The sequence below is a fragment of the Lapillicoccus sp. genome (genome assembly GCF_025353065.1).
Lineage (GTDB): Bacteria > Actinomycetota > Actinomycetes > Actinomycetales > Dermatophilaceae > Lapillicoccus.
Map to the genome: position 1 here is coordinate 1 of NZ_JANXRJ010000031.1, position 84,925 is coordinate 84,925.

Sequence of the window (84,925 nt, forward strand, 5' to 3'; positions counted from 1 at the left end):
GGCCAGGGAGTGCACCGACTCCGCGAGCATCGAGCTCGAGCTCGTCAGCAGGAAGGCGATGAACTTCGTGACCGCGATCCCGAGGTTCGCCGCCAGGGCGGCGAGGATCGCCCGGTTCCCGCCCTCAGTCGACATGCGGTCAGGCTACTGGCCGAACGGAGCGCGGGTGGACAGGTGCGCTGGAAGCGCTAGCCGTTCGATGGAGCCCCATGTGTCCGAACAGGTCATGGCGCGGCCCGCCCCTCGTGCCAGGCTCGGGTTGCCGATCGCCGCCTACGGTCAGGGTCCCTCGCGTGAATCGCCCCACCCGCCTTCGATCGACGGATACCTTGATGTTCCCGTGCTGCCTGATCATCGTCGGCTCCACCGCCTTTCTTTTTTTCCCTGGTCTGGCGCCTATCTGGTTGGTCCTCGTCATCGCGGCAGCGTTCCTCTTCGGCAACGTCCTCATGACCAAGCAGCAGGTCGGACCACCTCGTCTCGTGGAACGAGGCCTCATTGACCTCCTCCTCGTACTCGGACCATTGGGCGCGCTCGTTCTCGCGCGGACCCCCGCCGCACTGGCCGTGCCCATCTGGATCGTCTCGTCCTTCCTGTTCGTCTGGGCAGGAAGAGCCCGAAAGGCCGGAGCCGAGTGGCTGGCACCAGTCGTGGCGATCGTGTGGTTCGCCTTTGTCTCTGTCGTCATCCTCCGGGTGACGGGCGTCCCACACATCGACGTCTATCAGTATCTGAACGATGGGGTTAGGGCCCAGCTGCACGGAGAGAACCCCTTCGCCATCACCATGACCAACGTCTACAGCGCGGCGGAGAACGCTGAGAACTACGGTCCGGGCTTTCTTGTGGACGGCAGGGTCCCCTTCGGATTCCCCTACCCCCCCGTGCTCCTGATCCTCGCCGTCCCGGGCTACCTCCTGGGAGACGCGCGCTACACCAGCGTGCTCCTGGCATCGCTCACCGCCTTGGCGGTCCTCGGTCGCGGGCGGGATCCGAGGCGTCGGCTCGCGTCGGTGATGCTTCTCGCGGCCCCGGGCACGTGGTGGGTGATCAGTCAGGCCTGGACGGAGGTCGGGGTCGTGGCCCTCTTCGGCGCGGCGGCCTTCGCGGTCGCACGAGGCAAGCTCGTGCTGGCGGCCGCCCTGGTGGGAGCGCTCCTGGTGTCCAAGCAGTACTTCATCGTCGCGCTCCCGGCTCTCTGGACTCTGCGGCCCTACGCGACGCGAGCGCGGGTTGTGGTCATGACGGCTACGGCGACGATTCTCACCGTCCCGTGGTTCCTCGCGAGCCCCCAAGCGTTCATCCACTCGGTGGTCGAGTTTCAGACGTTGACCCCCATGCGGTTCGACTCCCTCGGCCTGCTCGTCGAAGTAGTCAAGTCTGTGGGTGGGGCCGACAGCGGTGCGTTCAGGGCCCTTCCGATCGTCGTCGGGCTCGGCGTTGCGACAGCCGCCGCCGTCCGGGCTCCCCAGAGAGCTGGGGGTTTCGCCGCTGCCACGTGCCTCTCCGTCCTCGTCGCCATGCTGATGGCCAAGCAGGTCTTCTTCAACTACTACTACTTCATCGCGTGCGGCCTCCTCATCACTGCCGCGGTCTGGGACCGGCCACCCGGAGCGGCAGAGATCGGGACGAACGAGAACGGACACTCTGCGCCAACGACTACGAAGGTCTCCCCTAGCCTCCTTCCATGAGCTCTGCTCCCGGGACCCTCGACTGGCTGACCCTCGCCGACCACCTCGACCTCGTCGCCGCGCCGGTCGCGGACGCTGCCGCGCTCGTGCCTGGCGCGCGGGTGGCGAGCATCGACGTGACCCTCGCCGACACGGCGGCCTTCTGCACGGCATACGACGTGGCGCCGGAGTCGTCGGCCAACTGCGTCATCGTCGCCGGGAGACGTGGTGACGTGACAACGTATGCCGCGGTGCTGGTCCTCGCGACCAAGCGCGCCGACGTCAACGGGGTCGTCCGCAGGGCGCTCGACGCCCGCAAGTGCTCCTTCGCGCCGCACGACGACGCGGTGGCCCTCACCGGGATGGAGTTCGGGGGGATCACGCCGGTCGGCCTTCCGGCGGGCTGGCCGGTGCTCGTCGACGAGTCGGTCCTGACCGCGGGGGACGTCGTGATCGGCAGCGGCCTGCGCTCGAGCAAGCTGCTGCTGCCGGCCGACCAGCTGCTGCACCTGCCTGGCGCCCAGGCACTGGCGCTCGCCGTCTGAAGGGACCGCACGAGCCACGACGTCCGCGCGAACGGCATACCGGTGTCGCGTCGGTGCGGACGCAACGATCCCCCGGCTCAGCCGCCCGTGCGCTCGCGCAGGTCGGCGACGTGCGGCGAGAGCCCGGGGTCCATCCCGAGGCCCAGGGCGAGGTAGGTCGCGGCGAAGTCGGTCAGCGCGACGTGACCGGCCAGCCGTTCGAGGGGGTGACCCGCTTCGGTGTCGTGCTCGCTCACCCGCACGCCGGCGTCCTGGGCGGTCCGGACGAGGGCGTCCGCCAGCATGCGCTGCGACCCGTCGGGCACATCACCCGAGGTGTCGCGCAGCATGAGCAGTCGCAGCCGCGGCGCCGGGGGGCCGTCGAGGTAGGGGTCGGCGAAGATGTCGCCCACCCGGGAGGCGCCTTCGCGCCCGGCGCCGGCCTCGGTGTAGGGCCCGTCGAAGCAGGCGACCACCTGGGAGGCGGCGTCGGGGAGCTCGCCCCAGGTGGCCGGGATCCGGGCCGTGCGAGCGAGCATCGACGCGGCCCGCCCCGCCGCGACCCCGGCGAGCGGACCGTCGCCGAGCACCACGGGTATGCCGTCGGCGAGGTCGACGGCCAGCGACTTGGCCGGGTTGACGAAGGTCTCGCTGCCGGGGCGGAACAGCTCGGCCTGCAGGTCGAGACGGTCGGCCACCGCAGTCAGGATCGCCGGCCTGGCGTCGACGAGACCGAGGGCGCCGGCCCCGAGCAGGACGGGCGTCAGCATCGCCCAGAGCGACGTACGCGACGACGTGAGGCCCGCCGGGATGTCGACGTGGATCCCCCGGGCCCGGGCGCAGATGTCGGCGAGCGGGGACCCCGGTGCTCCGACGGTGAGCAGGGACGCACCCCGCCGGGCGGCCTCGGCGGCCAGGGCGAGCGGGCCCTCCGCGCGACCCGACTGCGAGACCGCGACGACGAGGTCGAGGGATCCCACCCACCCCGGCAGCGGCAGGTTGCGCCGCACGCTGACGGGCACGGGAGACCCCGGCTCAGCCAGCAGCTCGAGGACGTCGGCGACGACGGCCGAGCCGCCCAGCGACGCGACGACGACAGCACGCGGTCGATCACCACCGCCGACCCGGCTGATGCCGGCCTCCTGGGAGAGGGTGATCGCCTGTCGCACCTGGGCGCCCGCCGTCGCCAGCGATCGCAGGGCGCGGCGCGAGTCGCGCCGCAGGACAGCCTCTTCGTCGTCGATCAACGACTCGTCGAGCTGGGGCATGGCGTCGTCCTCCGTCGCTGGTGGTCGATGTTCGCCGGTCGTGGTTTGCCGGGCTGGGTCCTTCGGGCTGGGTCCCCTGGTCTCGGTCCTGCGGTCTCAGTCCTGCGTCAGGCGCGCCTCGTCGACGAGCAGGACGGGCACCCCGCCGTCGAACCGGTAGGCCCGGCCGCAGGCCTCGCCGGTGCAGCGCAGCTCCGGTGCGCCGGCCGGGTCCGTGGCGTCCTCGAGGACGGAGAGGCAGGCCGGGCAGCGGATGATCTCGCGGAGCCAGGGGTCGATCGTCGGGGCACCCATGGGAGTCCTCCAGTCGGTGGGTTGAGACGAGGCCGGGTCGGGCCATGCCGTTCGGTGGAGGTGCTGGGCTCAGTCGCCGCTGCGGATGATCGCGAGCACGTCGTCCCGGACGCGCCCCATCGTGTCACGGTCGGCCGCCTCCACGTTGAGCCGCAGCAGCGGTTCGGTGTTGGAGGCCCTCACGTTGAACCACCACATCGGCTCGGAGTCGGTGCCGAGGTGGGTCGCGGTCAGCCCGTCGAGCTCGTCGAAGGTGACCCCGTCGTGCGATGCCGCCCACGCCCGCACGCTCGCGGTCGAGGCGACACCGTCGGACACGGTGCTGTTGATCTCCCCGGACGCGGGATAGCGGGCGTATGCCGCGGTGAGGGCCGACAGCGTCCCGTCCTGCTCCCCCAGCGCCGCGAGGACGTGCAGCGCGGCGAGCATGCCCGTGTCGGCGTACCAGAAGTCGCGGAAGTAGTAGTGCGCGGAGTGCTCGCCCCCGAAGATCGCCTGCTCGCGAGCCATCTCGCCCTTGATGAAGGAGTGGCCCACCCGGGTGCGGACAGGGCGGGCGCCGTGCTCGCGGATGATCTCGGGGACGGCCATCGAGGAGATGACGTTGTGGACGACGGCGATGTCCTCCGGGGACGTGCCTTGGGCGACCGCCCGGGCGATCTCGCGCACCGCCACGAGTGCGGTGATGGCGCTGGGGCTGACCGGCTCGCCGCGCTCATCGACGACGAAGCAGCGGTCCGCGTCGCCGTCGAAGGCCAGGCCGATGTCGGCGCCGTGCTCGACCACTGCGGCCTGCAGGTCGACGAGGTTCTTCGGCTCCAGCGGGTTGGCCTCGTGGTTGGGGAAGGTGCCGTCGAGCTCGAAGTAGAGCGGGACCACCTCGAGCGGCAGGGCGCCCAGCCCCGCTGCCGTGCCGAGCACCGCCGGTGCGGTGTGACCGCCCATCCCGTTGCCGGCATCGACGACGACCTTGAGCGGGCGGATGCCGCGCAGGTCCACGAGCGAGCGGAGGAAGGTGGAGTAGTCGGCGAGCAGGTCGCGCTCGACGATCGTGCCGACGGCGGGCTGCGCCGTCCCGGACGTCGGGCCGGGGACCTCGTCGAGCCGGTCAGCCCCGTCGAGGATTCCTTGGGCGAGGTCGCGGACCTCGGAGAGCCCGCTGTCCTGGCCGACCGGTCGGGCCCCCGCGCGGCAGAGCTTGATGCCGTTGTACTGCGCGGGGTTGTGGCTCGCGGTGAACATCGCGCCCGGCAGGTCGAGCGCGCCGCTCGCGTAGTAAAGCCCGTCGGTGGAGCACAGGCCGATCAGGGTGACGTCGAGGCCGTTTGACGCGACCCCCTCGGCGAAGGCGCGGCTGAGGGACGGCGAGCTCGGCCGCATGTCGTAACCGATGACGACGCCGGCGGCGCTCTCCGGAAGGGCGATGACCTGGGCGAAGGCCGACCCGATCGCGCGGGCGACGTCGTCGTCGAGCTGGTCGGGCACGACGCCCCGCACGTCGTAGGCCTTGATGAAGTCCTGCAGGCGATGCGGCGAGGTCATGGCACCACGCTATCGGGCGACGACGGGCACGGACCCGAGGCACGCGAAGGTCGAACCGAACGGCCGAGGCCGAACGCCCCCCTGGGGGGCCGGGTACTCGCGCGGCCGGTCGGCGGTCGGTCAGCAGCCCGTCGCGCGACAGGTCTAGCGGTCGCGCAGCATCCGCAGGTGGCCCCGACGCCCGACCTCGACCGTGCCGGCATCCGCCTCGTCCGAGGGTGTGGTCGGGGTGCCGGCGACGCCGGGTGCGGCCGGTCGGGAGGTGCCCGCGCGCGGTGGGCGACCCGCCTCCCGCACGGCGTCGGCGAGAGCCAGGAGGTCGTCGCTCGAGGGTGGCGGCGGGGTGTAGTCGCCGCTCAGCCGGACGACCTCCCACCCGCGAGGAGCCGTCATCCGCTCGGCGTGGACACCGCAGAGGTCATAGGTGTGCGGTTCCGCGTAGGTCGCCAGCGGCCCCAGCACCACGGTGGAGTCGCGATAGACATAGGTGAGCGTCGCGACCGACGCACCATGGCATCCGGTCTTCGAACACTGCCGCGACATACCCACAAGCCGAGACTGTAGTTCCTGCTGCGCCGGGGGTCATCGGGCCACGCCGTAGGGTGACGACGTGAGCCCGCACGCCCCGCGTCGTCGAGACAGGCACGGTCGTGGTCACCGGGGGCCGCTGGCGTGGCCCGAGGTCCCGGCGATGGCGCCGAGGTCGGAGCGCTTCGACGACCTCGTCATCGACGCCGCCTCGCGGCTCGAGGAGCGATGGGGTCGCCCCTTCCCGCCCGTGGAGTTCGGCGTCGAGGACGTGCCGCCGTCCGACCCGGCTCCGTGGGAGCACTCGGAGGTCTCGCTGGGCCGCCTCTTCGGGCCCGAAGGGAAGATGCCTGCGCGGATCGTCGTCTACCGGAGGCCGGTCGAGACCCGGGTGCAGGGTGGGCGCGAGCTCGCGTCGCTGGTCTCGGAGGTGGTGACCGAGCAGGTCGCGGCGCTGCTCGGGGTGGCGGCGGAGGACCTCGACCCGGAGCTCGGTCCCGAGGACTGACAACGCGAAGACCCTCGGGGCGCAACGAGCCCGGGCCGCGGCACACGGTGCGGGCCTGCAGCTCGCGGCCTGGCGTAAGCGGCGGTCGGGCCCGGTGCGGCTCACCGGCGGGGCTCACCCCACCTGGCGGACCGGGACCTGGGTCACGCTGACCGGCAGCGGTCCGAGCGGGTATGCCGTGAGGAGCGGCCCCGTGGCCTTGCCCGCCGGGACGGCGATGGTCAGGCCCGCCCGCAGGGTGCCGCCCTGCCGGGTGACCCAGACCTGCCCGACCGGGACGGGGGTCGAGACCACGCTGTCGACCGGGATCGTGACGGCGGTGGTCGTCGTCCGGCCGCCGGCGTCGATCGTGGTCACCGTCGCCGTGGCCGGGGTCCCGGTGGCCGAGAGGGTCAGGGTGGCCGAACCATTCGCGACGCCCGTGCCCACCGCTGGCACGGGGGTCCCCGTGACGACGGAGATCGGCGCCGAGGAGGCGATCCACGCGAAGTCGGACTGGCCGGCACCCGGGCTGCGCCGCTCGACCATCGCACCGGCCACGACGGGCTGGTCGGAGCGGACCTGGACGGCATACGCGCCGACGGGGAGGGTGCCGAGGTCGATGTCCTGCACGGAGCCGCCCTTGATGCGCACGACCCCGCCCACCGGCAGCGGCTTGGGCCCCGACGCCGTGAGGACCCGGGTCTGGACGACGGCCTCCTGGTCACCGGGGACGGCGACCCGGAGCCGGGCGGGGCCGTTGACCAGCGCCGCGGGCACGACCTGCTCGGTCGACGGAGGGGCCGACGGGGCGGCGTCGTCGGCGCCACGGCCGATCGCGGCATCGATCCAGCTGTCCTCGAGGACGGCAGAGACCAGGCCGCCGGTGGCGGTGACGTGGACGACCGGCGCGACCTCGGGACCGGCGATGGCGTCGAGGAGGAGGGTGGTGCGGCCGTGCGGCGGGACGGCGAGGGTGGCCGACCCCGCGAGCGCCACCGGGCCGGCGACACCGAGCACGGACAGGCTGGCCGTGACGGGGTTGGCCCCGGGGTTGGCCAGGACGATGCGTTCGCGGCGGGTGCTCTGACCTCCGCCGCCGACCAACCAGAGGTCCGACTGCGGGGCGAGGCAGGGTGTCGCGACGAGCGCACGGTCGTCGCCGTCGGCGCGCAGGAAGGTCTGGACCGCCGCGAGGCCGGGGGCGAGCGAGCCCGCGGCCGACACCTCCGCGTCCGTCGCTCCCGTCAGCGGCGCCGACACGACCTGACCCCGCACCGCGGTCGTCCCGAGGCGGGCCGCGGAGGGTTGGCCGGTGACGGTCAAGGTGCCGGCGGCGGCGACCGGGCCGAGCGCCCCCAGCGCCGTCCCCAGCACCGCGGCCGGAGCCGAGGCGGCGAGGACCGTCGAGGTGCCCGCGACAGCCGGCACGGAGGCCAGGCCCTCGGTCTCGGGCCCGGGGCAGGTCAGGACGGCCGAGGTCACCGGCAGCAGCTGCGGCGCGGTGGTCACCTCGATCGGTGCGGGAGGGACGAGTGCCGCCGTCCCGGGCAGCTGGCCGGCCGCCACGACGAGCCCCGCGCCGGCGATGACGGCCAGGGTCGCGCGGACCGGTCCGACCCATGCGCGCGTCATGACGTCCTCCGGGATCGTCTGGTCCCGAGGGGGATCGCGAGGAAGACGACGACCGCGAGCAGCGCCATCTGGAGCAGGAACCAGTCGGTGTGCGCAGGTGGCAGGTCGATGACGAGGTGCCCGGCGGCGCCGGGCAGGACGTAGGTCGGGAACCCCGAGGTCGACACGGCGGCGAGGGGGACGTCGTCGTAGGTCACGCGGGCCACCCCGGTCCACCCCGGAGCCTCGGCGACGACGAGCCGACGGCCCGCGGCACCGGCCGGCAGGATGGTGTCGACGGCCCCGTGGGGGCCGACCACCGGGACGCCGAGCAGGGGGGCGCCGGCCGAGTCGGTGACCCGGACCCGCGACGGTGGCACGGTGGCGTCCGCTGCGCCGGCGGCCGGGGTGCGGGCCAGCACCCGCCACAGCGTCTGACCGTTGGTGGTGCCGAGACGGGTGAGACCGGACTCTGCGTCCAGGGTGCGCGCGAGCGGGCTGGAGGCGTCGGACCGGAGCGAGACGAAGCCGATGCCCTGGTCCGCGAGCCGCGCCCCGGCCCCGGGGCCCGCTCCGTCAACTCCGGCTCCGGCACCGGTTCCTTCGGCTCCGGGGACGGCGACCCCGGAGGCCAGGCTCCCCACGAGGACGGCGAGGCCGGGGTCAGTGGCGACGGGCCCGAGGACGTCGCGTTGGAGGGGGCCGGGTTCGGCGCCCACGAGCTGGTAGTCGAGCTCACCGCTGCCGGGGATGAGGACGAGGAGCCGGTTGGCCTCCATCCCGCGCGCCTGGTCCACGGCGACGGCAGGGAGGGCGTCCCGACCGACGGCGACACCTCCCCCGAGGCCGTTGCGGGCAGTCAGCGCAGTGGCCCCCAGCACCGCGACGACCACCACGGACAACGCGGTGGCAGCGGCGAGCCGCCTGATCCCCCAGCGGGATTCACCAAGCACACGGGACAGGCCCTGCCAGCCGGTGAGGAAGGCGCCGAGCACAGCCGCGAGGTAGACCTCGAGACCGATACCGGACCACGACGTTGCGATGACGGGGGCCCCCGAACCGTCCAGGACCTGACCGACCGTGACCCTGTCGGCGACGAGCGCGCCGGCCAGGCCGACGAGGGCAAGGACCGCGAGAGATGTGAGGGCCGGCGACCGCCGGTCGTGACGGCTGCGTCGCGCGAGCGCGAGCACGGCCCCGAGGGCGAGTGGGGCGAAGAGCAGGCTGTGGACCAGGCCGGCACCGTCGGGCTGGGCCATCGCGAGCTGCCACGGGGCACTGGCACCCCCACCCGCATCCAGCAGTCCCGGACCGGTCAGCAGCAGCCGCGGGCTGTCGACGAACTGCACCACCCACGGCCCGAGCAGCAGCAGCGGGACGAGCGTGAGGACCACGGCCTTGAGCCTGCTCCTCCGCGCCAGCACCACCATGGCGAGAGCGACCACGGCCACGAGGACCGCGAGGGCCGGGACGAAGCAGCCGACCACCGCAGCGGCCAGGGCGGTCGCGAAGGTCGCCGTCCAGGTCGCCCGACGGGCCGCGACAGCGGCGAACCCCGCCACGACGAAGGGCAGCACGATGTGCACGACGACGACGGACAGACGTCCGCCGACCAGGGCAGCGGCCAGTCCGGCGCTGGTCCCCCACGCGACGGCGACGAGGGCGCGGGGCCAGCGGGCCAGGGTGGCGACGCGCCCGGCGAGGTATGCCGCGAGGGCGGACAGCGGCATGGCGGCGAGCATCAACCACGCGATGGTCACACCGGCCGGGGACCGCCCGCCCGAGACGGAGGGGAGCCGTTCGACGAGCCAGGTCAGCGCAGCGAGCACCCCGACCTGGGGGCCCACCTGGGCGGCGTTGCCGAAACCGGCCCCGTGCCAGGAGTCGCGGAAGAGGTGCCACAGGCCGGCGGCGTCCGTGGACAGGGGGTTGAGCTCGCCTCCGGCCAAACCAGCGCCCTGGGGGTCGAGCAGGCCCGTGCGCAGCGTCGTCCGGAAGGTGACGGCGGCCACGACGAGGCAGAGGACCACGGCGAGGGTGCCCGGGTGGCTGGCGATCCGCTGGGGCAGGGAGGCCGGCAGCACCCTGAGGTCCTCGGCCTCCTCGGCCACCGGACCGGTCTCGGTCGCGCCGGCGGTCGCCCGGGGATCGGAGAGGCGGCGGCTGCGCTCGGGGGTCAGTGCCTCCTGAACCTTGTCCCAGGTATGCGCGGCGGCCTCGCCCGAGGACACGAACACCCCGGCCAGGTGGTCGCGGCGCACCCGCTTGTGCCCGCGGAAGCGCCACCGGGAGCGGATGCCGGTGATCGGGTGCCCGAGGGACCTGAGGTCGCCCAGGGCGACCCAGGCGTGGGCAGGTCGCTTGAGAACGAGGAGCGCGGCGGCCGACACCACGCTGGAGACCGCGATCCAGACGGCGAGGAAGGGCACGGTCCCGGGCGCGCAGCGGGTCAGGGCCACCCGGCGGGCGGCGCGGCGGCGCGGGCCGGCCGTCCTCGGCGACCGGCCGACGGTCGTCGTGGCGTCCGAGACCCGGGCACCGGGGACGACCACCACGCGGTGGCCGGACATCTGGGCGCGCCAGCCGAAGTCGAGGTCGGCCGCCTCGCCCAACGACTCGTCGAGGCCGCCGAGCCGCTCGAAGACGTCGCGCCGCACGAACATGCCGTTCATGCTGACGGCGATGACGTCCGTGCGACCGTCGTACTGGCCCTGGTCCGGCTCGCCCGGCACGGGCGCCTCGAGGAGGCGCCCGGCGCGCGTGATGCTATAGCCGATCGAGACGAGCCGGCGCGGGTCGTCCCACTCCACGATCTTGGGTCCGGCGACCCCGACGCTCGTGGACCGCCCGACCGCGTCGACGAGGCGGGCCAGCGCCACCGGGGCCGGCGCGCTGTCGGGTCCGAGGAACCACAGCCACTGGGGTCGGTCGGCCTCCGGCTCGGCACCATCCGGCTCGTCGGTCGTGGTCGCGCCTGAAAACGCGAGCGCCTGACCCAGCGCAGCAACCCAGGAGAGCGAGGCCGGCGCAGCGACGACCGACACCTCCGGGACGACCTGCCGGATCCGACTGTGCTCCCTCGCGATGTCGGCCGAGACGTCGCTCGAACCGAGGTCGATGACGACGAGCCGGTCGGGTGGTAGGGACGAGGCGGCAACGGCATCAAGCGTTTTCGCGAGCCAGCGAGCACCGTCACGGACGACGAGCACCGCGCAGACCTCCACCCGGGCTCGGGGGAGGACGGACACGGGCGACGGAGAGGTCACGCGACGGGGAGACGGGGCGGTGGTGGTCACGAGGTGTCGGGGTCAGCCGCGGACGCGGCTAGACCGCACGCTTCTTGAGCTTGCGCCGCTCGCGCTCCGACAGGCCGCCCCAGATGCCGAAGCGCTCGTCGTTGGCGAGGGCGTAGTCGAGGCACTCGGGCCGCACCTCGCACCCGATGCACACCTTCTTCGCCTCCCGGGTCGACCCCCCCTTCTCCGGGAAGAACGCCTCGGGATCCGTCTGAGCACAGAGCGACCGCTCCTGCCACGACTCGTCCTCCGGCTCGCCCATGATCATGTCCTGTGTGATGAGCTGCAACTCGTGCACGGCATCCTCCTCGACCCTGTTGGCCCGCACTGTCTGCCCTATTTGCCCGAGATATTCGGATCCTCGGAAGGACATGGGTGAAATTACACGCGTGTCATTGGTCATAAGTCAAGGCGGACTCTGATATTTGCCAAGGCTTGACGATCCTGATAACGCCGGATCCAGAGCAGATCCACCACCGGCGTGTCCCGCCGTGACCCGCGGCGTCGCCCCGGGGCACCTGCTGACAGACTCCCCCCATGCACATCACCGCCCTCGCCGGCGGGGTCGGTGGGGCGCGGTTCCTGCGCGGTCTGCTCGCCCACGTCGACCGCACCCCCGAGCTGGCCGGCACCCACGTCACCGTCATCGGCAACACCGGCGACGACATCACCCTCTTCGGGCTGCGCGTCTCTCCCGACCTCGACACTGTCCTCTACACCCTGGGGGGCGGCATCCACGAGGGTCAGGGCTGGGGGCGCGCCGACGAGACGCACTCCGTGCAGGGCGAGCTCGCGGCATACGGCGTCGAGCCGCAGTGGTTCGGCCTGGGCGACAAGGACTTCGGCACGCACGTCGCGCGCTCGCTCTGGCTCGGCCAGGGCCAGTCGCTCTCCGAGGTGACCGCCCGGCTCGCGAGCCGGTGGGGGCTGCCCGAGCTCGGCGTCACGCTGCTCCCGATGAGCGACACACCGGTCGAGACCCACGTCGTCATCGAGGACGAGCAGGGCCAGCGGGCCGTCCACTTCCAGGAGTGGTGGGTGCGGATGCAGGCCGAGGTGCCCGCGCAGCGCTTCGTCGTCGCCGGCATGGACCGCGCGACACCGGCGCCAGGGGTCCTCGACGCCATCCGCACCGCCGACCTCGTCCTGCTGCCGCCGAGCAACCCCGTCGTCTCGATCGGGATCATCCTCGGCGTGCCCGGGGTCCGTGACGCGCTCCGCGGGTCGAGGGCGCCCGTCGTCGGGGTCTCGCCCCTGATCTCCGGCGCCCCGGTGCGCGGACACGCCGACGCCTGCCTCGAGGCGATCGGCGTCGAGTCGTCGGCCGGGGGCGTCGCCGGCCTCTACGCCGACTTCCTCGACGGTTGGCTCGTGGCCAAGGAGGACGCCGACCTGCAGTCCTCCGGCCGGCTCACGGTCGAGGCCCGCCCGCTGCTCATGTCGAGCATCGAGGCGACCGCCGACATCGCCGGCGCCGCGATCGACCTCGGACGGCGGCTGGCCCGGACCACAGGGTGACGCGGTCATGACCCTCACCATCACTCCGGTGCGCGGCATACCCGAGGTGGAGGCCGGTCACGATCTCGCGGCACTCATCTCGGAAGCGTTGCGCGACAACGGGATCGACCTCGTGGACGGCGACGTCCTCGTCGTCTCGAGCAAGATCGCGTCCAAGGCCCTGGGCCTGGTCGCCGACTCCGCCGACCGTGACCTCGTCGTCGGGACGCAGACCGAGTGGGTCGTCGCCGAGCGGCGCACCCCGCAACCCGGCGATCCTCACCGGATGGCGCGCGTCGTCAAGTCGGCCGCCGGTCCGGTGATGGCTGCGGCCGGTGTCGATGCCTCCAACACCGGGAGGCGCGACCACCTCCTGCTCCTCCCCCACGACCCCGACGCCGTATGCCGCTCGCTGCACGACCGGCTCGTCCGGGCTCACGCCCTGCGTCACCTCGGCATCCTCCTCAGCGACACGGCCGGGCGCGCCTGGCGCGTCGGTCAGACCGACTTCGCGCTGGGTGCTCACGGGTTCCTCGTGGCGGACGACCTGCGCGGCGGGGTCGACGCGGACGGCCGCCCGCTCGAGGTCACGACACGGGCCATCGCCGACGAGCTCGCCGCTGCCGCGGACCTCGTCAAGGGCAAGACCGCCGCCGTCCCCGTCGCCCACGTGCGCGGCCTGGCGGCGTTCGTTGTCGCCGACCCCGACGACCCCGACGTGGCCGGCGCCGCCTCGCTCGTCCGCACCGGGAGGAGTGACTGGTTCGGCCTGGGCCGCGCCGAAGCGATCCGCTCGGCCCTCGGTGTCTTCCCCGGCAGCGCCCTCGCCACGCGGATCGGGATCCCCAGCGTCCTCGACGAATCGGTGGCGGTGCGGTCCGCGCGCGCGGTCGGGGTCGCGATCCACGACCTCGACGGTGTCGGGGTGGACCTGGGCCCCGGCGTGGCTGGGCAACGCCTCGTCGTCAGCGCCACGGACCTCTTCGACCTCGGGCTCGCGACGGCGCGGTTCGTCGCGGCCGCCTGGGGCGAGTGGCTCGAGGCCACCGTCGTCGAACGGTCCGCGCACTCGGTGACCATCGACGTCTCGGACCGCGGCGTGGTGCACACGGTCCCCTAGGCGGCGGATCAACTGCTGACGACACGGGAGTCGACAGGGGACCGATGCGCCGTGACCAGGTCGGTCCCTAGTGTCCGGGAGATAACAGCCTCTCCGCCCGTCCTGACTTCGCCGCACGACGCCCGCCCCAGGTTCGGGGTCTCGATCGCCGCTCTGGCCGCGTTAGCGCTGCTCGCTGTACCGCGGGTCGTTCTGCACGACCTCCGCCTGATCACCGAGGGCGATCTCGCGACCTGGCTGCTGGTGTTCGTGCCCTTCGGCATCTGGGTGTGGCTCGCCGGCACGCGTGCTCGCCGCCCGTTCTGGATGTTGGTCGTGATCGGTGCCTTCCACGGAGTCCTGCTCGCGCTGACCCACCAGATCACCTGGCTGCTGGCCGGTTCAGAGCTGTCCGGGACCGACCGGCTCGTGAACTTCCCGGTGAGCCTCGCCGTGGGTGTGGCGTGGGGAGTGGTCCTCGGTGGCGTGGCGGTCGTCGTGGCCCGTCTGGTGAACCGCGCAGCACCTGACCAACGCAGCACCTGACCGTCGCAGCACCTGACCAGAGAGGTCACTGCGGCGGATCGACGGCCACCAGCCGGGTCTCGTAGGCGAGCACGACGAGCTGGGCACGGTCGCGCGATCCGGTCTTGGTGAGGATCCGGCTCACATAGGTCCGGACGGTGGCCGACGACAGGTGCAGGGTCGCCGCGATCTCGTCGTTGGCCAGTCCGCGACCGACTTCCAAGAGCACCTCGACCTCGCGCTCGGTGAGCGCCTCGAGCCGGGAGACGTCGGCGGGCTCCCCTGTGGGAGAACGCACCTGGTGCAGGACCGCGCTGGTGACGGCCGGCGAGAGCAGTGCGTCGCCGCGGGCCACGACGCGGACGGCGTTGCGCAGCTCTTCGGGCTCCGCGTCCTTGAGCAGGAACCCGGAGGCGCCGGCCCTGATGGCGGCGATCACGAGCTCGTCGTCGTCGAAGGTGGTCAGGACGAGGACCCTCACCGGCACCGCCGGGTCACCGGTGATCGCGGCAGTGGCGGCGACCCCGTCCAGGCGCGGCATACGCAGGTCCATCATCACGACATCGGGGCGCAACCGCCGCACGACGTCGATCGCCTGGCGACCGTCGGAGGCCTCACCCACGACCTCGATGTCCGTGGAGCGGTTGAGGATCTGGGTGATGCCGCCGCGCACGAGGGGCTGGTCGTCGACCACCACCACCCGGTGCTTCATCGGCGGTCCCTGTCGAAGCCTGCGGACACCCGGGTGCCGCGGCCGGCTCCTGCGTCGATGCGGCACCAGCCGCCCAGCAACTCGATGCGGCAACGCATTCCGTCGATGCCGGCCCCGGTCGGAGCCCCGGTCGCGGCGCTATCGTTCAACCCGGCGCCGTCCAACCCGGCGCTATCGTCCAAACCGGCGCCGCCCAACCCGGCGCTGTCCGACCCGGCGCCGCCCAACCCGGCGCTGTCGTCGAATCCGCAGCCGTCGTCGTCGATCTCGACGCGCACGGCCCCCTCCTCCGAGAACACCGTCATCGTCATCGTCACCGTCGCCGCCCCGGCATGGCGCAGCGCGTTGGTGACCGCCTCCTGCGCCACCCGGAAGAGCGCGTGCTGGACGAATAGCGGTTCGTCGTGGGCCCGAGGTGCGACCACCGCCCGCACGCGGACCCCGCCCACAGACGAAGACGCGGCCAGCCGCTCGAGCGTGGTCAGGTCACCGCGGACGTCACGGGGATCCCCCGCCGGGCGGAGTGCCGACACCGCCGCGCGCAGGTCGCCGAGCAGCCGCCTGCTCGCCAGCCGGATCTGCGTCAGGTGCCCGCGGAGCGCGGCGTCCTCCCCGTCGAGCGCGTCCGCAGCCCTCAGCGACACGATGGTGAGGCCGTGCCCGAGCGAGTCGTGCAGGTCCTGAGGGATGCGCAGGCGCTCCTCGTCGGCGCGGCGGCGGACCGCCCGCTCCCGCTCGTTCGCGGCCAGCCGAGCGTTCTTCTCGTGTTCGTGGGCGAGGTCGAGCCGCTGCCGGGCGGCGTCACCGAGCGCGATCGCCGCCGCCAGCAGTGCGACGGTCGTCACCAGCTCGGATCCGAGGACGGCAGCAGCGGCGTCACCTTCGGCGAACAGCCGGAATCCGATCGATACCGCGACCAGCACCGCCGCGATGCAGATCGCCAGCCGTAGCCGGCCGAGGGTGGCGATCGTGTAGAACGACGCGGCCACCGGCAGGGCGACTCCGACCGGGGGCAGACCGGCTGCGTAGTAGAGCAGCAGCGCGACCACGCTGGCCACGAGCATCGTGACCGGGAACCGCCGCCGTCCCAGCACCAGGACACCGAAGACGGCCAGGAAGGCCAGCGCGGCCCACGTGCGCCAGCCGTCGTCAAGGCCGTCGGCCGCCACGACCACCGCCACGAGACGACGACCACCACGGCGAGAACGGCGTCCGGGCGCGCCGGGCGGGCGGGCGGCATACGAGCCACCTGGATCGGCACGCCGGCACCTCCCTCCCCTGGCCGAAAGACCTCGTAGCGCACGACGTCGTGGACCACGACGCCCGAGCAGCGAATGCGTCACACCGGAGGCGCGGTCGTGTCGTCACCGATCGACAGTATGTCGCCAAACCATCGACATCGGGGGGGCTCCAACGACGCACGAGGGCTGATGCCTGACGCGGCTGATGCAGGGCGCACCGTGCGTCGCGCTGTCTCGCCGCCGTCGGTGGTCTGGGACAGACTGGGGCCGTGACCGCATCCCCGGGACCCCCCGCCCGGAGCCGGCGCTGGGTCTCTCCCCGGGCGACGGCCCTCGGGCAGATCGTCGGGATCTTCCGCCGCGGCGGCGGTGACCCGACCTCGATCAGCGGCGCCGGCACTCCGGGGTTCGTCCGGGCTTTCCACACCCCGACCGGGCCGGCCACGCTGGAGCTGGTCCTGCGGCCGAGCGACGGGGCCGTCGAGGCGCGGGCGTGGGGTGACGGCGCCGAGTGGGCGCTCGACGGGCTGCCTGACCTGCTCGGGGACCGAGACGACACAACGGAGTTCGTCGCGCACCATGACCTGGTCGCCGAGTCCGCCCGCCGACACTCCGGCTGGCGCGTGCCCCGTAGCCGACTCGTCATCGACGCCCTGGTCCCAGCGATCATCGAGCAGAAGGTCACCGGCCAAGAGGCGTTCTCCGGCTATCGGCAGCTCGTCACGCGGTTCGGCGCACCCGCCCCGGGCCCGTATGCCGCGCGCGGCCTGCGGGTGCCCCCCAGCGCCGCCGGGTGGGCGGCGATCCCGTCCTGGGAGTTCCTCCGGGCCTCGGTCGACCCGGCCCGGTCGCGGACCATCGTCGCGGCCGTCCGGGTCGCCGGCCGCCTCGAGCAGATCGTCGACCTGGCCCCCGCCGAGGCCCGCGCCCGGCTCCGGGTGGTCCCCGGGGTGGGGGTCTGGACAGCCGCCGAGGTCGCGCAGCGCGCGCTCGGCGACGCCGACGCCGTGAGCTTCGGGGACTACCACGTGGCGAAGAACATCGGCTGGGCCCTCGTCGGGCACGAGATCGACGACGACGCCCTGGCTGAGCTCCTCGAGCCCTATGCCGGCCACCGCTACCGCGTCCAACGGCTGCTGGAGCTGGCCGGCGCGTTCCGACCCCGTCACGGCCCCCGGATGGCCCCGCGCCGCCACCTGCCGCGCTGACGGCGTCGCGACGGTGCACCGTCAGCGGCACCTGTCAGCGGCATACCGTCGCAGAGAACGGCGAGCGAGGGCGCGGCCTGCCCGTCGTCGCTCAGGACGGTTCGTCGGCCGATCGGACGGCCCGCTCGGTGAGGGCGTGCACGTCGGTGCGGGCGTCGTAGGACCAGAAGTCGTGCAGCCACAACGCCGTCAACGCAACGCCGCCGACGCAGGCGAAGCCCCCGCTGGAGACGGCGCCCCGCACTGTCCACAGGTCGGCGGTGACGCCGGCGCGCACCTGGCCGCCGAGCGGCCCCAGCGAGTAGGAGAGCATCTCGATCCCCGCGAGCCGGCCCCGCATCCCCTCCGGGATCGTCTGGCTCCAGACGGTGCCCCGGAACACCCCGGAGACCATGTCCGCAGCCCCCGAGAGGGCCAGGAACACGACGACCAGCCAGATGTTCGGCATCAGTCCGGCCAGCCCGACGCAGAGCCCGAAGGACGCGGCAGCGACCACGATCGCCCGGCCGTGGTGGTGCACCCGTGCGGTCCAGCCGCTCAGCGCCGTGGCGACCAGGGCGCCGATCGTCTCGGCGGAGTAGATCAGGCCGAGCAGCTCCGGTCGGCGGAAGACGCTCTCGGCCAGGGCGGGGAAGAGCACGACCGGCAGCGCGAGCAGCATCGCGGCGATTCGACGAGGTAGGTGCCGAGGAGGTCGCGACGACTCAGGGCGTAGCGCATCCCCTCCGCGATGCCGGCGAGGCTGGGCGGGGTGGTCTCGGAGCGGTGCGGATAGGCGCGCATCAGGGCATACATCAGGCTCGCGACGCTGAGGCCGGTCACGTCGACGACGTAGCACCAGCCGGTGCCGACGGTGGCGATCAGGACGCCGCCGATACCGGGGCCGACGAGCAGCCCGATCTGCATCCCGAGGCTGGTCAGGGCATTGGCGGCGGTCAGCTCGTCGTGCCGCACCGTTCGCGGCATCAGCGCCTCGCGCGAAGGCCGTTGCAGCGCAGACGTGCTCGCCAGCAGCGCCGAGACCACGAAGATGACCCACACCTGCGGGCGGCCGGCGAACGCGTTGACGGCGAGCACCGCGGTGCAGACGGCCTGGGCCACACCGGCCCCGACCAGGAGCCGACGCCGGTCGACGTGGTCGGCCAGTGCGCCGCCGTAGAGCCCGAAGATGACGAGCGGCACCAGCTCGACGAGACCGATGGCGCCCACGGCGAAGTTGGAGCCGGTCAGGCGGTAGACCTGGAAGGGGATCGCGACGTAGCTGACCATCGCGCCGAGGTAGAACACCGTCCCTGCGCCGAACAGCAGCCGGAAGTCGCGAGAGGTGCGCAACGGGGTGACGTCGACGCGCAGCGCGCGCAGACGGTCACCCCAGGTCACAGTCCACAATCGTGCCAGACGGTATGCCGCCCGACGGGAACGGTCGCCCCTGGCCGTTCGTTGCGGCGGGCAGCCGCCCGGCGCTTGCGAGCCTGGCGCCGAAGGCTTCCACCGATACCCTGACGACGATTTCGATCCCTCGAGGACCCCGTGGCCAAGAACACCCCCGACCGCCCGACCGAGCCCCCCTCCGGCCGTCCCCGTGCCGGCCGAGCCGGTACGTCGGACCGGCGGACCAAGCTCGCCGACCTCCAGAAGGCGCAGAAGGCGCGCGAGCGGCGCACGGTCGTCCTCATCGTCTCGGCCTGTGCCGCACTGGTCCTCGTCCTCGGGGGGGTCATCACCTACGGCGTGATCGACGGGCGGAGCAAGACGCCGGCCAACTCGATCCTCAGCCTCGGCGTCACGTCGGCTGCGGCGTCGTGCGACGCCGTCACCACCGACAAGGCCACCGGGAACAGCGACCACGTCGGACCTGGTACGAGCACCCCGCAGACGACGAAGGTCACCTACGCGACCGTCCCGCCGAGCAGCGGATCGCACTTCGTCCAGCCCGACATCTCGGGCCGCGGCTACTACACGGCCACTGACACCCCCGCCGTCGAGACACTCGTCCACAACCTCGAGCACGGCTACACCGTGCTCTGGTATGCCCCCGCCATGGCCAGCAACGCCGCCCAGCTCCAGCAGATGGCCGAGCTCGGAGCCAAGCTCGACCCCTCGTCCGGCAAGTTCATCGTCGCACCGTGGGACGAGTCACGGGGCGCCTTCCCCGCCGGCAAGAGCTATGCCCTCGTCCACTGGTCCGCGACGGTCGCCGCATCCGGCGCGGTCGGCACCCAGGCCGGCCACCGCCAGCTGTGCGGCGGACTGTCCGGCGAGGTCGTCTCCTCGTTCGTCACGAGCTACCCGAAGACCGACGCGCCTGAGCCCTACGGCGCCTGAGCCCTACGGCGCGTGAGCCGCCCCGGGGCCGGTGCCCGTACCGGTCCCGGCGCTCGTCCCGTTGGCGGGGTCACCGGCCGCACCGGAGCCGGCGCTGGTGAGGAGCTGGTGCCGACGCGCATACGTCCACCCGGCGAATGCGGCGAGGACGTCGACGACGGTCACGACGAACCGCGAGAGGATCGCGACGGCAGCGGCGCCCGGGGTGGACAGCGCCGAGCCGAGGACGAGGGTGAGCAGCCCCTCCCGGGCGCCGAGGCCGGCGGGCAGGATCACGGTGAGCGTGCCGAGCGACCCGGAGAGGGCATACCCCGTGAGGGCGGCGGTCGTCAGGCCGGCGCCGGCGCCGGTCCCCCCCACGGCCCGGGCGAGCACGAGGAGATGGCCGCCGAAGCACAGCCACGCGAGGATGTAGAGGCCGACGGTGAGCAGCACTGCGCGAGTGGAGAGCTCACGCTCGAGAGGCTCACGCCGCAGCACCCGCAGACCGAGAGCGACGACCCGGTTGAGGGTCGCCGGCCAGCACAGCACCAGCAGCACGACGAGACTCACGAGGAGGGCCGCCGAGAGCGGGGCTCCCCCGGTCCGGATGAGGTGCGGGACGGCCGGCAGGCCGACGAGCAGACCGGTGACGATCGAGAGGCCGATGGCCACCAGTCCGACGACACCGGTGCGTCGCCGGGGCACGCCGAGACGGCTGGCCATGTCGGCCTGCGCGACGACGCTCCAGACCGACCCCGGAAGGTACTTCCCCAGCTGCCCGACGAAGAAGACGCCCGCCGCCGGGGCGAGGTGCAGCGGTGAGCCGAGATCCGTCAGCAGCACCCGCCAGCCGAGCATCGTGAGCAACGTGCCGACGGCCGCGAACAGCGTTGACAACGCGAGGGATCCGATATCGACCCGGGTGAGGTCGACCGAGATCTGCGACCAGGAACGGGCGACCCCCAGGACGACGACGGCGAGGACGAGCAGCGCGACGGCGACCCGGAGCAGGGAGAGGGCGCGGTCGCGGGTCACTGTCGCCTGAAGGTCAGGCGCACCAACCCATATGCCGTGTCCGCCGACGTCGCCGTCATCGCGGCTCCGGTCATCAGCGCAGACAGCTCGCCGTCGAGGTCGCCGACGAGGGTGAAACCGAACCCGTGCGCCCGCGCCACCACCCCCCTCACGTCGGCCGGCGCGATGGCACCGGGGGCGCCGGGCGGGCCGAGCGGGATGGTCACGACCAGGATGCCGCCGGGGCGCAGCAGCCAGGACGACGACGCAACGATCTCGTCGACGTCGTCGGCATCGCAGCCGCCGGGGTGCACGCGCGCGATGACGTCCAGGGTCTCCATCTCGAGGTCGACCGCCGCGAGGTCGGCGCGGGGACCACCGAGGCCTAGCGACACCGGGGCGAAGCCGACGGCGCGAGCCCAGCGCGTGAGGGTCGACCGGGGTCCCGACTCGTCGACGACCACGGCGCTGCGGCGCCCGTCGTCGACGATGCGGATGACCGCGGCGAGCGCGCCGAGCGCCGACCAGGCCTCCGCCCCGTCGCGGACCCTCGGCAGCCCGAGCTCGCGCGCCACGACCTTCGCCTCGTCGCCGTCGGCAGCGTCGACGAGGACGTCGGTCGGCACCACCCAGTCCGGCAGGTCGCTGCGCTGCATCGGCACGGTGGCGCGCGGGGTCCGATCCGCCCGCACCCGCTCGCGCCACCCCGCGACGACCGCCCTCGTGCGGACGGTCATGCGGACGGCCAGGCGGACGGTCAGGGGTCCCACCGGGTCGGGACCCACGCCTCCGGGGGCGTCGCAGTACCCGGAGGTCGGCGCCCCGGCGGTAGGCAACCCCGAGGGAGAGAACCCGGAATCAATGAACCCGGAGGCAGAGAACCCGGGGGCAGAGAACCCGGAGTGAGTCGACCCGGAGGTGTAGGGCGACGCCAACGACTCGAGCACCCCCACGTAGTGCGCCCATTCGGCGGACAGGGCGCCGTCCTGGTCGTCGTCGTCCCTGCCGGTCCGTGGTGCCACCGTCTGCGCCCCGACCGCAGCTGGCCCGACCGCAGCTGGCCCGACTGCAGTGCCCGTCTCCCCGAACGTTGCCCGCCACACCGTCGCCCGCCCGTTCGGGGCGCGGCCCACGGGGACGCGACCGGTCCGTGCTCGCTCGAGATCAAGACACTGAGAGGGGGGTTGACGCATCCCGCGGCTGACGAGTCCTGCACTGAGGAAACGGGATCCGAGAGCCAACCCGTGGCGTACCTCCCGCGCCACGGCGCCGATCGCGACCCGCGTCCGACCGCCCTGAACCTCCCGGCCGTCCCCGACCTCCCGGCCGTCCTGAATCTCGCGGCCGTCCTGAACCTCCCGGCCGTCCCCAACCTCCCGACCGGCCGGACCACCCCGACCGCCGGCGGGAGCGCCACCCGGTCGCCCCGTCGCCAGGACGTCGCGGGCACTGGGGGTCGCAGCGGTCAGGGTGCTGATCGCCCACGCCCCAGCGGAATTCCCCAGCATGACACCGGACGGGTCCCCCCTCGACTGCTCGGGGCGGGACGCCGGACGCGCGGTGACGCTGACCCGTTCGGCACCGAGACCGGTGGCCACCACGGCCGCCTCGTCGTCGTGCACGAGGACGGCGTCCACCCGCCGGACCAAGGCCGCCGTGAGTCGGTTCCCCACGTGCCACCCCCTGCGAGCCGTCCAACCGGACCGACCGGGACGAGCCAACGGTTCTGCGGCCACGAGGACCATCCGGGGCCGGCCACCGTCCCGGGAGCCAGACGCGCCTGCGCCGTGAAGCAGTGCGAGCAGCGCCGGGACGCTGCTGAGGCCGGAGTGGACGAGGACGATCACGTCGACCCCCCGCAACCTGCGGCCGGTGCGGGCCCAGGTGTCGAGGCGTGACCAGCCGAGGAGCGGGACCGCTCGGGGAGCCGGAGCCCTGACCCAGGAGGGCTCGGCCTGCGCGGCCAGGCCGTCGGGGGCGACCCCGACCACCGGCGCCCCGGTCAGCAGCGTCACGTCGTGACCCGCCTCGCGCAGCATGAGGTCGAGGTCGACGGTGAGCGACGAGATGGCTAGCGACGAGGCGGTGAGCGACGGGACGGTGAGTGACGGGGTCGCGGCCGGCCCGACGACGACGGCTCGCAGGAAAGCGGACTGGGGATCTGCACCACCGATGTCGCGCATGCTCCGGAGCCTAACCCCCGCACGCGTGGCAGCACGGTGACCCGCCGGACCGGGTCCCAGCGACTGGGCCGGGAGATCGGATGGGTACCGTCAGGCGTGCCCACCGAGCGATCCGTCCTGCCCGCCGACGTGCTGGCCACCGCGTTGCGTGCGGACGCGACACGCCCTCGCCTCACCTTCTACGACGACGCGGTGGGGCCGACCCGGGGTGAGCGGATCGAGCTCTCGGCCAAGGTGCTCACCAACTGGGTCGCCAAGGCGGCCAACGCCCTGCAGGAGGATCTCGACGTGACGTCGGGCAGCCGCGTGCTGCTCGACCTGCCGCTGCACTGGCGGGCGGTCTATTGGGCCTTGGCGGTGTGGTCGGTGGGCGCGACCCTCGTGCTGCCGGGAGCCGGCGACCGTGCCCCCAGCAACCGCGCCCCCAGCAACCGCGGCCCCAGCACCGGCACTGTGGCTGATCTTGGCGGGGACATCGCCTTGGTCGTCAGCGACGACGTCACCGTCGTCGCGGGGGCGCACAGCTCAGGCACGGGAGCGGTCCTCGTCAGTCTCCCGATGCTCGCCCGCGGGCACCTCGACACCCCCGGCGGCGTGTTCGACGAGGCACGTGAACTCGCTACGTACGGTGACGTCTTCGACGCCTGGGAGTCCCCGTCTCCCGCCGCCGTCGCGCTCGTGGGGGCGGCGGGAGTGGCAGCCGGCCCGGCGGCATACGGCGCGCTGGTCGTGCCCCGACCCGAGTGGGGGGACCGCCCCCGGGTCGAGCTGGCGGGGACCCTCGACCGGGTGCTCGTCGACGCCCTCTCCGCCTGGTATGCCGACGGTTCGGTCGTCCTGGTCCGTGACCCGGACGGCGAGCAGCAGGCCCGTCGCACCTCCGAGGGTGTGACCGTCAGGCTGAGTGGGGGCTGAGTTCAGGCGGGGCCGAGGTCGACGGCGAAGACCGGTCCGGTCTTCTCGCGCACCTCGTGCACCGTGACCCCGTCGGCGAGCTCGCGCAGCACGAGGCCGCCGGGGGTGACGTCGAGGACGGCGAGGTCGGTGATGATCCGCTGGACGACGCGCCTGCCGGTGTAGGGCAGGGTGCACTCGTCGAGGATCTTATGGCTGCCGTCCCGGGCGACGTGCTCCATCAGGACGATGACCTTCCTCGCGCCGTGCACGAGGTCCATCGCGCCGCCCATGCCCTTGACCATCTTCCCAGGAATCATCCAGTTGGCGATGTCGCCCCCGGCGGACACCTGCATGGCCCCGAGGATCGCCGCATCGACCTTGCCACTGCGGATCATGCCGAAGGACATCGCCGAGTCGAAGATCGACGCTCCGGGCCGGAGCGTCACGGTCTCCTTACCGGCATTGACGAGGTCCGGATCTTCTTCTCCTGCATAGGGATAGGGCCCGACGCCGAGGATGCCGTTCTCGGACTGCAGGACGAGCTCGACGTCGTCGGGTACGTAGTTCGGGACGAGCGTCGGCAGCCCGATACCGAGGTTGACGTAGTCGCCGTCGGCCAGCTCGGCGGCGGCGCGGGCCGCCATCTGCTCGCGGGTGAGGGCCATGACTCAGACCTCCGTGGTCGGGCTCGAGGGGGCGGTGGTCGGTGGGGCGGTGGTCGGTGGGGCGGCGCGCGCAGGCCGGACCGTCCGCCGCTCGATGCGCTTGTCGGCCGCCTGCTCGGGCGTGAGCGGCAGGACCCGCTGCACGTAGATGCCGGGGAGGTGGATCTCGTCCGGATCGAGCTCACCCGGCTCGACGAGCTCCTCGACCTCGGCGATGGTGAGCTGCCCGGACATGGCCGCCACGGGATTGAAGTTGCGGGCCGACCTCTCGAAGACGAGGTTGCCGAGGCGGTCGCCCTTGCGGGCCCGCACGAGCCCGAAGTCGGCGACGATCGCGTGCTCGAGGACCACGGTGCGCGTCGACCCCATCCACTCGACCTCCCGCGTCTCCTTCGGCGGCGACGCGAGAGCGACGGTGCCGTCGGCGGCATACCGCCAGGGCAGACCGCCCTCGGCGATCTGCGTACCCGCGCCGGTCGGCGTGAAGAACGCCGGGATCCCGGAGCCACCGGCGCGCAGTCGCTCCGCGAGGGTGCCCTGGGGGGTGAGCTCGACCTCGAGCTCGCCGGTGAGGTACTGACGCTCGAACTCCTTGTTCTCCCCGACGTAGGAGGAGACCATCCGCCGGATCCGCTTGGCCCGAAGCAGCAGGCCGAGACCCCAGTCGTCGACCCCGCAGTTGTTCGAGATCGCCTCGAGGTCGGTGATACCGGCGTCGAGCACGGCCCGGATGAGCACGCTCGGGATCCCGCAGAGGCCGAACCCGCCCACCGCGATCGAGGCCCCGTCGGTGATGCCCGCGATGGCCGCTGCCGGGTCTGCGACGACTTTGTCCATGCCGCGGACTCTATCCACCCCGCATCCACAGCGCTTTTGCGCGTGCCGATGATGCGGCACCACAGGGTGGACGTGGCACCATGGCTCATTCATGCCGACCGAGGAAAGCAGCGTGAACCCGTGACGAGCCGTGATCCGGGGTCCGACAAGGCCCGCCCCATCCCGCAGGCGCGGGCCGGGCGGTCCGAGCACGTCGACCGCTGGAACGACGACGTCGGGGACGAGTCCTCGTTCGACGCCGACGGAGCCTCGTGGGACGACGACTTCGTGGTCGACACCCGGCGCCGCGGGAAGCGTTTCGCCGCTGCCGGCCGGTCCCGGGCGGCGCAGCCGACCCTGGCCCCCGCCCACCATGTGCCCGCCAGCGAGCCAGCCCGTCCGGCCGCGCGCCAGGCACCGTCGGGGCCGCTCTACGAGGAGGACGCGGACTACGTCCCCGGGCAGGCCCGCGGCCGACGTACCGACCCTGGTCCCGACGCCCGACCGAACGCCCGACCGAACGCCAGCCCCGACGCCCGACCCGACGCCCGACCCGGCGCTCGACCGAACGTCCGACCCGACGATGGGCGTGGGTATGCCGGTGAGCCTCCGACCCGTGGCCCCCGGCCTCCGCGCCGCCGCAGCCGGGCGCGTCGACGCGGGATCATCGCCGTCATCCTGCTCGTCGTCCTGGCCTGGATCGCGTTCATGGTGTGGGTGCCGCTCAACGCCTGGGGCAACGTCACCCGGGTCGACGACGCACCGGCAGGCGCTCGCCCGGCCGCCACGGCCGGGCACAACTACCTGCTCGTCGGCAGCGACGGGCGCGACGGTCTCACGCCCGAGCAGCAGAAGCAGCTGAACGCGAGCGGCGGTGACATCGGCAAGCGGACCGACTCGATCATCCTCGTCCACGTCTCCGAGCACGGCGGCAAACCGGCGCTCATCTCGATCCCCCGCGACTCCTACGTGCCGATTCCCGGCTACCGGAGCAACAAGATCAACGCCTCCTTCGCCTTCGGCGGCGCCAAGCTGCTCGTCGCGACGGTCGAGCAGGCCACCGGGATCCGCATCGACGGCTACGTCGAGATCGGGTTCGGCGGCTTCGCCTCGGTCGTCGACAGCCTCGGCGGCGTCGACGTCTGCGTCCCCTTCGACATGAACGACGCCTACGCCGCGATCAACCTCAAGAAGGGTTGCCAGACCCTCGACGGCCCGACCGCGCTCGGCTACGTCCGCGCTCGCCACTCCGACCCCCGCGGCGACATCGGCCGCGCCGAGCGTCAGCGGCAGTTCCTCGGCGCGATCCTGAAGAAGGCGGTCACGCCGTCGACGGTGCTGGTGCCGTCGAGCTACAAGGGTTTCGCCGACGCCGCCGCCAAGGGGCTCGAGGTGGGCCAGGACACCCAGATGACCGACGCCGTCCGCGTGCTCCAGACGCTCCGCGGGGTCGACGGGGGCGACACCCTCTCCCTGGTCGTCCCCATCGCGAACGCCGCCTACCAGACCCCCAACGCCGGGGTCGCGGTGAAGTGGAACACCACCGAGGCGCTGGCCCTCTTCGCGATGATCAAGAACGACCAGCCGATGACCGTGGCGCCGGCGGGCACCGTCCCCGGGAGCTGACCCGACGGGACGCACGTCCTCCGGGGTGCGGGCTACCTCGTCCTTGATCTGCGCGTCACGTCTGCAGCGCCCGGCTGATCGCCCGCGCCGTCGTCTGGACGGCGTGGTCGAAGGGGCGCAGGTCGGGGCTGCCGCCGGGGATGACGATGGACACCGCGGCGACGACGTCACGGTGCTCGTCGCGCACGGGCGCGGCCACGCCCGCCCGGAAGTAGGGCAGGTGCTGCTCGCTGCTGATGAAGCCGTCGCGCCGCACGGACGCCAGCCGACGACGCAGTTGCGCAGGGGTGGTGATGGTGTCGTCGCCGCGCCCCGGGTCGAACACCCGGAGCGCTTCCTCCTGCACCGCCACGGGCGCGTAGGCGAGCAGCAGGACCCCGGCACCGGTCGCGTCCAACGGCGTTCGCGCCCCCACGGTGTGCAGGACGGGCAGCGCCTCGTGCGCCGACAGCCTCTCGACCAGCACCGCCTCCTGACCTTCGCGGACCGTGAGCTGCACGTGCTGGCGGGTGACGAGGAGCAGGTCCTCCATGAAGGGGAGCGCGACGCGGCGCAACCCGTGTCCGCGTGGTGCCAGGGCGGCATACTCCAGGAGGCGGACGCCGATGCTGTAGGTGCCGTCCTCCGCTCGTTGGAGGGCACCCAGCCCCACGAGCTGGCGGGCGAGGCGCAGGGTGGTGTTGGCGGGCAGCGAAGCGCGTTGGGCGAGCACTCCGAGGGGAAGCGCGACGTCGTCGGGGCTGAAGGCACCCAGAACCGCGAAGGCACGCTCGAGGACCCCTGATCGGGGGGCCTGCTCGACGGGTTCTGTCATCGTCTCTTCCACTGGGTAGAATCCGCATTCTCTTGAATGGATCACCAGCCTAGCGTGAGGAACACAGCCGGACGGCTGCGAACCCTGACCACCAAGGCGGCCCCGATATGGCTCATCCCTCCAACGCACTGATCATCGGCGGCGGGATCGCCGGCCTGTCCGCGGCCATCGCCCTCTCCCGGGTGGGGGTGCGGTGCGACGTCGTCGAGCTCGCCGACGAGGCGCCCCCCGGCGCCTCGGTCTCGATCTCCGGCCGGGCGGCCGAGGCACTCGACGAGCTCGGCGTCTATGCGGAGTGCTACGCGAACGGCACACCCTTCACGGACTCGTCCTCGCTCACCCAGATGGACTCCGCCGGGCACGTCACCAGCGCGGGCCCGGGCCTCCCGCAGTGGCCGGGCGCCAAGACGGCGATCGGCATCTACCGGCCCGTGCTGCTGCGCATCCTCGCCGACGCCGCCCGCGGTCTCGGTGTCACCATCCGAAGCGGCGTGACCCTCGTGTCCGCGGACGAGCGCGCCGACGGGTCTCTCGTGACGACCAGCGACGGCGAGCAGCAGTGCTACGACCTGGTCGTCGGGGCCGACGGCATCGGCTCCACCACCCGCTCCGACCTCTTCCCGGACGCTCCCGGACCCACCTACTCCGGCCAGATCAGCCTGAGGTGGATGGCCCCGGGACCCCCCGTCGCCGACCAGGGCTGGTATCACGGACCGGTCGGGAGGCTCGGTTTCTACTCCCTGCCTCAGGACCTCGTCTACCTCCCCGCCGTCGTCGACGCGCCCGATCGGACCCACCTGACCGACGACGACGTCCACGCCCTGTTCACCGAGCTCCTCGACTCCTACACCGCTCCGGCCGTCGTCGAGCTGCGCCGGCGGTTGACGCCGGACGCCGAGGTGATCTGCCGTCCTTTCGACTGGATCCTCGTCCCCGACCGGTGGCACCGTGGTCGCACGATCCTGATCGGCGACGCGGCGCACGCCACGACCGCCCACCTGGGTCAGGGCGCCGGGATGGCACTGGAGGACGCCGTGGTCCTGGCGCAGTGCGTCTCCACCTCCGCGACGCTGTCCGAGGCGTTCGAGGCGTTCATGACGCGGCGATACGACCGGGTCCGCACGGTCGTGGAGACGAGCGTTGCGCTCTCGCGGCTCGAGCAGGAGGGCTCTGCCCCGAGGGAGAACGTCGCCGTGATCCAGACCGCGCTGCAGACGCTCGCCCAGCCCTACTGAGCCTCACCCATCCGTATGCCGTTGTCAGACTGAGGAATTCAGAGGCACGACCATGAAGAACCTGACGCTCGACCCCCATGACCCCCGCGTCGCCGCCGCCCGCGACGCCGAGGAGCAGCTCAATACCTTCTACGACCTCGAGCCGCGAGAGCATGTCGTGACGCTGCCCGGCTCCGGGCTCCGGGTGCGCGTGACCGAGGTCGGCGAGGGACCACCCCTGCTCGTCGTCCCGGGCAACACCGGCGACGGCTTCCCGTTCGCAACGCTGCTGCCGCACCTGGCGGGCTACCGCATCGTCATCGTGCAGCGCCCGGGCGGCGGCCTGAGCGAGGGCATGGACCACCGTGAGGTCGACATGCGCGAGTTCGCGGTGGAGACGCTGACCGCCGTGCTCGACGACCTCGGGCTCGAGCGGGTGCCGGTCCTCGCCCACTCGATGGGCGGCGAATGGAGCCTGTGGCTCGCCCTGGACCGGCCCGAACGGGTCAGCGGGCTCGCCCTGGTCGGCGTCCCCGGCAACGTCCTCGACTCTTGTCCGCCGCTGTCCCTGCGACTGACCTCGATCCGCGGGCTCGGCACGCTGATCCTGCGCGCGGTCATCCCTCGGTCCGCGAAGACCGCGCTGAACGGGCTGAAGGTCACCGGTCACTCCCCCGAGTCCATCGCCCGTCAGCCGGAGGCCCTCGCCGCGTGCTATCTCGCCTTCGGACGACTGCCCCACTACGAGGTGTCGACCGTGAGCCTCATGCAGGTCATGAACCGGCTCCGCGGCGCGGTCCCGCGGTTCCGCCTGACCGAGGCGGACCTGCGCCGGATCACCCAGCCCGTGCTGATGGTCTGGGGGACCTCCGACCCGTTCGGCAGCGTGGCCACCGCACAGCGCATCGCCGCGATCCTGCCCGACGCGCAGCTGCAGACGATCGACGGAGCCGGCCACCTGCCCTGGTTGGACGAACCGGCACGGTGCGGCGAGCTGGTCTCGGGCTTCCTCGCGGCGCTGGGGACGCGCCACCACCCGGGGACGACCGATGAACGCCGACCAGAAGGCTGGCCAGCACCGCATCAACCGGCGGTCCCTGCTGCTCGGCGCGGCGGCGGGTGGTGCCGTGGGGGCGGCGGCGATCGGTGGTGCGTGGGCCGCGACGGCGTTGCGACCACCCCAGGTGGTGACGACGCTGTCGACGGCGAGCGTCTTCGAGCACGCCTACGCGTTCACCACGCTGGGCACGATGGGTGGACCGGTGCCCCACCCGGACCGCGCCCAACCGGCGAACCTCCTGCACGACGCCGAGCACGCCATCCTCATCGACGTGGGTGACGGGGCCGCAGCGCAGCTGGCGAAGGCCGGCGTGGCTCTGACGGCGCTGTCCACGCTGATCATCAGCCACCTGCACGTCGATCACACCGGTGGGCTGTTCGCCCTTCTGGGCGCCCGCATCCAGCAGCACGTGCCGGGGACGCTGGTCGTCTACGGGCCGCCGGGGACCAGGCAGACCGTGGCCGAGATCGAGACCGCCCAGCGCTACCTCGCGGACCTCGACCACGCGGAGAACACCCGCACCACCGATCTCGCCCCGACGCTCGTCGAGGTGCACGAGATCACCGACGGCTCCTCGTTCGTCCTCGGCGACGTCACGGTCCTCGCGGCCGGCAACACCCACTACGGCTTCGCCCCGGGCAGCGCCGACGCCACCGCCTTCCAGTCCCTGTCCCTGCGGTTCGACATGCCCGACCGGTCGATCCTCTACACCGGTGACACCGGACCGAGCCCCGCCGTCGAACAGCTGGGCCACGGGGTGGACCTCCTGGTCAGCGAGATCATCGATCCCGACGAGGAGCTGGCCAAGACCCTGGCCACCCGGTCCGACATCCCCCGCTACGCGATCCCGTTCCTGCGGAGGCACTTTGCCGACCAGCACCTCACCGCCAAGGAGGTCGGGCGGCTGATGCAACGCACCGGCGCCAAGCGTCTCGTGCTCACCCACAACGCCATGGACGCCGTCGGCATCGCGCGCGCCGGTCAGACCATCGCCGGCCTGAGTGAGCGGCCCCTCGCCTTCGCCGACGACCTGGACACGTGGTGAGCACGCCTGGCTCGCCGAGCACGCCGAGCACGCTGAGCACGCTGCGCACGCCAGCGCGCGGGGGCCTGGTCGACGTCCACGCCCACGTCCTCCCCCCGGGCTACGTCGAGGCCGCCGTCGCCGCAGGACACACCACGCCCGACGGTATGCCGGCCTGGCCGGTCTGGTCCCTCGAGCAGCACCTGCGCCTGATGGACGAGGCCGACATCGAGCTGGCCGTGCTCTCGCTGTCCTCCCCCGGTGTAGACCTCAGCGGGCAGAACAGCAGGCAGGCGCGGGCCCTGGCGACCGCGGTCAACGACTACGTCGCCGAGCTGTGCGCGAGGCACCCCGACCGGTTCCGGTTCTTCGCCACCTTGCCGCTCCCCGCGATGGACGCGGCGCTGGCCGAGCTCGAGCGCGCCTGCGACGACCTCGGCGCCGTGGGCGCCGTCCTCACGACCTATGCCGGCGGCCGCTACCCCTCCGACCCGGTGATGGCGCCCTTGTGGCAGCAATTCCAGGCCCGCGGCACCACGGTCTTCCTCCACCCCACGTCCCCCCGGGCTGGCCGCAGACCGCTCTCGGCCTGCCCCGACCGCTGCTCGAGTTCATGGTCGAGACGACCCGCGCGGTCGTCGGCCTCGTCGAGCACGGCACCCTCGCGGCATACCCCGCGGTCGAGGTCGTCGTCCCGCACTGCGGTGCCCTGCTGCCCGCGATCCTCGACCGGTGGGAGCTCTTCGCGACCCTGCCCGCCGGCCAGGAGGGCGCCGGGATGTCGAGGACAGAGGAGTCGGGGAGCAGAGAGTTGCCCGCCGCGGGGCTGCAGCGCCTCTGGTTCGACCTCGCCGGTACTCCCCTGCCCCACAACGCCGCCGCGCTGATTAAACGCGTCGGCACGGACCGGATCCTCTACGGGAGCGACCACTGCTTCACGCCAGCTGATGCGGTCCGACGGCAGATCGACTCGCTGGACGCCGGCTGGCGCGACGTGGCTGACACCCCCTGGCGGACCCTCACCGCCCGAAACGCCCACGCGCTGCTCGGGACCGCTCACGACCCAACCAAGGAGACGTCATGCTGACGCTCGACCGTGAGATCCTCAGCTTCCGCACCATCGCGATCCTGCCCATCGCCCTGTTCACCCCCACGCTGATCCTGGGCGTCGCTCTGCCGGGCTCGAAGGTCGGTGCGGCCCTCGGGATGCTGTTCCACCTCTCGGTGCTGTTCCTGGTCAGCCGGATGCCGGCGCCCGACTGGGCCCGGGCAGCGGGGTTCGCCTGGCTCGCGCTCGACATCACCAGCGGCGCGATGACGCTGAACAACGTCCCCTACGACATCGCCTTCCCCGTCCGACTCGGCGGTCACGTCCTGGCCGCGACCTGGATCATCACGGCCGCGTTGCTCTGCCGACCACGCTCGGAGCGGATCCTCGGCGTCGTCGTCGGCCTCTGGCTGGGCATCTACACCTTCTTCGGCAGCGTCCTGCCGGTCAGCCTGCTGGCGCCTCCCGGAGTCCTCGTCGTCGTCTGGTTCGGACTGCTCGCCTGGCACCACGAGACCACCCCGACCGCGCCGACCGCGCCGACCGCACCCACGACGGACGCCACCCGCCGCGCCGATGGCCCCGCCGTCGGCGGGGTGCGAGGCGGGATCACGCTCGACCACCCGGACCCGGGTCCGGCCCGCGGACGTCGTAGGAGCCGGGCCTGAGGTCCCACACGACGTGCTCGCCCCGCTCTGCGTCGACGACCACCCGACCGGCGACCCGTTTCGTGTGCACCCAGGAGTGGTGATAGCCGCAGAGCAGCGCCCCGTTGCGAATCTCGCTCTCTCCGTAGTCGACCCAGTGCACCAAATGATGCGCGTCGCACCATTGCGCCGGCATCGAGCACCCCGGGATCGTGCAGTGTCGGTCACGGAGCCAGAGGGCTCTGTGCTGTCCCGGGGTGAACAGCCGCACCTCCCGGCCGAGGTCGAGGACCTCGCCCATCGACCCGAGGACGACAGGGATCACCCCACCGTCACAGGCCATCCGCCGCATGGTCGCCGGACTCAGCAGGCTCCCGGCATCCGCACTGCCCACCGTCGTCCCACCCCGCACCAGATCCTGATCCGCCTCGCCGCAACACCCGAAGCCGGCCGCCCGCATCCGAGCTTGCAGGGCTTCGAGGTCGATCGTCACGAACACCGTCGCCTTCGACGACGTCGGCACCGACTCGGGCGACGCGACCGCACGCCGCACGAGGGTCATCAACCCCTCCGCCCGCCGCTGGCCCGACGGCCGCAGGTCCGGCACCTCGTCCGTCGGGCAGGGCGCAGAGACCGGACCCAGGGCCGCCTCCAGGACGGCCCGGCTCTCGGTGCCGAGGAGCAACGCATACTCGTGCAGCCCGTCGGCCGCCGTCACCGGCTGGCTCAACCGCACCTGCGTCCGCGCCCGATCGTCGAGCTTCTCCAGCTCGTCGCCCGATCCGTAGCGCGCCAGCAGCGCCGGACGCAGGGCCCGGATCGCCCGCGGTCCCTCCAGACCGGCGAGGACCAGCAACCCCTCCCACACCATCGGCACCGCCTCCGGCCGCAGCCGGTGCCGCAGCCGCTCCATCTCGGTCAGGCACACGGCGGCGTCGGAGACGCCGACCCGACCGTCCAGCAACGCCTCCCGCAGCTGGGCGTGACGCTCCTCCCGGCTCGCCAGAGCCACCTCGACCAGCCGCCCAGCGCCGCCACCCCGCAACGACGGCGCCCACTCCAGCACCCATCCCACGTGCGCCCGCGCCACGGTCCCTGTGGTTTCGCCCCGCCCCATCGCCTCCGCGAGCACCGCCACCCGGGCCGACTCGACGCGGCGGCCCAGGTCGTCGATCCGACGGAAGAGTGGTCCGAGGTCGGCGGTCTGCGCTTCCCAGAGGCACGACTCGATCCGGCCAAGGCGTCGACCGCGGCATCGATCGCCACCCGCCGCTCGAAGTACCGAAGATCTTCCATACGACGAACCTCGCGGCGACCACCGACACCCCTCCGACGTCACTACTCAGGCGGCCGCCGACGAGTCCCACTGTCACAAAACGCCGCTCGTCAACGCGCCACCAACGGGACACAGGACCGGCACCAGTTCGGTATGCCGCCCCAGCGGCCGGACATACCGGGCACGTGCCGTTCCTGCGTCCCCGCCGCGACGCCCTCCTACTTCAGCAGCTGCCGCGCCATCACGATCCGCTGCACCTGGTTGGTGCCCTCGTAGATCTGGGTGATCTTCGCGTCGCGCATCATCCGCTCGACCGGGAAGTCCCGCGTGTAGCCCGCGCCGCCGAGCAGCTGCACCGCGTCGGTGGTGATCTGCATCGCCACGTCGGAGGCGTAGCACTTCGCCGCCGCGCCGAAGAACGACAGATCGGCGTCGCTGCGCTCGGACTTCGCCGCGGCGACGTAGACCATCTGCCGCGCCGCCTCGAGGCTCATCGCCATGTCGGCGATCATGAACTGGATCCCCTGGAACTCCGCGATCGCCTTGCCGAACTGCCGCCGGTCCTTGATGTAGCCGATCGCGAAGTCGAGCGCTCCCTGCGCGATCCCGACGGCCTGCGCCCCGATGGTCACGCGCGTGTGGTCGAGGGTCCGCAGCGCGATCTTGAGCCCGTCACCCTCCGCGCCGACGATCCGGTCGCCCGGGATGCGGACGTGGTCGAAGTGCAGCTCCCGGGTCGGCGAGCCCTTGATGCCGAGCTTGCGCTCCTTCTCACCGAAGGTGAAGCCCGGGTCGGACTTCTCGACGACGAACGCCGAGACGTTGGCCCCCCGCCGGCCGTCGGGGTCGGTCACCGCGAGGACCGTGTAGTACTCGGAGACACCGGCATTGGTGATCCACGACTTCTGCCCGTGAAGGATCCAGTCGTCGCCGTCGCGGGTCGCGCGGCACTTCATCGATGCCGTGTCGGAGCCGGCCTCGCGCTCGGAGAGGCCGTAGGAGATGGCCGCTTTCCCCTGACCGAGCGGGGTGAGGTAGCGGCGCTTGAGGTCCTCGGAGCCCGCCACGATGATCGGCATCGAGCCGAGCTTGTTGACGGCCGGGATGAGCGACGACGAGGCGCACACCCGGGCGACCTCTTCGATGACGATGCAGGTGGCGAGGGCGTCGGCGCCGACCCCGTCGTACTCCTCCGGGATGTGCGGCGCGAAGAAGTCGCTCGCGACGAGCGCGTCGTGCGCCTCCTGCGGATAGCGCGCGTCCTCGTCGACCTCCGCGGCATACGGCGCGATCTTCGCCTCGGCGACGGCCCGCACCGCCGCTCGCAGTGCTTCATGGTCCTCGGGGATCGCGAAGAGGGGGTAGGTGTCCTGGGCGGCGACGACGGTACTCACCTTCGGAGGTTACTCCCCGGTATGCCGCGGGCCCACCGCCGCGGGTGTGGCCCGCCTCACCCTCTGCCGAGGACTCCTCGGCCGGGCCACCGTCAGGCCGGCAGCCCGAACGACACCCCTGCCAGCTCCTCGACCTGGTCGAACAACGCACGCCCGACGGCCGCGTCGTGCGACGCGTCGCTCGAGCCGACGAGGTGCGGCGCGCCGGTCATCTCCCCCGGCCCCGACGGCCCGACGTAGCTGCCGCCGACCAGGTCGGGCGTCGTCGCGGCATACAGCGTCGGCCAGGCGCCGGCCTCGGCGGTCTGGACGAGGAAGCCCGCCCTCGCGACGAGGTTCTGCAGCGGCGCGGTGAACCGGCCGCCCATGTTGCGCTGGAGGTTGGTCGAGGAGTAGCCGGGGTGCGCCGCGACCGAACGCACGGACGAACCGGCGAGGGTGAGCCGCCGCTGGAGCTCGTAGGCGAGCATGAGGTCGGCCAGCTTGCTCTGCCCGTATGCCGGCCAGCGCCGGTAGCGACGGTGCTCCCAGTTGAGGTCGGCGAGGTCGATGTGGCCGAAGCGGTGCATGGCGGACGAGAGCCAGACGACCCGGTCGGTGACCCGCGGCAGGAGCAGCGCCGTGAGCGCCGCGTGACCCATGACGTTGGTGCCCAGCTGCGACTCGAAGCCGTCGACGGTGCGCTGCAGCGGGGGCGCCATGACCCCGCCGTTGTCGACCAGCACGTCGACGTCTCCCTCGAGCTCATCGGCGAAGGCGTGCACCGAGGCGAGGTCGGCGAGATCGAGCTTGCGCACCTCGCTGCTCCCGCCCACCGCTCGTTGCGCAGCCGCCCCCTTGTCGACGTTGCGGCACGCCATGACGACGTGAGCGCCCTCGCGGGACAATACCTTTGCCGCCTCGAGCCCGATGCCGGAGTTGGCACCGGTGATGACGACCACCCGGCCGGTCTGGTCGGGGATCGAGCTGGACACCCAGGCCATTCCTCAGCCCTTCGCGTGAGACGGCTCAGGGTGGCGCAGCTCGGGCATGACCTCGCGCTCGAACAATTCGATGCCGGAGGTGTCGTAGGCCGCCTCGGTGAAGTTGGTGATGGCGTAGGTCATCCCCTGGGCCTCCATGCCCTTCAGCGCCTCGACGATCTGCTCCGGCGTCCCGACCGTCGGCCCCGAAAGCATGCCCTTGCGCTGCCCCTCGATGACGTTCTCGGGGACGCCGGCCTTGCGGTAGTGCTCGACGATCCAGTCGAGCCGGCCCGCGACCTCCTTCTCCGTCTCGCCGATGATGACGTTGTAGTTCGCGCTGCGGGTGATCTCGCCGTAGTCGCGACCGAGGTCGTCGCAGTGGCCCTTGAGCAGCTCGCTCTTGTGCGCGAAACCCTCCGGGCTGCCGTCGAAGTTGGTGTAGTCGGCATACTGCGCAGCGATCTTCAGCGTCACCTTCTCGCCCCCGCCGGCCACCCACATGGGGATGCCGTTGGCCGCGGACCCCGGCAGGGAGGTGCCCTGCAGCGGTCGCGGCTGGCAGATCGCGCCGTCCACCGTGTAGTGCTTGCCGGCGTGCGTCGCGATGCCCTTGGTCCACATCTGCCGGAAGATCTCGACGCCGTCGCGGAGCATCCCGAGCCGCTCCCCCGCGCCGGGGAAGCCGTATCCGAACGCGCGCCACTCGTGCTCGTACCACCCGGCGCCGATACCCATCTCGACCCGCCCGCCGGAGATGACGTCGATCGTCGCCGCGACCTTGGCGAGGTATGCGGGGTTGCGGTAGGCCATGCAGGTGCACATCTGCCCGAGCCGGACCCGGGTCGTCGCCGCGCCGTATGCCGCCATCAGCGACCAGGCCTCGTGCGTCGCCTCACCCGTGGGGATCGGCACCGTGTGGAAGTGGTCGTAGACCCAGATCGACTCCCAGTCGACGTTGTCGTCGGCGTGCTTCGCCAGGCCGAGCATCGTCGCCCACTGCTGTGCGGGCTCGATGCCGACGAGGTCCAGGCGCCAGCCCTGCGGGATGAAGATACCGAATCTCATGGTGGGGCTCCTCGTGCTGGTTCGCCGCGGCTGTCACCGCGGCCGATTCCGGGTGCGACGGCGGCAGCGCCGTCACGTATCCCACCCTACGAGTCGCCGCTCCGAGCGCGCGACCGGGCGACGATGAGGCCCTCGGTCACACCTCCGCCAGGACCCCGTCGGTCTCGACGTAGCGCTCGTCGGTCCGGGGACACCGCCACGACCCGTCGGCTTGCTGCTCCAACGGAACTCCGGCCCGGCCGACCCAGCGGATCCGGCGGGCGGGCACACCGGCGACGAGCGCGAAGTCGGGCACGTCCTTGGTCACGACCGACCCGGCGGCCACCAGCGCCCACCGCCCGATGGTCACCGGCGCCACACAGACCGAACGGGCCCCGATCGAGGCCCCCGTGCGCACCGTGACGGCCACCGCGGGCCAGTCGTCGCCGCGCTTGAGCACCCCGTCGGGGGTGACCGACCGCGGGTAGTAGTCGTTGGTGAAGACCACCGCCGGCCCGACGAAGACGCCGTCCTCGAGGACCGCCGGCTCGTAGACCAGAGCGTAGTTCTGCAGCTTGCAGTTGTTCCCGATCCGCACGCCCGGGCCGACGTAGGACCCTCGCCCGAGGATGCAGCTCCTCCCGACGACGGCGTGCTCCCGCACCTGCGCGAGGTGCCAGACGGTCGTCCCGTCGCCGATCGTCGCGTCCGGCGAGACGTCCGCCGTGTCCTCGATGCGGATGCCCATCAGGGTCTCCCCGTCGGTGCCGCGCCGACCTCCGCCCGCAGGGCGGCGCCCTTGGCGTGGGCCTGGTCCCGCAGCGCCACCTGGAAGTCGAGCATCGCCGCCCGCAGCCGGGCCGCCTCGACGCCGTCGCCCGCGGCCAGGATCCGCGCCGCCAGCAGCCCGGCGTTGCGGGCCCCGCCGATGGAGACCGTGGCGACCGGGACCCCGGCCGGCATCTGGACGATCGACAGCAACGAGTCCATCCCGTCGAGGTGCTTCAGCGGCACCGGGACCCCGATGACGGGCAGCGGGGTGACCGCCGCGAGCATCCCCGGCAGGTGGGCGGCGCCACCGGCCCCGGCGATGATGACACGGAGCCCGTGCCCCACCGCAGTCCGCCCGTAGGCGATCATCTCGTCGGGCATCCGGTGCGCCGACACCACGTCGGCCTCGAAGCGGATCCCGAACTCCCCCAGAGCTTTTGCCGCTTCTTTCATGACCGGCCAGTCACTGTCACTGCCCATCACGAGCCCGACGACGGGGCTGCTGTCACTCATCGATGACTCCTCCGAGGTAGTCGGCCGCGTGCGTCGCCCGGGCCCGCGCATCGCCGAGGTCCGTCGAGCTGACGTTGACATGGCCGATCTTGCGCCCCGGTCGGACCCCCTTGCCGTAGAGGTGGACCTTGACGCCCGGGTCACGGGCCATGACGTGCCGGTATGCCGGGTAGAGCTCCGCGTAGTCGCCCCCGAAGACGTTGGCCATCACCGTCCACCGCGCCCGACTGCTCGGGTCGCCCAGCGGCAGGTCGAGGACCGCCCGCAGGTGCTGCTCGAACTGTCCGGTGACGGCGCCGTCCATCGACCAGTGACCGCTGTTGTGCGGCCGCATCGCGAGCTCGTTGACGACGAACGACGGGCGGCCCGCCGCGTCCGGCAGCTCGAACATCTCCACGGCGAGCACCCCCGTGACGTCGAGCTCCCCCGCGATCCGCAGGGCGGTCGCGGTGGCCACGGCGGCGAGCTCGGCATCGAGACCCGGAGCCGGGGCGATCACCTCGCTGCAGATGCTGTCGGTCTGGACGGTCTGGACGACGGGCCACGCCGCCGCCTGGCCCGACGGGCTGCGCGCGACGAGGACGGCGATCTCGCGCGTGAAGTCGACCCGCTCCTCGAGCAGCACGCCGTCCGAGAGCGGACCCTCGGTGCCCACCTGGGCGAGCCAGTCCGCGATGTCGTCGGGACCGCTCACGACGCGGACGCCCTTGCCGTCGTAGCCGCCCCGCGGGGTCTTGGCGACGACCGGCCAGCCGGTCTCTCCGAAGGCCTCGACCTCCGCCGCCGTCGTCGCTCGCGCCCACCGCGGGCACGGCACGTCGAGCGCGGTCAGCCGCTCCCGCATCGCGAGCTTGTCCTGGGCGAAGCGCAGAGCGGCCGGCCGGGGGTGGAGGACGACGCCCTCGGCCTCGAGCGCGGCGAGCACCGCCGGCGTCACGTGCTCGTGGTCGAAGGTCACCACGTCACACTCCCGCGCGAACGCGAGGACCGCCGCGAGGTCGGTGTGGTCCCCCACGGGCGCCGAGGGGATGACGAGCGCCGCGGACGCGTCGGTGGCCTCGGCGAGCACGCTGAGCTGGAGTCCCATCTCGATGGCCGGACCCTGCATCATCCGGGCCAGCTGCCCGCCTCCGACCACTCCGACGACGGGGAAGCCCCCGGGGGCCCGCTGTGGCTGCGTCACGACACCGAGCCTATCCAGACGCGATGAGGACGCGGCATACAGGCGGGGACCGTAGGCTCTCCCGGTGACTGTCCCACCCCCCACGTCGATGGCGTCCGGACTCACCGAACGGCTTCGTGGCCTCGTCAACGTCTTCTGGCGCGAGGCTGCGAAGTTCGGTGTCGTCGGTCTCATCGCCTTCGTGATCGACCTCGGCGGCTTCAACCTCCTCTTCTACGGTCCCCTCGAAGGCCGCCTCGCGACCTCCCGGCTGATCTCCGGCGCGGTGGCCACGACGGTGGCGTGGATAGGCAACCGACTGTGGACGTTCCGCCACCGCCAGAAGCGTGCCGCGCACCACGAGGCACTGCTCTTCTTCGTCGTCAACGGTCTCGGGCTGCTCGTGTCGACGGGCTACCTCAATGCCACCCACGACTGGCTGCACATGACGTCGCGGCTCGCGGTCAACGTCAACACCATCATCGGCATCGCCATCGCGACCCTGATGCGCTTCTGGGCCTACCGCAAGTTCGTCTTCGTCGGCGAGAACCTGGGCGACCAGGAGTCCACCGCACCGACGAGCTCCCGCGACGCCTGACCCGAGGGGGCTACCTTCCGGAGGCTCAGCGCTGCTCCGCCTCGGACAGGAACAGCGCGAAGCGGGCCGGCTGCGCCGAGATCAGGTCGAGCCGGCCACCGTTGGACTCGGCGAGGTCCCGAGCCAGAGCAAGGCCGAGACCGGTGCTGTTGCCCAGCCCGCTGCTCACCGAGCGCTCGAAGATGTGCGGCGCCATCGTGGCCGGCACGCCGTCGCCCTGGTCGCTGACCTCAACGACGACGGAGGGTCCGGTGCGCCGGGCCTGGACCTCGACCGTCCCCCGGCCGTGGATCAGGGAGTTCTCGAGCAGGGTGCTCAGCACCTGGCTCAGCGCGACCGGCGTCGCCCTCACGACGAGACCACGTTCACCGTGGACGTGGACGCTGCGCCTGGCCTGCTCGAAGGCCGGCTGCCACTCACGCTGGAGCGCCGCGATGACGGAGTCGAGGGAGACCTCGGGCCGCGGGGCGTCGTTGCCACGACGGCTGCGCATCAGCAGGTCGTCGACGACGCGCGTGAGGCGCTCGACCTGGGCGATGGCGATGTTCGCCTCCTCCTTCACCACGGTGGGGTCGGAGGTCTCGGAGATCTCCTCGAGCCGCATCAGGAGGGCGGTCAGCGGTGTGCGGAGCTGGTGCGAGGCGTCCGACGCGAAGTCGCGCTCGGCGGCCAGCGACTTCGTGACGTCCCGCGCGCTCCGGGCGAGCACCGCGGAGACCCGGTCGATCTCGGGGACCCCCGACACCATCGGCTCCACCTTCGCCTGACCCTGGCCGAAACGCTCGGCCGACAGCGCCAGCCGCTCCATCGGATCGGCCATCCGCTGCGCAGAACGGTTGATGACGACGACGGTGAGGAGCACTGCCAGCACGGCGAGCACGGCGACGGCGATGAGGACCTCGGCCACCCGCGTGGTGGCGGGCACCTCGAGCGACCTCGCGAGCAGCGTCGGGGACCCGACGACCACGGCCCCCACGATCGCGAGCGGGATCCCGGCGACGAGCACAGCGAGGACGACCGCCAGGAGCGACGAGCGCATGAGCTGCTGGCGCATGCTCAGTCCTCCGCGCGCTCGAACCGGAAGCCCACGCCCCTCACGGTGGAGATGTACTGCGGCTGGGCGGCGTCGTCACCGAGCTTTCGCCGCAGGACGCTGATGTGCATGTCGAGGGTCTTCGTCGAGCCGAACCACGCCGTCTCCCAGATCTCGCGCATCAGCTGCTCGCGGGAGACGACCTTGCCCTGCTCGCGCACGAGCACCCGCAGGAGGTCGAACTCCTTGGCGGTGAGGTGCAGCTCCTCGTCCTTGAACCACGCCCGACGCCCCTCGGGGTCGATCCGGAGCATGTCGGTCGACGGGGAGGCGTCCGTGGGGTTGCGGCGCAGCAGCGCCCGCACCCGGGCGAGCAGCTCCGCGAGCCGGAACGGCTTGGTGACGTAGTCGTCGGCGCCGGCGTCCAGGCCCACGACCGTGTCGACCTCGTCGGCGCGGGCGGTGAGGATGAGCACCGGCACGGTCTTGCCGTCGGCACGGATGCGGCGACACACCTCGAGCCCGTCGATGAAGGGCAGCCCGAGGTCGAGGACGACGAGGTCCGGGTTCTCGCGGGCGCCCTCGAGCGCCGCCCGGCCGTCGGGGCGCACGTCGACGTCGTAGCCCTCACGACGCAGTGCCCGGGCCAGGGGTTCGGAGATCGCCGGATCGTCCTCAGCCAGCAGCACACGGGTCATACGGGTGATGCTATGGGACGAAAGGTGCGGCGTGCGTGACGACGCGGCCTGGGGCCCGGCCCGGGGTCCGCCGGCACCCGTCTCGGCAGGGCTCACCGGCCGGGCCAGCGGGGTCGGCGCTTCTCGGCGAAGGCGGCTACGCCCTCGGCCCGGTCGCCGCTGAACGCGGCCTGCCGCCAGCAGTTGTCCTCGATCTCGAGGCCCGCCTCGAGGTAGAGGTCGGAGCCCAGCCGCATGGCGCGTTTGGCCTGCCGCAGCCCGACCGGGGAGTGCTCGGCGATGGTCGCCGCGAGCTCCAGGGCGCGTGCCCTGGCGGTGCCGGTGGCGACGACCTCGTCGACGCACCCGAGCGCGAACGCCTCTCCCGCACCGATGCGCCGGGCCGTGAAGATGAGCGAAGCGGCCTTGGACCAGCCGATCCGCCGGGTCAGTAGCTGGGTGCCGCCGCCGCCGGGGATGACCCCGACCGACACCTCCGGCAGCCCTACGATCGCCCCCTGGCCGGCGACGACCAGGTCGCAGGCCAGCGCCAGCTCGAAGCCGCCACCCAGGGCGAAGCCCTCCACCGCCGCGACGGCGGGCACCGGCAGCGCCAGGATCCCTCCGTATGCCGCGCGGTTGCCCGGCCGCTGCCGCACCAGCTCGGCGTCGGTGAGGGTGTGTCGCTCCTTGAGGTCGGCGCCGACGCAGAACGCGCGGTCCTGCGAGGAGCTGACGACGACGCACCGCACCCGGTCGTCGTGCGCGACCTCCCGCGTCACCCGGACGAGGGCAGCGGCCATCGCGGTGGAGACGGCGTTCAGGGCCGCAGGCCGGTCGAGGACGATCTCGAGGACGTGCCCACCGTCGCCGTGGCGCTCCAGCCGCACGAGGGGGGCGCCGCCCTCCTGCCCGCCCTCCGGCATACCCGCTGCGGTGCTCGTCATCTGCCGTCCCTCTCCCTCTGCTCGGGCGTCGTTTCGTCGGGCGTCCCACGACGGGTGTCGGCGCCGGCCCTGGCGAGGACGTAGGGCTTGACCTTGCCGACGCCCCGCAGCGCGCGGCTGCGGAGGGGGGTGAGGTCGAAGCCCGAGACGCTGTCGAGGGAGTGGGCCATCTGCCCGTCGATGAGCACGTTGCCGGGCTGGGCGATCGAGGTCAACCGCGACGCGCGGTTCACGGTCGTGCCGAAGACGTCGCCGAGGCGCGACAGCACCGGCCCGGCGGCCATCCCGACGCGCACGTCGGGCAGGACGTCGTCGTCGGACATGGCGTCGACGAGGTCGAGCGCCGTGGCGGCCGCAGGCGCGGCCTCCCGGTTGGAGAAGAGGATCTCGTCGCCCACCGTCTTGATGATCCGCCCCCCGTGGGCGGTGACGATGTCGGACGTCAGCACCTCGAACCGCTTGACGACGACCGAGAGCTCGCGTTCGGAGAGTCGGCGGACGAGGTTGGTGAAGGCCACCAGATCCGCGAACCCGATGTGCCGCCACATGCCGTGCTCGTCCGTCGACGGCTCGGCGTCGCTGATCATCCGGGAGATCGCGTCCGTCAGGTGCCGACGCCAGGCGTAGACGAGCAGCGGTTCGAGCTCGTCGACGAGGTCGATGAGCTGGATCGCGGCCGCCTTGGCCGTCGCGACGTCGGGCACGGCCAGCGGGCCGATGCCGTCGCGGCCCTCCTGCGGCGAGATCGACTCGGCGACGAGCTGGACCTGCCAGGCGGCGAGCCGGTCGGCGGTCCGGGCGAACGCCCGGGTGTGGGCGAGCGCGGTCGTCTCGTCCATCGTGCCCTCCCGGACGATCTTGGCGACCGTGCGCAGGGCGTAGAGGTCGGCCTCGGTGAAGAGCTCCTCATCGCTGGTCACGAGGGGGAAGCCGAGGGCGTGCCAGAGCTTGCGGGCACTGAGCAGGGAGACCGCCGCCCCGGAGCTGACGTCGCGGCGGGCCAGGGAACGGGGGCGGCCGAGCAGGGCCGCCGCGATGTCGTCGACATCGGGATCGGGGGGCAGCGACTCGGAGCGACGGCGACGACGCCCGTTGCGGCTGACCTCCTCGCTCGGCTCGTCGCTCATGCGTGCATCATGTCAAGGAGCGAGCGCCGAGGTCATGGGGTGACCGGCCAGAGTTGGCGGTTGCGGCAGCGTTCGGACGACAGCACGGCTCCACCCCGGCTGATCCTGAACCCGCGCTCGGGGTGGCCGCACGGCGGCGATGAGATTGCCGGGGCCTGCCACGGGGGTATCGCGGCGTCCTACCTCCTCTTCCAGCTCCTGGGGGCGATCTCTTCCAGCTCCTGGGGGCGATCGCCGGCGCGGGCGCCACCTGGCTCACCTTCGGCTCGGTCGCCCGTGACCGGGCCGACCTCGGCGCCACCGTCCCCGCCAACGGGGTCAGCGACGGCCCCGCCTTCATCGTCGAGGCTCATCCCCCGAGGAGGGTCCCGGCGCCGGGGGTGTCCGGCGGCCGCACGTGGACGACGTCACCCGCCGCCCAGGCCGAGCGCTCCCCGGCCCGCTCGATCACCAGCCGTCCGTCGTCGTCGACGGCCACCGCTCGACCCAGGACGTCAGCCGCCTCGGCGCGGCTGAGCCGCACCTCCTGCCCGATCGTCGCGCAGTGATCCCGGTATGCCGCCCGCGCGGCGGCGACCTCGGCCGCACCGGCGACCAGCCCGGCATACAGCCCGGCGAGGTGGTCGAGGAAGGAGGCCGCGAGCGCCGTGCCGTCGAGCGCCGTGCCGTCGACGGCCGTCGCCCCGGCCAGCAGGAGCGACGTCGCGGTCGGCACGGGGAGCTCCGCGCGGGTCTGCGTGACGTTGAGCCCCACGCCGATGACGACGAGGGCACCGGACGGGGCTCCCACCACCTCGCAGAGGATCCCGGCCACCTTGCCGAACCCGTCACCGGGCAGCAGGACGTCGTTGGGCCACTTGAGGACGGCCGCGATCCCGGCGTTCGCCTCGACCGCTCGAAGGACGGCGAGCCCGGTGAGGAGCGGGACCCAGCCGGCCCCCGACGGCGGCAGCGGGACCGTCGCGGAGATCAACAAGGAGGAGCCGACCGGCGACTCCCAGCTGCGCCGCAGCCGCCCACGGCCCGCGCTCTGGTGGTCCGCGGTCACGACCAGCCAGGGCCGAGCGAGCCGCGCCGCGCGGGCGTTGGTGGAGTCGAGCGAGGCGTGGTGCTCCACCTCCGTCCACGGCGCCCGCGACGTGACCAACGCCCCACGAAGTCGGTCCGGGTCGATGAGCTGAGCCATGCGCCCAAGGCTAGAGTCACGCCCATGACTGATGTCGGCACGGTCCCTGCTGCGGAGGAGGTCGCGCCCGAGGGGGAGCACGACCTCATGACCACCGCGGGCAAGCTCGCGGACCTCAAGCGGCGGATCGCCGAGGTGGCGCACGCCGGCTCGGAGCGGGCCATCGAGAAGCAGCACGCACGCGGCAAGAAGACCGCTCGGGAGCGGCTCGCCCTGCTCCTCGACGCCGGTACCTTCATCGAGATGGACAAGTACGCCAGGCACCGCTCGTCGGCCTTCGGGCAGGACAAGAACCGGCCCTACGGCGACGGCGTCGTCACCGGCTACGGCCAGATCGACGGGCGCCAGGTCGTCGTCTTCGCACAGGACTTCACCGTCTTCGGCGGGTCGCTGGGGCAGGTGTTCGGCGAGAAGATCGTCAAGGTCATGGACTTCGCGATGAAGATCGGCTGCCCCGTCATCGGCCTCAACGACTCCGGCGGCGCGCGCATCCAGGAGGGGGTGGTCAGCCTCGGGCTCTACGGCGAGATCTTCCGCCGCAACGTCCACGCCTCCGGCGTCATCCCGCAGATCTCGCTGATCATGGGTCCGTGCGCCGGTGGGGCCGTCTACTCCCCCGCGATCACCGACTTCACCGTCATGGTCGACCAGACCTCGCACATGTTCATCACCGGTCCCGACGTCATCAAGACCGTCACTGGCGAGACGGTCGAGATGGAGGACCTCGGCGGGGCCCGCACGCACAACACGAAATCCGGTGTCGCGCACTACATGGGCACCGACGAGCAGGACGCCATCGACTACGTCAAGGCGCTGCTGTCCTACCTCCCGTCCAACAACCTCGAGGAGCCACCGGCCTACGAGAGCCGCGGCGAGGAGGCGCTCGACACCACGGACGAGGACCGCTGGCTCGACACCTGCATCCCCGACTCCCCCAACCAGCCCTACGACATGCACGAGGTCATCCGGCACGTCGTCGACGACGTCGAGTTCCTCGAGGTCCAGCCCCTCTTCGCGCCCAACATCCTGACCGGCTTCGCGCGCGTCGACGGCATGTCGGTCGGGGTCGTCGCCAACCAGCCGATGCAGTTCGCCGGGTGCCTCGACATCGACGCGTCCGAGAAGGCCGCCCGCTTCGTGCGCACCTGCGACGCCTTCAACGTGCCGGTCCTCACCTTCGTCGACGTCCCAGGCTTCCTCCCGGGCACCGACCAGGAGTGGGACGGCATCATCCGACGCGGCGCCAAGCTCATCTACGCCTACGCCGAGGCGACCGTCCCCCTCGTCACCGTCATCACCCGCAAGGCCTACGGCGGCGCCTACGACGTCATGGGCAGCAAGCACCTCGGCGCCGACATCAACCTGGCCTGGCCGACCGCGCAGATCGCCGTGATGGGAGCCCAGGGCGCGGTGAACATCCTCTACCGCAAGGAGATTTCCGCCGCCGAGCAGGAGGGGCGTGACGTCGAGAAGACCCGGCAGGACTTCATCCGCGACTACGAGGAACAGCTCGCCAACCCCTACGTCGCGGCCGAGCGGGGCTACGTCGACACGGTCATCTCCCCCTCCAACACCCGCATGAATGTCACCCGGGCCCTGCGCGCGCTGCGGACCAAGCGCGAGACCCTTCCTCCCAAGAAGCACGGGAACATCCCGCTGTGACCGACGAGGTGCCGGAGGTGGTCGACGCAGCGCCGGTGGTCCGGGTCGTGGCCGGGCACCCGACCCCGGAGGAGCTCGCCGCACTGCTCACCGTGCTCGCTGCCGTCGGTGGCGGCGACGCGGGCGACGTTGGTACTACTGCCCCCTCGCGCTGGAGCGCGCCGAGCGGGCGGCTGCGCACGGCATACGGGCCAGGCTCGGGCGCCTGGCGCGCCTCGGGTATGCCGCGCTGAGACTGTGCTGAGACCGCCGCTGAGACGGTGCGGGGACTGCGGTTCGCCGCGGGCTGTGCCACGGTGGACGCATGAGTCTGCCCGCTGACCTCGGACGGACCGGCAACGAGAGGACGACCATGCCCGGAGTCCACCAGGAGTTCCTCGCGCTACCACTCGGCGTCCTCGCCGACGCGGCCCTCAGCCGAGCGCGCGAGCTCGGCGCCGAGTATGCCGCGCTGCGCGTCGTCTCGAGCCGCGAGCAGTACCTCGTGCTGCACGACCTCGACGTCGAGACCTCGACGACGGCCGACGACCTGGGGCTCGCGGTGCGCGTCATCCACGACGGGTCCTGGGGCTTCGCGGCCGGCATCGCCCTCACGCCGGAGGAGGCCGCCCGGCTCGCGGAGCGCGCGGTCGCCGTGGCGCGGGTGAGCCGGCCGGTGTCCACCGAACGCGTCGTCCTCGCCCCCGAGCCGGTCTACGCCGACCGGCGGTGGTCCTCGCGCTACGAGGTCGACCCCTTCACGGTCAGCGACGCCGACAAGGTGGGCGCCCTGGTCGACCTCTCGGAGCGGCTCGCCGCCGGCGACGGGATCGACGTCACGCGGGCGTCCGTCCAGGCCATCCGCGAGAACGTCTTCTACGCCGACTCCTTCGGCACCTCGACGACCCAGACCCGGGTGCGCATCCACCCCGTCCTCAGCGCCACGACGATCGATCGCGCCACCGGTGGCTTCCAGTCGATGCGCACGCTCGTGCCGCCGGCCGCGGCCGGGTGGGAGTACGTCCTCGGCGCGGACGCTGGGCTCGCCGACGAGGTGGCCGCGATCCCCGAGCTGCTCGCGGCCAAGGTCAAGGCGCCGTCGGTCGTCGCCGGCGACCAGGACCTCGTCATCGACGGGAGCAACCTGTTCCTCACCATCCACGAGTCGATCGGGCACGCGACCGAGCTCGACCGGGTCCTCGGCTACGAAGCGGCATACGCCGGAACGTCGTTCGCGACCTTCGACAAGCTCGGCCACTTCCACTACGGCTCACCGGTGATGAACGTGACCGGCGACCGCGACAGCGACTGGGGCCTCGCCAGCGTCGGCTGGGACGACGAGGGCGTCGCCGGGCAGCACTGGGACATCATCGAGGACGGCATCCTCGTCGGCTACCAGACCGACCGCGCGATGGCCGCCCTGAAGGACCTCGGCCGCAGCAACGGGGCGGCCTACGCCGACAGCGCCCGGCACGTGCCCCTGCAGCGGATGGTCAACGTCAGCCTCCAGCCCGACCCCGAGGGCGGCACGATCGACGACCTCATCGGGAGGGTCGAGGACGGCATCTACATCGTGGGCGACAACTCGTGGTCGATCGACATGCAGCGCTACAACTTCCAGTTCACCGGTCAGCGGTTCTTCAAGATCGAGGACGGTCACCTCACCGGACAGCTGCGCGACGTCGCCTACCAGGCCTCCACGACCGACTTCTGGCGCTCGATGGAGGCGGTCGGCGGCCCGAGCACCTTCTACCGCGGCGGAGCACTCAACTGCGGGAAAGCCCAACCAGGACAGGTCTCCCCGGCCAGCCACGGCACCCCCGCCGCGCTCTTCCGCGGCGTCCGGATCCTCAACACCGTGCAGGAGGCAGGTCACTGATGTCCACCCTCAGCAGCGGATCACTCAGCAGCCCGCAGGAGATCGTCGAGGCCGCCCTGTCGGCGGCGACCACCGACGGCACCATCGTCATCGTCACCGACCGGTCGGAGGCCAACCTCCGCTGGGCGAGCAGCTCCCTCACGACCAACGGGGAGATGGGGTCCCGGTCGGTGACCGTCATCTCGACCGTGGGCGTCGGCGGGGGCACGGCGGCCGGGGTCGTCGGCGCGTCGATCGCGGACGTCGCCGACGTCCGTGCGCTCGTCGAGGCGGCCGAGGCGTCCGCCCGCGGCAGCGAGACGGCGGCCGACGCCGTGCCGCTCATCACTCCCGGCGAGGCCGGCTCCGGTTCCGACTTCAGCCTCGCGCCGGAGCCGACGAGCATCGGCGCCCTCGCGGGCCTCGCGCACGACCTCGGTGAGGTGTTTGCCGCGAGCGGGCCTGCACGACAGCACTTCGGCTTCGCCGAGCAGATCGTCGACACCACCTACCTCGGCTCGTCCACAGGGCTGCGGCTGCGGCACGTCCAGCCGACCGGCCGGCTCGAGATGAACGCCAAGAACGCCGACTGGTCGTCGTCCGCCTACCTCGGCTTCTCGGTGCGCGACCCCTCCGAGGCCGACGCCTTGGCGGCCGACGCGCAGCTCGCCCAGCGACTCGGCTGGGCCGAGCGGTCGATCGACCTCCCCGCCGGCCGCTACGAGGCCATCCTCCCGCCGACCTGCCTCGCCGACCTGCTCATCTACGCGACGTGGGAGGCCGAGGCCAAGTCGACCGACGAGGGTCGATCCGCCTACTCCCGCAAGGGAGGTGGCGCCCGCATCGGCGACCGGTTCGCCGCGCTGCCGCTCGACCTCTACAGCGACTCCGCGCACGCGGGCATCCAGTCGGCGCCCTTCGCCGTCGTGACCGCCTCGACCTCCTCGGCCTCCGTCTTCGACAACGGCCTCCCGCTCGGCCGCCAGGACATCCTGCGTGGCGGCGAGCTCGTCTCGCTCGCCGGCAGCCGTGCGTATGCCGCGACGGCTGCCGCCGCCGGCTCCGGCACCCCGGTGCACGCGTCCGGCGACAACCTCGTCTTCGAGCAGCCAGGCGCCATAGGGTCGCTCGACGATCTCGTCGCCTCGACCGAGCGCGGGCTGCTGCTCGCGACGATGTGGTACATCCGGGTCGTGGACCCCCAGACCCTCCTGCTCACGGGCCTCACCCGCGACGGGATCTACCTCGTCGAGGGTGGCGAGGTGCAGGGCGCCGTCAACAACTTCCGCTGGAACGAGTCCCCCCTCGACGTCCTCGGCCGGATCACCGAGGTCGGCGCCAGCGAGCGCTGCTACCCCCGCGAGTGGGGTGACTACTTCACCCGGGCCGTCGTCCCACCCGTCCGCGTCGCCGACTACAACATGAGCAGCGTGAGCCAGGCCCGCTGACGACCGAAAGCGTAGTCCGCAGCCCTGACTGCCGTCCTCTCCCTCAGCGGCGTCATCCCGGCGATCGCCGCGGTCCGCGCGCGTGTCCGACGACTGCGGTGGCAAGGAAGGTGACGATGCTGAGAACGACGAGGCGCGGGACCCGGCGTCGGCCGACGATCCGGTGCGCACGATCGCCCCCTAGACACCGAAGCGCCGACGCCGTGTCCGCGAGCGCCAGAGGTAGGTCAGCCCGGCGAGCACGAGCACCGCGACGGTCGGCCAGAGGCTGCGCGACCCGCGGCCCTCACTCGTCGTGAAGGTGAAGAAGGCCGCCGCGAGATACGTGAGGAGTCCGAACGCCAGGAGCCGCCAGTCGAATCCGTCGTTCCGGCCGAAGCCCGGCGGTGACGTCCGGCGGACCGCTCGGAAGCGCCACCACGGGATCACGAGGACGAAGACGAGGAGCAGGACGTTGAGCGCCAGACCCCACTCGAGGCCCTGGACGAGCAGGAGGGCCTGGAGCCCGGTCAGGAGCCAGAGTGCCCACCACGCACCGCGCAGCGACTTGACCAGGAGCGAGTCGACCATCGCGATCGCCTCGGCGTGCCGCGGATCGCGCCGCACCGCCTCGTGGAACTTCGCCGCCTCTGCTGCGGCGCTCAGCGTGGGCTCGGCCTGCGCGAGGAGGTAGGCCGCTTCGGCGTTGTCCGGGTCGACTTCGAGGACCTTGCGGACCGACGTGAGGACCTCCTCGCGCGCCACGTCGTCGAACGGGTTGAGCCGGCGGTACTGGATGGTTGCCCTGAGCAGCAACGCATCTGGGTCGTTGGGGGCCAGCGCAACGGCCTGCAGCACCGCGGCATACGCCTCGCCGTAGTGGACGACACTCATCGCCTCCAGACCGGCCGCCCGCATGAAGTGGACGGCGGCGTCGTGGGGCGCGAGCTCGACGGCCCGGGCGAGGAGCGCCTTGGCCTCGTCCCACGTCCTGCGGCTGGCGACCAGGGCGTGCGCGAGCAGGATGACGAGGTGGACGTCGTCCGGCGCGAGGGCCACCGCCCGTCGGGCGAGCACGAGGCCCTCCCGACGGTGCACCCGTCCGCCGACCCGCAGGTGGGCCCGAGCCAGGTCGCCGAGCAGCCGCGGGTCGTCGGGGTGACTCCCGACCAGGGGACCGAGGAGGGTGAGCACCTCGCCGTGACGACCGAGGTCGCCCAGCGCCGCAGCCCTGGCGACCGTCGCCCGCAAGGCCTCGTCGTCCCCTGACACGCGAAGAATGCTACCTGCTGTACCGGAGGATGCGCCGACCTCGTGCGAGGGGTGAGAGGCTCGGCGAATGACCGTCGACCCCGCCGTCCCTCGCCCCACGCGGGCCCTCGGCGTCGACCTCGCCGCGCCCGTCGACGACCGCTACTTCGAGGACTACGTGCCTGGCGGCGTCCACGAGTGGGGCTACGTCACGATGACCGAGGACGAGATCGTCGCGTTCGCCACGCGCTACGACCCCCAGCCGATCCACACCGACCCCGGCTGGGCCGCGACGGGGCCCTTCGGCGGCCTCATCGCCAGCGGCTGGCACACCTCGGCCGAGGGGATGCGCCTCTTCGTCGAGCACTACGTCTCGCACGTCGCCGGGCTCGCCTCACCGGGCATGGACGAGCTGCGCTGGCCGAGACCCGTGCGTCCGGGCGATGTCCTTCGCGCGCGCGTCACGATCCTCGAGGCCCGCGTCTCGGGGTCGCGACCCGATCGCGGCATCGTCACCAGCGGGCTCGAGCTGCTCAACCAGGACGACGAGCACGTGTTCACCGTGCGGGCAGTCAACTTCTTCGGCCGGCGACCCGCCTGACCACGACGTCCGCACCGTCGGCACACCGGTGTCGCGTCGGCGCGGACGCAAACGGTGGCCTGCGCTACGTTCGGACGCGTGACTGCAGACGCCATCGCCACCAGCGCTCCCACCCGCCGGCCCACGGCGGTCGACGCCATCGCCGACGCCCACTTCGACGAGGTCATCGCCCTCAGCCCGATCGCGGCGACGGACTACGGCATCCCCGGGCACGAGGAGGACCTCGACGACTTCTCCCCCGCCGGCATCGCGGCCCAGTCCCACCTGCGTCAGGCCACCCTGGGCCAGCTCGCGATCGCGACCCCCGTCGACGACATCGACCGCGTCACGATCGCCGCGATGACCGAGCGGCTCGGCCTCGCCGAGGAGGTGTATGCCGCGGGCCTGGAGGAGATGGCCCTCAACGTCATCGCCTCCCCCCTGCAGGGCATCCGCGCCGTGTTCGACCTGATGCCCCAGGACACCGACGCGCACTGGTCGACGATCGCCACCCGGCTGACCAAGGTGCCGCAGGCGCTGGCGGGCTATCGCGAGTCGCTCCTCGCCGCGAAGGCCGCCCGCCACGTCGCCCCACAGCGGCAGGTCAACGCCTGCATCGACCAGATCGACGTGCTCGTCGCCGACGACGGCTACTTCGCCGGGCTCGTGGCCGGCGCCCGGTCGGGCCCGGCCGACCTCGACCCGGCGGCGGCGGCGGACCTCGCCGAGGCGGCGGACGGCGCGGCCGCGGCATACCGGGAGCTGGGGGTGTTCCTGCGCGACGAGCTGCTGCCCGTCGCCCCGGCGGCCGACGCCTGCGGGCGCGAGCGCTATGCCCTGCTGTCACGCCAGTTCGTCGGGGTCACCCTCGACCTCGAGGATGCCTATCGCTGGGGCCAGCAGGAGGTCTCGCTGCTCGACGCCCAGATGCACGAGGTGGCCGAGCGGATCCGGCCGGGCGCGACGGTCAAGGAGGCCATCGCCCTCCTCGACGACGACCCGGCATACCGCCTCGAGGGCACCGCCGCTCTGCGGGACTGGATGCAGGGCAAGGCCGACCAGGTCATCGCCGACCTCGCCGACGTCCACTTCGACATCCCCGGCCCGGTGCGCCAGATCGAGTGCCTGATCGCGCCGACCGAGACGGGCGGCATCTACTACACCGGACCCTCCGACGACTTCAGCCGCCCGGGCCGGATGTGGTGGTCGGTGCCCAAGGGCGTGACCAGCTTCGGCACGTGGAAAGAGCTGACGACCGTCTACCACGAGGGCGTCCCGGGTCACCACCTCCAGGTCGCCCAGACGATCTACCGCGCCCAGCTGCTCAACAAGTGGCGGCGCCTCGAGGCCTGGACCTCCGGTCACGGCGAGGGCTGGGCCCTGTATGCCGAGCGGCTGATGGCCGAGCTCGGCTACCTGGACGACCCCGGCAACCGGATGGGCTGGCTCGACGGGCAGTCGCTGCGGGCCGCCCGTGTCGTCATCGACATCGGCGTGCACTGCGGCTTCGACGCACCGGACGAGGTCGGTGGGGGGGCGTGGACCTACGACAAGGCGTGGGACTACCTGTGCGCCCACGCCAACCAGGGCGAGGCGTGGCTGCGCTTCGAGCTCGACCGCTACCTCGGCTGGCCGGGCCAGGCTCCGTCCTACAAGATCGGCGAGCGGCTCTGGCTGCAGCTGCGCGAGGAGGTGAAGGCCCGCGAGGGCGACCGCTTCGACCTCAAGGCGTTCCACCGCCGCGCGCTCGACATCGGGGGCGTCGGACTCGACACCCTGCGCGAGGCCGTGCTCGGCGAGCTCTGACCCGGCGGCGGCCAGGCCTGAAAGGATGGGCGCGTGATCCCCGCCCTCGTGCTCGTCTCCATCGCGGGACTCGTCGTCATCGTCGCCGCGGGCGCCAGCCGGATGCGTGCCTCGGCCCCCCTGCTCCTCACTGCCGTGGGCGTCGGACTGTCGTTCATCCCCGCGATCCCGGACTACCAGGTCACCCCGGAGATCATCCTCTTCGGCATCCTCCCGCCGCTGCTCTACTCCGCGTCGATCCGCACCTCGCTCGTCGACCTCGGCGCCAACCGACGGGTCATCGGACTGCTCTCCGTCGGACTCGTCGTCTTCACTGCCTTCGGCGTGGCGCTCCTGGTCTGGAAGCTGCTCGACGTGCCCTTCGCCGCGGCCCTCGCGCTCGGTGGGGTGGTCGCCCCGCCCGACGCCGTGGCGGCGACCGCGGTCGCCCGCAAGATCGGGCTGCCCCGCCGCCTCGTCACCATCCTCGAGGGTGAGTCGCTCTTCAACGACGCGACGGCGCTCGTCACCGTCCGAGCGGCGATCCTCGGGATCGCCGGGACCGTCACCGTCGCCCAGGTCGGCGGCGACTTCCTCATCGCCGTCGTCGGCGGGTTGGCCGTCGGTGTCATCGTGGCCTCCCTCGTCGGTCAGATCCGCAAGCGGGTCACCACGACGACCACCGACACGGCGATCTCCTTCATGGCCCCGTGGATCGCCTACCTGCCCGCGGAGTCCATCGAGGCCTCGGGGGTCCTCGCCGTGGTCGTCGCCGGCGTCCTCCTGGGGCACAAGGCCCCGATCATCCAGTCGGCCCAGTCGCGGACCGCCGAGCGGATCAACTGGACGACGATCCAGTACCTCCTCGAGAACGCCGTCTTCCTCATCATCGGGCTCCAGGCCCACCTCATCGTGATGACCGTCAAGAGCTCGACCTTCGGTCTCGGTCCGTCGATCGGGTTGGCGCTCCTCGTGCTGCTCGCCGTCATGCTGCTGCGCCCGATCTGGATCTTCGCGGTCGGTGGCCTGCTCTCCCTGTCGCCGGGCGTGACGTTCGACCGGGCCTACGTCAAGCGCTCACTCGTCCTGTCGTGGGCGGGGATGCGGGGCGTGGTGACACTGGCGGCGGCCTTCCTCCTACCGGTCAGCACCCCGCACCGCGACACGCTGGTGTTCATCGCCCTCGTCGTGACCGTCGGCACCCTGCTCATCCAGGGCCTCACCCTCCCCTACCTCGCCCGGGCCCTCGACATCCACGGGCCCGACCCCCGCGAGGACGCGCTCCAGTCGGCGACGGTCCTCCAGCGGGCGGTGGCTCGGGGCAACGCCACGCTGGAGGAGGCCATCGGCCCCGACACGCCCACCGAGATCGTCGACCAGCTGCGCTTCCTCGGCCAGCGCCGCACCGACCTCGCCTGGGAACGTCTCGGCGTCGACCGGGACGACGTGCCGAGCCCCAACGAGGTCTACCGCCGGCTCCGGCGCACGATGCTGGTGGCGGAGCGCGAGGAGGTGCTCCGGCTGCGCGACACCGGCACCATCGACCACGAGGTCCTCGACGAGGTGATGCGCTCGCTCGACCTCGAGGAGTCGATGCTCGCGGGCGTCGAGGCCCGTAACGAGCGCCTCCAGGACCGGCTGATCCTCACCCCCGAGCCCCAGCGTGGCGACTGCCAGCACCTCCAGGACTCCTCCACCCGCATCGAGCCGAAGCACCCCGACCGGTGCGAGGACTGCGTGCGGGAGGGCCTCACCTGGGTGCACCTGCGGATGTGCCTGACCTGCGGCAACGTCGGCTGCTGCGACTCCTCGATCGGCAAGCACGCCGACCGGCACTACGCCGAGGTCCAGCACCCGGTGATGCGCAGCATCGAGCCCGGCGAGGCCTGGCGCTGGTGCTACGTCGACGAGCTGCTCGGCTGACCGACGCGGCATACCCCCCACTTGGTGCGGTGAGATCCGCGTCTGGCGGGGTCGATGCCCGGATTGCCCGGATCCAACCGCAACACGTCGGGGTCTGGCGGGTGCCGGGGTCAGGGGCCGCCGGAGAGTGCGTAGCCGGTCACCTGACCGTCCGCCAGCACCTGGATCACCGTCAGTGCGCTTCCGGGGATGGGTGCCGTCGCATAGATCGCCCCTCCACCGGAGGTCAGGCCGGAGAGCGTGGACCCCGGGGCGAGCCCGGCCAAGACCGAGCCGCGGAGGTAGCTCCGGTCATCGAACTGGATCTTCGGAGGCGCAGCCGAGGGCTTCAGTCGCCACTCCCAGGTGTCCGCGTGGACGGACACCATCCGCGCGCCGGCCACGACCGCCAGCACCAGGACGACGAGGACACCCACGGCCAGGACCGCGGGTCGGATCTCCCGAGGTCGCGCGTGGGCCGTCATGACCTGACGATAGCGGCGCGCGGCGCACCGGACGCGGCATACGGGACGCGGCATACGGGACGCAGCACCGGTACGAGTCCGGTATGCCGGGGGCTCTAGGCTCGCCGACCATGACCGCCGCCCGTGTCCGACTCGTCCTCGCGTCCAGCTCCCCCGCCCGCCTGACCCTCCTGCGGGCCGCGGGCATCCAGCCCACCGTGGTCGTGAGCGACGTCGACGAGGCAGCGGCCGTCGCGGCGGCACGCGAGGCCTACGGCGCGCTCGAGCCGGCCGACATCGCGCTGCTGCTGGCCCGGGCGAAGTGCGAGGCCGTCGCCGTCGACACCACCGACTCGACCCTGGTCATCGGCTGCGACTCCCTCCTCGAGCTCGACGGCGAGGTGCACGGCAAGCCGGTCGACGCGGCCGAGGCCGTCGCCCGCTGGACCGCCATGCGCGGGCGCTCCGGCATCCTCCACACCGGGCACTGGCTCCGGGACGAGCGGGACACCGATGACGAGGGCACCGCGGCCACGCTCGGGGCGACGGTCTCGACGACGGTCCACTTCGCCGACCTGACCGACCTCGAGATCGCGGCCTACGTCGCGACGGGCGAACCGCTCGCCGTAGCCGGCGCGTTCACCATCGACGGTCTCGGCGGCGCGTTCGTGACCGGCATCGAGGGCGACCACCACGCCGTCGTGGGGCTGTCGCTGCCGATGCTGCGCGAGCTGCTGATCGAGATCGGCGTCAGCTGGTTCGACCTCGTCGCGACGGCCGACTGAGCGGGGGACGTCCCCGCTCAGGGGAAGGCGATCTGTCCCGTGAGGTGCGTGACGAGGATGAAGTTGTCGATGTACCAGGCCTGTTGGGCGATGCCGAGCACCGCGATCCCGCACAGCAGGACGACCCGCCAGCGCCGCCACGGACGCAGCCCGAGGAACCAGGCAATGAGCAGGGTGAAGGGGAAGGCGAGGATGGCGTAGCGCAGCCGGGAGAACCCGGGGTTGGTCACGAGCAGCTGGTATGCCGGGTAGGCCCCCGCCCAGCCCCAGATCTCCGGCCCCCAGCGCCAGGTCCGGTGGGTGAGCATGAACCACGCGAACACGCCCAGCGCGACGACCCCGGCCACGGCGCCGATCCAGCCGTAGGCGAGCAGCAGGTAGTCCCACCAGGATCGGAGCTGGATGGCGCTGCTGACCCGCCAGGCGACGAGGGTCTGGCTGTAGGCGTTGGGCACCCCGGTCACCAGAGCGATGACGCCGGGCCAGAGGGCGAAGAGCGCACCGGAGAACGCCGCGAGCGCGATGAGTGCGCCCTTGGTCCAACGCGAGAGGTCCTGCTCCTGGTGCCACCGCACGACCAGGTGGGCGATGATCACCGGCGCCATCGCGGCCACGACGTTGCGGCTGAGGGCCAGCACCACGAGGAGGCCGGCCACCCACCAGTAGTGGCGGGCCCGCAGCTGCGTGAGCAGGACGGCCACGAGCAGGAGCGCCAGCGACTCGGTGTAGGTCGCCTGCAGGATCGGCGCGGAGATGAAGGTGCACAGGCCGACGACGGTGACGACCGCCTCCCACCGGCCCACGGTGCGGTCGACGAGTCGGAAGAGGACCACCATGGCCGCGGCGCCGAGGAGCATCGAGAGCAGGCCACCGGCGACGTAGAAGCTCAGTCCGGTCAGCCGCATGATCCCGCCGACCGCCATGGGATAGACGGGGAAGAAGGCCCACGGGTTCATGTCGATGGAGCCGTCGATCACCCGGGGCAGGACGGTCGGGTAACCGTGGGTGGCGATCTCCTGATACCACTGGCCGTCCCAGTTGCCCATGACCGTCCAGTAGCCCGGTGCGGGCTCGGTCGGGAACATGATCCGCAAGATCCCGTTGGACGCCGGCAGCCCGAGCTGCGACCCCTGGGTGACCATGACGATGCCGGCCGTGATGAGCCGGGTCAGCGCGAAGACGGCGAGGGGGAACCACAGTCCGAACCGGCGCCACCAGGCGGGCTCGGCCAGGGCCGCGGGAGCGGTGTCGATCTCGGCGTACGGTCGGCCGACGTTCTCGAGGTTGCGCTCGATCGCCCCCCTGACCCAACGGCGGGCCCGCTCGCCGCGTGACCCCGACGACTCCGGATCGGACGCCTCACGCGCGTCCGGGTCGGTCGTGACGGTGGTGATGGCAGGCTCCTCGGTGATCACAGGTCGTGGCGGCCCCCAGCGTACGTCGACCGGCTGTCCTGGCCAGTCCCCGCGACAGCGGTCGGGTCAGACCGGCGGGATCGAGCGGCGGCGCTCACTGAAGGCGCGGTCGCGGCGCGCGGCATACCGCAGCCGGTGGAGCAGCTCGGCCCGCAGCTCATCGGCCTCGATGATCCCGTCGAGGACGAGGTCGGCCGCGAGCCGCTCGAGGTCGACGTCGGCCTCGTAGTCGAGCCGGGCCCGCGCGACGAAGGCGTCCCGTGCCGGGATGCCTTCTGCCGCCTCGATGGCGGCGATCCTGTTGGCGTAGACGGCGTTGACGGCGGCCTCGGGACCCATCACCGCGATCCGGGCGGTGGGCAGGGCGAGGGTCGCGTCGGGCACGAAGCCCGGCCCGCCCATGGCGTAGAGCCCGGCGCCGTACGCCTTGCGCACGATGACGCAGAACTGCGGCACGGTGGCCTCGGCGACGGCCGAGACCATCTTGGCGCCGTGCCGGATGATCCCGCCGCGCTCGACCTCGGAGCCGATCATGAAGCCGGGCACGTCGGCGAGGTAGATCAGCGGGATCGAGAAGGCGTCGCACAGCCAGATGAAGCGAGCCGCCTTGTCGGCGCTGTCGGCGAAGAGCACCCCGCCCTTGACGGCCGAGTTGTTGGCGACGATCCCGACGCTCTCGCCGCCCATCCGGCCGAAGCCGATGACGAGCTCCGGCGCGAAGAGCGGCTTGATCTCGAAGAACGACTCGTCGTCGACGAGGCCGTCGACCACCTCGTGGACGTCGAAGGGCACCGACTCCCGCTCGGGCACAGTATGCCGCGTCAGCGGCGCCGTCGGCTCCTCCGGGCCGTAGCTCGGCGGACGGTCGTGCCACGTGCTCGGCAGGTAGGAGAAGTAGAGCTTGGCCAGCTCGATGGCCTCGACGTCGTCGGCGGCCAGCAGGTCGCCGCAGCCGGAGACGGTGCAGTGCATCCGGGCGCCGCCCATCTCCTCGAGCGAGACCTTCTCACCGACGACCATCTCCGCCATCCGGGGGCTGCCGAGATACATCGAGGCGTTGCCCTCGACCATGATGACGATGTCGGTGAAGCTCGGGATGTACGCGCCACCGGCGGCGCTCGGCCCGAAGAGGCAGCAGATCTGCGGGACCCGCCCCGAGAGCGCCACCTGGTTGTGGAAGATGTGGCCGGCGCCGCGACGGCCGGGGAACATCTCCACCTGGTCGGTGATCCGGGCGCCGGCGGAGTCGACGAACCAGAAGATCGGCAGCTCCTCGCGCAGCCCCATCTCGGTGGCCCGCACGATCTTCTCGACGGTGCGCGCTCCCCACGAGCCGGCCTTGACGGTCGGGTCGTTGGCGATGACGATCGCGGCGCGGCCCTCGACGGTGCCCCGACCGGTGACGACGCCGTCGGCGGGCAGACCCGGCGCCCGCGAGTTGGCGTAGCGGCCGTCCTCGACGAACGAGCCCTGGTCGAAGAGCAGCTCGACGCGCTCGCGGACCGCGATCTTGCCCTGGGAGTCGAGCTTGGCGCGGGCCTTGTCGGTCGGCTTGGCCGATGCCTCGTATGCCGCGGCGAGCCGCTCGCGGACGTCGGCGACCCGCGGGTCACGACCCCCCGGCATACTCATGCCGGCAGCCCGAGGCCGCGGGCGATGAGCATCCGCTGGACCTCGGAGGTGCCCTCACCGATCTCGAGGATCTTGGCGTCGCGGAAGAAGCGCGCCACGGGATACTCCTCCATGAAGCCGTTGCCGCCGAAGACCTGCGTGGCGATGCGGGTCGCCGTGACCGCGGCCTCGGTGGAGTAGAGCTTGGCGATCGAGGCGGCCTGCTTGACGTCCTGCATCGACCGGCGGCCGAGGTGCAGCTCGTCCTTGAGCCAGGCAGCCTTGTAGGTCAGCATCCGGGCGGCGTCGACCATGACCGCGAGGTCGGCGATCTGGAACGAGACACCCTGGTTGGCGCCGATCGGCCGACCGAAGGCCTGCCGGGTCCTGGCGTAGTCGGTGCTCAGCTCGAGGCAGGCCTGCGCGCACCCGACGGCGAGCGCGCTGATCGCGATGCGCCCGTCGTCGAGGGTCTTGAGGAACTGCCTGAAGCCCTCGCCCTCGGCGCCGAGCAGGTTGGTGACCGGCACGCGGCAGTCCTGGAAGGTCAGGCCGTGCGTGTCGGAGACGTGCCAGCCGAGCTTGCGGTAGGGCGGCTCGACGATCAGGCCAGGGGTGCCGGACGGGACCATGATCGCCGAGATCTGTGGTGTGCCATCGGGGTTGGTGCCGGTGCGGGCGGTCACCGTGACGACCGAGGTGATGTCGGTGCCGGAGTTGGTGATGAAGGCCTTGGCGCCGTTGAGGACCCACTCGTCGCCGTCGCGGACGGCCCGGGTGCGGGTGGCCCCGGCGTCGGATCCGGCCTCCGGCTCGGTGAGGCCGAAGCCGGCGAGAGCGGTGCCGGCGACGAGGTCGGGCAGGAAGCGCTCCTTCTGCTCGTCGTCGCCGTAGGTGAGGATCGGGTTGATGCCGAGGCCGACGCCGGCCGACAGGGTGATCCCGATCGACTGGTCGACCCGGCCGAGCTCCTCGATCGCGACGATCAGCGCGGTGAAGTCGGCGCCGTCGTCGCCCTGCGAGCCGCCGAACTCCTCGGGCACGACGAGGCCGAAGAGGCCCAGCTGGCCCATCTTGGGGACGAGGTCGGTGGGGAAGTGCGCGTCGCGGTCCCAGGCTCCGATGTGGGGGGCCACCTCGGTCTCGGCGAAGTCGCGCACGACGGCGCGGAAGTCCTCGTGGTCCTTGCTCAGCTCGAACATCGGTGGCCCCTCTCGATGGTGCGCGGGTCTGCTCCGAGGATCGCCCGGTGACCACGCCGCATACTTGACGTTGACGTAAACGTAAACGATACTCGCCAGTATGGCGAGCGTGGGTGTCACCAGCACGAGCAGCAGGAGCAGCACGAGCGGCACGACCTGGACCATCGCCGAGATCGCGGACGACTTCGACATCACCCATCGCACCGTGCGGCACTACGAGGAGCTCGGCCTGCTCTCCCCCGAGCGCCGCGGCACGCAGCGGGTCTACCACCGCCGCGACCGCACCCGCCTCAATCTCATCCTGCGCGGCAAGCGACTCGGCTTCCCGCTCGAGGAGATCCGCACGATCATCGACCTCTACGACGCCCCCCGCGGTCGGTCGTCCCAGCTCGAGTACGTCCTCGGCCAGATCGACGACCGGCGCACCGACCTCGAGCAGCGTCGACGCGACCTCGACGAGGCACTCGCCGAGCTGGCCACCTTCGAGGAGCGATGCCGGGCGGACCTCGCCTGGCTGGGCTGACGGCCAGCGCCCCCTCGGCACTCGTTGGGGCACGCTCGGCGCTCGTCGGGGCACCCCGGCACGAGGGGCTGGATCAGGGCGTGTTGGTCGTGAGGTTCCAGGTGACCCGCTTCCCCGAGATGAGGAAGTTGAGCAGGCCGAAGTTGAGCGAGTAGTTGACGGTGAGCCGGTCCTCGCCGCCGGAGCCGCCGAGGCTGACCGAGCTGACGAGCACCGTGGTGAGGGTGTAAACGTCGTTCGTGGTCCCTCCACCCGTCGTGGGAGTCACGAGGGTGAGGACCGCAGAGGTGCTGGTCAAGCCTCCGAGCATCTTCTGGGTCAGCGGAGCGGTCGCGGTGTCGACGTAGCTGGTGAAGGACAGGTCCTGGATGGCCGGCTTGGCGCCACCACCACCCCCGACGACGACGGTCGGGTTCGACGCCCCCCAGGAGAACGCCAGCACCGTGAGGGCTCCGACGAAGCCGACGTCGGTCGATCCACCGGTGACTCCCGGGATCTTCAGGTACATGCTGATGCTCATCGGGTGGTCTCTCGATCAGTGGTGCTGTCGGTGGCGGGAGCGGTGTCAGAAACGGTGTCCCAAGCGGAGGGAGCCCACCCGTCGAGGACGATCTCGTAGCGCGCCGACCCGTCACCTCCGAGGTCGACCCGCTGCTGGTGAGCGACGTAGCTGCCGCTGCACCCGGCATACCGGCCGGTGCCGCCGATGACGGCGAAGACGCCGTGCCCCTGCAGGTCGACCGTCCCGGACCCGACCAGCGTCCCGCCGGGGAGGGTGAAGAGATGCTGCTCCAGCGTCGAGGCCGTGCCGCCGTGGGGGGGCTGCCCGCGGTCGTGCAGTCGCACCACGTCGGAGTGCAAGGTGCCCGTGCCACCGCCGGACGTCGTCACTGTCGCGGTGACGACGGAGCGCTCCCCGGCTCGTGCCACGAGGTGCTGGACCGCCCCGGGTCGGGCAGCGGCCGGGGCGTCGATGCGGCGAAGTCCGCTGCCCGACAACGATATTCGCGTCGTCCCACCGGAGGTCACGGACCCCGTCGTCGCCCGGGCAGGACTTGCGGCTACGACGCCCGCCGCCGTGGCGGCGGCACCGACGGCCGCGGAGGCGAGGACGGACCGACGCGTGCTGAAGGCCATGTCTGGTCCCTTCGAAGAGCCGGGTTGTGAAGGCACACGCTAGACCTCGATCGGCGCGCTGCATAGAGGCCGGAGCCGGGGCGCCCCAGCCAGCGTGCGAGGCTGGTTCCCCAGCTCGATCACCACCCACGGCCGCGACGACCCGGCCACCACAGACGACGACGAGGTGCTCCGCATGACCACCGCAGCAGACAGCACGATCTCCGACTACGCCCACCCGGAGCGGCTCGTGACGACCGCGTGGCTGGCGTCCCAGATCGAGGCAGGAACCGTCGGCACCCCTGGCGGCATCGTCCTGGTCGAGTCCGACGAGGACGTCCTGCTCTATGACACCGGCCACATCCCGGGCGCCGTCAAGGTCGACTGGCATACCGACCTCAACGACGACGTGACCCGCGACTACGTCGACGGGGCGCGCTTCGCTGAGGTGCTCGGTGCCCGCGGCATCGGCCGCGACACCACCGTCGTCATCTACGGAGACAAGAGCAACTGGTGGGCGGCCTACGCCCTGTGGGTGTTCAGTCTCTTCGGCCACGAGGACGTCCGGCTGGTCGACGGCGGGCGCGCGAAGTGGGTCGCCGAGGGCCGCGAGATGACCCGTGACGTGCCGACCCCGACGCCGGTGGACTACCCCGTCGTCGAGCGCGACGACGCGCCGATCCGCGCCTTCAAGGACGACGTGCTCGCCCACCTCGGCAAGCCCCTCGTCGATGTCCGCTCCCCCGGCGAGTACTCCGGCGAGCTGCTGCACATGCCCGACTACCCCCAGGAGGGCGCGATGCGCGGCGGGCACATCCCCGGCGCCCGGAGCGTGCCGTGGGCGAAGGCGGCCAACGAGGACGGGACCTTCAGGTCGCGGGCCGACCTCGAGGCGCTCTACCAGGTCGAGCAGGGCCTCTCCCCCGAGGACGACGTCGTCGCCTACTGCCGCATCGGCGAGCGCTCCTCCCACACCTGGTTCGTGCTCACGCACCTGCTCGGCTTCGAGCACGTCCGCAACTACGACGGCTCGTGGACCGAGTGGGGCAACGCCGTGCGCGTCCCCGTCGAGAAGGGGGCGCCCGAGAAATGAGCACCCCGGAGACCAGCACCCCGCTACCGCCCGCCCTGGCCGAGATCGCCGAGGACTTCGCGGCGGTCACGGCCCGCGAGCGGCTGCAGCTGCTGCTGGAGTTCAGTGACGACCTCCCGCCACTGCCGGAGCGGTATGCCGGGCACGCCGAGCTGCTGGAGCGCGTGGACGAGTGCCAGTCACCGCTGTTCCTCGTCGTCGAGGTGGGCGACGCCGCCGCCGGCGGCTCGCCCGACGACCGCCCGGTGAGCATCTTCTTCCAGGCGCCGCCCGAGGCCCCGACGACGCGTGGCTTCGCGGGCATCCTCCACGAGGGGCTCGACGGACTGACCGCCGCCGAGGTCCTCGCCGTGCCGGACGACGCTCCCTACCGCTTCGGGCTCGCCGAGGCCGTCTCGCCGCTGCGGCTGCGTGGCATGGTGGCGATGCTCGGCCGGATCAAGCGGCAGGTGCGGCTGAAGTCGGTGACCGCCTGAAGTAAGGGTACCCTTACCACTATGACCGCAGCTGCCCCGCCCGCCCGCACGGCCCGCCCCCAGACCGTCATCGAGGTGGTCCGCACCGAGCGCCTGACCCCGCACCTCGTGCGGGTGCATGCCGGCGGCCCGGGCCTGGCGGCGTTCTCCCCCAACGCTTCCACCGACGCCTACGTCAAGATCCTCTTCGCCAGGCCGGAGCTCGGACTCGAGCCGCCCTACGATCTCGCGGCCCTGCGGTCGACGCTGGCTCCGGACGACCTGCCGGTGACCCGGACCTACACCGTGCGCCGGTTCGACGCCGCAGCCAGCGAGCTGGCCATCGACGTCGTCGTCCACGGCGACGAGGGCGTCGCGGGCCCCTGGGCGGCGGCGGCGCAGCCCGGCGACCGGCTGGTGTTCTCCGGCCCGGGCGGTGGCTACGCCCCGGACCCCACCGCCGACTGGCACCTGTTGGTCGGCGACGAGTCGGCGACCCCGGCGGTGGCCGCTGCCCTGGAGGTGCTTCCCGAGGGCGCCAGTGGGGTCGCCCTGCTCGAGTGCGACGGACCCGACGACGAGCTGGATCTCGTTGCACCACAGGGGGTCGAGGTCAGGTGGCTGCACCGGGACGACACCGGGACGACGGACGGCACCGGCACGACGCTGCTGGCCGACGCGGTCGCCGCCCTCGAGTGGCGGACCGGGCGGGTCCATGTCTTCGCCCACGGCGAGCGCGAGTCGATGAAGGCGCTGCGCGACGAGCTGCTGAACCGACGCGGCATACCCCGGGCCGACCTGTCGCTCTCGGGCTACTGGGCGCGCGGCCGCACCGAGGACCGTTTCCAGGCCGAGAAGCGCGAGCCGGTCGGCCAGGTCCTCTAGCCCAACCCCTTGCGTCCGCGCGAACGGCACACCGGTGTCGCGTTGGCGCGGACGCAACGGTCTGAGAGCCCGTCAGCCGCCGATCTGGCCGCGCACGGCATAGAGCTCGGGAAAGAAGGTGAGGTCGAGCGCGCGACGCAGGAAGTCGACGCCGCTCGAGCCGCCGCTCCCCCGCTTGTGGCCGATGACGCGCTCGACGACCTTGAGGTGGCGGAAGCGCCACAGCTGCATGTTGTCCTCGAGGTCGACGAGCTCCTCGCAGGTCTCGTAGACGCCCCAGTGGTCGGCGGGCGCGGCATACACCTGCGCGTAGACCGCGACCATCCGCTCGTCGAGGGTGTGCGACCTCGACCAGTCGCGCTCGACGAGGTCTGCGGGCACGGCATACCCATGACGGGAGAGGTAGCGCAGGAACTCGTCGTAGAGGCTGGGCTCGACGAGCAGCCCGGAGAGCAGCTCACGGGCGGCGGGGTCGTGATCGAAGACGGTGAGCATGTCGGCGTTCTTGTTGCCGAGCAGGAACTCCACCGCGCGGTACTGCCACGACTGGAAGCCGCTGCTGGTCGCGAGGAACGGCCGGATCTCGGCGTACTCGCTCGGAGTCAGCGTCGCGAGCACCGACCACTGCTCGGTGAGCACCTCCTGGATCCGCTTGACCCGGGCCAACCGCTTGAGCGCCGGCGCGAGCTCATCGGTCGTGAGCAGGCCTCTGGCGGAACGCAGCTCGTGCAGCATGAGCTTGAGCCACAGCTCCGAGGTCTGGTGCTGAATGATAAAGAGCAGCTCGTCGTGCTGTGGTGGCTCGCTCCGGGGCCGCTGCGCCGTCAGGAGCTGGTCGAGCCCGAGGTAGTCGCCGTAGGACATGCTCCGGCTGAAGTCGCGCTGCACCTCGGGCTCGATCGCCCGCTCGTTGGTCGCCATGCGCCGAGGGTATGCCGTGGGGTCAGCTCCCGATGTCGACCAGCCGCTCGAAGAGGAACTCGTGGGGGAGGTAGGAGACGTCGTACTCCGCGCCCCGGGCGGGTGGCATGAGCTGCGACATCTGGATCAGGCGCCAGCCCGCCAGCAGCGCGTCCAGCCCTGTGGCGTTTGGCGGTTCGTCGCCGTCCCCCATCGTGGGCGCCGAGCGGCCGGTGCCGTCGTAGCGGGTCCAGCCCGCCACGGCGGAGTCGAGGGACGACGTCGCGAGGTAGAGGATGAGCAGCTGCTGGCGCAGGTGCGGAGTGGCCGAGGGGGTCGAGAACGAGTCGGCAACGCCGTCGGTCCGGCTGTCGGTATCGCTGTCGGTGGGCTGAGGGGCGCCGGTCATCAGAGTCCCCACCCGTCGGCCGCCCGGCCGCCGCCGAGCCGGGTGTCGGTGGCACCGGGCGCGATCAGCTGCGGTCGCAGCTGCTCACGGGTGAGGTAGTAGTCGATGTCGAAGTCGGCGTCCCCCGTGAGCTCTCGCCACAGCCTCGCCCGGTTGACCAGCTCGAGGCGTCCCTCCGGTCCCGTCGCCCACGGCAGGGCCGTGCTGAGCTCGGCGCGCACCGCGGGGTCGTCGATGTCGTCGGTGTTCCACAGTCGCAGCTGGCGGACGGTGGGGTTGAAGCGGATCTTGAACATGTAGCGCGGGACGTCGGAGTCGTTGCGCCGACCACCGTGCCAGATCCCGTGGTGCAGCAGGACGACGGTTCCGGCCGTACACACCAACCGGGTCTGGCCGACGAGGTTCTGGTAACGCCCGATGGCGGACTCGTTGATCCGACGCAGGTGTGTCCCGGGCACGCTCAGCGTCCCGCCCTGCTCGAGGGTCACCGCCCGGGGGTAGTACATGAGCTGCACGTCGAAGGCGTCGACCCGGGTGTCGAGCACCGCGTCGGCGTGCATGGGCTGGGCCTCGCCGCCGTGGGGCGGCCGGACGTGGACGGCGTGGTGGTCGATGGCGGGGTGCGGGCCCACGAGGCTCTGGACCGCGCCGGCGACGGTCGGCAGGTCGAGCAGGTCCCGCACGAAGGTCCCCGCGGGGAAGACCGTGTCGAGCGGCGTGCCGTAGGGGTGGGCCGGCAGACCGGTCTCGAGCACGGCGATGTCGCGGTCGTTGAGCACGTCGGGCACCACACCCTCGAGGGCGAGGCTGCCGTGGGCGACGAAGTGGGCCATCTCCACCGAGGAGAGAAGGTGCTTGCGATCGACGATCATGACCTCGAACCTACGGGCACATCCGAACCGCCGGGCAGTCGGCAGGTCCGGTCGGGATCGGGTGGAGATGACCTCGCCCTGACGTGGTCATCTCCACCCGATACCTGCGGCGCGTGGGCCCTACGCGCCGAGGTTGAACTCGTCCGGGTCGGGTCCGGTGCGAAAACCCTTGTCCAGCGCGGTGATCGACGTGACCTCGTCGGCGGTGAGCTCGAAGCCGAAGACATCGAAGTTCTCGGCGATCCGGCTCGGCGTGACCGACTTGGGGATGACGACGTTGCCGAGCTGCAGGTGCCAGCGCAGGATCGCCTGCGCGGCTGTGACACCGTGCGCCTCGGCGATCCCGGCGATGACCGGGTCCTTCAGCACGTCGCCACCGGACGCGAGCGGGCTCCAGTCCTCGGTGACGATGCCGTGCTTCGCGTGGAAGTCGCGCAGCTCCTGCTGGACGAGGTGCGGGTGCAGCTCGATCTGGTTGATCGAGGGCAGCTCGCCGGTCTCGTCGAGGAGACGCTGGAGGTGGGGGACCTGGAAGTTGCAGACCCCGATGGCCGTGACCCGACCCTCGTCACGCAGCTTCTGGAACGCCTTCCACGTGTCGACGAATGCGTCCTTCTTCGGGACCGGCCAGTGGATGAGGTAGAGGTCGAGCACCTCGAGGCCGAGCCGCTTCATCGAGCCGTCGAACGCCGTCAGCGTGCTGTCGTAGCCCTGGTCGGAGTTCCAGAGCTTGGTCGTGACGAACACCTCGGACGTCGGGACGTCGCTCTCGGCCAGGGCGCGGCCGACGCCCGCCTCGTTCTCGTAGGCCTTCGCGCTGTCGATGTGGCGGTAGCCGACCTTCAGCGCCTCCGCGACGGCGGGCGTCGCCTCCTCGTCGTCGACCTGCCAGACACCGAACCCGAGCTGCGGGATGTCGTGGTGGCCGGAAGGGGTGGTCAGGGGGATGGTGGGGACAGAATTCATGCGCCTACCGTATGCCGTGTCGGCTGGCGGAAGGCCCACGGGTGCGGCCCCTATGCGGTGGGCGCCGGGTCGGCCAGCAGTCCGCGCAGCAGGGCCGCGAGGATCTGCTCGACCTGCGAAGCGATGCCGGTGTCCAGCTGCGGAAGCTCGGGGTGCGCGGCATACACCTCGCGGAGGGTGTCCGAGGGCCGCGAGGCCGCCCAGAGGCCACTCGTGACGAGGGTCGCGGCGTTGACGAAGAGCGCGGCCCCGTCGGCCGACAGCCCGGGGCACACCCGCACCAGCGCCTCGATCAGGTCGGCGACGACCGCGTGCATACCGAGCTTGAGCCGCTCGGCCGCGCCGAACGAGACGTGGTGCTCGAGGTGCGTCGTGAGCTGGCTGACGAGCTCGCAGAAGAGCTCGTGCTCCGCAATCGTGGTCGCCACGATCGTGGGAACCGTTGCGGGAGAGGCATCCTCGAGCCGTCGGAGGAGGACGTCACGCACCACCACGGACTCCCGGGTGCTCAGCTCGACGAAGATCTCCTCCCGGGTGCCGAAATAGCGCACGACGTTGGACTTCGCGAGGCCGACCTCGTCGGCGAGGTCACCGAGGGTGACTCCCCGGACGCCTCGATCGAGCGCCAGCGCCCGCGCGGCGTCGAGGATCGCCTCGCGGCGCAGGGCCTTGTGCTCGGGTGTGCGCGCCCGCACGAACGGCACGACGGTCGTCCCCGAGCCGGTCGTCACCTCGCTCCGCGAGTCGGTCACCCTTGCCCCTTGTCTATCGCAATGCTATTGCGTTACCGTACCCGCATCCCAACAGAACGTCGTTGCGTTAATTGGAGACCCGATGGACCGCCCACCTCCCACCCGCCCAGTCCCACCTCCCACCCGTCCAGTCCCACCTCCCACCCAGCCGGCCCCACCCCCGCCCCGCCCGGTCATGCTCGTCGTCAACGATGCGCCGACGACCCTCGATCTCGAGCCGCGGGTCAGCCTCCTCGACGCCCTGCGCGAGCACCTCCACCTCACCGGGACCAAGAAGGGCTGCAACCAGGGGGCCTGCGGCGCCTGCACCGTGCTCGTCGACGGTCGCCGGGTCCTTGCGTGCCTCACGCTCGCGATGCAGGTCGAGGGCCGCGAGGTGACGACCATCGAGGGAGTCGGACCACACCCGCTGCAGGCCGCGTTCGTCCGCAGGGACGGGTTGCAGTGCGGCTACTGCACCCCGGGCCAGATCTGCTCGGCGATCGGCATGGTGGCCGAGCATCGGCACGGCGCCGCGAGCGTCGTCACCGACGACGTCACCACAACGCCGGACCTCACTCCCGAGGAGATCCGCGAGCGGATGAGCGGCAATCTCTGCCGCTGTGGTGCCTACAACGGCATCGTCGAGGCCATCGTCGACACGGCGCCCGCGATGGCCGAGATGGCGCCCGCTCTGACCCCGGTGCCGGCATGAGGCCCGTCGACTACGTCCGCCCGCTCGACGTCGCCGAGGTGCTCACCCTCGTGGCCGAGCGACCCGCGGCCCGATTCCTCGGGGGCGGCACCAATCTCATCGACCTCATCCGGCAGGGCGTCGAGCGTCCCGACACCCTCGTCGACACGACCGCGCTCCCCCTTGCCGGCATCGACACGGCACTGGGCGGCGGGCTGCGCATCGGCGCGACGACGCGCAACAGCGACCTCGCCGACGACCACCTCGTCCGCACCCGCTACCCCCTGCTCGCCCAGGCCGTCCTCGCCGGCGCGTCGGGTCAGCTGCGCAACATGGCGACCGTCGGTGGCAACCTCCACCAGCGCACCCGCTGCCCCTACTTCGTCGACCGCGAGAGCCCGTGCAACAAGCGCGAACCCGGTTCCGGCTGTGGCGCGCTCGAGGGCATCGGCCGCTCGACCGCCGTGCTGGGGACCAGCGACCACTGCATCGCCGTCCACCCCTCCGACATGGCGGTGGCCCTCACGGCCCTCGAGGCGCAGGTCGAGCTGACCGGGCCTCGCGGCACACGGCAGGTGGCGATGGGTGACTTCCACCTGGCCCCGGGTGAGACCCCCCACCTCGAGACCGTGACACAGGCCGACGAGCTCGTCACCGCGGTCCTCCTCCCACCCCCGAGCCTCGGCGTGGCCCGCTACCGCAAGGTGCGCGACCGCGCCTCGTACGCCTTCGCGCTCGTCTCCGTCGCCGCGCTGCTCGACGTCCACGACGGCCAGATCCGCCAGGCCCGTCTCGGTCTCGGCGGCGTCGCCACGACCCCATGGCGGGCGCACGCCGCCGAGCTGGTGCTGGTCGGTGCAGCGCCCACCGACGAGGTCTTCGAGGCTGCAGCCGCCGCAGAGCTCGCTCCCGCGAAGTCGTTGCCGGACAACGCCTTCAAGGTCCAGCTCGCCCGACGCACCATCGTCGCCACCCTGCGGCGGCTGCGAGCCGACGGAAGCGCGTCATGACGACGACCACCCCGGCCCCGGCCATCAGGCCGGCCGCTCCTTCCAGGCCCCGCCCGCACGCCCCGGAGTCCGGCCCCTGGGTCGGACGTCCGGTCGACCGCCGTGACGGCCCGACCAAGACCACGGGCACGGCGACCTTCTCGGCGGAGTACCAGCTGCCCGACCTCGCCCACGGCTGGCTGGTCCACGCGCCCATCGCCCGAGCCCGCATCACGGCGATCGACGACGCGGCCGCGCGCGCCCATCCCGGCGTCCTGACCGTGCTCAGCCACCTCAACACCCCGCGCCTCAAGCCCTCACCGGCCCGACCCAGCCTCCTCGACATGAGCACGATGGTCGGGGGCACCAGGGTCGACTACCTCGGCACCGACGAGGTCTTCTTCGACGGACAACCCGTCGCCGTCGTGGTCGCCGAGTCGCTCGAGGCCGCGCAGTATGCCGCCTCCCTCGTCCAGGTCGACTACGCGCCGCTCCCGGCCACCATCGACTTCGCCGCCGCGGCCGCGGCCGGACGCGCGACTCCCGTCAAGCAGTCGCTCGGCATGCCGACGCTCGTCGGATCGGTGGGTGACGCCGACGCCGCCCTCGGCCGGGCCGCCCATGTCGTCGACCTTCACTTCACGACGCCGGGCCACAACCACAACGCTCTCGAGCCGCACGCGACGACTGCCGTGTGGGACGGCGACCGGGTGACCGTCTGGGACGCCACCCAGGGCATCGACTGGTTCCGGAAGCACCTCGCGCTGCGCTTCGACGTCCCCGTCGAGTCGGTTCGGGTCATCGCTCCCTTCGTCGGTGGCGGCTTCGGCGGCAAGGGCAGCGTCTGGGCCGGGACCCTCCTGACCGTCCTCGCGGCCCGGGTCACCGGGCGGCCGGTGCGGATGGCGCTCAGCCGCGAGGCGGTCAACCGGGTCGTCGGTGGGCGGACCCCGACCCGGCAGCGGGTGGCTCTCGGCGCTGACGCTGACGGACGCCTCACGTCCGTCATCCACGAGGCGGTGCTGCGCAACTCGCCGGTGGGAGGCGGCCCCGAACAGGTCGTCGGAGCCAGCGGCGACCTCTACGCCTCACCCCACGTGCGGCTCGTCACCTCGATGGTCACCCTCGACCTCGTGCCCAACACCTTCATGCGGGCCCCCGGTGAGTCGACCGGCTCCTTCGGGCTCGAGTCCGCCGTCGACCAGCTCGCCCACGACCTCGGTGTCGACCCCTTGGAGCTGCGCCTCCGCAACGAGCCCGAGACATCGGCGCTCCACCATCGCGCCTTCTCGCACCGACGGATCCGCGAGCTCCTCCACGTCGGCGCCGAGGCGTTCGGCTGGGCGGACCGGACCCCGGGCGGCCGGCGCGACGGCAGCCAACTCGTCGGCCACGGCTTGGCCCTTGCCTACCACCCCGCCTGGGAGTTCCCCGCCAACGTCACGCTGCTCCTCCGCCGAGACGGCACGGCCCTGCTGCGCTGCGGTTTTCAGGAGATGGGGATGGGCACGGCCACGGTCCAGGCGCAGGTCGTCGCCGACGCGCTCGGGATCCCGTTCGACGCGGTCCACGTCGACTACGGGGACAGCGACCTGCCCATCGCCCCCAACGCCGGTGGGTCGACCCAGTCGGCCAGCATCGCCGCTGCCGTGCTGCGGTCGGCCGCGAAGCTGCGGCGCGCGGTGAGCCAGCTCCACCAGCGCCCCGGAGAGTCGCTCGCGCAGACCCTGACCCGAGTCGGACGCGATGTCGAGGTGTCGGTGGGCTCGGACGTCGGGGTCGGCGCCGCGGCCACGTCGGTGCGCTTCATCGCCACCACCCTGCTGAACCAGCGCCGCTGGGTGAGGGCCGCCTCGGGAGCCCACTTCTGCGAGGTGCGGGTCGACGCCGACACCGGCGAGGTCCGGGTGACCCGCTGGGTCGGTGCCTTCGACATCGGCACCGTCCTCAACGCCAAGACGGCCGCGAGCCAGCTGCGCGGCGGCATCGTCATGGGCCTCGGGCTGGCCCTCACCGAGGAGACGGTCGTCGACGGACGCACCGGCCGGATCATGAACGCCGGCCTCGCCGAGTACCACGTGCCCACCCACGCCGACGTCCCCCACATCGACATCCACCTGCTCGACGACCCTGACCCGACGATGCCGCTCGGCGTCCTCGGCGCCGGCGAGGTGGGCATCACCGGCGTCGGTGCCGCGATCGCGAACGCCGTGTTCGACGCCACCGGGCGCCGGGTCACCGACCTGCCGCTCACCCTCGACCGGGTGGCCCCCTGACGCCACCCGGGCCGGGCGCGAGCCAGTCGTGCCAAGCCGCCAGACCGTCGCCGGTCCGGGCGCTGAGCTCGATGAGACGCGCGTGCGGGTTGACCTGAGCGACGTTGTGGCGGAACAGGTCCAGGTCGAAGTCGAGGTGCGGCAGGAGATCCATCTTGTTGATCAGGACGACGGAGACGGAGCGGAACATCACGGGATACTTCAGCGGCTTCTCCTCCCCCTCGGTGATCGCGTAGACCATCACCGAGTCGTGGGCGCCGACGTCGAACTCCGCCGGGCAGACGAGGTTGCCGACGTTCTCGACCAGCACGAGGTCGAGGCCGGCCAGGTCGAGCTGACCGAGGGCGCGCGCCACCATCGGCGCATCGAGGTGGCACTCGCCACCGAACCCGGCACCGGTGTTGAGCAGCACCACCTGGGCCCCGAGGCCCGTGAGCCGGTCGGCGTCGATCGAGGTCTCGATGTCCCCCTCCACGACGCCGACCCGGATGTTTCGCGACGCCAGCTCGCGCAAGGTGTGCACGAGCAGGGTCGTCTTGCCGGCCCCGGGCGAGGACATCAGGTTGACGCAGCGGATCCCGTGCTCGTCGAGGGCTCTGCGGTTCGCTGCCGCGGCCCGGTCGTTCTCGCCGAAGATCCGCTCGAGGACGATGACCCGATCCGGGCCCGTGGCGTAGCCGGACAGGTCGTCGTGCCGGTGGAAACGCCCCATGCTCAGCTCCGCTCCGATGGTGCGACCACGTCGTCGGCGACGACGTCCAGGGACGTGACCATGAACTCCTCGCCGGTCCGCACCGTGATGGTGCCACCGCCGCACGACCCGCAGGTCAGCATGAAGACGTCCGCGGCGGTCGTGCTCTCGCCGCACGACAAGCAGTCGAGGACGACCGGCACCTGGTCGATGACCAGCCTCGAACCCGCCAACGGCGAGTCCTGGGTGACCATCCCCCAGCAGAACTCCAGCGACTCCGGGACGACCTGACGCAGCTGTCCCACCTGGAGGTTGACTGCCTCGACGGAGTGGCCGGGCCTCAACGCCAGCGCTCTCCCGACGATGTCGTAGATGCTGCAGCACAACGAGAGCTCATGCACTGCCGCTCCCCTCGAGGTTCTGCGGCGGCCGCTCGACTGCCACCTCCGCGCCATGGTCGACGTGCGTTGGCCCCACTTTCCAGCTCTGGGGCATCTCGATCAAGAAACGTGCGCGTGTCAGCGCGGGCTCTCGGGTGCGCCCGGTGGCGAATGCCAACTATCGGCGCCTCCGGAAACGGCCAGTGCCGGGTCCGGCGGTGGGAGGGTGGGCGTATGCGGGTGCGGGTGATCACCGACCGGTTGACCCCAACGGGTGACGTGCTCGTCCCAGACGTGCCCGGGTCGAGGCTGCCCCGCCTACGCCGACGACGTCGGATCGTGGTGCGGGGCGTGGTGCAGGGCGTGGGCTTCCGGCCACACGTCCTGCGGCTCGCCGAGGCGCTCGGCCTCGAGGGGACCTGTCGCAACGACGCCACCTGTGTCGTGATGGAGGTCGGGGGCGACGCCGACCACGTCGACGCCTTCGCCCGCCGACTCGAGTCGGAGGCACCACCCCTGGCCCGCATCCTCTCGGTCGAGGCCGTCGACCTCGATCTCCTCGACGACGACGACGACACTCCCATGGAGACAACGGGATTCACCATCACCGCATCGACGACCGGGCCCGGCGCCCGGACCATGGTGCCGCCCGACACCGCCGTCTGCGCCGACTGCCTGGCGGAGATGCGCGACCCGGAGGACCGGCGCTACCGGCACCCGTTCATCACCTGCACCAACTGCGGCCCCCGGTTCACGATCACCCGCGACCTCCCCTACGACCGACCGGCCACCACGATGGCCGCCTTCCCCCTCTGCGGCGCCTCTGCCGCGGAGTATGCCGACCCCCACGACCGTCGTCACCACGCCCAGCCCATCGCCTGCCACGACTGCGGGCCGACGCTCCGGGTCCTGTCGTCCCGTGGGGCCGAGATCGCCTCCGGCAGTGAGGAGTCCGTCCGCGCTACCGTCGCGGCCCTGCGGGACGGAGCCATCGTCGCGGTCAAGGGCATCGGCGGCTACCACCTGGTCTGCGACGCGACCTCGGGCACGGCGGCGACCGTGCTGCGGGCCCGCAAGCACCGACCCGACCAGCCGTTCGCGGTCAGGGTCCGCGACCTCGCCACCGCGGCAGATCTCGTCCACGTCGACGGCGCCGAGACCCTGCTGACCTCGTCCGAGCGCCCGATCGTGCTCCTCCGGCGCCGGGCCGGGGCCCCCGTCGCGGAGTGCGTCGCGCCCGGGCTCGACGACCTCGGCGTCCTGCTGCCCTACGCGCCGCTCCACCACCTCCTCTTCGCCGACCTGCCCGACGGTTCCCCGGGCACGCCCGAGTCGTTGGTGATGACCTCGGGCAACCTCTCCGGCGAGCCGCTGTGCTTCGAGGACGCCGAAGCGGTGGCCCGCCTCGGCGGGATCGCCGACCTCTTCCTGACCCACGACAGGGAGATCGCCGTCCCCTGCGAGGACTCGGTCGTCGCCTGGCACGAGGGCGAGGTGCTGCCCATCCGTCGCTCCCGCGGATATCGCCCCTCCCGGTCGTCCTCGGCCACGACACCGATCTCGTCCTGGGCGCCGCGTCGGGCGTCGTCCTCGCCGCCGGCGCCGAGGTCAAGAACACCTTCGCGCTGGCCCGTGACGGGATGGCCTTCGTCTCTGCGCACCTCGGCGACCTCGGCTCGCTCGAGAGCCGCACGGCATACGGACGGGCGACGGCCCAGCTGCTCCGGTTCCACCGCAGCACACCGGAGGTCGTGGTGGCCGACCTCCACCCCGGGTATGCGTCCCGGGCCTGGGCCCGTGACCTCTCGCGTGAGCTCGGGGTCCCGCTCCACGGAGTCCAGCACCACCACGCCCACCTCGCGTCGCTCGCCGCCGAGCACGGGCGGCTCGACGACCCGGTGCTGGGTGTGGTCTACGACGGCACGGGCTACGGCTGCGACCGGTCGGTATGGGGCGGTGAGCTGCTCCTCCTCGGTGACCGTGGCCTGAGCGCGACCCGCCTCGGCCACCTCGGGGTCGTCCGGCTCCCCGGCGCCGACGCCGGCGTGCGCAACCCCGTGCGCACCGCTGCGCTGGCGGTGCTCGCCGCCGGCGAGGACTGGGTCGGCACCCCGCTCGACCCGGCGCTCACCGATACCGAGAAGCGAGCTCTCCCGGCCCTGCTCGCATCCGGCACGAGCATCGTCCCCACGAACAGCGTCGGCCGGCTGTTCGACGTCGTGGCCGCGTTGCTCGGCGTCCGCGCGAGGGTCAGCTATGAGGCGCAGGCTGCCGTCGAGCTCGAGGTGGCAGCGCGGCGGTGGCACGAGCGGCCCGACCCACTCCCGACGCAGGTCCCCCTGTCCCTGCCCGTGGTCGTTTCCGCGACGACCGGCCTGCCGAGCCTCGACCCCGATCCACTCGTCCGCGGCCTCGTCGCGGCGGTCCGCGACGAGGTCCCCACCGGACTGCTCGCGTGGTCGTTCCACGTCGCCCTCGCAGCCGCGACGACCGGGCTCGCGGCGGAGCAGGCGACGGCTCGAGGGGTCCGGACCATCGGGCTCTCCGGAGGCGTCTTCGTCAACCGGCTGCTCGTGACCCTGGTCCGTGACGCTCTGACCGACCGTGGCTTCGAGGTGCTGACCCATCGGCTCGTGCCGGCGAATGACGGCGGTCTGTCCCTCGGCCAGGTGGCGGTCGGTGCCAGACTCCTCGCATCACGACACGGAAGGTCCTGACCATGTGCCTCGGCGTACCCGGACGCATCACCGACCGATGGCAGCAGGAGGACGGCGCCGTGCTCGCGCACGCCGACTTCGTCGTGAGATCCGCGTCATCCGGCTCACCTACCTACCCGACCTGGAGGTCGGCGACTGGACGATCGTCCACGCCGGGTTCGCCCTGACGAAGCTCGACGCCCAGGAGGCCGGCGAGACCCTCGCCCTGCTGCGCGACGTCGGGCTGCTCCCTGCCCCGGCCGAGCCCGCCACCACCTGAGAACCCACCGTCCGAGAGAACCCTCCCCGAGAGCCCTGCCCGAGAACAGAAGGAGAAGCCCATGTGCCTGGCCGTCCCGGGACGAGTCCTGTCCGTCGAGGAGAAGGACGGTACGACGATGGCGCAGGTCGACTTCGGGGGGCTGCGCAAGGAGGTCTGCCTCGCCTACGTCCCCGACGCGAAGATCGGCGAATACGTCATCGTCCACGTCGGTTTCGCGATCCAGCGGCTCGACGAGCGCTCCGCCCAGGAGACGCTCGCCACCTTCGAACGGCTCGGCATCCTCGAGGAGGAGTTCGGCGACGGGTTCGCCCGGGCGGCCCGGCAGACGGGAGCACCGGCATGAAGTACCTCGACGAGTTCAGCAACCCCGACCTCGCTCGCAGGCTGCTCGACCAGATCCACGCGGTCACCACCCGGCCGTGGGCGTTGATGGAGGTCTGCGGCGGCCAGACCCACTCGATCATCCGCCACGGCATCGACCAGCTCCTCCCCGAGGGGATCGAGATGATCCACGGCCCCGGCTGCCCCGTCTGCGTCACCCCGCTGGAGATCATCGACAAGGCCTTGGCGATCGCCGAGCAGCCGGGCGCCATCTTCTGCTCCTTCGGCGACATGCTCCGGGTGCCCGGCAGCGGCCAGGACCTGTTCTCCATCAAGAGCGCCGGCGGCGACGTCCGCGTCGTCTACTCCCCTCTCGACGCCCTCAAGCTCGCTCGCGACAACCCCGACCGGCAGGTGGTCTTCTTCGGCATCGGCTTCGAGACGACGGCGCCCGCCAACGCGATGACGGTCTACCAGGCTCGCCGCCTCGGCATCCACAACTTCTCGCTGCTCGTCTCCCACGTGCTCGTCCCTCCGGCGATGGCCGCGATCATGGAGTCGCCGAGCTGCCGGGTGCAGGGCTTTCTCGCCGCTGGGCACGTGTGCAGCGTGATGGGCACGTCGGAGTATCCGCCGCTGGCCGAGAGGTACCGCGTGCCCATCGTCGTCACCGGTTTCGAGCCGCTCGACATCCTCGAGGGGATCCGGCTGACCGTGACCCAGCTCGAGCAGGGGCGCCACGAGGTCGAGAACGCCTACTCGCGTGCCGTCACCGCCGAGGGCAACCTCCCGGCGATGGCGATGCTCCGGGACGTCTTCGAGGTCACCGACCGGACCTGGCGAGGCATCGGCATGATCCCGCAGAGCGGGTGGAAGCTTTCCGAGCGGTATGCCGACTTCGACGCCGAGAGCAGGTTCTCCGTCACCGATATCCATACCGAGGAGTCCTCGCTGTGCCGGGCGGGTGAGGTCCTGCAGGGTCTCATCAAGCCGCACGAGTGCGCCGCCTTCGGCAAGGACTGCACGCCGCGCAACCCGCTCGGCGCGACGATGGTGTCGTCGGAGGGCGCGTGCGCGGCCTACTTCACCTACCGCCGCCTCGAGCTGGTCCAGAGCTGATGGGCGAGCGGACAGGCGGGCCGAACGGCATACGGGACATCGGGGCCCACGTGCTCGACGTCGAGGGCTGGACGTGCCCGCTCCCCCTGCGGGACACCCCGACGATCGTCATGGGCCACGGCGGCGGCGGCGCGATGTCGTCCGAGCTGATCGAGCAGCTCTTCCTGCCGGCCTTCGGCGGAGCCGCCCGACCTCGCCGTCAACGGCACCGTCAACGACCTCGCGATGGCGGGCGCGACCCCCCTCTACCTCTCGACGGCGTTCATCCTCGCCGAGGGCACGGCCCTGACCGACATCGCCCGCGTCGCGATAGCCATCGGCAAGGCCGCCGAGGTCGCGGGCGTGCAGCTCGTCACCGGCGACACCAAGGTCGTCGACAGTGGCAGCGGCGACGGCATCTACATCAACACAGCGGGGATCGGCGTGATCCCCGACGGGATAGACATCGGGCCGACCCGCGCCCGGATCGGTGACGCCGTCCTCATCAGCGGCGACATCGGGGTCCACGGCATCGCCGTGATGAGCTGCCGCGAGGGCATCGAGTTCGGCACGAGCATCGAGAGCGACACCGCGCCGCTGCACTCCCTGGTGGCCGACATCCTCGCGACCGGCGCCGACATCAAGGTCCTCCGGGACCCCACCCGGGGAGGGGTGTCGGCGACGCTCAACGAGATCGCCAAGGCGTCGGGGGTCGGCATCGAGGTGGTCGAGCGCGACTTCCCGATCCCGCCCGAGGTGCGGGACGCCTGCGGGCTGCTCGGGCTCGACCCGCTTCAGGTGGCCAACGAGGGCAAGCTCGTCGCCATCGTGCCGGCCGACCGCGCCGACGAGGTGCTCGCGGCCATGCGTTCGCACCCGCTCGGGGTCCGGGCCTGCCGCATCGGCACCTGCGTGCCGGAGCATCCGCGGATGGTCGTCGCTCGCACCGGGCTCGGCGGCACCCGCGTCATCGACCTGCCCATCGGCGAGCAGCTGCCGCGGATCTGCTGAGATACGGATCTGCTGAGATGTCGGACGAGGGCGCACGGACGTTCGCGCGCTACGCCTACCCGCCCAACGAGCTGGGCTACTGCGGCCCGGTCGGTGCCCGCGCGATGCTGGCGGGGGTGGTCACCGAGATCGAGCGGCGGGCCCGGCAGTTCGAGGGTGCCTGGGTCTATCTCGAGTTCCTGGCCGAGGCGCTGGGGACGTCGGACCCCCTGGCGCGCGACGTGGTCGAGAGCTACTGGCTCGGGTCGGACCGGCTCGAGCAGATCCCCCCTTCCGACCTCGTCCGACGGCTCGAGGAGCGGTTCGCGGACCAGGTCGGCGGCACCTGGCGCGACTCCGCCGGCCGGGCGCGCGCCCGCCACAGCTACCAGGTCTTCGAGGTCTACCCCTGGGCAGCGATGCTCCGTGCCGGTCTGCCTCCCGGGCCGGCGGTGCACGTTCTCGACCGCTGCCGGATCCGCACCGGGGTGGTGACCCGCGTCGAGGGCGAGCACGTGGGCGTCACCTCGAGCGCCCTGGCGTGGGACGGCCAGCGGCTCGCCCCCGTCCCCGTGACCGAGCGGGCCAGGTGGGCCGACGACGGCCGAACCCTCCTTGTCGCCCCGCCGTCGGCGATGTCGTGGCACTGCACTGGGACTGGGTGTGCGACGTCCTCACCGCCGACCAGGTCGCCCGCCTCCACCGGCTCGAGGATGAGCAGCGGGAGGCCGTCGGGCTCGGCGGCGAGGCGACCGGGGTCCGGACCGGGTCGTGACAAAGTGGGGCCATGCGGTCCCACTGCGCCATCTACGTCGACGTCGGATACCTCCTCGCGTCGGCCGCCACCCGCGTCACCGGGACCTCGCTGCGCAGCGCGGTCGTCATCTCCTACCCCGACCTCGTCACCCGGCTGATCGCCCAGGCCGAGACCCTGAGCGGCCTGCCCGCCCTGCGCGTCCACTGGTACGACGCCGGCACGCGCGGCTCCGGCGGACCGAGCCAGGAGCAGAACGCCATCGGGATGCTCCCGCGCGTCAAGCTGCGGCTCGGCCGCACCTCACCCAACGGCGAGCAGAAGGGCGTGGACCTGCGGATCGGCCTCGACCTCGCCTCCCACGGCCGCGGACGGGTCGTCGACGTCATCTACCTCGTGTCGGGCGACGACGACCTCACCGAGGCCGTCGAGGAGGCACAGAGCCACGGGGTGCAGGTCGTCGTCCTCGCCGTGCCCGACGCCAACGGCAGGCCCTACGCCGTGTCGAGCCACCTCATCCGCGAGTCCGACGGCATCGTCACGATCGACTCCACGATCATCGATGAGACGGTGCACGTCCGACAGCGGGCCGAGGAGCCCCTCCCCGCAACGGTTCCCGTCTCAGTGGCAGCCGGTGAGCAGCAGCCCGACGCCGGTCCCGTCCTGGCCCGACCGGACGTCCCGACGCCCGCCGACCTCGCCCGTCCCAAGCCCCGCGTCCCGGCCCTCGCGTCGCACCACCCGGTCATGCCCGCGGCGCCCGCACCCTCCGGACCGGCCGCCGGTCGGACCCTCGTCTACTCCAGCTCCAGCGGCGGCGACTCGGGCTACCGGACCGGGCTGACCGCGGCCGAGCGCGACCTCATCGACGAGGTCTGCCACGGCGTCGTCGCGACGTGGGCCGCGACCGCGACCGCGGCCGACCGCGCAGGCCTGCTCAGCGAGAAGCCCTACATCCCGAGCGATCTCGACCGGACGCTGCTGACCGACCTCTCGGCCCGGCTCGGCGTCTACGACATCAACGACGAGGCGCGCGGTGACCTGCGGGAGAGCTTCTGGGACGCCGTCGCGGAGGCCTTTCCCCGCGGTCATGCCTGACCGGTGGCCTCCGACCGCCATCCGACCGGGCTGACGCTAGGCTCCGAGCCATGCCGCAGATCTCCAAGGTGCTGATCGCCAACCGGGGCGAGATCGCCGTCCGTGTCGCCCGCGCGTGCAAGGACGCGGGCTATGCCTCCGTCGCCGTCTACGCCGACCCCGACCGCGACGCCCTCCACGTCCGGGTCGCCGACGAGGCCTACGCCCTCGGCGGCTCGACCCCCGGCGAGAGCTACCTCGTCCAGGACAAGATCCTCGAGATCGCCAAGCAGTCCGGCGCCGACGCGGTCCACCCCGGCTACGGCTTCCTCAGCGAGAACGCCGGCTTCGCCCAGGCCGTGCTGGACGCCGGGCTGATCTGGATCGGCCCGGGCCCGCAGGCCATCGACTCGCTGGGCGACAAGGTCAAGGCCCGGCACATCGCGACGAAGGCCGGTGCGCCGCTCGTGCCCGGCACGAAGGACCCGGTCGAGGGTCCCGACGAGGTCGTCGCCTTCGCGAAGGAGCACGGCCTCCCCGTCGCCATCAAGGCGGCATACGGCGGGGGCGGTCGCGGCCTCAAGGTCGCCCGGACGATCGAGGAGATCCCCGACCTCTACGAGTCCGCCGTCCGCGAGGCGGTCACGGCCTTCGGTCGCGGCGAGTGCTTCGTCGAGCGCTTCCTCGACCACCCGCGCCACGTCGAGACCCAGTGTCTCGCCGACATTCACGGCACCGTCGTCGTCGTCTCGACGCGCGACTGCTCGCTGCAGCGGCGCAACCAGAAGCTCGTCGAGGAGGCCCCCGCGCCCTTCCTCACCGACCACCAGCACGCCGAGCTCGTCCGCGCCTCGAAGGCGATCCTCTCCGAAGCGGGCTACACCGGCGCGGGGACGTGCGAGTTCCTCGTCGGACCTGACGGTGTCATCTCGTTCCTCGAGGTCAACACCCGCCTCCAGGTCGAGCACCCGGTCTCCGAAGAGGTCACGGGAATCGACCTCGTCCGCCAGCAGTTCCGGATCGCCAACGGCGAGGCCCTCGGCTTCGACGACCCCGAGCCGCACGCCCACTCGATCGAGTTCCGCATCAACGGCGAGGACGCTGGGCGCGGCTTCCTGCCCGCGCCGGGCACCGTGGTGCGCTACCTCCAGCCCTCGGGTCCCGGCGTGCGGGTCGACTCCGGCGTGGTCGAGGGCGATGTGATCGGCGGGGCGTTCGACTCGATGCTCGCCAAGCTGATCGTCACCGGACGCACCCGGCAGGAGGCCCTCGAGCGCGCCCGCCGCGCCCTCGACGAGTTCGTCGTCGAGGGGATGCCCACGGTGCTGCCCTTCCACCGCATCGTGGTGCGCGACCCCGCCTTCGCACCCGCCGACGCCGACGCACCCTTCACCATCCACACGCGCTGGATCGAGACCGACTTCGACAACCAGATCGAGGCGTATGCCGGGGGGCCGGCCGACGCTCCCGACGCGGCGGACGAGCAGGAGCGGCACCGAGTGGTCGTCGAGGTCGGCGGCAAGCGGCTCGAGGTCGTCCTGCCCGGGGGGATCTCGTTCGGCGGCGGCGTCGGCGGTGGGGCCGGCGGCAAGAAGAAGGCCCCGCGGCGATCCGGTGGCCGGACGTCGGCCGCGGCGGTGTCGGGCGACGCGCTGACCGCGCCGATGCAGGGCACCGTGGTCAAGGTCTCGGTCGCCGACGGCGACACGGTCGAGGCGGGCCAGACGGTGGTCGTCATCGAGGCGATGAAGATGGAGCAGCCGATCACCGCCCACAAGGCCGGCGTCATCTCGGGCCTCACCGCCGAGGTCGGCGCCACGGTGACCAGCGGCTCCGTGCTGGCCGAGATCAAGGACGCCTAGCCGCCGCCCCCGATCCCCATTCCCGCCTTCGTGCCGGCGCTCAAACCGTCCGGACGCTCCTTCAAGCACCGGGCGCAGCGCTCGTAGCGGGCGCCGTCCGGGGTCCGGGCGGCCTCCCAGTGGTGGTGCATGTTCGTCCTGCACGACAGGGACTTCCTGCTTGACACCACAGCATCCTCCTAGAGCTGGCATGTCGGCCTGCGCCGACGTTGGAAACGCCAAGTGGTCGGGATCGTGCTGCTCACTGCCGTAGCTGCGGCAGGGCCAGTTCCGTGGCATCCGACATTGGCGGCCGCACCATGCGAGACCCCGCCCGCCTGATCGGAGAGGTCTTGACTGCGTTGCCCTGGCCTGCAGTTGAGCTCTTAGTAGTGGTGCAGAGCGGTGGCCACATGGCGGGCAACTCGGTAGCCCGAGGTTCCTGGAGGCGTTTCTCTCCTCCAGTGGTGGGTGGTCACGAGACACACTCCTCGGCGGGCGAGCCTCATCGGACCTCCTCGTGGTGCAGATCCCCCGGGCTCTCCATGCTCCTCGGGCCGGACATCGAGGTCAAGATGTGGGCGCGGGTGTCGTCACGTCCTGACCGTGAGCGCCCCCGTCGACGCGCTTCCCCAACCGTGGATCGTCGCTACGCTTGTCGTCTTGCACCCGGGATCATGGCCTTGGCCACTGGCTACGACAAGCTCGCCCTGCCTACCGCGCCGGCGCGGTCCTGCGCACTGTCGTCCTGCGCGCTGTGGTCCTGTGGCTCAACTCAAACTGGAGACACGCCCTAGGCCCGACCGGCCCGGAGCGCACACAACGGGTCAGCTGCCCGGTTGTGCACCGCCGCCGGCAGGAACGGCGCACACAACGGGTCAGCTGCCCGGTTCTGCACCGCCGCCCGCGTCCTCCGGGTGCTCCGGGTGCTCCGGGTGCTCCGGGTGCCCCAGGAGAAAGTCCCGGACCCGGTCGAAGAACGGCGCCGAGGCGGCTGGGGACTCCGGGGTAGCCGGGGCCTCCGCAGACTCCGGGGTCTCGGACGGCGGCTGGCTGCTCATGACCGCGAGGGTACCGGCGACCGGGCCGCCTAAACTCCTCCCATGGCCGACCTGCTGACCTCTGCTCCCGCCCTCGCGTCCCTGCCGACCGTGGCGTCCAACGGAGGCTTCAGCTGGTTCAACCTCGTCGTCGTCCTGGTCCTCGCCGCGATCGCCTGGCCGATCTACCGCCGGATGCGCGCCTCCATCTCCAGGGGCCGGCGCGAGCGTTGGGCGCGCGAGGAGAGCTGGTCCGCCGAGATCACCCCCGAGACCGACCCCGACCTCCGTCGCGACGAGCCCCCGGCTCCCGGCGACCGCCCCTGAAGACCCCTGACCCCCGAACCCACGTGTTGCGGTGAGATCCGGGCAATTCCGGCATCGCACCTCCAGAACGCGGATCTCACCGCAACA

83 protein-coding genes and 4 pseudogenes are annotated in these 84,925 nt (G+C 71.9%); 43 read left to right on the forward strand and 44 right to left on the reverse strand.

Going from position 1 to position 84,925, the window contains the following annotated elements; translation table 11 throughout:
- Positions 1 to 135, reverse strand: a 135-nt coding sequence (locus Q0R63_RS02315; RefSeq protein ID WP_366521070.1) for a cation transporter, incomplete at its 3' end; no start/stop codon positions are given.
- A 314-nt stretch (positions 136 to 449) separates the two neighbouring features.
- Here Q0R63_RS02315 and Q0R63_RS02320 point away from each other — a divergent pair.
- Both Q0R63_RS02320 and Q0R63_RS02325 read left to right on the forward strand, forming a co-directional pair.
- Complete coding sequence (locus Q0R63_RS02320) at positions 450 to 1,688, forward strand: hypothetical protein (protein ID WP_295693404.1); 1,239 nt, start codon at positions 450 to 452, stop codon at positions 1,686 to 1,688.
- A complete protein-coding gene (locus Q0R63_RS02325; RefSeq protein ID WP_295693408.1) occupies positions 1,685 to 2,212 on the forward strand; it encodes a YbaK/EbsC family protein in 528 nt (175 codons plus the stop codon). Before Q0R63_RS02320 ends, Q0R63_RS02325 begins: the two co-directional genes overlap by 4 nt.
- 77 nt (positions 2,213 to 2,289) lie before the next feature.
- Here Q0R63_RS02325 and Q0R63_RS02330 read toward each other — a convergent pair whose 3' ends face one another.
- The 4 genes from Q0R63_RS02330 to Q0R63_RS02345 all read right to left on the reverse strand — a co-directional run bounded on the left by Q0R63_RS02330 (position 2,290) and on the right by Q0R63_RS02345 (position 5,844).
- Positions 2,290 to 3,459, reverse strand: a complete 1,170-nt coding sequence (locus Q0R63_RS02330) for an SIS domain-containing protein (protein ID WP_295693411.1) — start codon at positions 3,457 to 3,459, stop codon at positions 2,290 to 2,292.
- Between the two features lie 96 nt (positions 3,460 to 3,555).
- Entirely contained in the window at positions 3,556 to 3,753 is a 198-nt protein-coding gene (locus Q0R63_RS02335) for a hypothetical protein (protein ID WP_295693414.1), read from the reverse strand.
- A gap of 69 nt (positions 3,754 to 3,822) precedes the next feature.
- Positions 3,823 to 5,295, reverse strand: coding sequence for a phosphomannomutase/phosphoglucomutase (locus Q0R63_RS02340; RefSeq protein WP_295693417.1), 1,473 nt, complete (start codon positions 5,293 to 5,295; stop codon positions 3,823 to 3,825).
- A 144-nt stretch (positions 5,296 to 5,439) separates the two neighbouring features.
- Positions 5,440 to 5,844 carry a DUF3499 domain-containing protein gene (locus Q0R63_RS02345; RefSeq protein WP_295693419.1) on the reverse strand — a complete coding sequence of 135 codons (405 nt, stop codon included), beginning with the start codon at positions 5,842 to 5,844 and terminating at the stop codon, positions 5,440 to 5,442.
- A gap of 142 nt (positions 5,845 to 5,986) precedes the next feature.
- On the opposite strand from Q0R63_RS02345, the gene Q0R63_RS02350 reads away from it, so the two are divergent.
- Positions 5,987 to 6,331: a metallopeptidase family protein gene (locus tag Q0R63_RS02350; RefSeq protein WP_295693422.1), complete on the forward strand. Its 345-nt coding sequence runs from the start codon at positions 5,987 to 5,989 to the stop codon at positions 6,329 to 6,331.
- Between the two features lie 114 nt (positions 6,332 to 6,445).
- Here Q0R63_RS02350 and Q0R63_RS02355 read toward each other — a convergent pair whose 3' ends face one another.
- From Q0R63_RS02355 to Q0R63_RS02365, 3 genes are read right to left on the reverse strand one after another with little or no spacing between them, the layout of a single operon-like run.
- Entirely contained in the window at positions 6,446 to 7,945 is a 1,500-nt protein-coding gene (locus tag Q0R63_RS02355) for a DUF5719 family protein (protein WP_295693425.1), read from the reverse strand.
- The gene (locus Q0R63_RS02360) at positions 7,942 to 11,190 is read right to left on the reverse strand and encodes a glycosyltransferase (RefSeq protein ID WP_295693428.1); all 3,249 of its coding nucleotides are present in this window, start codon (positions 11,188 to 11,190) and stop codon (positions 7,942 to 7,944) included. The genes Q0R63_RS02355 and Q0R63_RS02360 overlap by 4 nt, the downstream gene beginning before the upstream one ends.
- Positions 11,191 to 11,248: 58 nt before the next feature.
- Positions 11,249 to 11,518, reverse strand: coding sequence for a WhiB family transcriptional regulator (locus Q0R63_RS02365; protein ID WP_295693431.1), 270 nt, complete (start codon positions 11,516 to 11,518; stop codon positions 11,249 to 11,251).
- Positions 11,519 to 11,757: 239 nt separating this feature from the next.
- On the opposite strand from Q0R63_RS02365, the gene cofD reads away from it, so the two are divergent.
- From cofD to Q0R63_RS02380, 3 genes are read left to right on the forward strand one after another with little or no spacing between them, the layout of a single operon-like run.
- On the forward strand, positions 11,758 to 12,738 hold the full coding sequence (gene cofD, locus Q0R63_RS02370) for a 2-phospho-L-lactate transferase (protein ID WP_295693434.1): 981 nt from the start codon (positions 11,758 to 11,760) through the stop codon (positions 12,736 to 12,738).
- Between the two features lie 7 nt (positions 12,739 to 12,745).
- Entirely contained in the window at positions 12,746 to 13,837 is a 1,092-nt protein-coding gene (locus Q0R63_RS02375) for a coenzyme F420-0:L-glutamate ligase (RefSeq protein WP_295693438.1), read from the forward strand.
- 51 nt (positions 13,838 to 13,888) lie between these two features.
- On the forward strand, positions 13,889 to 14,362 hold the full coding sequence (locus Q0R63_RS02380) for a hypothetical protein (RefSeq protein ID WP_295693440.1): 474 nt from the start codon (positions 13,889 to 13,891) through the stop codon (positions 14,360 to 14,362).
- A gap of 25 nt (positions 14,363 to 14,387) precedes the next feature.
- Here the strand turns inward: Q0R63_RS02380 and Q0R63_RS02385 are convergent, their stop codons facing one another.
- Positions 14,388 to 15,053, reverse strand: a complete 666-nt coding sequence (locus Q0R63_RS02385; RefSeq protein WP_295693443.1) for a response regulator transcription factor — start codon at positions 15,051 to 15,053, stop codon at positions 14,388 to 14,390.
- Positions 15,050 to 16,234 carry a histidine kinase gene (locus Q0R63_RS02390; RefSeq protein ID WP_295693446.1) on the reverse strand — a complete coding sequence of 395 codons (1,185 nt, stop codon included), beginning with the start codon at positions 16,232 to 16,234 and terminating at the stop codon, positions 15,050 to 15,052. The genes Q0R63_RS02385 and Q0R63_RS02390 overlap by 4 nt, the downstream gene beginning before the upstream one ends.
- Before the next feature lie 329 nt (positions 16,235 to 16,563).
- Between Q0R63_RS02390 and Q0R63_RS02395 the strand changes: the two genes are divergently transcribed.
- Complete coding sequence (locus Q0R63_RS02395; protein WP_295693449.1) at positions 16,564 to 17,502, forward strand: DNA-3-methyladenine glycosylase 2 family protein; 939 nt, start codon at positions 16,564 to 16,566, stop codon at positions 17,500 to 17,502.
- A gap of 91 nt (positions 17,503 to 17,593) precedes the next feature.
- On the opposite strand, the gene Q0R63_RS02400 is transcribed toward Q0R63_RS02395, so the two are convergent.
- Entirely contained in the window at positions 17,594 to 18,163 is a 570-nt protein-coding gene (locus Q0R63_RS02400) for an MFS transporter (protein ID WP_295693452.1), read from the reverse strand.
- Complete coding sequence (locus Q0R63_RS02405; protein ID WP_295693455.1) at positions 18,085 to 18,882, reverse strand: MFS transporter; 798 nt, start codon at positions 18,880 to 18,882, stop codon at positions 18,085 to 18,087. The genes Q0R63_RS02400 and Q0R63_RS02405 overlap by 79 nt, the downstream gene beginning before the upstream one ends.
- A gap of 150 nt (positions 18,883 to 19,032) precedes the next feature.
- On the opposite strand from Q0R63_RS02405, the gene Q0R63_RS02410 reads away from it, so the two are divergent.
- Entirely contained in the window at positions 19,033 to 19,827 is a 795-nt protein-coding gene (locus Q0R63_RS02410) for a DUF3105 domain-containing protein (protein WP_295693458.1), read from the forward strand.
- A gap of 3 nt (positions 19,828 to 19,830) precedes the next feature.
- On the opposite strand, the gene Q0R63_RS02415 is transcribed toward Q0R63_RS02410, so the two are convergent.
- Together Q0R63_RS02415 and Q0R63_RS02420 are read right to left on the reverse strand one after the other, a co-directional pair.
- Positions 19,831 to 20,844 carry a lysylphosphatidylglycerol synthase domain-containing protein gene (locus Q0R63_RS02415; RefSeq protein WP_295693461.1) on the reverse strand — a complete coding sequence of 338 codons (1,014 nt, stop codon included), beginning with the start codon at positions 20,842 to 20,844 and terminating at the stop codon, positions 19,831 to 19,833.
- The gene (locus Q0R63_RS02420) at positions 20,841 to 23,006 is read right to left on the reverse strand and encodes a hypothetical protein (RefSeq protein WP_295693464.1); all 2,166 of its coding nucleotides are present in this window, start codon (positions 23,004 to 23,006) and stop codon (positions 20,841 to 20,843) included. The genes Q0R63_RS02415 and Q0R63_RS02420 overlap by 4 nt, the downstream gene beginning before the upstream one ends.
- Before the next feature lie 96 nt (positions 23,007 to 23,102).
- Here Q0R63_RS02420 and Q0R63_RS02425 point away from each other — a divergent pair, with 96 nt between their 5' ends.
- Positions 23,103 to 23,921, forward strand: coding sequence for a TIGR03089 family protein (locus Q0R63_RS02425; protein ID WP_295693466.1), 819 nt, complete (start codon positions 23,103 to 23,105; stop codon positions 23,919 to 23,921).
- A gap of 2 nt (positions 23,922 to 23,923) precedes the next feature.
- On the opposite strand, the gene Q0R63_RS02430 is transcribed toward Q0R63_RS02425, so the two are convergent.
- Together Q0R63_RS02430 and Q0R63_RS02435 are read right to left on the reverse strand one after the other, a co-directional pair.
- Positions 23,924 to 24,568, reverse strand: a complete 645-nt coding sequence (locus tag Q0R63_RS02430) for a 3-oxoacid CoA-transferase subunit B (protein WP_295693468.1) — start codon at positions 24,566 to 24,568, stop codon at positions 23,924 to 23,926.
- A gap of 3 nt (positions 24,569 to 24,571) precedes the next feature.
- Positions 24,572 to 25,405 (reverse strand): CoA transferase subunit A, encoded by an 834-nt coding sequence (locus Q0R63_RS02435; RefSeq protein WP_295693471.1) that lies wholly within the window; start codon positions 25,403 to 25,405, stop codon positions 24,572 to 24,574.
- A 120-nt stretch (positions 25,406 to 25,525) separates the two neighbouring features.
- Here Q0R63_RS02435 and Q0R63_RS02440 point away from each other — a divergent pair, with 120 nt between their 5' ends.
- Positions 25,526 to 27,010: an LCP family protein gene (locus tag Q0R63_RS02440; RefSeq protein WP_295693474.1), complete on the forward strand. Its 1,485-nt coding sequence runs from the start codon at positions 25,526 to 25,528 to the stop codon at positions 27,008 to 27,010.
- A gap of 55 nt (positions 27,011 to 27,065) precedes the next feature.
- Here Q0R63_RS02440 and Q0R63_RS02445 read toward each other — a convergent pair whose 3' ends face one another.
- Entirely contained in the window at positions 27,066 to 27,824 is a 759-nt protein-coding gene (locus tag Q0R63_RS02445; protein WP_295693477.1) for an IclR family transcriptional regulator, read from the reverse strand.
- Positions 27,825 to 27,931: 107 nt separating this feature from the next.
- On the opposite strand from Q0R63_RS02445, the gene Q0R63_RS02450 reads away from it, so the two are divergent.
- From Q0R63_RS02450 to Q0R63_RS02470, 6 genes and pseudogenes are all read left to right on the forward strand, one after another.
- On the forward strand, positions 27,932 to 29,059 hold the full coding sequence (locus Q0R63_RS02450) for an FAD-dependent monooxygenase (protein ID WP_295693480.1): 1,128 nt from the start codon (positions 27,932 to 27,934) through the stop codon (positions 29,057 to 29,059).
- A gap of 52 nt (positions 29,060 to 29,111) precedes the next feature.
- Positions 29,112 to 30,377 (forward strand): alpha/beta hydrolase, encoded by a 1,266-nt coding sequence (locus Q0R63_RS02455; RefSeq protein ID WP_295693484.1) that lies wholly within the window; start codon positions 29,112 to 29,114, stop codon positions 30,375 to 30,377.
- Positions 30,301 to 31,143: an MBL fold metallo-hydrolase gene (locus tag Q0R63_RS02460; RefSeq protein ID WP_295693487.1), complete on the forward strand. Its 843-nt coding sequence runs from the start codon at positions 30,301 to 30,303 to the stop codon at positions 31,141 to 31,143. The genes Q0R63_RS02455 and Q0R63_RS02460 overlap by 77 nt, the downstream gene beginning before the upstream one ends.
- Positions 31,140 to 31,679 (forward strand): annotated as a pseudogene (locus tag Q0R63_RS24470) (amidohydrolase family protein); the annotation flags it as partial. The gene Q0R63_RS02460 and the pseudogene Q0R63_RS24470, both read left to right, overlap by 4 nt.
- Before the next feature lie 56 nt (positions 31,680 to 31,735).
- Complete coding sequence (locus Q0R63_RS24475; protein WP_366521071.1) at positions 31,736 to 32,209, forward strand: amidohydrolase family protein; 474 nt, start codon at positions 31,736 to 31,738, stop codon at positions 32,207 to 32,209.
- Complete coding sequence (locus Q0R63_RS02470) at positions 32,203 to 32,838, forward strand: hypothetical protein (RefSeq protein WP_295693488.1); 636 nt, start codon at positions 32,203 to 32,205, stop codon at positions 32,836 to 32,838. Before Q0R63_RS24475 ends, Q0R63_RS02470 begins: the two co-directional genes overlap by 7 nt.
- Here the strand turns inward: Q0R63_RS02470 and Q0R63_RS02475 are convergent.
- The 7 genes from Q0R63_RS02475 to Q0R63_RS02505 form a co-directional block, all read right to left on the reverse strand.
- Entirely contained in the window at positions 32,780 to 34,156 is a 1,377-nt protein-coding gene (locus tag Q0R63_RS02475) for an HNH endonuclease signature motif containing protein (RefSeq protein WP_295693491.1), read from the reverse strand. The genes Q0R63_RS02470 and Q0R63_RS02475 overlap by 59 nt on opposite strands.
- Positions 34,157 to 34,311: 155 nt before the next feature.
- The gene (locus Q0R63_RS02480; protein ID WP_295693494.1) at positions 34,312 to 35,487 is read right to left on the reverse strand and encodes an acyl-CoA dehydrogenase family protein; all 1,176 of its coding nucleotides are present in this window, start codon (positions 35,485 to 35,487) and stop codon (positions 34,312 to 34,314) included.
- Positions 35,488 to 35,579: 92 nt separating this feature from the next.
- A complete protein-coding gene (locus tag Q0R63_RS02485) occupies positions 35,580 to 36,470 on the reverse strand; it encodes an oxidoreductase (RefSeq protein WP_295693498.1) in 891 nt (296 codons plus the stop codon).
- A 3-nt stretch (positions 36,471 to 36,473) separates the two neighbouring features.
- Positions 36,474 to 37,517, reverse strand: a complete 1,044-nt coding sequence (locus Q0R63_RS02490) for an LLM class F420-dependent oxidoreductase (protein ID WP_295693501.1) — start codon at positions 37,515 to 37,517, stop codon at positions 36,474 to 36,476.
- A 136-nt stretch (positions 37,518 to 37,653) separates the two neighbouring features.
- Entirely contained in the window at positions 37,654 to 38,244 is a 591-nt protein-coding gene (locus tag Q0R63_RS02495) for an acyltransferase (RefSeq protein WP_295693503.1), read from the reverse strand.
- Entirely contained in the window at positions 38,244 to 38,780 is a 537-nt protein-coding gene (gene purE / locus Q0R63_RS02500; RefSeq protein ID WP_295693506.1) for a 5-(carboxyamino)imidazole ribonucleotide mutase, read from the reverse strand. Before purE ends, Q0R63_RS02495 begins: the two co-directional genes overlap by 1 nt.
- Positions 38,773 to 39,963, reverse strand: coding sequence for a 5-(carboxyamino)imidazole ribonucleotide synthase (locus Q0R63_RS02505; protein WP_295693508.1), 1,191 nt, complete (start codon positions 39,961 to 39,963; stop codon positions 38,773 to 38,775). The genes purE and Q0R63_RS02505 overlap by 8 nt, the downstream gene beginning before the upstream one ends.
- 64 nt (positions 39,964 to 40,027) lie before the next feature.
- On the opposite strand from Q0R63_RS02505, the gene Q0R63_RS02510 reads away from it, so the two are divergent.
- Complete coding sequence (locus Q0R63_RS02510) at positions 40,028 to 40,540, forward strand: GtrA family protein (RefSeq protein WP_295693510.1); 513 nt, start codon at positions 40,028 to 40,030, stop codon at positions 40,538 to 40,540.
- Between the two features lie 25 nt (positions 40,541 to 40,565).
- On the opposite strand, the gene Q0R63_RS02515 is transcribed toward Q0R63_RS02510, so the two are convergent.
- The 5 genes from Q0R63_RS02515 to Q0R63_RS02535 form a co-directional block, all read right to left on the reverse strand.
- Entirely contained in the window at positions 40,566 to 41,594 is a 1,029-nt protein-coding gene (locus Q0R63_RS02515) for a HAMP domain-containing sensor histidine kinase (protein ID WP_295693512.1), read from the reverse strand.
- Positions 41,595 to 41,596: 2 nt separating this feature from the next.
- Entirely contained in the window at positions 41,597 to 42,271 is a 675-nt protein-coding gene (locus tag Q0R63_RS02520) for a response regulator transcription factor (RefSeq protein ID WP_295693515.1), read from the reverse strand.
- 92 nt (positions 42,272 to 42,363) lie between these two features.
- A complete protein-coding gene (locus tag Q0R63_RS02525; protein WP_295693518.1) occupies positions 42,364 to 43,197 on the reverse strand; it encodes an enoyl-CoA hydratase-related protein in 834 nt (277 codons plus the stop codon).
- Positions 43,194 to 44,324 carry an adenylate/guanylate cyclase domain-containing protein gene (locus tag Q0R63_RS02530; RefSeq protein ID WP_295693521.1) on the reverse strand — a complete coding sequence of 377 codons (1,131 nt, stop codon included), beginning with the start codon at positions 44,322 to 44,324 and terminating at the stop codon, positions 43,194 to 43,196. Before Q0R63_RS02530 ends, Q0R63_RS02525 begins: the two co-directional genes overlap by 4 nt.
- Before the next feature lie 349 nt (positions 44,325 to 44,673).
- Entirely contained in the window at positions 44,674 to 45,510 is an 837-nt protein-coding gene (locus Q0R63_RS02535) for a biotin--[acetyl-CoA-carboxylase] ligase (RefSeq protein WP_295693524.1), read from the reverse strand.
- A gap of 24 nt (positions 45,511 to 45,534) precedes the next feature.
- Between Q0R63_RS02535 and Q0R63_RS02540 the strand changes: the two genes are divergently transcribed.
- From Q0R63_RS02540 to Q0R63_RS02555, 4 genes are all read left to right on the forward strand, one after another.
- On the forward strand, positions 45,535 to 47,172 hold the full coding sequence (locus tag Q0R63_RS02540) for an acyl-CoA carboxylase subunit beta (RefSeq protein WP_295693528.1): 1,638 nt from the start codon (positions 45,535 to 45,537) through the stop codon (positions 47,170 to 47,172).
- Complete coding sequence (locus Q0R63_RS02545) at positions 47,169 to 47,405, forward strand: acyl-CoA carboxylase epsilon subunit (RefSeq protein ID WP_295693530.1); 237 nt, start codon at positions 47,169 to 47,171, stop codon at positions 47,403 to 47,405. The genes Q0R63_RS02540 and Q0R63_RS02545 overlap by 4 nt, the downstream gene beginning before the upstream one ends.
- 71 nt (positions 47,406 to 47,476) lie before the next feature.
- Positions 47,477 to 49,030: a TldD/PmbA family protein gene (locus tag Q0R63_RS02550; RefSeq protein ID WP_295693532.1), complete on the forward strand. Its 1,554-nt coding sequence runs from the start codon at positions 47,477 to 47,479 to the stop codon at positions 49,028 to 49,030.
- Positions 49,030 to 50,457: a metallopeptidase TldD-related protein gene (locus Q0R63_RS02555; RefSeq protein ID WP_295693534.1), complete on the forward strand. Its 1,428-nt coding sequence runs from the start codon at positions 49,030 to 49,032 to the stop codon at positions 50,455 to 50,457. Before Q0R63_RS02550 ends, Q0R63_RS02555 begins: the two co-directional genes overlap by 1 nt.
- Before the next feature lie 180 nt (positions 50,458 to 50,637).
- Here the strand turns inward: Q0R63_RS02555 and Q0R63_RS02560 are convergent, their stop codons facing one another.
- Entirely contained in the window at positions 50,638 to 51,708 is a 1,071-nt protein-coding gene (locus Q0R63_RS02560; protein WP_295693536.1) for a tetratricopeptide repeat protein, read from the reverse strand.
- A 67-nt stretch (positions 51,709 to 51,775) separates the two neighbouring features.
- On the opposite strand from Q0R63_RS02560, the gene Q0R63_RS02565 reads away from it, so the two are divergent.
- From Q0R63_RS02565 to Q0R63_RS02575, 3 genes are all read left to right on the forward strand, one after another.
- Entirely contained in the window at positions 51,776 to 52,288 is a 513-nt protein-coding gene (locus Q0R63_RS02565) for a MaoC family dehydratase (RefSeq protein WP_295693538.1), read from the forward strand.
- Between the two features lie 78 nt (positions 52,289 to 52,366).
- Positions 52,367 to 54,073 (forward strand): DUF885 domain-containing protein, encoded by a 1,707-nt coding sequence (locus tag Q0R63_RS02570; protein WP_295693540.1) that lies wholly within the window; start codon positions 52,367 to 52,369, stop codon positions 54,071 to 54,073.
- A 33-nt stretch (positions 54,074 to 54,106) separates the two neighbouring features.
- Positions 54,107 to 55,975: a cation:proton antiporter gene (locus Q0R63_RS02575; RefSeq protein WP_295693541.1), complete on the forward strand. Its 1,869-nt coding sequence runs from the start codon at positions 54,107 to 54,109 to the stop codon at positions 55,973 to 55,975.
- Positions 55,976 to 56,085: 110 nt separating this feature from the next.
- On the opposite strand, the gene Q0R63_RS02580 is transcribed toward Q0R63_RS02575, so the two are convergent.
- Complete coding sequence (locus tag Q0R63_RS02580) at positions 56,086 to 56,439, reverse strand: hypothetical protein (protein ID WP_295693543.1); 354 nt, start codon at positions 56,437 to 56,439, stop codon at positions 56,086 to 56,088.
- Between the two features lie 110 nt (positions 56,440 to 56,549).
- On the opposite strand from Q0R63_RS02580, the gene Q0R63_RS02585 reads away from it, so the two are divergent.
- Positions 56,550 to 57,203: a Maf family protein gene (locus Q0R63_RS02585; protein ID WP_295693545.1), complete on the forward strand. Its 654-nt coding sequence runs from the start codon at positions 56,550 to 56,552 to the stop codon at positions 57,201 to 57,203.
- Between the two features lie 17 nt (positions 57,204 to 57,220).
- Here Q0R63_RS02585 and Q0R63_RS02590 read toward each other — a convergent pair whose 3' ends face one another.
- The 3 genes from Q0R63_RS02590 to Q0R63_RS02600 form a co-directional block, all read right to left on the reverse strand.
- Positions 57,221 to 58,618, reverse strand: a complete 1,398-nt coding sequence (locus Q0R63_RS02590; protein WP_295693547.1) for a hypothetical protein — start codon at positions 58,616 to 58,618, stop codon at positions 57,221 to 57,223.
- A gap of 66 nt (positions 58,619 to 58,684) precedes the next feature.
- Positions 58,685 to 60,250 carry an acyl-CoA carboxylase subunit beta gene (locus Q0R63_RS02595; protein WP_295693549.1) on the reverse strand — a complete coding sequence of 522 codons (1,566 nt, stop codon included), beginning with the start codon at positions 60,248 to 60,250 and terminating at the stop codon, positions 58,685 to 58,687.
- Complete coding sequence (locus tag Q0R63_RS02600; RefSeq protein ID WP_295693551.1) at positions 60,247 to 61,431, reverse strand: acyl-CoA dehydrogenase family protein; 1,185 nt, start codon at positions 61,429 to 61,431, stop codon at positions 60,247 to 60,249. Before Q0R63_RS02600 ends, Q0R63_RS02595 begins: the two co-directional genes overlap by 4 nt.
- A 100-nt stretch (positions 61,432 to 61,531) precedes the next feature.
- On the opposite strand from Q0R63_RS02600, the gene Q0R63_RS02605 reads away from it, so the two are divergent.
- Positions 61,532 to 61,954: a MerR family DNA-binding transcriptional regulator gene (locus tag Q0R63_RS02605; protein ID WP_295693555.1), complete on the forward strand. Its 423-nt coding sequence runs from the start codon at positions 61,532 to 61,534 to the stop codon at positions 61,952 to 61,954.
- Between the two features lie 73 nt (positions 61,955 to 62,027).
- Here the strand turns inward: Q0R63_RS02605 and Q0R63_RS02610 are convergent, their stop codons facing one another.
- Positions 62,028 to 62,474 (reverse strand): type VI secretion system tube protein Hcp, encoded by a 447-nt coding sequence (locus Q0R63_RS02610; RefSeq protein WP_295693558.1) that lies wholly within the window; start codon positions 62,472 to 62,474, stop codon positions 62,028 to 62,030.
- Positions 62,471 to 63,091 (reverse strand): hypothetical protein, encoded by a 621-nt coding sequence (locus tag Q0R63_RS02615; RefSeq protein ID WP_295693562.1) that lies wholly within the window; start codon positions 63,089 to 63,091, stop codon positions 62,471 to 62,473. Before Q0R63_RS02615 ends, Q0R63_RS02610 begins: the two co-directional genes overlap by 4 nt.
- Before the next feature lie 175 nt (positions 63,092 to 63,266).
- Between Q0R63_RS02615 and Q0R63_RS02620 the strand changes: the two genes are divergently transcribed.
- Genes Q0R63_RS02620 through Q0R63_RS02630 form a run of 3 tightly spaced genes read left to right on the forward strand, consistent with a single transcriptional unit; the run spans position 63,267 to position 65,503 of the window.
- Entirely contained in the window at positions 63,267 to 64,163 is an 897-nt protein-coding gene (locus Q0R63_RS02620) for a sulfurtransferase (RefSeq protein ID WP_295693565.1), read from the forward strand.
- Positions 64,160 to 64,639 (forward strand): SufE family protein, encoded by a 480-nt coding sequence (locus Q0R63_RS02625; protein WP_295693567.1) that lies wholly within the window; start codon positions 64,160 to 64,162, stop codon positions 64,637 to 64,639. Before Q0R63_RS02620 ends, Q0R63_RS02625 begins: the two co-directional genes overlap by 4 nt.
- A gap of 21 nt (positions 64,640 to 64,660) precedes the next feature.
- Positions 64,661 to 65,503 carry a siderophore-interacting protein gene (locus Q0R63_RS02630; RefSeq protein WP_295693570.1) on the forward strand — a complete coding sequence of 281 codons (843 nt, stop codon included), beginning with the start codon at positions 64,661 to 64,663 and terminating at the stop codon, positions 65,501 to 65,503.
- A gap of 72 nt (positions 65,504 to 65,575) precedes the next feature.
- On the opposite strand, the gene Q0R63_RS02635 is transcribed toward Q0R63_RS02630, so the two are convergent.
- The 5 genes from Q0R63_RS02635 to Q0R63_RS02655 all read right to left on the reverse strand — a co-directional run bounded on the left by Q0R63_RS02635 (position 65,576) and on the right by Q0R63_RS02655 (position 69,402).
- Positions 65,576 to 66,424: a tryptophan 2,3-dioxygenase family protein gene (locus tag Q0R63_RS02635; RefSeq protein WP_295693572.1), complete on the reverse strand. Its 849-nt coding sequence runs from the start codon at positions 66,422 to 66,424 to the stop codon at positions 65,576 to 65,578.
- 22 nt (positions 66,425 to 66,446) lie between these two features.
- Positions 66,447 to 66,812: a hypothetical protein gene (locus tag Q0R63_RS02640; protein WP_295693576.1), complete on the reverse strand. Its 366-nt coding sequence runs from the start codon at positions 66,810 to 66,812 to the stop codon at positions 66,447 to 66,449.
- Positions 66,812 to 67,684, reverse strand: coding sequence for a phytanoyl-CoA dioxygenase family protein (locus Q0R63_RS02645; protein ID WP_295693578.1), 873 nt, complete (start codon positions 67,682 to 67,684; stop codon positions 66,812 to 66,814). Before Q0R63_RS02645 ends, Q0R63_RS02640 begins: the two co-directional genes overlap by 1 nt.
- Before the next feature lie 120 nt (positions 67,685 to 67,804).
- Positions 67,805 to 68,650, reverse strand: coding sequence for an aldo/keto reductase (locus tag Q0R63_RS02650; protein ID WP_295693581.1), 846 nt, complete (start codon positions 68,648 to 68,650; stop codon positions 67,805 to 67,807).
- Positions 68,651 to 68,700: 50 nt separating this feature from the next.
- Positions 68,701 to 69,402, reverse strand: coding sequence for a TetR family transcriptional regulator (locus Q0R63_RS02655; protein WP_295693584.1), 702 nt, complete (start codon positions 69,400 to 69,402; stop codon positions 68,701 to 68,703).
- Between the two features lie 175 nt (positions 69,403 to 69,577).
- Here Q0R63_RS02655 and Q0R63_RS02660 point away from each other — a divergent pair, with 175 nt between their 5' ends.
- Genes Q0R63_RS02660 through Q0R63_RS02670 form a run of 3 tightly spaced genes read left to right on the forward strand, consistent with a single transcriptional unit; the run spans position 69,578 to position 73,340 of the window.
- On the forward strand, positions 69,578 to 70,096 hold the full coding sequence (locus tag Q0R63_RS02660; protein WP_295693589.1) for a 2Fe-2S iron-sulfur cluster-binding protein: 519 nt from the start codon (positions 69,578 to 69,580) through the stop codon (positions 70,094 to 70,096).
- Positions 70,093 to 71,085, forward strand: a complete 993-nt coding sequence (locus Q0R63_RS02665; RefSeq protein ID WP_295693592.1) for a xanthine dehydrogenase family protein subunit M — start codon at positions 70,093 to 70,095, stop codon at positions 71,083 to 71,085. The genes Q0R63_RS02660 and Q0R63_RS02665 overlap by 4 nt, the downstream gene beginning before the upstream one ends.
- Positions 71,082 to 73,340: a xanthine dehydrogenase family protein molybdopterin-binding subunit gene (locus Q0R63_RS02670; RefSeq protein ID WP_295693594.1), complete on the forward strand. Its 2,259-nt coding sequence runs from the start codon at positions 71,082 to 71,084 to the stop codon at positions 73,338 to 73,340. Before Q0R63_RS02665 ends, Q0R63_RS02670 begins: the two co-directional genes overlap by 4 nt.
- Here Q0R63_RS02670 and hypB read toward each other — a convergent pair.
- Entirely contained in the window at positions 73,315 to 74,052 is a 738-nt protein-coding gene (gene hypB, locus Q0R63_RS02675) for a hydrogenase nickel incorporation protein HypB (protein ID WP_295693597.1), read from the reverse strand. The two genes, Q0R63_RS02670 and hypB, sit on opposite strands and share 26 nt — an antisense overlap.
- Positions 74,053 to 74,054: 2 nt before the next feature.
- The gene (locus Q0R63_RS02680; RefSeq protein ID WP_295693600.1) at positions 74,055 to 74,432 is read right to left on the reverse strand and encodes a hydrogenase maturation nickel metallochaperone HypA; all 378 of its coding nucleotides are present in this window, start codon (positions 74,430 to 74,432) and stop codon (positions 74,055 to 74,057) included.
- Between the two features lie 213 nt (positions 74,433 to 74,645).
- Between Q0R63_RS02680 and Q0R63_RS02685 the strand changes: the two are divergent.
- The 10 genes and pseudogenes from Q0R63_RS02685 to Q0R63_RS02725 form a co-directional block, all read left to right on the forward strand.
- A pseudogene (locus Q0R63_RS02685) lies at positions 74,646 to 75,911 on the forward strand (Sua5/YciO/YrdC/YwlC family protein); the annotation flags it as partial.
- Between the two features lie 140 nt (positions 75,912 to 76,051).
- A pseudogene (locus tag Q0R63_RS24480) lies at positions 76,052 to 76,228 on the forward strand (hypothetical protein); the annotation flags it as partial.
- A 90-nt stretch (positions 76,229 to 76,318) separates the two neighbouring features.
- Entirely contained in the window at positions 76,319 to 77,128 is an 810-nt protein-coding gene (locus Q0R63_RS02690; RefSeq protein ID WP_295693604.1) for a hypothetical protein, read from the forward strand.
- Between the two features lie 37 nt (positions 77,129 to 77,165).
- Positions 77,166 to 77,387 carry a HypC/HybG/HupF family hydrogenase formation chaperone gene (locus Q0R63_RS02695; RefSeq protein WP_295693607.1) on the forward strand — a complete coding sequence of 74 codons (222 nt, stop codon included), beginning with the start codon at positions 77,166 to 77,168 and terminating at the stop codon, positions 77,385 to 77,387.
- Positions 77,388 to 77,448: 61 nt separating this feature from the next.
- Complete coding sequence (locus Q0R63_RS02700) at positions 77,449 to 77,733, forward strand: HypC/HybG/HupF family hydrogenase formation chaperone (protein ID WP_295693610.1); 285 nt, start codon at positions 77,449 to 77,451, stop codon at positions 77,731 to 77,733.
- On the forward strand, positions 77,730 to 78,830 hold the full coding sequence (gene hypD / locus Q0R63_RS02705; protein ID WP_295693613.1) for a hydrogenase formation protein HypD: 1,101 nt from the start codon (positions 77,730 to 77,732) through the stop codon (positions 78,828 to 78,830). The genes Q0R63_RS02700 and hypD overlap by 4 nt, the downstream gene beginning before the upstream one ends.
- A gap of 225 nt (positions 78,831 to 79,055) precedes the next feature.
- Positions 79,056 to 79,820: a hydrogenase expression/formation protein HypE gene (gene hypE / locus Q0R63_RS02710; protein WP_366521068.1), complete on the forward strand. Its 765-nt coding sequence runs from the start codon at positions 79,056 to 79,058 to the stop codon at positions 79,818 to 79,820.
- 17 nt (positions 79,821 to 79,837) lie between these two features.
- Positions 79,838 to 80,574 (forward strand): annotated as a pseudogene (locus tag Q0R63_RS02715) (DUF6390 family protein).
- Positions 80,575 to 80,586: 12 nt separating this feature from the next.
- Positions 80,587 to 81,651 (forward strand): NYN domain-containing protein, encoded by a 1,065-nt coding sequence (locus tag Q0R63_RS02720; RefSeq protein ID WP_366521069.1) that lies wholly within the window; start codon positions 80,587 to 80,589, stop codon positions 81,649 to 81,651.
- Between the two features lie 50 nt (positions 81,652 to 81,701).
- The gene (locus tag Q0R63_RS02725; RefSeq protein ID WP_295693620.1) at positions 81,702 to 83,492 is read left to right on the forward strand and encodes a biotin carboxylase N-terminal domain-containing protein; all 1,791 of its coding nucleotides are present in this window, start codon (positions 81,702 to 81,704) and stop codon (positions 83,490 to 83,492) included.
- A gap of 857 nt (positions 83,493 to 84,349) precedes the next feature.
- On the opposite strand, the gene Q0R63_RS02730 is transcribed toward Q0R63_RS02725, so the two are convergent.
- Positions 84,350 to 84,532 (reverse strand): hypothetical protein, encoded by a 183-nt coding sequence (locus tag Q0R63_RS02730; RefSeq protein WP_295693623.1) that lies wholly within the window; start codon positions 84,530 to 84,532, stop codon positions 84,350 to 84,352.
- Between the two features lie 42 nt (positions 84,533 to 84,574).
- Here Q0R63_RS02730 and Q0R63_RS02735 point away from each other — a divergent pair, with 42 nt between their 5' ends.
- Complete coding sequence (locus Q0R63_RS02735) at positions 84,575 to 84,838, forward strand: hypothetical protein (RefSeq protein ID WP_295693626.1); 264 nt, start codon at positions 84,575 to 84,577, stop codon at positions 84,836 to 84,838.
- Positions 84,839 to 84,925 lie beyond the last annotated feature (87 nt).

Bases quoted from the DNA above. Each gene is read 5' to 3' on its own strand.
- Q0R63_RS02495 (WP_295693503.1), bottom strand. From the start codon at position 38,244: ATGGGCATCCGCATCGAGGACACGGCGGACGTCTCGCCGGACGCGACG.
- Q0R63_RS02695 (WP_295693607.1), top strand. From the start codon at position 77,166: ATGGCAGCAGGAGGACGGCGCCGTGCTCGCGCACGCCGACTTCGTCGT.
- Q0R63_RS02385 (WP_295693443.1), bottom strand. From the start codon at position 15,053: ATGAAGCACCGGGTGGTGGTGGTCGACGACCAGCCCCTCGTGCGCGGC.
- Q0R63_RS02420 (WP_295693464.1), bottom strand. From the start codon at position 23,006: ATGCGCGACATCGGTGGTGCAGATCCCCAGTCCGCTTTCCTGCGAGCC.
- Q0R63_RS02470 (WP_295693488.1), top strand. From the start codon at position 32,203: ATGCTGACGCTCGACCGTGAGATCCTCAGCTTCCGCACCATCGCGATC.
- Q0R63_RS02595 (WP_295693549.1), bottom strand. From the start codon at position 60,250: ATGAGTATGCCGGGGGGTCGTGACCCGCGGGTCGCCGACGTCCGCGAG.
- Q0R63_RS02555 (WP_295693534.1), top strand. From the start codon at position 49,030: ATGTCCACCCTCAGCAGCGGATCACTCAGCAGCCCGCAGGAGATCGTC.
- Q0R63_RS02520 (WP_295693515.1), bottom strand. From the start codon at position 42,271: ATGACCCGTGTGCTGCTGGCTGAGGACGATCCGGCGATCTCCGAACCC.
- Q0R63_RS02630 (WP_295693570.1), top strand. From the start codon at position 64,661: ATGACCGCAGCTGCCCCGCCCGCCCGCACGGCCCGCCCCCAGACCGTC.
- Q0R63_RS02620 (WP_295693565.1), top strand. From the start codon at position 63,267: ATGACCACCGCAGCAGACAGCACGATCTCCGACTACGCCCACCCGGAG.
- Q0R63_RS02330 (WP_295693411.1), bottom strand. From the start codon at position 3,459: ATGCCCCAGCTCGACGAGTCGTTGATCGACGACGAAGAGGCTGTCCTG.
- Q0R63_RS02320 (WP_295693404.1), top strand. From the start codon at position 450: ATGACCAAGCAGCAGGTCGGACCACCTCGTCTCGTGGAACGAGGCCTC.
- Q0R63_RS02670 (WP_295693594.1), top strand. From the start codon at position 71,082: ATGACGACGACCACCCCGGCCCCGGCCATCAGGCCGGCCGCTCCTTCC.
- Q0R63_RS02600 (WP_295693551.1), bottom strand. From the start codon at position 61,431: ATGTTCGAGCTGAGCAAGGACCACGAGGACTTCCGCGCCGTCGTGCGC.
- Q0R63_RS02430 (WP_295693468.1), bottom strand. From the start codon at position 24,568: ATGGCCCTCACCCGCGAGCAGATGGCGGCCCGCGCCGCCGCCGAGCTG.
- Q0R63_RS02725 (WP_295693620.1), top strand. From the start codon at position 81,702: ATGCCGCAGATCTCCAAGGTGCTGATCGCCAACCGGGGCGAGATCGCC.
- Q0R63_RS02700 (WP_295693610.1), top strand. From the start codon at position 77,449: ATGTGCCTGGCCGTCCCGGGACGAGTCCTGTCCGTCGAGGAGAAGGAC.
- Q0R63_RS02565 (WP_295693538.1), top strand. From the start codon at position 51,776: ATGACCGTCGACCCCGCCGTCCCTCGCCCCACGCGGGCCCTCGGCGTC.
- Q0R63_RS02455 (WP_295693484.1), top strand. From the start codon at position 29,112: ATGAAGAACCTGACGCTCGACCCCCATGACCCCCGCGTCGCCGCCGCC.
- Q0R63_RS02665 (WP_295693592.1), top strand. From the start codon at position 70,093: ATGAGGCCCGTCGACTACGTCCGCCCGCTCGACGTCGCCGAGGTGCTC.
- Q0R63_RS02350 (WP_295693422.1), top strand. From the start codon at position 5,987: ATGGCGCCGAGGTCGGAGCGCTTCGACGACCTCGTCATCGACGCCGCC.
- Q0R63_RS02580 (WP_295693543.1), bottom strand. From the start codon at position 56,439: ATGACGGCCCACGCGCGACCTCGGGAGATCCGACCCGCGGTCCTGGCC.
- Q0R63_RS02485 (WP_295693498.1), bottom strand. From the start codon at position 36,470: ATGGCCTGGGTGTCCAGCTCGATCCCCGACCAGACCGGCCGGGTGGTC.
- Q0R63_RS02615 (WP_295693562.1), bottom strand. From the start codon at position 63,091: ATGGCCTTCAGCACGCGTCGGTCCGTCCTCGCCTCCGCGGCCGTCGGT.
- Q0R63_RS24475 (WP_366521071.1), top strand. From the start codon at position 31,736: ATGGTCGAGACGACCCGCGCGGTCGTCGGCCTCGTCGAGCACGGCACC.
- Q0R63_RS02735 (WP_295693626.1), top strand. From the start codon at position 84,575: ATGGCCGACCTGCTGACCTCTGCTCCCGCCCTCGCGTCCCTGCCGACC.
- Q0R63_RS02730 (WP_295693623.1), bottom strand. From the start codon at position 84,532: ATGAGCAGCCAGCCGCCGTCCGAGACCCCGGAGTCTGCGGAGGCCCCG.
- Q0R63_RS02335 (WP_295693414.1), bottom strand. From the start codon at position 3,753: ATGGGTGCCCCGACGATCGACCCCTGGCTCCGCGAGATCATCCGCTGC.
- purE (WP_295693506.1), bottom strand. From the start codon at position 38,780: ATGAGTGACAGCAGCCCCGTCGTCGGGCTCGTGATGGGCAGTGACAGT.
- Q0R63_RS02530 (WP_295693521.1), bottom strand. From the start codon at position 44,324: ATGAGCGACGAGCCGAGCGAGGAGGTCAGCCGCAACGGGCGTCGTCGC.
- Q0R63_RS02450 (WP_295693480.1), top strand. From the start codon at position 27,932: ATGGCTCATCCCTCCAACGCACTGATCATCGGCGGCGGGATCGCCGGC.
- Q0R63_RS02540 (WP_295693528.1), top strand. From the start codon at position 45,535: ATGACTGATGTCGGCACGGTCCCTGCTGCGGAGGAGGTCGCGCCCGAG.
- Q0R63_RS02605 (WP_295693555.1), top strand. From the start codon at position 61,532: ATGGCGAGCGTGGGTGTCACCAGCACGAGCAGCAGGAGCAGCACGAGC.
- Q0R63_RS02720 (WP_366521069.1), top strand. From the start codon at position 80,587: ATGCGGTCCCACTGCGCCATCTACGTCGACGTCGGATACCTCCTCGCG.
- Q0R63_RS02515 (WP_295693512.1), bottom strand. From the start codon at position 41,594: ATGCGCCAGCAGCTCATGCGCTCGTCGCTCCTGGCGGTCGTCCTCGCT.
- Q0R63_RS02490 (WP_295693501.1), bottom strand. From the start codon at position 37,517: ATGAGATTCGGTATCTTCATCCCGCAGGGCTGGCGCCTGGACCTCGTC.
- cofD (WP_295693434.1), top strand. From the start codon at position 11,758: ATGCACATCACCGCCCTCGCCGGCGGGGTCGGTGGGGCGCGGTTCCTG.
- Q0R63_RS02650 (WP_295693581.1), bottom strand. From the start codon at position 68,650: ATGAATTCTGTCCCCACCATCCCCCTGACCACCCCTTCCGGCCACCAC.
- Q0R63_RS02400 (WP_295693452.1), bottom strand. From the start codon at position 18,163: ATGCTGCTCGCGCTGCCGGTCGTGCTCTTCCCCGCCCTGGCCGAGAGC.
- hypE (WP_366521068.1), top strand. From the start codon at position 79,056: ATGGCGGGCGCGACCCCCCTCTACCTCTCGACGGCGTTCATCCTCGCC.
- Q0R63_RS02635 (WP_295693572.1), bottom strand. From the start codon at position 66,424: ATGGCGACCAACGAGCGGGCGATCGAGCCCGAGGTGCAGCGCGACTTC.
- Q0R63_RS02340 (WP_295693417.1), bottom strand. From the start codon at position 5,295: ATGACCTCGCCGCATCGCCTGCAGGACTTCATCAAGGCCTACGACGTG.
- Q0R63_RS02525 (WP_295693518.1), bottom strand. From the start codon at position 43,197: ATGACGAGCACCGCAGCGGGTATGCCGGAGGGCGGGCAGGAGGGCGGC.
- Q0R63_RS02585 (WP_295693545.1), top strand. From the start codon at position 56,550: ATGACCGCCGCCCGTGTCCGACTCGTCCTCGCGTCCAGCTCCCCCGCC.
- Q0R63_RS02355 (WP_295693425.1), bottom strand. From the start codon at position 7,945: ATGACGCGCGCATGGGTCGGACCGGTCCGCGCGACCCTGGCCGTCATC.
- Q0R63_RS02435 (WP_295693471.1), bottom strand. From the start codon at position 25,405: ATGGACAAAGTCGTCGCAGACCCGGCAGCGGCCATCGCGGGCATCACC.
- Q0R63_RS02375 (WP_295693438.1), top strand. From the start codon at position 12,746: ATGACCCTCACCATCACTCCGGTGCGCGGCATACCCGAGGTGGAGGCC.
- Q0R63_RS02325 (WP_295693408.1), top strand. From the start codon at position 1,685: ATGAGCTCTGCTCCCGGGACCCTCGACTGGCTGACCCTCGCCGACCAC.
- Q0R63_RS02640 (WP_295693576.1), bottom strand. From the start codon at position 66,812: ATGACCGGCGCCCCTCAGCCCACCGACAGCGATACCGACAGCCGGACC.
- hypB (WP_295693597.1), bottom strand. From the start codon at position 74,052: ATGGGGCGTTTCCACCGGCACGACGACCTGTCCGGCTACGCCACGGGC.
- hypD (WP_295693613.1), top strand. From the start codon at position 77,730: ATGAAGTACCTCGACGAGTTCAGCAACCCCGACCTCGCTCGCAGGCTG.
- Q0R63_RS02445 (WP_295693477.1), bottom strand. From the start codon at position 27,824: ATGACAGAACCCGTCGAGCAGGCCCCCCGATCAGGGGTCCTCGAGCGT.
- Q0R63_RS02535 (WP_295693524.1), bottom strand. From the start codon at position 45,510: ATGGCTCAGCTCATCGACCCGGACCGACTTCGTGGGGCGTTGGTCACG.
- Q0R63_RS02610 (WP_295693558.1), bottom strand. From the start codon at position 62,474: ATGAGCATCAGCATGTACCTGAAGATCCCGGGAGTCACCGGTGGATCG.
- Q0R63_RS02625 (WP_295693567.1), top strand. From the start codon at position 64,160: ATGAGCACCCCGGAGACCAGCACCCCGCTACCGCCCGCCCTGGCCGAG.
- Q0R63_RS02550 (WP_295693532.1), top strand. From the start codon at position 47,477: ATGAGTCTGCCCGCTGACCTCGGACGGACCGGCAACGAGAGGACGACC.
- Q0R63_RS02645 (WP_295693578.1), bottom strand. From the start codon at position 67,684: ATGATCGTCGATCGCAAGCACCTTCTCTCCTCGGTGGAGATGGCCCAC.
- Q0R63_RS02660 (WP_295693589.1), top strand. From the start codon at position 69,578: ATGCTCGTCGTCAACGATGCGCCGACGACCCTCGATCTCGAGCCGCGG.